This window comes from Streptacidiphilus fuscans, from assembly GCF_015690355.1.
Classification (GTDB): Bacteria; Actinomycetota; Actinomycetes; order Streptomycetales; family Streptomycetaceae; genus Streptacidiphilus; species Streptacidiphilus fuscans.
On record NZ_JADPRT010000003.1, the window covers coordinates 225996 to 341338 of the forward strand.

Here is a 115343-nt window from a genome sequence, read left to right on the forward strand (position 1 = left end):
CGCCGAGGGTGAACAGCGCCTCCTTGCAGGCCAGCGCGGCCCCCTGACGGGCGATCGCCAGCACCTCGTCCGGCGAGAGGTAGAGGCCGTGGCCCTCACGGCGCAGCTTGCCGGGGACGGTGACGAAGGTGCAGTAGTGACAGCGGTCCCGGCACAGCCGGGTCAGCGGGATGAAGACCTTCTTCGAGTAGGTGATCACGCCGGGCCGCCCGACGGCTTCGAGCCCCGCGTCCCGCACGCGTGCCGCGACCGCGCACAGTTCGCGCAGATCCTCGCCCCGCGCGTGCAGCAGCACCGCGGCCTCGGCGGTGTCCAGGGCGACGCCCTGACGGGCCCGGTGCAGCGCGCGGCGCATGGCGGTGCTGGTAACGCCGCTGGACGCGGTGCCGGTCACGGTGCTGGTCCGCTGATCCTTCATGCACGAAACCTTACGCGTCGGACTTGTCGGGCCTGAAGGTTCCCGCAGTGCAGCGCAAGACGGAACCCAAAACGGGAACCGGCGCGGGGAACCATCCCACGGAACCCTGAGACCGCCTCAGGGTCACGTACGTCGACGGGTGGAAACGTGATTGCGCCCACGGGCCGATGCAGCGAGGCTGGCGGAGGGCGTTGAATGGCACCGTGGAAAAGAACGGCAACACTGCCAGTACGGCGACGCACGGGACGGAAGGACGAGGGATGTCGAACAGCACCGCGGCCTGGAGCCGCAAGCGGGTCCTGACGGTGTCGGCCGCGGTCGCGGCCGTCGCGGGCTCCGTGGCCGCGGGAACTGCGCTGGCGGCCGGGCCTACGCTGCCACCGATAACCGCCCAGCAGCTGCTGGTCCACGCCATGAACAGCAACGTGCAGACCTTCTCCGGCACGGTCGAGTCCAGCGTCGACCTCGGCGTACCCTCGCAGCTGCTGAACGCCCTGCCGTCGGCGGCGGCGTCGGCCGCGGGCGCGGCGGGCGTCCCCTCCGGGCAGCAGTCCGGCGGGTCCGGCCAGTCCTCGGAGTTCGGTCAGGGCAAGGTGGCGCAGCAGGAGCTGCTCTCCCTGCTCTCCGGCACGAGCACCGCGCAGGTCGCCAAGGACGGCGACACCAAGCAGAGCTTCACCGCGTCCAACTCCGGCCGCACGGTCGAGGTGGTCCGCAACGGCTCGGACGCCTGGGCGTACGACAGCCAGGGCAACCAGGTCACCCACTGGACCGGCGTCGGCCAGGGCGAGAAGAGCCAGGCTCCGGACGCCTCCTCGTCCGCCGCCACGCCGCAGGACGCGACCAAGCTCCTGGACCAGATCACCCCCTACAGCAACGTGACCGTCAGCGGCTCCTCCGAGGTGGCGGGCCGCCAGGTCTACACGCTGCAGATCACGCCCAAGGGCACCGGCTCCACCATCGGCCTGGTCGACATCTCGGTGGACGCCAAGACGTACCTGCCGCTGGAGGTCAAGGTCCTTCCCGCGGACGGCAGCGACGCGATCGCGGACATCCGCTTCGCGAACATCTCCTACGGCACCCCGGCCGCCTCGGCGTTCCAGTTCAGCACTCCGGCGGGCGCCAAGGTCACCACCAAGAACGCGCAGACCGCCGACCACGGCCAGGCCGGCACGATGCACGGCAAGGCCGACCACGGCGTACCGACGGCCCCGACCCAGCAGAGCCAGAAGCCGGGCGCCAACGGCGAGACGGTCCTCGGCTCCGGCTGGCAGACGGTCTGGAAGATCAACCCGCAGCAGGCCGCGAACAAGAACGGCAAGAGCGGCCAGGGCGCACTCAGCGCGCTGGGCGCCCTCAAGGAGGTCGGCAAGCCGGTGAACGGCGGCACCCTCTTCTCCACCAAGGTGGTGAACGTCCTGCTCACCCCCAACGGCACGGTGTACGCAGGCGCGGTGACCCCGTCGTACCTGGAGAACCTCGCCGGGCAGTGACGCGGTAGGGCACCACCAGCGCCGCAGTAGGGCAGGGCCAGTAAGGATTCCTTCCTCAACTCGCCCACTAGTTCAGACAAGTGATCCGCCGACCGACTCGTCGGTCGGCGGATCACCACTGCCCATAAGCCGTTCGCCGGAGCTTCCCCGGCGCTGCGTAGCGTGCAGGGCTGTCATGCCCAGGGCTGAAACACCAGGCCCGCCTCCATCGAGGAGACCACGTGCGCACGCGCCACCAGCTCGCCGCCGCTCTCGCCACCACCACGGCAGCCGTCCTTGCAGTGTTCAGCGGCGGTCTGACCGGAACCGCCCACGCCGCCACCGCGGCAGCCGCGACCGGCGGCACCTCCGGCTCGACCCTCTCCGTCTTCGCCTGGAACGTCGACCTGGCCACCTCGGTCGTCGACAGTTCGCAGAACGAGAACGCCGCCGGACGCACCCCGACCGTCGCGTCGATCGTCCGCAAGCACGACGCCGACGTGGTGGTGCTGGACGAGCTCTTCAACGACAGCTCGACCACCACGCTGGAGAACGACCTGGCGGACCTCTACCCGTACCACACGCCGGTGGTGGGCGCGGACTGCTCCGGCTCCGGCTGGAACGGCGTCGACGGCAACTGCTCCAACTCGTGGTTCGTCATCAACGGCGGCACGATGATCTTCTCCAAGTACCCGATCGACGCCCAGTACGCGCACGTCTTCACCAACTCGACCTCCGGCACCTGGGACTACAACGCCAACAAGGGCGCGGCGCTGGCCGAGATCGACAAGAACGGCGCCAAGACCTGGGTCGTCGGCACCCACCTCCAGGCCGACCAGTCGGGCACCTCCACCGACACCACCCAGGCCACCCGGCTCGCGCAGCTGGGCGAGATCCAGAGCTGGGTCAACGGCATCGTCGGCTCCTCCGCCCCGGTGCTGATCGGCGGCGACCTCAACGTCGAGTACTCCCACGGCGCTTCGCGCGGCGACTACACCAACGCGGAGAACGCGGTCGGCGGCGTCCTGGGCACCCCGGCCACCGACCCGTCGCAGCTGTGGACGATGGACTGCCCGGTCTCGGCCTGGTGCCAGTACATGTCCGGCGTCGAGTCGTTCCCGGTCGACTACCAGGACAGCCTGGACTACATCGGCTACCTCAACGCGCCGGGCCGCCCCACCCCGGTCTCCCTGCCCTCCGTCGCCACCGACTTCGACCCGCAGGCGGGTTGGACCCAGGGCCAGCAGGACACCAACGCGCCCAGCGACCACTACCCGGTCCAGGCGACGTTCCAGCTGCAGTAATCACGCCCAACACCCAACCAGCGCTAGGCGAGCGGCTGCTGCTCCTCCGTGACCAGCAGCCGCTCCCGCACCGGGTCGGCAACTGCCGCCGCCCGACGACCCCGTCGGGCCTGACGCAGGCCGTCGACGGTCAGCAGCACCAGCGCCGCCCAGACCAGCCCGAAGCCGATCCACCGGGTCACCGGCATCTGCTCGTGGAAGACGGCGATGCCCAGCAGGAACTGGAAGACCGGCGCCAGGTACTGGAGCAGCCCGATCGTGGTCAGCGGCACCCGCACCGCCGCCGCACCGAAGGCCACCAGCGGGACGGCCGTCACCACCCCGCACAGCACCAGCAGCAGCGCGTGGCCGGGCCCGTGCGTGGTGAAGCTGGAGCGGCCCTCGCCGCCCAGGAAGAGCAGGTAGCCGAGCGCGGGCAGGAAGAGGAAAGCGGTCTCGACGGCGAAGCTCTCCAGCCCGCCCAGCCCGACCTGCTTCTTGATCAGCCCGTAGATCGCGAACGAGAACGCCAGCGTCAGCGCGATCCACGGCAGTTGCCCGTAGCCGACGGTCAGCACGATCACGGCCACCGCGCCGATCGCGACCGCGGCCCACTGCGACGGGCGCAGGCGTTCCCGCATGATGAAAACGCCGAAGGCAATGGTGACAAGCGGGTTGATGAAGTAGCCGAGCGAGGTCTCCACGACGTGGCCGGTGTTGACGCCCCAGATGTACATGCCCCAGTTGACGCTGACGAACGCGGCGGCCAGGCCGATCAGCGCGAGCCGCTTCGGCTGCCGCAGCAGCGGGCGGATCCAGGCCCACTTGCGCGTCACGGTGAGCAGGACCAGCGCCACGACCAGCGACCAGACCATCCGGTTGGCGAGGATCTCCCCCGCGCCCGCCGGCTCCAGCAGCGGCCAGTAGAGCGGGAAGAAGCCCCACAAGGTGTACGCAGCCACGCCCAGCAGCAGGCCGCTGCGCTCCTGCCCCGCAGTTTTCTGTCCCACCCGTAACACCTCAACCCATCCGTCGTCCCCTACACATCCCGGACAGGACGGTAAACGACAGGACCCCTGCCCGGAAATCGGGCAGGGGTCCCAAAAGTGGGCGTCAGTTGGACGAAGCGTCCAGGTGGTCCATCGGGTCCATGTGCTCGAGCGTCTCCAGCTTCACACCCGAGGCCGCGGCGTCCTCCAGCTCGTCGTGTGCGCTGACCACGTCGAACGGGACGATGGTCGCCACCACGTTGGGCAGCTTGCCGACCGCGCGGGCGACCTGGTCGGCCGTGCGGCGGTGCAGCAGCCGGCCCAGGACCGGCGAGTAGTTGCGCTCCGGGATCAGCAGCGTGATCTGGCTCTTCTCGCGCTTGGAGGTGCGCGCGATCAGCTCGACCAGGGAGCGGGTGATCCGCCGGTCCGGGCACTCGACGATCTCCAGCGGCAGGTCGCCGACCTCGGCGTTGGCCCACTGGACCTTCAGGCGCTCGGCCTCGCGGTCGTCGATCATGAAGTGGACCGCGCGTATCTCGGACGGCCGCAGCGAGCGGGCGTAGCGGATCGCCTTGAGCACGGCCAGGTCGACGCGGTCGACCAGGATGTACATCACCTGGCGGCGCACCACCGGGTTGGTGGTGTCGACCGGGGCGGTGGCCAGCGCCTCCGCCTCCTCGCGGTAGCGCTTGTTGACCTTGATCAGCGACCAGACGCCGATCGGGAAGATCACCACGACCACCCAGGCGCCCTCGGTGAACTTGGTGACCGCGAAGATCCCGACGACCAGGAACGAGGCGACCGCCGCCGCACCGTTGACGGCGATCTTGATCCCGCGCTTGGGCGTCCCCCTCCGGTCCCAGTGGTGCTTGACCATGCCCGCGCCGGCCATGGTGAAGCCGGTGAAGACGCCGATCGCGTAGAGGCTGACCAGGTGGGTGAGGTCGCCGTTGGTGGCGATCAGCAGCACCAGCGAGACGGCGGTCAGCACGATGATGCCGCTGGAGAACGCCAGCCGGTGGCCGCGTCGGGTCAGCTGGCGCGGCAGGAACGAGTCCTCGGCGACGAAGCTGGCCAGGAACGGGAAGCCGTTGAAGGAGGTGTTGGCACCGGTGTAGAGGACCAGCGCGGTGACCAGCTGGACGAAGACCAGCGCCGCGTAGCCGAACCAGCTGTTGCCGAAGGCCCAGCTGGCCTCCTGCGAGACGACGGTCGGCGTACCGCTGACGAACGGCGTGGCGTGGGTGACGTGCGCCAGCAGCGAGACGCCGAGGACGCCGGTGCCCAGCACGGCCGACATCACGACCATGGTCTTGCGGGCGTTGGCGCCCTGCGGGTTGCGGAAGGTGCTGACGCCGTTGGAGATGGCCTCCAGGCCGGTCAGCGAGGAACCGCCGTTGGCGAAGGCGCGCAGCATGACCAGCAGGCCCGCGCCGTAGAAGAATCCGCTGTGGCCGGTGCCCAGCGTGTACATCCCCGCCTGGTGGGTGTTGAGCTGGGTGTGGTCGCCGAGGATCACCCGGATCAGTCCGACGACGACCAGCAGGCCCATGCCCACCATGAACAGGTACGCCGGCAGCGCGAAGGCCCGACCGGCCTCGCGGATGCCGCGCAGGTTTCCGTAACAGAGCAGCAGCACCACGGCGACCGTCAGCCACAGCTTGTGGGCGGACAGGAAGGTGATGAAGCCCGCGTTCCCCCAGAGGAACTGGCCGAGCGAGACGATCGCGTCGGTACCGGCGGCCGCCTGGACGGCCACAGTGACGATGTAGTCGATCAGCAGCGCGACGGCCGCGATCTGCGCGACCCGCGGACCGAAGTTCTCACGCGCGACGACGTAGGAACCGCCGGCGCGGGTGTAGACGCTGACGACCTCGCGGTAGGAGAACGTCAGCAGCACCAGCAGACCCAGGATGACGAAGGTCAGCGGGATCAGCGCGGTGAAGGCGGCGATGCCGATCGCCGGGATCAGGATCACCAGCATCTGCTCGGAGCCGTAGGCCATGGAGGAGATGCAGTCCGAGGCCAGGACGCCGAGGGCGACCGAGTTCGAGAGCTTCTCGTGGGAGAGCTGCTCCGTGACCAGGGGCTTGCCGAGCAAACGTTTCTTCACTCGGTAGCCGAGGCTCTCCGGGAGTTCTACCTCGCCAGAGGGGCTGATGGTGCCGGCCATGATGGGTTCCGATCCGGGCGGGAGTTGACGTCACATGCATACTCCGGCCCGATAAGACAAATCGGACATCCCTTAACGGAAGCTGGGATCTTAGCGCGTCTCTAACAACCTCGTTATCTCTTCGATCGCAATTCGTGGGTTTCCACGTGGTCCGGGCCACATTCAAACCCAGGACCACGTGGAGAAACCGTCAAGATCGATTCAGTTCACCGTCCAGGTGTCGCCCCCGGCGAGAAGAGCGCCCAGGTCACCGGGGCCCTGCGTGGCGACGGCCTGGTCGAGCTGCTCGTTCAGCTGGCGGTCGTAGGCGGGCCGCTGGACGTCCCGCAGGATGCCGATCGGCGTCGGCAGACTGAGCCGGGAGAGCGCGAACGCCCGGGTGGGGTCGGGGTCGTGGGCGTCGTGGACGATCTCCGGACCGTCCTCGCCGTCGTCGCCGTCCTTGCCCGGCAGCCGGTACGGCTGACCCTGCTCCAGCCGCAGCAGCGCGGTGTCGCGGGTGCCCGGATCCTTGAGGATCTCGAACGCTCCGTCATTGAAGATGTTGCAGTTCTGGTAGATCTCGACCAGCGCGGTGCCCCGGTGCTGGGCGGCGGCGCGCAGCACCTCGGTGAGGTGCTTGCGGTCCGAGTCGATGGTCCGGGCGACGAAGGACGCCTCCGCTCCCAGCGCGAGCGAGAGCGGCCGGAACGGCTCGTCGAGGGAGCCCATGGGGGTGGACTTGGTGATCTTGCCTTGTTCGCTGGTGGGTGAGTACTGGCCCTTGGTCAGGCCGTAGATCCGGTTGTTGAACAGCAGGATCTTCAGGTTGACGTTGCGGCGCAGGGCGTGGATGAGGTGGTTGCCGCCGATGGACAGCGCGTCCCCGTCGCCGGTGATCACCCAGACCGACAGGTCCGGGCGCGAGGACGCCAGCCCGGTGGCGATCGCCGGGGCGCGGCCGTGGATGGAGTGCATCCCGTAGGTGTTGAGGTAGTAGGGGAAGCGGGAGGAGCAGCCGATCCCGGAGACGAAGACGATGTTCTCCCGCGCGATGCCCAGCTCCGGCAGGAAGCCCTGGACCGCGGCCAGGATCGCGTAGTCCCCGCAGCCCGGGCACCAGCGGACCTCCTGGTCGGACTTGAAGTCCTTCGCGGTCAGCCTCGACACATCCGTCAGGGTGAGCTCGGTCTGCTCAGTCATCGAGTGCCTCCTTGATCCGGGCGGCGAGCTGCTCGGCCTTGAACGGCATGCCACTGACCTGCGTGAACGAACGCGCATCGACCAAATATTTGGCCCGCAGCAACAGCGCCAGCTGCCCCAGGTTCATCTCCGGCACCAACACCCGCTCATAGCGACCCAACACCTCGCCCAGGTTCGCCGGGAACGGGTTCAGGTGCCGCAACTGCGCGTGGGCCACCTTGCCGCCCGCGGTCCGCACCCGGCGGACCCCGGCCGCGATCGGCCCGAACGTCGACCCCCAGCCCAACACCAGCAACTGCGCGTCCCCGCCCGGATCATCCACCACCAGATCCGGCACCGCGATGCCGTCGATCTTCGCCTGCCGGGTCCGGACCATCAGGTCGTGGTTCGCCGGATCGTAGGAGATGTTCCCCGTCCCGTCCTGCTTCTCGATCCCACCGATCCGGTGCTCCAACCCCGGCGTCCCCGGCACCGCCCACGGCCGCGCCAACGTCTCCGGATCCCGCAGATACGGCCAGAACGAACCGTCCTCCCGGTTCGGCCCCGACGCGAACTCCACCCGCAAGTCGGGCAACTCGTCCACCTCCGGAATCCGCCACGGCTCCGACCCGTTGGCCAGATACCCGTCCGAGAGCAGGAACACCGGCGTCCGATACGTCAACGCGATCCGCGCCGCCTCCAACGCCGCCGTGAAACACTCCCCCGGCGACGCAGGAGCCACGATCGGCACCGGCGCCTCCCCATTGCGGCCGAACATCGCCTGCAACAAGTCCGCCTGCTCCGTCTTCGTCGGCAACCCCGTCGACGGACCACCCCGCTGGATGTCCACCACGACGAGTGGAAGTTCAAGGGAGACGGCCAGCCCGATCGTCTCCGACTTCAGCGCCACCCCCGGACCCGACGTCGTCGTCACCCCCAACGCGCCGCCGAACGCCGCACCCAACGCCGCACCGATCCCAGCGATCTCATCCTCCGCCTGGAACGTCCGCACCCCAAAATTCTTGTGCTTCGACAACTCATGCAGAATGTCCGACGCCGGCGTGATCGGATACGAACCCAGGAACAACGACAACCCCGACCGCCGCGACGCCGCCACCAACCCATAGGCCAGCGCCAGGTTCCCCGAGATGTTCCGATACCGGCCCGCAGCAAACGCCTTCGACGCCGGAGCCACCTCATACGAGACCGCGAACGACTCCGTCGTCTCCCCGTAGTTCCACCCCGCCCGGAACGCCAACACATTCGCCTCGGCGATCTCCGGACGCTTCGCGAACTTCGCCCGCAGGAACCCCTCCGTCCCCTCCGTCGGACGGTGATACATCCACGACAACAACCCCAACGCGAACATGTTCTTCGCCCGCTCCGCGTCCTTACGCGCCAGCGGGGTCTCCTTCAGGGCCTCCACCGTCAGCGTGGTCAGCGGCACCGGATGCACCTGGTAGGCCGCGAGCGTCCCGTCGTCCAGCGGGTCGCTCTGCCAGCCGACCTTGGCCAGCGCGCGCTTGGTGAACTCGTCGGTGTTGACGATGATCTCCGCGCCGTGCGGCACGTCGGCCAGGTTGGCCTTGAGCGCGGCCGGGTTCATCGCCACCAGCACGTCCGGAGCGTCACCCGGCGTCAGGATGTCGTGATCCGCGAAATGCAACTGGAAACTGGACACGCCAGGCAGCGTCCCGGCAGGCGCCCGGATCTCCGCCGGGAAGTTCGGCAGCGTCGACAGGTCGTTCCCGAATCCCGCCGTCTCCGACGTGAACCGGTCACCGGTCAACTGCATACCGTCGCCCGAGTCCCCGGCGAACCGGATCACGACCCGGTCGAGCCGCTTGACCCGTTTCCCGGCGTCATGGGAATCGTCGAACGCAGAACCCGTCTCCTCGACCCTGCTGGTCACGACCTTGGGCCTCCCTCGTCACCGATAGTGGTGGTGGTGCTCCGCTGAAATCCTATGTCGCCGCACCCGCCGGGCGGGGGATCATGGCACTAGGATATCTGACACACCGTCAGGAATTTCTTCCCTCCGAGCCGCACCCTGCCGGGCCGCGCTCGACTCGCGCACGAGCGGCGGACTGGACGCGTCAGGGTCAGTTCAGCCTCAGGGACGGTTCAGGAGTTCAGGTAGCGCAGCACGGCCAGCACGCGGCGGTGGTCCTCGGGGCTCTGGGTCAGGCCGAGCTTCAGGAAGATGTTGCTGACGTGCTTCTCCACCGCGCCGTCGGAGACCACCAGCTGCCGGGCCACCGCCGTGTTGCTGCGGCCCTCCGCCATCAGCCCGAGGACCTCGCGCTCGCGCGGGGTGAGCGCCTCCAGCGTGTCGTGGCGGCGGCTGCGGCCGAGCAGCTGGGCCACCACCTCCGGGTCCAGCGCGGTGCCGCCCGCGGCGACCCGGCTGACCGCGTCGACGAACTCCCGCACCTCGGCGACCCGGTCCTTGAGCAGGTAGCCGACCCCACGCGTGGTGCTCGCGAGCAGCTCGGAGGCGTAGCGCTCCTCCACGTACTGGGAGAGCACCAGCGTGCCGACCTCCGGGTGGCGGGCCCGCAGTTCGATGCAGGCCCGGACGCCCTCGTCGGTGTGGGTCGGCGGCATCCGCACGTCCGCCACGACCACGTCGGGGACGCCGCCGCCCGATTCACCGCCCGACTCGGTGCTCGCGCCGGCCAGCTGGTCGACCAGCGCCAGCAGCGCCTCGCCGTCGCCGACCGCGCCGACGACCTCCATCCCCCGGTCGGTCAGCAACCGGGTCAGGCCGTCACGGAGCAGGACCGAGTCTTCAGCGATGACCACGCGCAGAGCGCCGGAGGTAGCAGGCATGGCTGCATCGTATGAAAACCCAAGCCCCTCCGGGGCCGTTGCGCGATGTACTCGCGCACAGCTTTACATCGTGCGCAGGGCCACCGCGTCGCACAGGCCTTCCAGCGCGGACTTGGCCGGGCAGGGCGGGAGCGGGCCGAGCAGCTCGCGGGCCTCCTCCGCCCAGCGCAGCGTGTCCTCGCGGGCCTGCGCCAGGGCCGGGTGGGCGCGCATCAGCTCCAGCGCCTCCGCGTGCAGCTCGTCGTCCTCGATCGGCCCGGCCGTCAGCTCGCGCAGCCGCAGGTCGCCCGGGACGGACGGGTCCGGCTCGGTGGCGCGCAGCAGCAGGACCGGCAGCGTGGGGACGCCCTCGCGCAGGTCGGTGCCGGGCGTCTTGCCGGACTCGCGGCTCTCGCTGGCCACGTCCAGGATGTCGTCGGCCAGCTGGAACGCGGTGCCGATGCGCTCGCCGTACTGGGTCAGTATGTCGACGACCCGCTCGTCCGCCCCGGCCAGCAGCGCGCCCAGGTGGCAGGAGACCGCGATCAGCGAGCTGGTCTTGCCGGAGAGCACGTCCAGGTAGTGGCGGACCGGGTCGTCGTCAGGGCCGGGACCGGCGGTCTCCAGGATCTGGCCGGTGACCAGCCGCTCGAACGCCTGGGCCTGGAGCCGGACCGCCTTGGGCCCGAGGTCGGCCAGGATCTGCGAGGCGCGGGAGAAGAGGAAGTCGCCGGTGAGGATGGCGACCGAGTTGTCCCAGCGGGCGTTGGCGCTGACCGCGCCGCGGCGCATCGACGCCTCGTCCATGACGTCGTCGTGGTACAGCGTCGCCAGGTGGGTCAGCTCGACCACGACGGCGGCCGGGACGATGCCGGGCGCGTTGGCGTCGCCGAACTGTGCGGCGAGCAGCGTCAGCAGCGGACGGAAGCGCTTGCCCCCGGCGTGCAGCAGATGCTGTGCGCCGACTGTGATGAACGGCACATCGCTCTTGGTGGCGTCGGCGAGGGCCTGTTCGACGGCCGCCATGCCCTCGCGGACATCGGCCTCCAGTGCCTGGTCCTGCACGCTCAGCCCGAAGGGCCCCACGACGGTCACCGGGAACACTCCTGTCGCTGGTCGGGTGGCTGGCGGAGAGAAGCCATCAAGGGCAGCGTATCCGGTCGGGAGTCGATCACTGCGCGCGCCCGGCCTACGAAGGTGCAGGCCGGGCGCGCGAAGTGATCAACGGATGCGTCACCGTACGAACAGGGACGCCTGGTTCGCAAGATGCAGGAAGTACTCAGGCAGCACGCCGAGGACCACGGTGACCACCGCACCCAGGGCGATCGCGGTCCCGGTCAGCGCGCTCGGCACGGCCACGGTCGGTCCGTCAGGACGCGGGTCCGAGAAGAACATCAGCACGATGACCCGGATGTAGAAGAACGCCGCCACCGCCGAGGACAGCACACCGACGATGACCAGCGGCGTGGCGCCGCTGCCCGCCGCGGCCTGGAACACCGCGAACTTCCCGGTGAAGCCGGACGTCAGCGGGATGCCCGCGAAGGCCAGCAGGAAGAGCGCGAAGACCGCCGCCAGCAGCGGCGAGCGCCGCCCGAGACCGGCCCAGCGCGACAGGTGCGTCGCCTCCCCGTCCGCGTCCCGGACCAGGGTGACCACCGCGAAGGCGCCCAGGGTGACGAAGGAGTAGGCGGCCAGGTAGAAGAGCACCGCCGACAGCCCCGCCCGGTCCGTCGCGATGACGCCGGTGAGGATGAACCCCGCGTGCGCGACGGACGAGTACGCCAGCAGGCGCTTGACGTCGGTCTGGGTCACCGCGATGACCGCACCGGCCACCATGGTGAGGATCGCCACGCCCCACATGACCGGCCGCCAGTCCCAGACCAGGCCGGGGAAGGCCACGTAGAGCAGCCGCAGCAGCGCGCCGAAGGCGGCCACCTTGGTCGCGGCGGCCATGAAGCCGGTGACAGGCGTCGGCGCGCCCTGGTAGACGTCCGGGGTCCACATGTGGAACGGGACCGCGCCGACCTTGAAGAGCAGGCCGACGCCCAGCATGGCCAGACCGATCAGCAGCAGCGCGTCGTTGCCGGTGCTCACCGCCAGCGCCGGGGTGACCGGCGCCCGGCCCTCGACCACCGCGGCGATCCCGCCCAGCTGGACCGTCCCCGCGTAGCCGTAGAGCAGCGCCAGGCCGAAGAGGAAGAACGCCGACGAGAACGCGCCGAGGAGGAAGTACTTGACCGCCGCCTCCTGCGACAGCAGCCGGCGACGGCGTGCCAGCGCGCAGAGCAGGTAGAGCGGGAGGGAGAAGACCTCCAGCGCCACGAACATGGTCAGCAGGTCCGAGGCGGCCGGGAAGAGCAGCATCCCGCCCACCGCGAACATGGTCAGCGGGTACACCTCGGTGGTGGCGAAGCCGGAGTTCGCCGCGCGCTTCTCCGGGTCGCTGCCGGGGACGGCCGCCGCCTGCGGGGCGAAGGAGTCGACCGGCGCTCCGGTCGACGACCTCGGCTCCAGCCGCCGCTCCGCGAATCCCAGCACGGCGACCACCGCGACCAGCGCGATCACGCCCTGGAGGAAGAGTGACGGACCGTCGACGGCGACCGCGCCCATGGCGGCCAGGTCCGCCTTGTTGGTGGCGTAGCCCTGCGCGGCCAGTGTCACGATCAGCCCGAAGGCGGTGGCCAGGCCGACCAGCGCGATGCCGACCTGCACCCGGTACCGGTGCCGACGCGGAACGAAGGCCTCCGCCAGCACGCCGACCAGCGCGGCCGCGAAGACGGCGAGCATCGGCGACAACTGCCAGTACTCGATGTGCGGCGCGGGGATGGGCGGCACGGTGGTGACCGCCGCCAGGGTGGTGAAATGCGCGCTCACTGGCCGCCTCCCGAGTTGGTGGAACCAGCCGTGTTGGTGATGGCGACGTTGACGTGCGGGGCCGGGTCGGTGCGGCCGACCTGGGAGAGCGTGGTGTTGACCGACGGGTTGACGATGTCGGCGATGGGCTTCGGGTAGATGCCCAGCACCAGCAGCATCGCGATCAGCGGTGCCACGACCACGAGTTCACGGGCCTTCAGGTCGGCCACCTTCTCGTTGCCGGGCTTGACCGGACCGGTCATGGTGCGCTGGTAGAGCACCAGCACGTAGAGCGCGGCCAGGACGATGCCCGCCGTGGCGACGATGCCCAGCGCCGGGTACCGCTCGAAGGTGCCGACCAGGACCAGGAACTCGCTGACGAACGGGCCGAGGCCGGGCAGCGACAGGATCGCCAGTCCGCCGACCAGGAACGTCCCCGCCAGCACCGGTGCGACCTTCTGCACCCCGCCGTAGTCGGAGATGAGCCGACTGCCGCGCCGCGACATCAGGAAGCCCGCCACCAGCAGCCACGCGGCCGTGGAGACACCGTGGTTGACCATGTAGAGGGTGGCTCCGGACTGGCCCTGACTGGTCAGCGCGAAGATGCCCAGGATGATGAAGCCGAAGTGCGAGATGGACGCGTAGGCGACCAGCCGCTTGATGTCCTTCTGACCCACCGCCAGCAGCGCGCCGTAGATGATGCTGATCACGGCCAGCACCAGGATCGTCGGCGCGAAGGTCTTGCTCGCCTGTGGGAAGAGCTGCAGGCAGAAGCGGAGCATCGCGAAGGTGCCGACCTTGTCGACCACGGCCGTGATCAGCACCGCCACGCCCGGCGTCGCCTCGCCCATGGCGTTGGGCAGCCAGGTGTGCAGCGGCCAGAGCGGCGCCTTGACCGCGAAGGCGAACATGAAGCCGAGGAACAGCGCGTTCTCCGCGACCGGCGAGAAGTGCAGCGTGCCGTTCTGCAGCGCGTCGGTGATGGCGACCAGGTCGAAGGTGTGGGTGATCGTGTAGAGCCCGACCACCGCCGCCAGCATCACCAGGCCGCCGAGCAGGTTGTAGAGCAGGAACTTGACGGCCGCGTAGCTGCGCTGCTTCGCGTCCTCCCCCGCCGTCCGGTCGCCGAAGCCGCCGATCAGGAAGTACATCGGGATCAGCATGGCTTCGAAGAAGACGTAGAAGAGGAAGACGTCGGTGGCCTCGAAGGAGAGCACCACCATCGCCTCGACCGCCAGGATCAGGGCGAAGAAGCCCTGGGTGCGGCGGTTGCGCTCGAAGGTGCCCGAGTCGTCGGTGATCGGGTCGGCCTCGTGCCAGGACGCCAGCATCACGAACGGCACCAGCACGGCCGTCAGCAGGACCAGCACCACCGCGATACCGTCGACGCCGAGGCTGTAGGAGATGCCGAACTGCGAGATCCAGCTGTGGTTCTCGGTCATCTGGAAGCGCGCCCCGCCCGGCACGAACCGGGCGGTGACGATCGACGCGATCGCCAGCGTGGCGACGGAGAAGACCAGCGGCACGACCTTGTTGCGGTCCCTGCTGCGGGAGTTCGTCGCCGCGGGCAGGGCAGCCGTGACGATCGCACCGACGGCCGGGAGAGCCGCCGTAACGGTCAACCAAGGGAATGAACTCATGCGACGGCCCTCATCAAAAGCGTCGTGGCGACCAGCACCAGCGCGCCGCCGAACATCGACAGGGCGTAGGAGCGGACATAACCGTTCTGGAGCTTGCGCACGCGGCCGGAGGTGCCGCCGACCAGCGCGGCGATGCCGTTGACCAGCCCGTCCAGGCCCTTGCCCTCCAGGTAGACCAGGAAGCGGGTCAGGTGCGAGCCGCCGCTGACCAGGACCACGTGGTTGAAGTCGTCCTGCAGCAGGTCGCGCCGGGCCGCCCGGGTGAGCGCCGAGCCCAGCGGCGGAACGGCCGGGACCGGCTTGCGCCCGTACATCATCCAGGCGACGGTGACGCCGAGGACCAGCACCACCATCGTCCCGATCGTCACCTCGGTGGTGCTCAGCGGCGAGTGGCCCTCCTGGTAACCCGTGACCGGCGAGAGCCAGTGGAGGAACGAGGAGTTCAGGTTGAAGAGGAAGCCGGCCAGAACCGAACCGACCGCCAGGACCGCCATCGGGATGCCCATCACCATCGGCGACTCGTGCGGGTGCGGCTCGTGGCCCTCAGCGTCCGGCTGCCAGCGCTTCTCGCCGAAGAAGGTCATCAGCATCACGCGGGTCATGTAGAACGCGGTCACGGCCGCGCCGATGAGCGCGCAGGTGCCAAGGATCCAGCCCTCGGTGCCGCCGTGGCCGTAGGCCGCCTCGATGATCTTGTCCTTGGAGAAGAAGCCGGACAGACCGGGGAAGCCGATGATGGCCAGGTAGCCGAGGCCGAAGGTGACGAAGGTCAGCGGCATGTATTTCCGCAGCCCGCCGTACTTCCGCATGTCCACCTCGTCGTTCATGCCGTGCATGACCGATCCGGCGCCGAGGAAGAGCCCGGCCTTGAAGAAGCCGTGGGTGACCAGGTGCATGATCGCGAAGACGTAGCCGATCGGCCCCAGCCCGGCGGCCAGCACCATGTAGCCGATCTGCGACATGGTGGAACCGGCGAGCGCCTTCTTGATGTCGTCCTTGGCACAACCGACGATGGCACCGAAGAGCAGCGTCACCGTGCCGACCACGACCGTCGCCAGCTGGGCCGTGGGCGCCAGGTTGAAGATGGCCGAGGAGCGGACGATCAGGTAGACGCCGGCGGTCACCATGGTCGCCGCGTGGATCAGGGCCGAGACCGGGGTCGGGCCCTCCATCGCGTCCCCGAGCCAGGACTGCAGCGGCACCTGAGCGGACTTGCCGCACGCGGCCAGCAGCAGCATCAGCCCGATGCCGGTGAGCGTCGCCTGGGTGGCCTGCGAGGCGTGCGCGAAGACAGGGGTGAAGGCGAAGGTGCCGAAGGTGGTGAACATCAGCATGACCGCGATGGACAGGCCGACGTCACCGACGCGGTTGACCAGGAACGCCTTCTTGGCGGCCGTCGCCGCGCTGGGCTTGTGCTGCCAGAAACCGATCAGCAGGTAGGACGCCAGGCCGACGCCCTCCCAACCGACGTAGAGCAGCAGGTAGTTGTCGGCCAGCACCAGCAGCAGCATGGCCGCGAGGAAGAGGTTGAGAAAGCCGAAGAACCGCCGGCGCTTCTCGTCGTGCGCCATGTACCCGATCGAGTACAGGTGGATCAGCGAGCCGACGCCCGTGATCAGCAGCACGAAGGTCATCGACAGCTGGTCCAGCTGGAACCCGACCTCGGCCTGGAAGCCGTTGACGGGAATCCAGGTGAACAGATGGTCCGTGACGGTACGCCCGGACACAGGACGGCCCAACATCTGGAAGAAGAGCGCCAGCCCGACGCCGAAGGAGGCGAAGGCGGCGACGGTACCGAGCAGGTGCCCGACTCCGTCGAGGCGGCGTCCGCCGAGGAGCAGCAGGGCAGCTCCCAGCAGCGGCACCGCGACCAGTACGGGGATGAGATTGTCCACGGTCAGTCAGCCTCCGCCGCTACAGCTTCATGAGGTTGGTGTCGTCGACCGAGGCCGAGTGACGGGTGCGGAAGACACTCACGATGATGGCGAGACCGACGACCACCTCGGCCGCCGCGACCACCATCGTGAAGAAGGCGATGATCTGCCCGTCCAGGTTGCCGTGCAGCCGGGAGAAGGTGACCAGGGCCAGGTTGCAGGCGTTGAGCATCAGCTCCACGCACATGAACAGCACGATCGCGTTGCGCCGCACCAGCACGCCGACGGCGCCAATGGTGAAGAGCAGGGCCGCGAGGTACAGGTAGTTGACGGGGTTCACTGCTGCTCCTCCTGCCCCTCTTCGTTCGCTTCCAGCTCGTCCTGGGCCCGGTCCAGCTGGGCCAGTTCGGTGCCGGAGCGCGACTTGGGCGTCTTCCGGCCCAGCCGGGCGGCGGTGCCGGTCTCCAGCTCGCCCATCCGGCGCAGCAGGTCCGTGCCGACGCGGCGCATCTGGCCGCGCTGACGCAGCGTCGGGTTGACGCTGATCTCGGCCGGGCTGCCGTCCGGCAGCAGGCCGGGCACGTCCACCGCGTTGTGCCGGGCGTAGACGCCGGGCGCGGGCAGCGGCGTGACCTGCTGGCCCAACCGGACCCGCTGCTCGGCCAGGTCACGCTGGCTCTGGCGGACCTCGGTGGCCTCGCGGTGCGTCAGCACCATCGCGCCGACCGCCGCCGTGATCAGCAGTGCGCCGGTGACCTCGAAGGCCCAGACGTACTGGGTGAAGATCAGCCGGGCCAGGCCCTGGACGTTGCCGCCCGAGGCCTGGTTGGCCGCGCCGACGCCGGTGAAGTTCCGCAGGTGCGCGTTGGCGATGCCCGCCATCAGCAGCACGCCGAAGCCGATCCCGCCGACCACCGCCGCGACCCGCTGGCCCCTGAGCGTCTCCTTGACCGAGTCGGCCGAGGTGACGCCGACCAGCATCACGACGAAGAGGAAGAGCATCATGATCGCGCCGGTGTAGACGACGATCTGGACGATGCCGAGGAAGACCGCGCCCTCGGCCATGTAACAGATCGCCAGCGCGATCATCGTCGCTGCCAGGCAGAGCGCGGAGTGCACCGCCTTGCGCATCAGCACCATGCCCAGCGCGCCGCCGACCGCGATCACCGCCAGCACCCAGAACTGGACGGCCTCTCCGGTGGAGGTCATGCCGTCACCTCGCTCTGTTCCTCAGCCTGGTCAGCCCGGTCGGCATGGTCGGCCTCGTCGGCCTCGTCGGCCTGGTCCGGCTGCTCGCCCTTGCTGACGGCGACCTGGCGCACCGTGCCCGGGGCCGCCTCGGTGACGTGGCCCTGGTAGTAGTCGCGCTCGTCCATGCCCGGGAAGATCGAGTGGGGCGAGTCGACCATGCCCTCGGTGAGTCCGGCGAGCAGCTCCTCCTTGGTGTAGATGAGCGACTCGCGGGAACTGTCGGCCAGTTCGTACTCGTTGGTCATGGTGAGCGCCCTGGTCGGGCAGGCCTCGATGCAGAGTCCGCAGAGGATGCAGCGGGCGTAGTTGATCTGGTAGACCCGCCCGTACCGCTCGCCCGGCGAGTAGCGCTCCTCGTCGGTGTTGTCCGCGCCCTCGACGTAGATGGCGTCCGCCGGGCAGGCCCACGCGCAGAGCTCGCAGCCGACGCACTTCTCCAGCCCGTCCGGGTGCCGGTTGAGCTGGTGCCGGCCGTGGAACCTGGGCGCGGTGGGCTTCTTGTACTCCGGATACTGCTCGGTCAGGCGCTTCTTGAACATGGCCTTGAAGGTCACGCCGAAGCCTGCGGCGGGTCCCAACATGTCAGGCACCGTCGTCTCCCTTCAGTGCGGGAACGGTCGGAACGGCTTGCTCACCGCTGCGCGAGGGCCGCCTGGGCACGGCCGGAAGCTGCTGGCCCGGCATCGGCGGGACCGGGAAGCCGCCCGCCATCGGGTCGAACGCCTCGGGTCCGCCGACTCCCACGCCGGACGCCGCGGGCTCCGCGCCCTTCTTCGGCCGCAGCATGTCGACCAGCAGCGAGAGCAGCAGCAGCGCGATCACCCCGCCGCCGACGTAGAGGACGATGTGGGAGAAGTTGTAGCCCTGGTCGCGCAGCGCCCGGACGGTGGCGACCATGACCAGCCACACGAGCGAGACCGGGATCAGCACCTTCCAGCCCAGCTTCATGAACTGGTCGTAGCGCAGCCGGGGCAGCGTGCCGCGCAGCCAGATGAAGACGAAGAGCAGCAGCTGGATCTTGACGATCAGCCAGAGCATCGGCCACCAACCGTGGTTGGCCCCCGCCCAGAAGGCGGTGATCGGCCACGGCGCGCGCCAGCCGCCCAGGAACATCACGCTGGCCACGGCCGAGACCGTCACCATGTTGATGTACTCGGCCAGCATGAACATCGCGAACTTCAGCGAGGAGTACTCGGTGTTGAAGCCGCCGACCAGCTCGCCCTCGGCCTCCGGGAGGTCGAACGGCGCGCGGTTGGTCTCACCGACCATCGACACCAGGTAGACCAGGAAGCTCACCGGCAGCAGGCAGGCGAACCAGGTCTTCGACTGCGCGTCCACGATCGCCGAGGTCGACATCGACCCGGAGTAGAGGAAGACGGCCGCGAAGCTCAGACCCATCGCGATCTCGTACGACACCATCTGCGCCGCCGAGCGGAGCCCGCCGAGCAGCGGGTAGGTCGAGCCGGAGGCCCAACCGGCCAGCACGATGCCGTAGATGCCGATCGAGGCGGTGGCCAGGATGAACAGGATACCGACGGGCAGGTCGGTCAGCTGCATCGTGGTCCGGGTGCCGAAGATGGAGATCTCGTGGTCGGCCGGGCCGAACGGGATCACCGCGAAGGCCATGAAGGCCGGCATCGCGGAGAGCACCGGGGCCAGGATGAAGACCGCCTTGTCGGCGGCGCTGACGACCAGGTCCTCCTTGAGCGCCAGCTTCACGCCGTCGGCCAGGCTCTGCAGCATGCCCCAGGGGCCGTGCCGGTTGGGGCCGATGCGCAGCTGCATCCAGGCGACGACCTTGCGCTCCCAGACGATGGCGATCAGCACCGTCAGCACCAGGAACGCGAAGCAGAACACCGCCTTCAGCAGCACCAGCCACCAGGGGTCCAGGCCGAAGAAGGAGAGGTCCTCGGCCGCGAGTTGCACCGAGTGAGGCATCATCGCTGCTCCTCCATGCCGTCCGTGTCCATGCCTTCCGTGCCTTCGTTGGCTTCGTTGACTTCGGTGCCGTCGTTGTTGGCCGACCCCAGCGCGACGATCCGTCCCGGGACGGCGCCGAGCGCCCGCGCCGCGGAGCGCGCAGTGCCGTTGTCCGCCTTGCCGGCGCCCGCGGTGGAGTTGAGCGGGATCCAGACCACCCGGTCCGGCAGCTCGGCCGTGATCGCCAGTGGCAGCGTGACGCTGCCCGCCGGGCCGGTGACGGTGAGCGGCGCGCCGTCGGCGACGCCGACCTCGGCCGCCGTGGCGGGCGAGAGCCGGGCCACCGCCGGGTGCCGGGTGCCGGCCAGGGCGGTGTCGCCCTGCTGCAGCACGCCGTTGTCGAGCAGCTGCCGCCAGCCGGCCAGCACCGCCTCGCCCGCGCTGGGACGCGGCAGCGGCCGGGCCAGCTCGACCGGGGCGTCGGCGCGCTCGCCGCGCCAGGGCCCGAGGGCGTCCAGCTCGCGCCGGGCGGCCGTCAGGTCCGGCAAGCCGAGGTGCTTGTCCATGGCGTCGGCCAGCATGTGCAGCACCCGGAGGTCGTCCTCCAGGTGACGTTGCGTCATCTGGTCGGGCTTGAGCGCCACTTCGAAGAAGCGGGCGCGGCCCTCCCAGTCCAGGAAGGTGCCCGCCTTCTCGGCGACCGCCGCCACCGGCAGCACCACGTCCGCCCGTTCGGTGACCGCGCTGGGCCGCAGCTCCAGGCTGACCACGAAGCCGACCCTCTCCAGCGCCGCCTCGGCGGCGGCCGGGTCGGGCAGGTCGTCCGTCTCGACGCCGCCGACCAGCAGCGCGTCGAGCTCGCCCCCGGCCGCGGCCGCGAGGATGCCGGTGGTGTCGCGTCCGTGGCGGGGCGGCAGTTCGGCCAGGCCCCAGGCGGCGGCGACCTCTCGGCGCGCCTCCGGGTCGGTGGCCGGACGGCCGCCGGGCAGCAGGCCGGGCAGGGCTCCCGCCTCGACCGCGCCGCGCTCACCCGCCCGACGCGGGATCCAGGCCAACTGGGCTCCGGCCAGCCGGGCCAGCCGCAGTGCGGCGCTGTATCCGCCCGCGCTGCCTGCCAGCCGCTCGCCGACCAGCACCACCGCACCCGGCTCGCGTAGCCTGCGCGCCGCCTCGCCCGCGTCGCCGTCCAGGGGCTCGCCCTCGGCGAGCGCCTCCAGCCACTCGGCCTCGGTGCCCGGCGCGGCCGGGAGCAGCGTCCCGTCCAGCTTGGTCAGCCCGCGCGAGGCGTGGGTCGCGATCGCGTAGACCTTCAGGCCCTGCTTCCGCGCTGCCTTGCGCAGCCGCAGGAAGACGATCGGCGACTCCTCCTCGGGCTCGAAGCCCACCAGCAGGACCGTTTTCGCGTTCTCCAGCGCCGCGTAGTCGACGGCGGCCTTCCCGCCTGTGGACCTGCCGTCCAGGTCCACGCCGTGCCCGGCGACGGCGGCGGCCAGGAACTCGGCCTCCTCCGCGCTGTGCACGCGTGCCCGGAAGTCGACGTCGTTGGTGCCGAGCGCGACCCGGGCGAACTTGGCGTAGGCGTACGCGTCCTCGACCGTCGCCCGGCCACCCACGAGTACACCCGCCCTCGACACACCCGCGCGCGCCGCTCCCGGACGCTTCTGGGCCAGCCCGCGTGCGGCGGCGGCCAGCGCCTCCGGCCAGGACGCGGGTTCCAGCTCGCCCGTCTCGGCGTTGCGCAGCAGCGGGGTCCGGATCCGGTCCGGCAGCTGCGCGTAGCGGAACGCGAAGCGGCCCTTGTCGCAGCTCCACTCCTCGTTCACCGCCGGGTCGTCCCCGGCCTGACGCCGCATCACCTTGCCGCGCCGGTGGTCGGTCCGCGTCGCGCAGCCGCTCGCGCAGTGCTCGCAGACGCTCGCCGAGGAGCTGAGGTCGAACGGCCGCGACCGGAACCGGTACGCCGCCGAGGTCAGCGCGCCGACCGGGCAGATCTGGATGGTGTTGCCGGAGAAGTACGACCGGAAGTCGTCCCCCGCCCCGATGCCGACCTGCTGGAGCGCTCCACGCTCCACCAGGTCGATGAACGGGTCACCGGCGATCTGCTCACTGAACCGGGTGCAGCGGGCGCAGAGCACGCAGCGCTCGCGGTCCAGCAGCACCTGGGTGCTGATCGGCATCGGCTTCTCGTAGGTCCGCTTGACGCCGTCGAACCGGCTGTCGCTCTGACCGTGCGAGAGCGCCTGGTTCTGCAGCGGGCACTCGCCGCCCTTGTCGCAGACCGGACAGTCAAGCGGGTGGTTGATCAGCAACAGCTCCATCACACCGCGCTGGGACTTCTCCGCGACGGGTGAGGTGAGTTGGGACTTCACCACCATCCCGTCGGTGCACTCGATGGTGCACGAGGCCACCGGCTTGCGCTGGCCCTCCACCTCGACGATGCACTGACGGCAGGCGCCGACCGGGGCCAGCAGCGGGTGGTCGCAGAAGCGCGGGATCTCGACGCCGATCATCTCGGCGGCGCGGATGACCAGGGTGCCCTTGGGCACCTTCACCTCGACGCCGTCGATGGTGACGGTCAGGAGGTCGGGCCGCGCCTCCGCGCCGCCCTTCGTACCGTCCTTTTCGGGGACCGTTGCGGTCACGCCAGCACTCCGTTCTCGCTCGGGTCAAGGTCGCCGTGCGCTGCTCGGTCTCCCGGTGGGTCGTCAGGGCTCTGCCTGCCGGAAGCCGAGGACCGCCGTCCCCGCGTCCCCGCCCAGACCGTCGAGGCCGCCGGGTCGAACGGGCAGCGGCGCTCGCGCAGGTGCTGCTCGTACTCGTCCCGGAAGTACTGCAGCGAGGAGAAGATCGGGCTGGCCGCGCCGTCGCCGAGCGCGCAGAAGGACTTGCCGTTGATGTTGTCGGCGATGTCCTGCAGCTTCTCCAGGTCGCCCGGCTCGCCCTCGCCCGCCTCGATCCGGCGCAGCAACTGGACCAGCCAGTAGGTGCCTTCACGGCAGGGCGTGCACTTGCCGCAGGACTCGTGGGCGTAGAACTCGGTCCACCGGGTCACCGCCCGGACCACGCAGGTCGTCTCGTCGAAGACCTGCAGCGCCTTGGTGCCCAGCATCGAACCCGCCGCGCCGACACCCTCGTAGTCGAGCGGCACGTCCAGGTGCTGGTCGGTGAACATCGGCGTCGACGACCCGCCCGGCGTCCAGAACTTGAGCCGGTGACCCTCGCGGACGCCGCCGCTGATCTCCAGCAGCTGCCGCAGCGTGACGCCGAGCGGCGCCTCGTACTGGCCGGGGTTGGTCACGTGTCCGGAGAGCGAGTAGAGCGTGAAGCCGGGCGACTTCTCGCTGCCCATCGAACGGAACCAGTCCTTGCCCTTGTGCAGGATCGCCGGGACCGACGCGATCGACTCCACGTTGTTGACCACCGTCGGGCAGGCGTAGAGACCGGCGACGGCCGGGAACGGCGGCCGGAGCCTCGGCTGGCCGCGACGGCCTTCGAGCGAGTCGAGCAGCGCCGTCTCCTCGCCGCAGATGTACGCGCCCGCGCCCGCGTGGACGGTGATGTCCAGGTCGAAGCCGCTGCCGAGCACGTTCTGCCCGAGGTAGCCCGCCTCGTACGCCTCGGCCACCGCCGCGTGCAGGCGGCGCAGCACCGGCACGGTCTCGCCGCGCAGGTAGATGAAGGCGTGGCTGCAGCGGATCGCCCAGCTGGCGATGATCATGCCCTCGATCAGCGAGTGCGGGTTGGCGAAGAGCAGCGGGATGTCCTTGCAGGTGCCCGGCTCGGACTCGTCCGCGTTGACCACCAGGTAGTGCGGCTTGCCGTCGCCCTGCGGGATGAACTGCCACTTCATGCCCGTCGGGAAGCCCGCGCCGCCGCGACCGCGCAGGCCCGCGTCCTTGACCAGGGCGATGACGGCGTCCGGGTCCATCCGCAGCGCCTCGTGCAGGCCCTTGTAGCCGTCGTGCGCGCGGTAGGTCGCAAGCGTCCAGGGCTTCTCGTCGTCCCAGGTCGCCGACAGGACCGGGGAGAGCAGCTTCTCCGGGTGCGTCGCGGTCATGCCTCGTCCCCTTCCGTGCCCGTGCCGTCCTGCTCTGCCCCGGCCTGCTGGGCGTCTTCGGCTGTGCGGGCGTCTTCGGCTTCGCGGACGTCCTCGGTCTCGCGGCTGTCCTCCTGACGCGGCGCCACGATGTGGGTACCGCCGGTGCCCGGGAGGGTCTCGCCGCGCGCGAGGCGCAGCCCGGCCAGGCTGGGCGCGCCGCCCGCGCCGGACTCGTCCACCGCGCCGGGCCGCTCGTCGGGGAACCCGGCCAGGATCCGCGCGGTCTCCCGGAAGCTGCACAGCCGCGCGCCGCGCGTCGGGGCGACGTCCGTGCCGGCCCGGAGCTGGTCGACCAACTCCCGTGCGCTTTCCGGGGTCTGGTTGTCGAAGAACTCCCAGTTGACCATCACCACCGGCGCGTAGTCGCAGGCCGCGTTGCACTCGATGTGCTCCAGCGAGATCTGCCCGTCCTCGGTGGTCTCGTTGTTGCCGATGCCCAGGTGGTCCTGCAGCTCGGCGAAGATCTGGTCGCCGCCCAGCACCGCGCAGAGCGTGTTGGTGCACACCCCGACGTGGTACTCACCCGCCGGACGCCGCCGGTACATGGTGTAGAAGGTGGCGACGGCCGTGACCTCGGCCGTGGTCAGGCCCAACTGCTCGGCGCAGTAACGGATCCCGGTCCGCGAGACGAACCCCTCCTCCGCCTGCACCAGGTGCAGCAGCGGCAGCAGCGCGGAGCGCGACTGCGGGTAGCGGGCGATGATCTCCGCCGCGTCCGGGTCCAGCCGCTCCCGCACCTCCGCCGGGTACGGCGCCGCCGGAAGCTCCGGCAGGCCCAGATCCGTGGTGCGCTGTTCTGCCTTCTCCCGCGGTTCGGTGGTACTCACCGGTCCACGCCTCCCATCACCGGGTCGATGCCGGCCACGGCGACGATCACGTCGGCGACCTGCCCGCCCTCGCACATCGCGGCCATCGTCTGCAGGTTGGTGAAGCTCGGGTCGCGGAAGTGCACCCGGTACGGGCGCGTGCCGCCGTCGGAGACGACGTGGACGCCGAGCTCGCCCTTGGGCGACTCGACCGCCGCGTAGGCCTGACCCGCCGGGACGTGGAAGCCCTCGGTCACCAGCTTGAAGTGGTGGATCAGCGCCTCCATGGACTCGCCCATGATGGTGCGGATGTGGTCGAGCGAGTTGCCCATCCCGTCCGGCCCGAGCGCCAGTTGCGCCGGCCAGGCGATCTTCTTGTCGGCGACCATGACCGGCCCGCCGATCCCGCCGCCCTTGCCCGAACCGTTGCCGCCGTGCCCCTTGAGCAGGTCCAGGCACTGGTCGACGATCCGCAGCGACTGCTCCATCTCGCGCAGCCGGATCAGGAACCGGCCGTAGGAGTCGGCGGTGTCGGTGGTCTCCACCTCGAACTCGTACTGCTCGTAGCCGCAGTACGGGTCCGTCTTGCGCAGGTCGTGCGGCAGGCCGGTGGCGCGCAGGATCGGCCCCGTGGCGCCGAGCGCCATGCAGCCGGCCAGGTCCAGGTAGCCGACGTCGACCAACCGGGCCTTGAAGACCGGGTTGTTGGTGGCCAGCTTGTCGTACTCGGGCATCCGCGAGCGGAGCAGCTTGACGCCCTCGCGGATCTGGTCGAGCGCACCGGGCGGCAGGTCCTGCGCCAGCCCGCCGGGGCGGACGTAGGCGTGGTTCATGCGCAGGCCGGTGACCAGCTCGAAGATGTCGAGGATGATCTCGCGGTCACGGAAGCCGTAGATCATCAGCGTGGTGGAGCCGATCTCCATCCCGCCCGTGGCCAGACAGACCAGGTGCGAGGCGATCCGGTTCAGCTCCATCATCAACACCCGGATGACGGAGGCCCGTTCGGGGATGTCGTCGGTGATCCCGAGCAGCTTCTCGACGGCCAGGCAGTAGGCGGTCTCGTTGAACAGCGGGGTCAGGTAGTCCATCCGCGTCACGAAGGTCGTGCCCTGGGTCCAGTTCCTGAACTCCATGTTCTTCTCGATGCCGGTGTGCAGGTAGCCGATGCCGCAGCGGGCCTCGCGCACCGTCTCGCCGTCGATCTCCAGGATCAGCCGCAGCACGCCGTGGGTGGACGGGTGCTGCGGACCCATGTTGACGATGATCCGCTCGTCGTCCGCCTTCGCGGCCGCGCTGACGATCTCGTCCCAGTCGCCGCCGGTGACGGTGTAGACGCGTCCCTCGGTGGTCTCGCGACCGGGCGCCTCCGCCTGCTGAGGAGCGTGCGGTTGAGTACTCATCAGGTGTACGACCTCCGCTGGTCGGGAGCCGGGATCTGCGCGCCCTTGTACTCGACGGGGATGCCGCCGAGCGGGTAGTCCTTGCGCTGCGGGTGGCCCAGCCAGTCGTCCGGCATCATGATCCGCATCAACGCCGGGTGGTCGTCGAAGACGATGCCGAAGAAGTCGTACGTCTCGCGCTCGTGCCAGTCGTTGGTCGGGTAGACGGCGACTGTCGACGGGATGTGCGGGTCCGCGTCCGGCGCGGACACCTCGACCCGGATCAGCCGCCCGTGGGTGATCGACCGCAGGTGGTAGACCGCGTGCAGTTCGCGTCCCGCGTCGCCCGGGTAGTGCACGCCGCTGACGCCGGTGCACAGTTCGAACCGCAGCGCCGGGTCGTCGCGCAGCGTCCGCATCGCCTGCACCAGGTGCTCGCGGCGGACGTGGAAGGTGATCTCGTCCCGGTCCACCACGGTCTTCTCGATCGCGGCCTCCGGGCTGATCCCCTGCTCCTCCAGCGCGCCCTCGAACTCGTCGGCCACCTCGTCGAACCAGACGCCCCCGTACGGTCGGCTGCTCGCCGCCGGCAGCACGATCGGCCGGACCAGCCGACCGTAGCCGGAGGTGTCACCGCTCCCGCTGCCTCCGAACATCCCGTGCCGGACGCCGATGACCTCCAGCTCGGTCTGCCCCTCGCGCGGCACCGGGACGTCGCCGGACTCGGCGCTCCGCTCGGGATTCTGCTCGGGATTCTGCTCGCTCATCGCAGCAGCCCCTTCATCTCGATGGTCGGGACCGCCTGCAGCGCCTGCTCCTCCGCCTCCTGCTGGGCGCGACGCTTGTTGACGCCGAGCTTCTCGTGGCGGATCTGGTCGTGGAGCTTGAGGATGGCGTCCATCAGCATCTCCGGCCGCGGCGGGCAGCCGGGCAGGTAGATGTCGACCGGGATGATGTGGTCGACGCCCTGGACGATCGCGTAGTTGTTGAACATCCCGCCGGACGAGGCGCAGACGCCCATGGAGATGACCCACTTCGGGTTGGCCATCTGGTCGTAGACCTGCCGCACCACCGGCGCCATCTTCTGGCTCACCCGACCGGCCACGATCATCAGGTCGGCCTGTCGCGGCGAGCCGCGGAAGACCTCCATCCCGAACCGGGCCAGGTCGTACCGGCCCGCGCCGGTGGTCATCATCTCGATGGCGCAGCAGGCGAGCCCGAAGGTCGCCGGGAAGAGGGAGCTCTTGCGCACCCACCCCGCGGCCTGCTCGACCGTCGTGAGCAGGAAGCCGCTGGGCAGCTTCTCCTCGATACCCATTCGTCAGTCCTCTCTCGACGCGTCAGTCAGTGCCACGCCAGTCAGTCCCAGGCCGCTCAGTCCCACGCCGCTCAGTCCCACTCCAAGCCGCCGCGACGCCAGACGTAGGCGTAGGCGACGAACACGGTGGCGATGAAGAGCACCATCTCGACGAGCCCGAAGATCCCCAGAGCGTCGAAGGTCACGGCCCACGGGTAGAGGAAGACGATCTCGATGTCGAAGACGATGAAGAGCATCGCCGTCAGGTAGTACTTGATCGGGAACCTGCCGCCCCCGGCGGGCTGCGGGGTCGGCTCGATGCCGCACTCGTAGGCATCGAGCTTGGCCCGGTTGTAGCGCTTGGGGCCGGTCAACGCGGCCATCGCCACCGACCCGATCGCGAACGCAGCCGCGATGGCGCCAAGTACCAGAATCGGCGCATAAGCGTTCATGCCGAACGACCTCTCCAGGCGTCAGTCCAAGCCGACGTCTCTGTCGTCTCCGTCTCCCGCGAGCCTCTCGGTCTCCCGTGAGCAGTTCCTATGACTGTCATCCCCATTTGTGAGGCAGTTCACAAGCCCCCAAGACGGCTGCATCCTATGCCTCTTCGCGTGTGATCTGCGACACGCGGTCACGGACCAAGATTGTGATCTACGCCACCTGACGGATGATCATGAGGTAACGGGCAAGCAAATTCAGCCACTTTACGTGTGCATTCATTCACAAGCAGTGGCACTGAAGCGCATTTGCGCAGCTCGGAGCGGTGTTGCCTATCACCCGCTCCTGATCCATGGCAAGTTTTGCTTTGCCGAGCTCCACGTGTTAGTGAACTTCCAGGCGTCATGCTGACGTTGGGTATTCAAGTGGCTACACAACGCAACAGCCCCACCAGGACAAGCCTGGTGGGGCTGTTGTTGAGTGGAGGTGGGTCAGGCCTTGGGGGCCACCTTCGCAAGGCCGTTGATCACGCGGTCCATGGCGTCGCCGCCCTGCGGGTCGGTCAGGTTGGCCAGCAGCTTCAGCACGAACTTCATCAGCACCGGGTGGGTCAGCCCGTGCTGCGCGGCCATCCGCATCACCAGCGGGTTACCGATCGCCTTCACGAACGCGCGACCGAGGGAGTAGTAACCGCCGTAGACGTCCTTGAGGATCCGCGGGTACGCCTCCAGCGCCCGCTCCCGGGCGAGGTCGGTGGTCCGGGCCAGCGCCTGGACGATGACGCCCGCCGCGATCTGGCCGGACTCCATCGCATAGGCGATGCCCTCGCCGTTGAAGGGGTTGACCATCCCGCCCGCGTCGCCGACGAGCAGGAAGCCCCGGCTGTAGTGCGGCTGCCGGTTGAACGCCATCGGCAGCGCCGCACCGCGGATCGGCTCGGTCATGTTCTCCGGCGTGTAGCCCCACTCCTCGGGCATGCCGGCGCACCAGACCTTGAGCAGCTCGCGGTAGTCGATGTCCTTGAACGCCTTGGTGGTGTTGAGCAGCCCGAGACCGACGTTGCTGGTCCCGTCGCCCATGCCGAAGATCCAGCCGTAGCCCGGCAGCAGCTTGTCCTGGCCGTCGCGGCGGTCCCAGAGCTCCAGCCAGGACTCCAGGTAGTCGTCGTCCGCACGCGGCGAGGTGAAGTAGGTCCGGTAGGCGACGCCCATCGGCCGGTCCTCACGCCGGTGCAGCCCGAGCGCGAGCGACAGCCGCGTCGAGTTGCCGTCCGCCGCGACCACCAGCGGCGCCCGGAACTCGACCTCGCGCTTCGCCGCGCCCTTCTCGTCGGAACCCGTGTCCTCCAACCGCGCCGTCACACCGACGACGCGGCCGGTGCGCTCGTCCAGTACCGGGCCGGTGACGTTGCAGCCCTCGTGCAGCTTGGCCCCGGCCTTCTCGGCCTGGCGGGCCAGCAGTTCGTCGAAGTCCGCGCGCTTGCGCACCAGCCCGTAGTCCGGGAACGCCGCCAGCTCGGGCCAGTCCAGCTCCAGCCGGACGCCGCCGCCGATGATGCGCAGGCCCTTGTTGTGCAGCCAGCCGTTCTCCTCGGAGACGTCGATCCCCATGTCGACCAACTGCTTGACCGCACGCGGGGTCAGGCCGTCGCCGCAGACCTTCTCGCGCGGGAAGCGGGACTTCTCCAGCAGCAGCACCTCCAGGCCCGACCGGGCCAGGTGGTACGCCGCCGCGGACCCCGCCGGTCCCGCCCCGACGACGATGACGTCGGCGTGGGCCTCGACGGCCGGCATCTGCTGCGAGCTGGTCGTCTCCTGGATGCTGGTCGTGCTCAACCTGGACTCCTGACTTCGGCTGGGGAGGCTGGGGATCGGCTTGAGTCTAATGAGCGGTGGGCTCGGCACCGGGCTCGGCACCAGGCTTCGCACCAACCTTGGCGCCAGGCTTCGCACCGGGCTTGATCCCCCGGTGCAGGGCGACGATTCCGCCGGTGAGGTTCCGCCAGGCCACCCGCTCCCACCCGGCCTGCTGCAACAGCACGGCCAACGCCGGCTGGTCGGGCCAGGCGCGGATCGAGTCGGCGAGGTAGACGTACGCGTCCGGGTTGCTGCTCACCGCGGTGGCCACCTGCGGCAGCGCACGCATCAGGTACTCGGTGTAGACCGTCCGGAACGGCGCGAACGTCGGGTGGCTGAACTCGCAGATCACCACCCGCCCACCGGGCTTGGTCACGCGCAGCATCTCGCGCAGCGCCGTGTCGGTGTCCTGCACGTTGCGCAACCCGAACGAGATGGTCACCGCGTCGAAGACGTCGTCGGCGAACGGCAGCCGGGTCGCGTCCCCTGCGGTCAGCGGGAGTTCGGGGTGCCGGCGCTTGCCCTCGCGCAGCATGCCGATCGAGAAGTCGCACGGCACCACGGTCGCGCCCGCCTCGGCGAACGGCACCGAGGAGGTCGCGGTCCCGGCGGCCAGGTCGAGCACCCGCTGCCCCGGGCGCGCGTCCACGGCGCGGGCGACGGCACGGCGCCACAGGCGCGTCTGGCCCAGCGACAGCACGTCGTTGGTGAGGTCGTACTTCGCCGCGACGTCGTCGAACATCGACGCGACCTCGTGCGGCTGCTTGTCCAGGGAGGCTCGGGTCACGCGGTCATTCTCCTCTTGCTCACAGGTACTGCCGCAGAGCGGGGTCTTCGGGCGCGCCGGTCGGCACGCGTTCAGGTCAGCGCCCGTTCAGTTCTGCACGCCTTCAGGTCAGCACGTGTTCAGGTCGGCACGCGTTCAGGTCGGCACGTGTTCAGGCCCGCCGGTGGACGAGGCGTCCGCCGAGGACGGTGGCCAGGCAGCTGCCGTCCTCGGCGAAGACGGCGAAGTCGGCGCGGGCGCCGGGCGCGAGCCGGGCGGGCGACCCGACCGGCAGCCCGACCCGGGCGGCGGCCGGGGCCAACGCCGGGTCCTCGTCCAGCGATCGGCCCGCCACCGCCGTCACCCCACGCAACAGCAGCGTGTGCACCCGCTCACGCGGGCTGGGCGCGTCCGGCAGCGGCCCGTCCCAGGCCTCCCCCGCACGCACCTCGCCCGGCCATTCGCGCACACGCGCACCGGGGTACGCGGCGCGCAGCGCGTCGACGTCAGCCAGGGCGACAACGCGCTCGCGCTCGACCGCCACGGCGCTGCCGTCCGCCCCCGTATGAATCGTGAACACAGGTCAGCTCACAGACGACGTCAGTTGCTGTTCAGCAGCTTCAGCTCGGGGTGCGCCGTGCCGCCCTCGATCGCCGTCGAGGCGATGTGCGAGAAGACGTGGTCGTCCACCGGGTCGTTGGCCGGGTCGTCGTGGACGACCAGGTGCTCGTAGGTGGTCGCCCGCTGCGCCGGGACGCGGCCCGCCGAGCGGATGAGCTGGATCAGCTCCGTCCGGTTGGAGCGGTGCTTGGCGCCCGCCGAGGAGACGACGTTCTCCTCCAGCATCACGGAGCCGAGGTCGTCGGCGCCGTAGTGCAGCGAGAGCTGGCCCATCTCCTTGCCGACTGTCAGCCAGGAACCCTGGATGTGCGCGACGTTGTCCAGGTAGAGCCTGGCCACCGCGATCAGCCGCAGGTACTCGAAGAGCGTCGCCTGAGTGCGGCCCTTCAGGTGGTTGTTCTCCGGCTGGTAGGTGTACGGGATGAACGCGCGGAAGCCGCCGGTGCGGTCCTGCACCTCGCGGATCATCCGCAGGTGCTCGATCCGCTCGGCGTTCGTCTCGCCGGTGCCCATCAGCATGGTGGAGGTGGACTCGACGCCCAGGGTGTGGGCCAGCTCCATGATCTCCAGCCAGCGCTCGCCGGACTCCTTGAGCGGCGCGATCGCCTTGCGCGGACGCTCCGGCAGCAACTCGGCGCCCGCACCGGCGAAGGAGTCGAGACCGGCGGCGTGGATCCGCTTGATCGCCTCCTCGGCGGAGACACCGGAGATCCGCGCCATGTGATCGACCTCGGACGCGCCGAGGGAGTGGATCACCAGCTGCGGGAAGTCCTTCTTGATGGCGGCGAAGGCGCGCTCGTAGTACTCGACGCCGTAGTCCGGGTGGTGGCCGCCCTGGAACATGATCTGGGTGCCGCCGAGCTCGACCGTCTCCGCGCAGCGGCGCAGGATCTCGTCGAGGTCGCGGGACCAGCCCTTCTCGGTGTCCTTGGGCGCGGCGTAGAAGGCGCAGAACTTGCACGCCGTCACACAGACGTTGGTGTAGTTGATGTTGCGCTCGATGATGTACGTCGCGATGTGCTCGGTCCCGGCGTACCGCCGCCGACGTGCGGCGTCCGCCGCCGCGCCGAGCGCGTGCAACGGCGCGTGGCGGTAGAGCTCCAGCGCCTCCTCGGCGCTGATGCGCCCGCCGACCGCGGCGCGGTCGAGGACTTCCTGGAGGGTGGCGCTGGTGTCTGCTGCGGGCGTGGTCACCCCGCCAGCCTACGCCAGCGCCTTTTCGGATCCGGTGGGGCACACCCGGTCGGACGCGCACCCCCGTCGGACAGCCGGCCGGCCTCAGGTCAGCAGCCGTCAGCCCTCAGATCACGGAGCGAACAGCTCCACGTGCTCCGTGCCGAGGCCGACCCGGGAGGCGAACTCGCGCATACCCGTCAGCTGGCGCTCGCCGAAGCTGAAGTCCAGCGCGCCGGTGTAGTAGCGCCGCAGCGTCGCCGCGTCGAACGCCTCCCAACGGGCGGTCTGCTCGCAGACCTTGTCGATCTCCTCCATGGAGAGGTCCCGCGACTCCAGGAACATCCGGTGCACCTCACCCACCACCTCGGGGTTCTTGGCGAGGTAGTCGCGCCGGGCCGCGAAGACGGCGAAGACGAACGGGAGCCCCGTCCACTCCTTCCACATCGCGCCGAGGTCGTGGACCTGGAGGCCGAGCCGGGGCGCGTCGTGCAGCGACGCCCGCAGCGCGGCGTCACCGATCAGCACCGCCGCGTCTGCCTCCTGCATCATCGAACTGAGGTCCGGCGGGCAGGTGTAGTACTCGGGCTGGACGCCGAACCGCTCGGCCAACAGCAGCTGCGCGAGCCGCACCGACGTCCTGCTGGTCGAGCCCAGGGCGACCCGGCGGCCGTCCAGCTCCTCCAGCGGCAGCTCGGTGACGATCAGGCACGACATGACGGGCCCGTCGCTGCCGACGGCGATGTCCGGCAGCACCGTCAACTGGTCGGCGTGACGCAGGTACTCGACGCAGGAGATCGGCCCGATGTCGAGCTGCCCGGCGACGAGCGCATCGTTGAGGTTGTCCGGATTGTCCTTGGTCAGGTCCAGATCGAGAAGGCTGCCCGTACGGGCGAGCCCCCAGTAGAGCGGCAGGCAGTTCAGGAACTGGATGTGTCCCACCCGCGGCCGCTGTGCGTGAGTCTTGTCCCCCGGTGCGGTGTCCTGCTGTTCGGTGTCCACCCGAAGAACAGTAGACCCGCGGCGTGGATCACCCTGGTCGGGGCCGGGCCTGCGTGCTAGGGTTTCTTCAGTTGCAGTTTGATTTCCCATGCAGTACTGAAGCCTGCGGAGCACATGTGACCGCGGGCTTCTGTGGTTTTCAGGGCTTTTGCAAAGAAGTAGCTGAAGGCACGAAGGCACTCGGGGCAATCAGCGCAGCGGACCGGATGCCACGAGGTGTGGCGTCCTTTACGTCCCTCGCAAGGAGAACGGTATGGCGACCGGAACCGTCAAGTGGTTCAACGCCGAGAAGGGCTTCGGCTTCATCGCCCAGGACGGCGGCGGCCCCGATGTCTTCGTCCACTACTCCGCCATTAACTCGAGCGGCTTCCGCTCGCTGGAGGAGAACCAGCCCGTCGAGTTCGACGTCACCCAGGGCCCGAAGGGCCCGCAGGCGGAGAACGTCACGCCGGTCTGATCAGCCCGGACTGACTGACTTCCCGAGAGTCATTCACGCCTAAGCAGTACCCAAGAGGGCCTGCCCCGCATTGCGCGGGGCGAGGCCCTCTGCCTTTTGCGGCTCCTCGGGGCCGAGGTCCTGCCGACTGCTGACTCAGCCGCCGATCCAGCCCCGGACTCAGCCGCCGATCCAGTCCCCCCGAGTCAGCCGCCGACTCGGCCGACCATTTCCGGAACAGGCGCGGTCGCAAATTCGCCGTTCTCGGTCGCGTCCAGGCAGCCCCAGTCGACAGGGTCAGCGTCCGTCGGACAGCGCCAGCAGCAGGGCCACCCACGGTTCGCCCGCTGGACAGCTGTAGGTTATACGTATAACTTCAATCACCATGGGCTATCTCTCCGTGCTCCGCGCCCCGCTCGTCACCCGCCTGCTCGCCGGTACCCTCACCGGACGCCTGCCCGCGGGCATGACCGTCGTGGCCATCGCGCTGGCCCTGCGCGCCGCCGGAGCCGGGTACGCCCAGATCGGGCTGACCACCGCCTGCTACGCGATCGCCGCGGCCATCGGCGGTCCGGTCCTCGGCCGCGCCGTCGACCGGCTCGGCCAGCCACGGGTGCTGCTCTCCTCGGCCGTGGTCGCCGCCTGCGGCTATGTCCTGCTCGCGCTGGCCCCCGGCTCGGCAGCGCTGGCCATGGCCGGAGCCGCGCTGGCCGGTCTCGCCATGCCGCCGCTGGAGCCCTGCCTGCGCGCGCTGTGGCCCGACATCGTCGACGAGGACCAGTTGGAGACCGCCTACGCGCTGGACTCCGCCTCGCAGCAACTCCTCTACGTCGCCGGTCCGCTGCTGGTCGCGGGCATCGCCGCGTTCGGCCCCGCACGCGCCGCGCTCTGGCTCGCGGCCGGCCTGGGCCTGGCCGGGACGCTGATCGTGGCCACCTCCGGCCCCGCCCGCGCCTGGCGTCCGGCTGAGCGTGCGGCGCATTCCTCGGCCGACGGCACACCCGGGGGCGAGGGTTCACGCCACCACTGGCTCGGACCGCTGCGGTCCCGCGGCCTGGTGCTGCTCCTGCTCGCCTTCGCCGGGACGGGCTGGTCCGTCGGCGGACAGAACATCCTCTTCGTCGCCTACGCCCAGGAGCACCACGGCCTGCCGGGCGGCACCGGACTGCTGCTCGCCCTGGCCGCCTTCGCCGGTCTGCTCGGTGCGCTCGCCTACGGCGCGGTCCGTTGGAAGTGGCCCACCTCCACCCGGACCTGGGCGCTGGCCGCGGGCATGGCCGTCTGCTACCTCCCGCTGCTCACCGTTCCGGGCCCGCTGGGCATGAGCCTGGCCGCCGCCCTCTCCGGCCTCGGTCTGGCTCCGCTGCTGGCCGCCGCCTTCGTCCTGATAGCCGAGCTCGCCCCGGCAGGGACCACGACGGAGGCGTTCGCCTGGCTGGTCACGGTCTTCGCCACCGGCAACGCACTCGGCTCCGCCGCTTCGGGAACGGTCGTGGGCGGCTCGCTGCGCGCGGCGGCACTGGTCGCCTGCGCCGGAATCACTGCGGGAGCGGTACTGCTGCTCCTCTGCCGCCGGTGGCTGCGTCCGGCGGGTCCCGCCGCGATGGTGGAACCGGTCGGCGACGGCTACCCGACCGAGCTGTCGGCCGTGAGCGTCCACTCCTGAAGCGTCTCGTACCGGACCGGACCGGCACCCAGGTAACTACGGATCAGGTGGATCGACCCGGCCGTCCACTGCGTGCCCTCGTACTCCTCCAGCTCACGCGCGAACGGACGCAGATCCGCGCGCGCCGAGCCGCTGCGGGCCAGGGTCAGATGCCCGCGGAACGGGCGGTCGTCCACCGCGATCCCACTGCGCCGGGCCGCGTCGCCGACCTCCTCGGCCACACGGTGCAGCACCTTGGTCTCGCCGCCCACTCCGGCCCACAACGCCCGGTCCCCGAACCGGCCCCCGCCGGTGATCCGCAGGGTGTGCGCCGGGTGCTCGTGCGCCACGTGCGCGAGGCGCGGCTCCAGCGCCGCGAGCTGCTCGGTGTCCACGTGCCCGAGAAACGCGAGCGTCAGATGCCACGTCTCCAGGGCCGTCCACCGCAACCCCGCTCCCTGCGGCAGCCGACGCAGCGGACGCACGGCAGCGTCCAGCTCCTGCAGCACCGAATCGGGCGGCACGACGGCCAGGAAGAGTCTCATTCCCGCAGTCTCGCCGAACCCCGCCCCATGCGAAACACCCGTCCACGCCAGCGCCCACCAGCCGGACGGGAGACACCCGCGCGGAACTGGTCGTCAGTGGTAGAACGAAGCGCATGACCAGTGGGATGAACGTCTCGTCAGCAGAATCCATGGCTACGTCCGAACCGTCGCTGCGGATCCGATTGGCCGGTCCCGAGGACGCCACGGGCGTGCTCGCGATGATGGACGGCATCATGGACTGGCTGCTCTCCCTGGGCCGTACCGCTCAGTGGGGAACCACGTACTGGTCCGCCGTCCCGGCGCGGGTGAACCTGATCACCGACCGCATCGCCCGCCGCGAGCTGCGCGTCGCGGAGACCGAGGGCGGCGAGATCGCCGGAATCCTCTCGGTCTCGGAGACCCCCGGCGCCTACATCCGCCCGGCCGAGGAGCCCGAGCTCTTCATCAACCTGCTGGCCACCTCGCGTGAGTTCAAGGGCCAGAACGTCGGCGGTCTGCTCATCGCCACCGCGAAGGAGGAGGCGCGCCGACGCGGTCACGGGCTGATGCGCGTGGACTGCTTCGCGGGCGACGACGGCCGGTTGAAGCGCTGGTACGCCAGCCAGGGCTTCAAGGAGGTCGAGCCGTTCACGGTCCAGAGGGAGACCGGCCCGGACTGGCCGGGGATGCTCTTCGCGATGCACGTGGCATAGACGTGCGGGCGTGCCGATGGGCCGCTTCCCGGGGTGGGTGGCGGCTGGTCGGCGGGCTCGTTGTCTAGTTGCGGTGGGGGTAGCGGGTGTTGGGTGGGGGTGGGGTGTCCGGCGGTGGGACGGCGTGGGGTCGGCCGTTCCTCATTTCGAGTTCCCAGCCGGTCTGGTGGAGATCGGTGTGGTGCTCGTTGCAGAGCAGGGCGAGGTTGCCCAAGCTGGTTTCGCCGCCGTCGGCCCAGTGGGTCACGTGGTGGGCTTCGCACCAGGTGGATGGTCGGTCGCAGCCGGGCCACACGCAGTGCCGGTCCCGGGCGACGACCGCATCCCGCAGATGGGCGGGGACGGTGCGGGTCGCGCGGCCGATGGAGACCGGCTTGTCCTGCCCGCGCGTGAGGATGACGCGGAGCTGGCAGTCACACGCCTCCTTGCGGGCCTGCCAGGCGGGGAGCTGGTAACCACGCGTCGTGGTCGCCGCCGCCTTCGGCCGGAGAAGCCCGGAGAGCTCATCGCCGTCGTCGGTGGCGAGGGCGGGGTGGGTGGGGCAGGACTCCCGCAGGGCGTCGAGGTCGGCGATCAGGGTCAGGTGCGGACGCTGCCCACCCGTCGTCGGCAGCCTGTCCGAACCCAACGCCAGATCCGCGACACTCTCCATCGCGTCGCCCATACGCTCGGAGTGGGTTCGGGTCTCACCCTCGACCGGGGTACCCATCGCCGCCTCCAAGGCGACCCGCAGCTTCTCCCCCGCCACCGGCGACAGTTCACCGGACAGGACCCAGAACGGCCGATCCGAGGTACCCGTCGCGGACAGCTTGACCCAGGACTGGAACACCGCCGGAACCACCGCCGCGTCCACATCCTGCTCGGGGACGAGGTGGGCGTGGATCTGCTTCGCCGCCTGACGGACGTGGGCAAGGTGGAGCTTCGGGGTCTGCTGCACCATCAACACCTCCGCCTGATGGCGGGCTGAGGTGTCCTCGATCGGGGCGAGCTCCTTCGCGAGGATCTCGACCTGGTCCGTCGACAGCGTGCCTTCGGCTTGGGCCTGACGGATCGTCGGAAGCTTGTCCAAGTCCCGCGCCAGGTTCACGAGCCGGTTCGCGTGACCCTGGCCCATCTGCGCATGCGTGCGCAGGAACCCCTTGGTCGAACGACACCGCACCGCAGTAGCGCCGCCCACGCGGTCGAACACCGCCAGACGACGCAACTTCTGCGCATCCAGCATCTCCGACAACCGCTCAAGCGCCAGGAACTGCTCCGCGAGGAAATCCACACCCGCGTCCAACAGCGCGCCATCACCCTCGTCGTCCAGGGCGGTCAACAACTGACGCGCGCACCCGGGAAGAGTCCGAAGGGGATCGGTGAACCGCGCCTGACGCGAAGACAACGGCGTGCCCGCGACGAACCGGGAGCCAGCCGCGTCCTGCGGCAAACCCAGCCAGTCATCACCAGCAGGCGAGGGAGAAGGAACAGAAGGGGGAATTGAAGGGAGCCGGGAATCCGAACCAGACGACGAACCCTGGGACTCCGGGGAACCACCCCACCCATGGACGCCATCACCGTCATCACACCCGCCCCCGAACATCGAGGCGTCCATAGAACAATTATGGCACCGCGCCACTCCGGGACCAAGCTGAAGCCATCACTCACACGAGTGAAAAACCCCAGCTCAGACCCGGTTTGTGACCTCTACCGCGGCACGAGCGCGACGACCCGACCCTCGTGTCCGAACCCGTGGAGCAGGTCCAGCCGAAGCCGGAGGTTGCCCACGCGGGCGAGCACCAGCCCGATCACGCCGGCTGCCGCCGCCGAGACCAACCCGCAGGCCAGCAGCCCGATTCGGGGGCCGTACTGCTGGGTCAGCCAGCCGACGGCCGGTGCGCCCAGCGGCGTGCCGCCCGCGAACACCATCATGAACAGACTCATCACGCGGCCGCGCATCTCAGGGGCGGTGCGCAGCTGGACCATGGCGTTCGCAGCGGTGTTGAAGGTCAGGCCGAGCAGGCCGACGACCGTCAGCAGGACAGCGAACGTCCAGTAGTCCGGGGCGAATCCGGCCAGTGCCTCCAGCAGGCCGAACCCGAGGGCCGCACCCACCAGCAGGCGCAGGCGCGGACGGGAGCGGCGCGCCGCCAGCAGGGCGCCGACCAACGAGCCCACCGCCAGAGCGGTGTTGAGGAGACCGTACAGGCCGGGACCGACATGGAAGACCGAGTAGGCGAAACCGGACAGCACGGTCGGAAAGTTGAAGCCGAAGGTACCGATGAAGCCCACCAGCACGATCGGCCAGATCAGGTCGGGACGCTCCGCCACAAAGTGCAGGCCCTCCCTCAACTGGCCCTTCTCTCGAGGGAGTCGCGGCGTGCGGACCAGCTCGCTGCTGCGCATCGCCATCAGGCCGAGGATGACCGCGCCGAACGACGCGGCGTTGACGGCGAACGCGTAGCCCGGACCGACCGCGGCCATCAGCGCACCCGCGATGGCGGGGCCGATCAGCCGGGCCGTCTGGAAGTTGGCCGAGTTGAGGCTGACCGCGTTGGCGAGGTCGCGCTTGCCGACCATCTCGACCACGAAGGTCTGCCGGGCCGGGTTGTCCACAACCGTCACCAGGCCCAACAGGAAGGCGAAGACGTAGATCTGCTCGGCGCGGACGACTCCGGCGAGGGTCAGTACGGCGAGGGCGGCGGCCAGGAAGCCCATCGCACCCTGGGTGAACATCAGCAGCTGCCGCTTCGGGAAGCGGTCCGAGATCACACCGCCGAAGAGGCCGAAGAGCAGCACGGGAAGGAACTGCATGGCCGTGGTGATGCCGACCGCGAAGGTGCTGCCGGTGAGGCTGAGCACCAGCCAGTCCTGCGCGACGCGCTGGATCCAGGTCCCCGAGTTGGAGACGACCTGACCAGCGAAAAAGTAGCGGTAGTTGCGGTTGCTCAGGGCGGAGAACATCCCGCCGCGCTTCCCCTGTGCGCCGCCGGCAGCACTCCTGCTGGCGGCGTTGGCTGGGTCGCCGGCGCTGTCGGCTCCGTCGCCGACCTCGTCGGTGGTGCTGCTGATGGTGCAGGTCGTGCTGTTGCTGCCGTTACTGCTGGTACTGCCGTTACTGCTGGTACTGCCGTTGCTGCTGGTACTACTGGCGCCGTCCGTGCTGGCAGTGCTGGTTGCGGCGCGGGTGCTGCGGGTGTTGTCGTTCGTCTTGGCTTGGGTGTTCTCAGTCTCTCCGTGCGACGAAATCAAAGCGTGCGTCCCCTGTGCGATTGTCCTTCTCTTCTCTCCTCCGATGCCTCAGAGCTGCGCGAGACGTTCGAGGACGGGCGCGGCTGCGCGCAGCACCGCCCACTCCTCCTCGGTCAGGCCGGACGCGAGATCGGCGAGCCAGGCGTCACGCTTGGCCCGACTCTGGTCGAGAATGCTCTCGGCCTGCTCGGTACTGCTCACGACGACCTGTCGGCGGTCCTGGGGATGCGGTTCCCGCCGCACCAGGCCCTTCTCCTCCAGCATCGCGATGATCCGCGTCATCGACGGCGGTTGCACATGCTCGCGCTTGGCGAGCTCCCCCGGGGTGGCACTCCCGCACCGCGCGAGCGTGGCGAGGACCTGCATCTCGGTGGGCGTGAGGGACTCCTCCACCCGTTGATTGCGCAACCGTCGGGCAAGCCGCATCACAGCGGAGCGCAGCGTTGCCACTGCGACCGCATCGGCTCCAGCGTCGTCGGCACCACTGGCACCGTTCGACTCCCGCAACTCAGGCATATTGATTACCTTAGCTCATTACCTTTGCTAACGAAACGCGATTGCGCCCGCTGTGACCGAGGCAACTCCGCCCGGCGTACCCACCGACGCGAACACGGCCTGGAGTCAGAACATAGCTAGGAATGAGCCTTCGGAAGCTGGGGGGTCGCTTGTCCCGTCTAGCCCGCCTACCGCCTGCCCGCCTACCCCACCTACCCCGCCTGTCCCGCCGCGAGCGCGTCGGGGCGGTCGGTGTCGCCGTGCCAGGTGGGCCAGCCCAGCAGGCGGGGGCGTTCGGTGACCCAGGCCCGGGTGTCCGCGCCGATCTCGGCGTCGATGAGGTTCTCCAGCAGGGCCCGGTAGCGGTCGACGAGGTCCCGGTGCGCCGGGTCCAGCGCCAGGTTGTGCAGCTCCGCCGGGTCCTGCTGCCGGTCGTAGAGGACGACGTCGTTGTCGGCCAGGAGCGCTTCGGTGTCGGACGGGCGGTTGGGGCGCAGCGGGGAGAAGTAGCGGCCGAAGGTGTAGCGCCGGTCGGTGTAGCCGCGCAGGAAGCCGCGCTTGTCCCAGTCCGGGCGCAGGTCTCCGGAGGCGATGCGCTTGGGAGCCTCCGGGTCGGCGAACTCGAACCAGAAGGAGGCGTCCAGCGTGGTGATCGACTCCACGGCGGTCAGCACCCCGTCGCGCACCGACTGCCCGTGCAGGGTCGGCAGCAGCGAACTGCCCTTGAGCGCCGGATGGCGGCCGGAGACCGCGGCCGCGTCGAGACCGGCGGCTTCAAGGAGCGTCGGGGCCAGGTCGACGGCGGACGCGAGGGCTTCCGTGCGGACCCCGCCGGGCACGTCCGGGTGGGTCAGGATGAACGGGACGTGGAAGTTCTCGTCGTAGACCAGGTTGCCCTTCTGGCGCAGGCCGTGGGAGCCGGCCATCTCGCCGTGGTCGGAGGTGAAGACGACGACGGTGCGCTCCGCCTGGCCCGATGCCTCCAGCGCGTCCAGGACGAACTCGATGCTGCGGTCCACGTCGCGGATGGCGTTGAGGTAGAAGTTCAGGCCGTCTCGCCAGTGCCGCTCGTCGGCGACGGGGCCGAAGACGGTGTCGAGCATCCGGGCGTACTCCGCGACGGCCGGGGCCGCACCGGAGAGGTCGTCGTTCAGGCTGTCCGGCAGGTCGAAGTCCCAACGGCGCTGGTAGACGGGGATATTGGCCGCCGCGCGCGCCACCACCGCGTGGGCGAGCCCGAACGGGAGCTGGACCTGCGGCCGTCCGCCGTAGTCGAAGCTCATGATGTCGTGCGGATTGACGAAGTTGACGGCCATGAACCAGGGCTGGTCCTGGCTGACGACGGGCGCGCGGTTGCGCAGCCAGCGGACCGCCTGGCCGGCGATGACCGGGTCCAGCTTGAGTCCGGCCCAGGCGCCGCCGTCGATGTCGCCCCAGTCGTTGAACTCGCTGAACCCGTAGGGCTCCAGCGCGTCCGTCGTGGGTCCGGGGTTCTCGGGCGTGACGTAGGCGTTGGAGAGGTGCCATTTGCCCTGGTAGGTGCAGTAGTAGCCGGCCGAGCGCAGCATCGTGCCGAGGGTGCCCAACTCGGGGTTGAGCGAGCGGATGTACGGCATGTTGTCGTTGTCGTAGATCTCGGTGACGGGCAGGTGCTGCCCGGTGTAGATGACGGAGCGGGCGGAGCTGCACATGGCCGAGGCGGTGTAGTAGTTGTCGAAGGTGGTGCCTCGGGCGGCGATCCGCTCCCTGGCGGGGAGGGAGTAGCCCTCCGGCCGTGGCAGGGAGACGCGCTCCTCGTCGGTGACGATCAGGAGGATGTTGGGGCGGCTGGTCATGATCTGCCCTTCGGGGTCGGCTTCCGTTTCTGGGGCGTCGGGCGATGCGAGTCAGCGGCCGTGATCAGATCAACCGTCTTCGTCGAGTTCTTCTTCGTCTCGTCTTCGTCTACGTCTTCGTGGCCAGCAAAGCCGCCCCGCGACGGGTCGGCGACAGGTGCTGATCCGCGCGGGTGGGGCATTCGTCCGTCCGTAGGACGCTCCGTGCGCGCCCCATGTCACCTGTGTCACCCGTTCGGGCGTGCGGGGTACCGCCTCGCGTGCGCCAATGGAGGGAGAGCAAGTCGGCGACGTCTGCGCGCCCGGAGAACAGGCGGTGGTGAGCAGGCGGTTGTGAGGAGACGGCCATGAACTATCCGCTGCTGAATGTTTTCTTCACCACCATGTGGGTCTTCTTGTGGATCATGTGGTTCTTCCTGCTCTTCCGGGTCTTCACCGACCTGTTCCGGGACGACTCGGTCAGCGGCTGGGGGAAGGCCGGCTGGTCGGTGTTCGTCCTGGTCCTGCCGTTCGTGGGCGTGCTCGTCTACCTGATCGCGCGCGGCAAGAGCATGGGCAAGCGCGAGGTCAAGGCGTCCGAGGACGCCGAGGCGAACTTCCGCGCCTACGTCCAGGAAGCCGCCGCCGGAACCACGCCGGCAGGCACGAGCCCGGCGGACGAGCTGAGCAAGCTCGCGGAGCTTCGTCAGCACGGCGACATCACCGAGGAGGAGTACCGGCGGGCGAAGGACCACGTCCTGGCGGCCTGACCTGCGGCTCGGACCCGCTGTCCGCCTGCGGCTCGGACCCGCTGCACTCCCAACCGGCCGGGAGGACGTGTCGGTACGGGCGCGGCGTCGTCGGCTGCCGCAGAGTTGGCGGACAGGATTGTTCCCGCAGTGCGCGTGGGGATCGGTGTAGTGACCGGCATAAGCAGCCAGCCGTACAGAAGCAGTCGCCTGCGCCGTCGGGCGGGGTTCGGTGAGTGACACCGCCTGGACCGGAGTCGCGGTCGCGGGGATCGCCGCCGCCTACGCGCTCACGTCGCGACGGCTGGCGTCCACGCCGGTGTCCGCCGCGATGGTGTTCGTCGGCTTCGGAATCCTGCTCGGCCCGGTCGGCCTGGACCTGGTGAGTCTGCGCCAGGACAGCGCGGAGCTGCGCACGCTGGTCGAAGGTGCTCTGACGCTGGTGCTCTTCACCGACGCCACCACCGTGCGCCCGGCGGAGCTGCGCAGCGAGGGCTCGTTGGCGGGCCGGCTGCTGTCGATCGGGCTGGTCCTCACCATCGGAGCGGGATGGCTGCTGGCCTGGCCGCTCCTTCCGGGGCTGACCGTCTGGGAGTTCGCGCTGGTCGCCGCGATCCTCGCCCCGACCGACGCGGCCCTGGGCAAGAGCGCCATATCCGATCCCCGTGTGCCGAGCCTGGTGCGGCAGACGCTGAACGTGGAGAGCGGACTGAACGACGGGCTGGTACTGCCGTTCTTCGTGCTCTTTCTGGCCGCCACCCCCGGCACCTCGTACGCGCACGAGGGCATGGCGAGGACCATTACGAGCACTCTGCTGCTCAGTCCCGTCGTCGGTCTGGTGATCGGTGGTGTCGGCGGGCGACTCCTGACGCTGTCGCACGAGCACGGCTGGGTCACCGCCGAATGGCGCCAGATCTACGTGCTCGCGGTGGCCTTCGGCGCGTACACGGTGGCCGTGGTCACCCAAGGGAGCGGCTTCATCGCGGCCTGGGTGGCGGGCTTCGCCTTCGCACGGTCCCTGCGCAGCCCCGTCCCCGTCCCCGGCACCGGGAAAGCCGGAGCAGAAGCCGGGCCCCTGCAAGTGTCCCGGACGACCGAGACGGCCGAGGACCTGGCCGGCCTGCTGGCCGTCCTGAGCCTGATGTTCTTCGGCGCCGTACTGCTCGGTCCGGCCCTGCAGCACCTCAGCTGGCGGATCGTCGGCTACTCCGTGCTCAGCCTCACCGTGGTCAGGATGGTTCCGGTCGCGCTCGCCCTGACCGGCAGCGGACTCAGGCCGCCGACGGTGGCGTACGTGGGCTGGTTCGGCCCGCGGGGCCTCGCGTCGGTCGCGTTCGGGCTGCTCGTCGCGGAGGAGCCGGTCCACGGGGTGGAGCTGATCAGCCAGGTTGTGGCGATCACTGTCGGGTTGAGCGTGCTGCTTCACGGGGCTTCCGCGGCGACGCTCGCGGGCCGCTACGGGCGGTGGTACGAGCGGGCGAAGGCGGCCGCCACGGCGACGCGCGGCCTGCGCGAGAGCGCCGTCACGCCGGTCACCGCGCGCAGCCGCAGAGTCGGCCCGATCCGGCAACCCGAGAACTGAACCGAGCCGATCGACGAGCGAGGAGTGGGCGGTGCCCGAGCAGACACCCCGGCCGGACGAGGGCGAGTCCGCGACGCCTCCTCCCGCCGGGCGGCGCTGGTGGGAGGAGGGCGAAGAGCCCGACTACCGGGCGACGCTGGCGAACGAGCGCACGTTCCTGTCCTGGTCCCGCACCTCGCTGGCGCTGCTCGCCGGGGCTCTCGCGGTGCTGCGGCTGAGCGGGGTGACCCCCTCAGGCGCTCCGGCTGGCGCTGACGAGCTATCTGATCCTGCTGTCCGTCGCCGCCATGGTGGTCGGCTACCTGCTCTGGCGCGCGCGGCAGATCCACATGCGCCGCCACGAGCCGCTGGGCCACACCCATGCCCAGACAGCCGGCCTGGCCTGCCTCCTCGGCCTGGCCGGGCTGGTGGTCGTCGCCGTGGTCACCGCCCACTGACGGGCGGCCGGACGCTCAGATCACTTACGCCGCGGAATGGCATGACGTGAGCTTTGGGCTCCGCTGCCGAAACAGCGACCACAGAGGCGATGAGACCCGTAGCGATGAAACGCGTAGGCTTCCCGGCTCGCCGCGAGTTTCATGACACTGTCCGGGGGCGTGGCAGCCCGGACTCACCCCAGGCCACCTGCTTCCGGTGCGCCGACCGGCTTGGGGTGGGCCGACGTCAACTGCGCCACAGCGATCGGCATCAGCGACTCGATCGCATCGACTTCCGAACGGCTCATGGCGATGGAGTGGAGTTCGACCAGCGTGCTACCGACCCGCACCACGGTCGCATCCGCGTACTGGACGACTCCTGGAAAGTTGCTGTACGCGACATCGGCCCGAACCACAAGACTTTCGTCGCCGAGGCGCGGTCCTGAGCCGTTGGCAAAGCTGCAGGTGCTGATCGCCACGCCGCTCTTCACCGAGACCGTCCTGCACGTGCTGACCAGGGTCCGGATCGCCTGCATCGCCCGAACTGCTCCACCGCCGGAGAAGGCGTACAGCGTCTCCCCTCCAGGGATGACGCCGCCCTCGGGACTACGTCCACCTTGAAAGTCCGCACCCACCGAGGAAACCGCCGACGCCGTGGCCTCGGCCACGATGTCTTCCCCGTACATGACGTCGCACCCCTGCGGCAGACCAGAGGGATCCGCGGGGCCGGTCTGCGTCATGGACGGATCCGGGTGCGAGGTCCAGCCGTCAGGCAGCGCCCCGGGAAGGAGACGCGCCCCGAGTTGCGTGACCGGCATGGGCGGTGACTCGGCTGACGAGTCCGAAGTCGGCTTGGCCGGGCCACCGCAGGAGACGACAAGACCCCCCGCCGCCAGCGTGACCAGCAGCCTGGCAGCCATGCAGGTCCGCACCAGACATCCTCAGTTCCATCAGTTCGATCAAGTCGGTGCAACCTAGCAGCACGCACAGACCTCAGCCAGCGATCATTCGGCCGCTGAACAGGGACGATCTAGTGACTGCGGCGGTGAACCGGCATCCCTGATTCTCCTGATGGATATTCAGGCAGAGGGATCCGAACGAGCCGAACCGCAGCGGCCCGCAGGTCGGCTTCCCAGGCACCGAACGCCTCGGGTGCCGCAACAGACTCGGGTGCCGCAACAGAGATGTAGTCCACGTGGTACTCCTCTCCGACGGCCTGGAGGAAGTCCCGCTCAGCTGGAGTTCGCGCCGTCTTCAGCCCCTGCCAGACCTGGCCTGCGACCTCTGCGGGTGTCACGGAACCGCCAACAGCACATCGCAGTTGGGCTCGGACCAGCCCCGAACACCGCCATCCACGGCGGGTACAACGGAAACCTGTGGTGGACCTCCACCAACTGCGGTCCGTGGTCACTGGGCGGCATCTACCTGGGCACCTCGTTCCAATAGGAACGCCCCAAGGCGGACGCGGGCGACGCGTGCTCAGCAAGTCCGCTGCCCGACATCGGCAAAGCCAAGGGCCCGTCCGCCAGGTTCAACACTGACGGACGGGCCCTTGTCGTGCTCAAGCGCAGGTCACTGCCCGATCCCCAGCGCCGGCATCAGGTAGTAGAACGTGAACACCGCAGCGACCACGTACAGCGCGGCCGGCACCTCGCGCCAGCGCCCCGTGGCGATGCGCAGGATGCAGAAGACGACGAATCCGATCCCAATACCGTTAGTGATCGAGTACGTGAACGGCATGATCACCATCGTCAGGAACGACGGGATGGCGATGGTGAAGTCGGACCAGTTGATCTGGCCGATGCCGCTGGACATGATCAGGAAGCCGACGACCAGCAGTGCCGGGGTGGCGGCCTGGGTCGGGACCATGGTGGCCAGCGGGGTGAGGAAGAGGGCCGCGACGAAGAAGAGGCCGGTGACGACACTGGCCAGGCCCGTGCGGGCGCCCTCGCCGACGCCCGTCGTGGACTCGGCGAAGCAGGTGCCCGCGGAGCTGGAGGTGGCGCCGCCGGTCAGGGTGGCGATGCCGTCGATCATCAGCACCTTGTTCATGCCCGGCAGGTTGCCCTGCTTGTCGAGGAGGTGGGCCTCCTCGGCCACGCCCAGGACCGTGCCCATGGCGTCGAAGAAGCAGGACAGCAGCACGGTGAAGACGAAGAGGACCCCGGTCAGCACGCCGACCTGACTGAAGCCGCCGAAGAGGCTGACCTTGCCGATCAGGCCGAAGTCGGGCGTCGCCACCAGGTTGTGCGGGAGGGCCGGGACGGTCAGGCCCCAGCTGTCGGCGGGGACGTGCGCCGTCTTGTCGATGATCATGGCCAGCACCGTGGCGACCACGATGGAGATCAGGATCGCGCCCGGGACCTTGCGGACGATCAGGATCAGCGTCAGCAGCGTGCCCACGACGAAGACGAAGGTCGGCCAGCCGTTCAGGTGGCCGTTGCCGCCGAGCTGGAGCGGGACCGTGGTGTGGGCGGCGTCGGGGATGCGGGTGACGAAGCCGCCGTCGACCATGCCGATCAGGGCGATGAAGAGGCCGATGCCGATGGCGATGGCCTTGCGCAGGCTGAGCGGGACCGCGGCCATGACGCGTTCGCGCAGGCCGGTGGCGACCAGGAGCATGATCGCGATGCCGGCCAGCACCACCATGCCCATGGCGTCGGGCCAGGTCATCTTGGGCGCGAGCTGGAGCGCGACGACGCTGTTGACGCCCAGGCCCGCGGCGAGCGCGATCGGGACGTTGGCGAAGACGCCCATCAGCAGCGTGGTGAACCCGCCGGTGACCACCGTGGCGGTGACCAGCTGGCCGCTGCTGAGGTGGTGGCCGAACTTGTCCGTCGCGGAGGACAGGATGATCGGGTTGAGCACGATGATGTACGCCATCGCGAAGAACGTGGCGGCACCGCCGCGGATCTCCCGGGCGAAGTTCGACCCCCGCTCGGAGATCTTGAACCAGGCGTCCAGCGCGTTGCGCGGTGGCTGAGATCCCGGGTCAGCGGGCGCGGTCGTGGCAGAGGCCGACGAGGTCATGGAGCAGGTTCCTAGCGCATTCAGTCTGCGCGGCCCGGTCAGCGCCTCGCCTCGGCGGGCGAGGTCACACGGGCACGGCGGACCGCTCTGTCGTTCGATCTCGTCCAGTATCAAATAAACAAAATGTTTTGGCCATCTGCGCGCGTAGATTGGAGGAAAACACAAAGCGGTACGCTCAGGACTGTGAAGATGCCCGGGCTCGTGAAGAAGACCGCAAAGCTGCCCGCCGCGCCGCCGATGGAGGCCAACGACGTCGCCATCGTCACCGGCGGGACGGTGCTGTGGCTGCTCGGCTTCCTCGTGCTGATCCCGTTCCACAGCTCGCTTTCGGCGCACGGCAAGGGCAACTGGCCGTGGATCTGCCTGGCCGGATTCGCGCTCGGGCTGCTAGGGATCTGGTACTGCCGCAGGCGGCGCGACGCGATCCGTCGCGACGCCGCCGCGCGGCGCGCCCAGCAGGCGACGGAGGAACCCCCCGCCTAGGGTCGGCGCTATGACCAGCACGCTTCCCACCCGCACCGGACTCAGCACGGCCGAGGTCGCGGAGCGTGTCGCCAGAGGCGAGGTCAACGACGTACCGCTGCGCTCCAGCCGGTCGACCGGCGAGATCGTCCGATCCAACGTCTTCACCCGGTTCAACGCGATCATCGGGACGCTGTTCGTCGTCATCATGATCGTCGGGCCGATCCAGGACGGGCTCTTCGGCTTCATCATCGTCGCCAACACCGGCATCGGGATTGTCCAGGAGCTGCGGGCCAAGCAGACCCTGGACAACCTGGCGGTAATCGGCGAGGCCAAGCCGCGGGTCCGCCGCGACGGGGCCACCCGGGAGCTGAGCAACGCCGAGATCGTGCTGGGCGACCTGGTCGAGCTGGGGTCCGGCGACAAGATCACGGTGGACGGCGAGGTGGCCGAGGCCGAGGGGCTGGAGGTCGACGAGTCGCTGCTGACCGGTGAGGCGGACCCGGTGCTCAAGCATCCGGGCGACCCGGTGCTCTCCGGCAGCTTCGTGGTGGCCGGGGGCGGCGCGTTCACCACCACCAAGGTCGGACGGGCGGCCTACGCCGCGCAGCTGGCCGAGGAGGCGAGCCGGTTCACGCTGGTCGAGTCGGAGCTGCGCAGCGGCATCAACACCATCCTGCGGTACGTCACCTACCTGCTGATCCCGACCGCGATCGGGCTCGCGCTCAGCCAGCTCTACGTCAACGGCAGCGACTGGCGCGAGGCGATCCGGCGGATGGTGGCCGGGATCGTGCCGATGGTGCCCGAGGGGCTGGTGCTGCTGACCTCGGTCGCCTTCGCGATCGGCGTGGTGCGGCTCGGGCGCAGGCAGTGCCTGGTGCAGGAGCTGCCTGCGATCGAGGGGCTGGCCCGGGTGGACACCGTCTGTCTGGACAAGACCGGCACCCTCACCGAGGGCGGCATGGACGTGGAGCGGCTGACGCCCTTGGACGGCGCGCGGCCCGAGACGGCGGAGCGGGCGCTCGGCGCGCTCGGCACGGCCGACGCGCGGCCCAACGCCAGCATGCAGGCGATCATGGACGTCTACGCGGCGCCGGACGGCTGGGCGGTGCGGGAGGCGGCGGCGTTCTCCTCGGCGCGCAAGTGGTCGGGGGCCGAGCTGGCCGAGCCGGACGGGCAGGTCGCCACCTGGCTGCTGGGCGCGCCGGACGTGCTGCTGCCCGCCGGGCATCCGGCGCTGGCCGAGGCGGACGAGCTCGGCGCGCAGGGACTGCGGGTGCTGCTGCTGGGTCGCACCCCCACCTCACTGGACGACCCGGATCCGGCGCGCGGCCTGATGCCGCAGGCGCTGGTGGTGCTGCGGCAGCGGGTCCGGCCCGACGCGGCGGAGACGCTGCGCTACTTCGAGCGGCAGAACGTCTCCGCCAAGGTGATCTCCGGCGACAACGCGCTGTCGGTCGGCGCGGTGGCCGGATCCCTCGGGCTGCCGGGCGCGGACGACCCGATGGACGCCCGGCGGTTGCCGGAGGAGAAGACCCCGGCCCTCGCCGACGCCGTCGAGCGCCACTCCGTCTTCGGCCGGGTCACGCCGCAGCAGAAGCGGGACATGGTCGGCGCGTTGCAGTCGCGCGGGCACCATGTCGCGATGACCGGCGACGGCGTCAACGACGTGCTGGCGCTGAAGGACGCGGACATCGGCGTGGCGATGGGCTCGGGCAGCGAGGCGACCCGGGCGGTGGCCCAGATCGTGCTGCTGGACAACCGGTTCTCCACGCTGCCGCTGGTGGTGGCCGAGGGACGCCGGGTGATCGGCAACATCGAGCGGGTCGCCAACCTTTTCCTGGTCAAGACGGTGTACGCGATGCTGCTGGCGCTGGCCACGATCATCTGCCAGGTGCCGTACCCGTTCCTGCCGCGACACTCGACCGTGCTGAGCGCGCTGACGATCGGCACGCCGGCCTTCTTCCTTGCGCTGGCGCCCAACAACGAGCGGGCGCGGCCGGGGTTCGTCAAGCGGGTGCTGCGCTTCGCCGTCCCGGCGGGGATCATCGCGGGCGCGGCGGCGTTCACCTCCTACATGCTGGCGCGGTCCGACCCCGCCACCGGCCAGGTGGCCGACACCAGTACGGCGACGCTGACGCTGTTCATCGTGGCGCTGTGGGTGCTGGCGATCATCGCGCGGCCGTACGCGCTGTGGAAGGTCGTGCTGGTGGCGGCGATGGCGCTCGGCTTCGTGCTGGTGATGACGGTGCCGTGGGCGCAGAACTTCTTCCAGCTGCAACTGGTCGGTGTGCGGGACCCGTTGACGGGCGCGCTGATCGGCGTGGGGGCGGGCGTGCTGCTGGAGATCGTCTGGCGGTTCGTCAGGAACGCGCTGCCGCAGCCGTAGCGGGTGACCGGTCGGGGCGATTGGTCCAGACCTCTGGTCGGTCCGCGCCGGGGCCGGTAGCGTTCGGCAGATGAGCACGGGTGCGCCCCACACAGGTGTGTCAGGCACGGATGCGTCAGTCACGGATGCCTCCGCCACCGGTACGGCCCCGATCGGCGTGCCCGCACAGCGCAGACACCGCCGGATGGTGCCGAAACGGTCCACCTGGCCGTACCTGCTGCTCGGGCTGGTCTTCCTCGTCGGCTACTCGGTCATCGAGATCAGCCGGTACGCGCACTTCGAGTCGATGTCCTGGGACCTCGCGATCTTCGAGGAGGAAGTGAAGCAGTACGCGCACTTCCAGGCGCCGATCGTGCACATCAAGGGCGCGCACGCGAACATCCTGGGCGACCACTTCAGCCCGATCATGGCGGTGTTGGCGCCGCTGTGGTGGATCTGGCCGTCCGGGGTGATGCTGCTGCTGGCGCAGTCGGCGCTGTTCGCGAGCTCGGTGACGATCGTGGCGGCGACGGCGGGGCGGTTCGTCTCCCGGACCAAGGCGCTCTGCCTGGGCCTCGCGTACGGGCTGTCCTGGGGGATGCAGCGGGCCGTCGACTTCGACTTCCACGAGATCGCGTTCGCGGTGCCGATCCTGGCGGTCGTGCTGCGCAACATGCTGCTGAAGCGGTGGCACCGGGCGGCGTTCTGGGCGCTGCCGCTGACGCTGGTCAAGGAGGACCTCGGCTTCACCGTCGTGGCGATCGGCATCGTGCTGTTCCTGCTGCGGCAGCGGGCGCTCGGCGCGCTGCTGGCGGTCTTCGGCGCGGGGATGGCGCTGCTGACGGTCTACGCGGTGATCCCGCACTTCAGCGCGACCGGCAGCTACGGCTACGACGACAAGCTGCCGAGCGGGTCGTGGACGGGCTGGGTCACCGGCTTCCTCAGCCCGGCCGACGTCAAGCTGACGACGCTGGCGTTCCTGCTCGGGGTGACCGGGTTCCTGGCGCTGCGGTCGCCGTTGGCGCTGATCGCGGTGCCGACGCTCGGCTGGCGGTTCGTCTCGGTCAACCCCGACTACTGGGGGCAGAGCTGGCACTACAACGCGGTGCTGATGCCGATCCTGTTCCTGGCGCTGGTCGACGCGATCCGGCGGATCGAGGCGCGGGGCGACAAGCGGGGCGTCGCGTCGCCGGAGTGGCTGAGCGGGTATGCGGCGCGCGGGGTGGTCCCTGCGGTGACGGCGGTCTCGATCGCGTTCTGCGCGACGATGACGCTGCCCGCCAAGCAGGTCTTCATGCCGTCGACGTACAGCTCGACCGACCACACCGACCTCATCGGCCGGGCGCTGGCCGAGGTGCCGAACGGGGCGACGGTCGAGTGCAACATCACGCCGATGGGGCATCTGGCGGCGCGCACGGACGTCTACTGGCTGGGCGGGAGCCAGCCGAGCCCGCCGCAGTACATCGTGCTGGACCTCTCCTACGGGTGGGCGCCGTCGCCGCCGTCGGACCTGCCCGGGTACGCGGCGCAGCTGCACCCGGGCGCGACCTACCGGATCCTCTTCGACCAGCAGCAGTTCGCGGTGCTGCAGCTGGTCACCTGACCGTGGACGGCCTGGCAGTGGGCGCCCTGAACCGGCGTCCGATGCCGGACTAGCCCTCGAAGTCCCGTGCGGCGGAGAGCTCGTAGGCCCGGTCCGGGTCGCCGAGCAGGGCCAGCACCTCGAAGCGGCGCACCCACTGGCCTGCCGACCAGGCCAGGCCCGCGGCCAGGCCCTCGGGGGTGGCGGCGTGGAGGGTGCCGAACGGGACGACCGGCGCGAACTCGTCCGACCCCTCCTCCGACTCCCGCTCCTCCTCGGGGAGTTCGGGGGCCTCGCTGCCCGCGTCCCAGCGCCACGCGACGGCGGCCTCCTCGCCCTCGGTGCCGACGACCAGCAGCTCCTCGTGCTCCTCGTAGACGGCGGGACAGCCGGGGAGCAGCTCGCGGATCTCGGCGGGGACGCGGCGGACCGTGCCCTCGCTCAGCACCCGGCCGCCCGCGACCTCGCTGGCCAGCGAGACGTGCAGCCGCTCGGCCAACGCGGGGGCCAGCGCGGGCGCGACGGTGATCAGCGGGAAGTCGTCCAGCAGCGGGACCAGGTCGGGCGCGTCCACCACGACCGCGTCCGCCACGTCGACGATGACGGTGTGCGCCGGACGGCGGTGGGTGTCCGGGTCGAGCGGCGGCAGGGCGCGGACCTCGTCGGGGAGCGGGATCCGCTCCAGCGGGACGCCCGACAGCGCGGTGTAGATGCCGTGCAGCTGACGGTGCGTCACCGGGCGTTCGGCGTCGGTGAGGCGCTCCAGCACGTCGTCGGGGCCGTCGGGCTCGGTGAGCAGCGCCGCGAGCGTGGTGCGGACGCCGAGGGCGTGCAGGAAGACCTCGTCCAGGTCGGTGCGGGCCTCGTCGTAGAGGCCGCGCAGCAGCCGGTCTCCCCCGGCGGCGCGGAGACCGGCGGGGGCGCGGCCGTCCAGGACCGGGTGGTCGCGCAGCCACCAGGCCGCGTAGGGAACGACCTCGGCGGTGCCGCCGTCGGGGAGCAGCAGCCGGACCTTGTCGACCACGGCGGAGCGCAGAGGGGGCGCGGAGAGCAGGGCGAGCGCCTGCGGCCAGGCGTCGTCGTCGACCAGGTCGAGGTCGCGGACGGCGAGCAGCTCGGCGGCGACCGGAGGGACGGCGGGGACGTCCATCGGGAGGTCGCCGTTGGCGAACGACTCGGCGACCTCCTCGGCCCACTCCGCCAGGCCGTCGGGGGCCTCGTCGAGCAGCGCCAGCGGCTCGCCGCCGAGGGAGCGGTCGGCGGGGGCGGTCGGGTCGAAGCGCTCCAGGTCGTCCGGGTCGAGAACGGCCTCCTCGGCGCGGAGCAGGCCCAGGCTGTGGGCGACGCCGACGGCCCGCAGCACCTCCGGGCCCCAGCGCTCGGCGCACTCGTCGTCGAGGAAGAGCGCGTCCTCCTCCTGCACAATGGCCGCCAACGGGCTGCCGGGGAGCACGAGTTCACCGGCGGCCGTGAGCCCGCCGTCCTCGTCCGGCAGCGCGAGGCGGGCCAGCCAGGGATACTGTTCCTCCGTCACCGAGCCGTCACCGACGGCGGCCTGGACCACGCGCAGGACCGCCTCGGCCAGCTCCTCGGCCTCGTCCTCGTCGTCCAGGTCGGCGGAGCGCTCGACGGCGGCGCGGACCTCCGGGGACTCCAGCACGCCCGCGGGGGTCGCCAGGCCCGCGCCGAGCTTCTCCAGCAGCGGGTGGGCGGCGTCGGGGTGCGCCAGGCGCAGGCCGAGCACGGCCAGGTCCTCGGCGGTGACCTCGGGCTCGCTGCCCGGAGCCCCCACCGGCACCAGCACCCGGCGCGGGCCGCGGACCATGCGGCCGTCGGCCAGCGGGACCGGGAGCGCGCCGAGCGCGTCCCGGTCGGCGGCGGCCAGCGCGCCGTAGAGGTTGCGCCACCACTCCGGCTCGCGGTCCAGGTTGGCGAGTTGGTCGACGGTCTCGGCCAGGGCGACCCGGCGGACCTCCAGCGCGCGCAGCTCCTGACGGCGCTCCAGACCGGCGGGCAGCAGGCCGGGCAGGACGGCGGCCAGGGCGCGGACGATGCCGTCGTCGGCGCCCTCCAGCAGCACCGCGTCACGCGGGCGCAGCGCGATCCCGTCCTCGGAGTCGGCGACAGCGACGGGCAAGAAAGGCGTCTCGGGCAGGCGGTCCAGGATGGCGCGGCGCAGCCGAGCGTCCAACTCGCCCTTGCCGAGCGGCGCCGGGACCAGGCGCAGCGAACCGAGGCTCGCGCCGCGACGGCGGACCAGCTCGACGTAGGCGTCGGCGGCCTGCTCGACCAGGAAGTCGGTCAGCGGGCCCGGCGCGACATGACGACGCGTCGAGTCCAGCGGGAAGCTGGCGATCAGCAGCGCGGGCAGGCCGAGCGGCTCGTCGCTGGGCGTGGGCGCGTGCAGGTACGCGGCGGTGCGGACGCGCAGCGGGTCGCCGCCCGCGTCGACGGGGACGGCCCAGGTCAGCGACCAGTGCGGGCGGTGGCGCTCCTCGACCGTGCGGTCGGCCAGCAGGGACGGGTCCAGCGGGCCGCCCGCGCTGACGACCTGCCAGCGGGTCTCGGCACCGTCGTCGAGGATCACGACCTCGTCGGTCGCCTGGTCCGACGCCTCGCCCTCGGCCTGCCCCTCACGGCGCTCCAGCATGCGGACACCGGCGTCGGTCTCGATGACCACCTCGGCGAGGCCGGGCAGGGCGAGCAGCAGCGCGTCGTCGGTGTCGTCCAGGAGCCGGCGGGCCAGGTCCTCGGCGGCGGCATCGCGCAGCGGCAGGAGCACGACGGTGTCGTAGCCCTCCGGCGGGGTGCCCTCGGCGGGCAACGGCAGGCGCAGCAGGGGGACATGGCCGTCGCGGCGGCGCAGCTCCTCGGCCAGCGCGGGGTCGGCGGAGGCAGCGGAGGCCGCCTGGTCGGCCAGCGCGCGGGCCTCCGCGAGCGACCAGCGGACGCCGCCGGGAACGCTGATCACCGTGGGCTCGTCGGTGACCGCGAGCACGGCGGCGAAGCCGACGCCGAACCGGCCGACGGCCCCCGCGTCGCGCTCGTCGCGCTTGGAGGAGGCACGCAGCGTGGAGAGCGACTCGACGCCCTCCGCGTCCAGCGGCGCACCGGTGTTGGCGGCGGCCAGCACGCCGTCGCGCAACGTCAACCGGAGGCGGCCGGAACCACCCGAACCAGCGGCACCTGAACCGGCGGCGCCCGCGCGACGGGCGGCGTCGGCGGCGTTCTGGGCCAGCTCGACGACGAGCCGGTCGCGGTAGCCGCCGAGGGCCAGCTCCTCCTCGGCGTTGGCGTCCTCGCGGAACCGGGCGGGCGCGGCGGCCCAGGCGTCCAGCACGCGTCGGCGCAGCGCGCCGGTACCGAACGCGTCGGTGGCGAACCCATCCGAAGCGAACGCATCCAAGCCGGTCATCGCCGTCCTCCCGTAACGCTGCACGTGTGTGCTTGCCGTAGGGCGCATTCTGCCTGCTGCGGGTGACAACGACGAAAACAGGGCTCGGGGCCTCTCCTCCGATCAGGAGGGGGCCCCGAGCCCTGCTGCTTGAGCCTGCGGGTCAGACGCCGGCGTAGGAGTGCTTGCCGTTGATGAAGATGCTCACGCCGTAGGCGTTGAACAGGTAGCAGGCGAAGGCAATGAAGACCAGCACCGCCGCCTTGCGGCCCTTCCAGCCCGCCGTGGCGCGCGCGTGGAGGTAGCAGGCGTAGGCGACCCAGGTGATGAACGCCCAGGTCTCGGTGGGGTCCCACTCCCAGTAGTGGCCCCAGGCGGCCTCGGCCCAGATCGCGCCCGCGATGATGGTGAACGTCCACAGCGGGAAGACGAAGGCGTTGATCCGGTAGGACCACTTGTCCAGCGTGGCGGCGGCCGGAAGGCGGTCCATCACGTCGGCCCACCAGCCGACGGCCTTGGCCGGATCCTGTGCCTTGCGGCTCTCGTGGACGTCCTTGACGTAGAAGAGCACCGCGGCGATCCCGCCCGCGTAGAGCGCGCCGCCGCAGACCATCGCGCCGGAGACGTGGATCCACAACCAGTACGAGTGCAGCGCCGGAACCAGCTGTTCGGAGGCGGTGTAGAACTCGGTGACCGCGATGCCCAGGCCGACCAGCGCGCCGAAGGTCAGCGGCAGGCCCATCCAGCGGACGTTCTTGCCGGCCGCCAGCAGACCGACGAAGAGCAGCCCGGCGACGACCGTCATCGCGCAGGTGAACTCGTAGAGGTTGCCCCACGGCGGGCGGCCCGCCGAGATGCCACGGGCGATCACCGCGCCCAGGTCGAGCAGCACGGCCAGCGTGGTGAGCGAGACCGCGATCCGGCCGAGGCGGTCGGCGCGCTCGTCGCCGCCGGACGCGCCGACGCCGTCGACCGGCGGGGCCGCGTCGCCGCGGGTGACCACGTCGACCGAGCCGGCCTTGGCCGCCACGGTGCGGGTCAGCGTCGTGGTGCCGCCACCGGCGCGGGTGACGGTGACCGCGACGGTCGGCGCCTTGCCCGCGTCGGCCGCCGAGCGCTCGGCCTCGGCCACGGTCTCGGCGACCGACGAGCCCGCCTTGCCGGCCAGCGCGGCGGACTGCCGGGCGATCCGGCTGCGACCGCCGAAGGTCCACTCGCAGGCGTAGGCCAGGAAGGCGAGCAGGAAGACCGCCATGGCCGAGTAGATGAGGTCGTTGGAGATGCTGGCGAACCGGGTGTCGATCGCCGCGTCAGCGAGGAACACGTTCACTCCTTGGGCGTGGTGCCGGCCGCGACCGTGTCCGGCTCGTCTGTGGGTTCGACTTCTTCGGCTTCTTCGGCTGCTTCGGCGGGCTCCGCGGCGTCGGCTGACGGTGCGTCGGCGGGCGCGGTGTCCTGCAGGTCGAGGGCGAGTGCGGCGAGCTCCTCGGCGATCCGGGCGGACTCGCTGCGGGCCAGGCCCGCCAGCTCGACGACGGTGGTGCCGTCCTCGCCGGTGACCGCGCGGACCCAGATCCGGCGGCGCTGCACGAACAGCGAGCCGATCAGGCCCAGCACCGCCGCCAGCGCGCTGATCAGCGCCCAGCTGCTGCCGGGGTTGGTGGCCACGGTGAAGTTGGCCCACTGCTGGACGCCGGTGAAGGTGACCGTGCCGCCACTCGGCAGCTTGAAGCCCTGGCCCGGCTTGAGCGCGAAGGTCAGCGGCTGACCGCTGAGCGTGTACTGGGTCATGTGCTTGGTGTCGAGCTCGTAGATGCTCTGCGGCACACCGGAGTTGTCGCCCAGGTCACCGTGGTACGCGTTGACGTAGATCTCCGGGTCGGCCAGGTCGGGGAAGACCGAGTGCGGGCCCATCGTCTTGATCGAGGTCGGGTCGGTGGCCGCGGTCGGCGTGAAGATGCCGGAGAAGCCGAGCTGGGTGGCGGTGCCGGTGTTGTCGACGTAGCCGTCGTTGACCTTGATGGCGCAGGTGGAGCTCAGGTTGGCGTCCTGCGGCAGGCAGGGCGTCGGGCCGTTGAAGATCACGTCGCCCTTGGCGTCGGTGACCTGGAAGGCGGGCGCGTAGCCGTGCGCGGTCAGGTAGACGTTGCTGCCGTCCACCTCCAGCGGGTGGTTCTCCTGGATGGACGCCGTCTTCGTCTTCGTCGGGTCGGAGCCGACCCAGTACGAGACGTTGGCCTGGTACATCGTCGGGTTGCCGATCTGCGGCCCGCTCGACTGGTACGCGGCCTCGAACTTGTCCAGCTTGAAGCCGAAGGGCGTCAGGTCGTCGCCGGTGTAGAAGGTGCTCGGCATGAAGTCGTCGTACTGCGAGACGTTGTTGCTGAACGCCTTGCCCTCGATCACGACCACGGTGCCCATGCCGCCGAACAGCTTGCTGAACGCAAAGGCGAGCAGCATGCCGAAGAGCGAGATGTGGAAGAGCAGGTTGCCGACCTCGCGCAGGTAGCCCTTCTCCGAGGTGATCGCGTCACCGCTGCGGGCCACCCGGAAGCGGCGGCGGCGCAGCAGCGTCTCGGCCGCGGCCAGGGTCTTCTCGGCGTCCGAGCCCTTGCTGCGCCAGGTCGCGTAGACGGGCAGCCGCACCAGGTGACGCGGCGCGGCGGGCGGCGCGGAGCGTAGCACGCCGACGAACTGCCAGGTGCGCGGGACGATGCAGCCCGCGAGCGAGACGAAGAGCAGGATGTAGATCGCGGAGAACCAGAACGAGCTGTAGACGTGGAACAGCCCGAGCTTCTGGTAGATCGGCGCCAGCGTGTGGTGCTTGGTGACGAACGCGGCGACGTTGGTCGGCGACGCGGAGGTCTGCGGCACCAGCGAGCCGGGGACGGCCGCGAGGGAGAGCAGGAAGAGCAGGATCAGCGCGGTGCGCATCGACGTCAACTGCCGCCAGCCCCAGCGGAGCCAGCCGAGGAAGCCGATGCCGACCTCGCCGCCCGTGCCAGCGCCGCCCGCGCCGCTTCCGGCGTCGAGCTCGCTGTCGTCGACGGGCGCGGAGCTGAGGCGTTCGGCGGCCCGCTCGTCGGCGGTGCGCTCTTCGGCCGTCATCAGAGTCCTACCTGGTAGTTCGCGGTCCAGTACTGCAGCTGGTTGACCAGATCGGTCCAGAGGCCGGAGATCAGCAGCGCGCCGACCAGGACCAACATGCCGCCGCCGACACGCATGACCCACTGGTAGTGGCGCTTGATCCAGCCGAACGCGCCGATGGTCTTGCGGAAGGCGAGCGCCGCCACGATGAACGGCACCCCGAGGCCGAGACAGTACGCCACAGTCAGCAGCGCGCCCCGCCCTGCGCTGGCCTCGTTCGAGGAGAGCAGGTTGACCGCGCCGAGCGTGGGACCGACACAGGGCGTCCAGCCGATACCGAAGACGACGCCGAGCAGCGGCGCGCCGATCAGGCCCACCACCGGCTTGCGGTGGCTGCGCAGTTCGCGCTGCGTGAAGCCGGGCAGCAGGCCCATGAAGGCGAGGCCCAGCAGGATGATCAGACCGCCGGAGATCTCGCTGATCAGCTTCTCGTGGGCCTGGAGGGTCACCCCGAAGTAGCCGAAGAGGGCACCGAAGGAGACGAAGACGGCGGAGAAGCCGAGCACGAAGAGCAGTGCGCCGAGCGCCATCCGGCCGCGGCGGCGGCCGTCGGCGTCGGCGAGGTCGGCGGCGGAGAAGCCGGTGACGTAGGAGAGGTAGCCGGGGACCAGCGGGAGGACGCACGGCGAGAAGAACGACACCAGCCCGGCCAGCATCGCGACCGGGATGGCCAGCAGCAGCGCGCCGTGGAGAACTTCCCCGCTCATGCCTGTTCCCCCGCGCTCCGCTTCGGCTCCGCTGCGCTGCGCCTCAGCTCGCCGCTCACGACTTCTCCGCGATCACCGGCGCGACGAGCTTGCTGAGCTGGTCACTGGTGAGCGGCTGCAGGGCGCGCACCGCGATCCGGCCGTCGCGGTCCAGGATCAGGGTGGACGGGATCGCCTGCGGGTTGAGGCTGCCGGCCGGGAACTGCAGCAGCAGCGAGCCGTCCTCGTCGTAGAAGCTGGGGTAGGTCAGGCCGTGCGACTTGACGAATTGCTGGGCCTGGTCGATCTGGGTGTCGCGGGTGTTGATCCCGACGAACTGGACGCCCTTGGACTGGTCGGCCTGGAAGACACTCTCGAAGTCGTCCGCCTCGGCGCGGCACGGGCCGCACCAGGAGCCCCAGACGTTGAGCACGACGACCTTGCCGCGGTAGGAGGCCAGGTCGAGGGGCTTGCCGTTGAGGTCGCTGCCCTTGAGGTTGATCGCGGCGCCACGCTGCGCGGCGGGGACGGAGACGGACTCGCCGGTCCCGGCCACATAGCCGCTGTCGCTGCTTCCGCCGGTCTCCGCAGGGTTGGTGGAGCTGCAGGAGGTGAGTGCCAGCACGCCCGTCAGCGCGGCGGCAGCGGCGGCGGCGACGCGGTACGCGGGGCGTGCGGAACGGCGAGCGGGGCGGCGACTCATGTGAAGAGTTTCGCATGGGCGTTTAAGTCGATTTCACCGCCCCCACGACAACGTCGTGGCAAGCCCTTGACCTGCCACGACGCTTCGTGTAACGGATATTTAGTCGATCTTTATCCGCACGTTCGCGGGTAGTGCTGCCTCACGCGTGCGTCACGCGCGCGTCACGCGCCGAAGGACTTGTTGGTCAGCGGGCCCTTCTTGCCGGTCAGATGGGCCGGGAGCAGGTCCCTGGCGGGCTCGCTGTAGCCGATGGAGACGATCTTGTCGCCCTCGTAGGTGAAGCTGGTCAAGCTGGCCAGCGAGCACTGCCGACGGCGCGGGTCGTGCCAGAGGCGGCGGTGCTCGGCGAAGCAGCGGGTCACCCAGATCGGCAACTGGTGGCTGACGCAGACCGCCTCGTGCCCGCGGGCGGCGTCACGGGCGGCGTTGAGCGCGCCCATCATCCGCACCACCTGCTCGATGTACGGCTCGCCCCAGGACGGCTTGAACGGGTTGGTCAGGTACTTCCAGTGGCTCGGGTTGCTGAGCGCGCCGTCGCCGACCCCGAAGGTCTTGCCCTCGAAGATGTTGGCGGCCTCGATCAGCCGCTCGTCCTTCTCGACGGCCAGCCCGTGCGCGGAGGCGATCGGCGCGGCGGTCTCCTGGGCGCGGTCCAGCGGGGACGCGACGACGTGGGTGATGTCACGTCCGGCGAGGTGGTCGGCGACCCGGTCGGCCATCTTCCGGCCCAGCTCGGAGAGGTGGTAGTCGGGCAGGCGCCCGTAGAGGATGCCCTCCGGGTTGTGCACCTCGCCGTGGCGCATCAGATGGACGACGGTGATGTCGTTCTTGCTCACGTCAGTTGCTCCTCTGCTACTCGGGCGGACTACGCGGTGGCTTCCGCGGCCGCGCGGGCGGCGGACGGGAGCGCGGCGGCGATCCGCTCGAGCGCGCGCTCGTCGTGCGCGGACGAGACGAACCAGGACTCGAAGGCGGAGGGCGGCAGGTAGACGCCCTGGGCCAGCATGGCGTGGAAGAACGCCGTGAAGCGGAAGGACTCCTGCGCCCGCGCCTCGTCGTAGTTGGTGACCGGCTGGTCGGTGAAGAAGACCGAGAACATGTTCCCGGCGGTCTGCAGCCGGTGCGCCACGCCCTCCTTGGCGAGCGAGTCGCTGACCAGCGAGGCGACCTCGGCGGCGACCTGGTCCACGGTCGCGTAGACCGCGTCGGTGCAGGCGCGCAGCTGGGCCAGGCCGGCGGCGGTGGCGACCGGGTTACCGGAGAGCGTGCCCGCCTGGTAGACCGGGCCGGCCGGGGCGAGGTGGGCCATCACGTCGGCGCGACCGCCGAAGGCCGCGGCAGGGAAGCCGCCGCCCATGACCTTGCCGAAGGTCATCAGGTCCGGCTTGACGTCGGCCGACCACCCTTCGTTCGCGGATTCGAAGCCGTACCAACCGGCCTTCGAGACGCGGAAACCGGTCATCACCTCGTCGGAGACGAACAGTGCGCCGTTGCTGCGGCAGAGCTCGAGCAGGCCCTTGTTGAAGCCGGGCTTCGGCGGGACCACGCCCATGTTGCCGGGCGAGGCCTCGGTGATCACGCAGGCGATCTCGCCGGGGTGCGCGGCGAAGGCGGCGCGGACCGCGTCCAGGTCGTTGTAGGGCAGCACGATGGTGTCCCCGGCCTGCGCGCCGGTCACGCCGGGCGTGTCGGGCAGCGCGAAGGTGGCGACGCCGGAACCGGCGGCGGCCAGCAACGCGTCGACGTGACCGTGGTAACACCCGGCGAACTTCACGACCTTGGCCCGACCGGTGAATCCGCGCGCCAGCCGGATCGCGGACATGGTCGCCTCGGTGCCGGAGGAGACCAGGCGGACCTGCTCGACCGGCGCGATCCGATCGACGATCTCCTCGGCCAGCTCGACCTCGCCCTGACCGGGCGTACCGAAGGACGTGCCGCGCGCGACAGCGTCCTGAACTGCGGCGATGACCTCGGGGTGGGCATGGCCCAGGATCATCGGACCCCAGCTGCAGACCAGGTCGACGTACTCGCGGCCGTCCGCGTCGGTGAGGTAGGGACCGGTGCCGGACACCATGAAGCGCGGGGTCCCGCCGACGGCGCGGAAGGCGCGCACCGGGGAGTTCACCCCGCCCGGCGTGACGACGGAGGCGCGTTCGAACAACGCCTGGGAGGCGGGGGCCTCGTACGGGTACGGAGTGCCGAAGGACTGGGTGCTCACGGGATCGCTCACAGGGACATGCTCTCAAATCGGTGTCGTTTCAAAATCGCAGCCCGCGATGCGGCATGTCCGCGCCGATCATCTGGGACGATGATCGGGCGATCCGGTACGCCCCCGGCAGGTCCGGCACAACTGGGCCCGACGGGGGTGGCCTGTTGGCAAATCAACGACGGACGGTAAGGATGGTCCGGGGTGTCCGAGCAGCGCGACAATTCCGGCCACGACACGGGCGGCATGCGTGATCCGTATGCCACGGGTGCCGCGGCGGGTTCAGGTCGGGGCCATTCGGGTAGAGGGCACGAGTCCCACGAGGTCCGAGAGTTCGCAGAAGCGTCACGTCGTCGTGACGGAGGTGGAGGTGCTGGCCGCGTGGGGGTGACCTACAAGTACTTCGGCGCGCCGGACCGTGCCACAGCCGCGCGCGTTCCCACCGCCCTCGGTCGCGACGGTCTGGGCTTGGACGCAGGCGAACTCGGCACACTCGGCCGCCTCGGCGAACTCTTCGGTCACGACGGGTCCGAGGAGTCGATCAGCGGCAGCCTCTCCACCAAGATCAAGCCGGAGACCATGAGCGCGATGGTCCTCACCGGCATTCTCGGCATCCCGCTGACCGAAGTCCCCCCACTCGAACTCGTCGTCCTGCATCCCGACTACGCCGTGGTCCAACTCCCGCAGACGGTCGTCGAACCGCTGCTGAAGGCGGACGAGGCGGAACTGGGCACGGCGGCGTTCATCTGGTCCACCGTCCCGGACCGCCGCGGGCCACGCGACGCGTTCGTGATCTACAAGATGCTGCACGAGTGGCAGGACTTCGCGAACCGGCTCCACGACGCGGGGCACCAGCTGTACTGCCTGATGTGGCCGTGAGCTGGGGGCTTTGACTGAGCGTCGGAGCGGACGCCCGTGCGGAGGTGCAGCACGGGCGGGCATTGCGGGAGGCACGGACGATCACTAGGGTTCGCGCGTGACCGCAGAGCACAGAGGTGGCGACGAACACTGGGACAGGTTCGTCAAGGACTTCGAGGCATCCCGATCGATACCCGCGACGGCATCCCGGACGCAGACCCAGACCCGGGCCGACGCTGCGCAGGCATCAACGAAGCCGAAGCGGCGTCGGGGCCGGAGGCTCGTCGCGACGGCAGTCGTACTGGCGGGTCTCGCGGGCGCCGGCTACTGGTTCGGCCCCTGGCGGCACGCTGACGCTCACCCGGCCGCCCGACCGACAGGCAACGCATCGACCGCGTCGGCCCCCGCCGTCGCGGCGATCAAGGCGACCAACCCTGCCGGATCCGCGACGGCGCTGACGGCGATCACGCCCGACCAGGCCTTCCCGGCCGCAGTGGGCAACTACCTCAAGGTGCGCCAGTTCTCCCTGCCGCTCTGCACGCAGCAACCCGCGGTCCAGGCCACCCTCGCGGGTCTGGTGACCCAGAGCCACGGCTGCCTCGGCATCTCCTTCGCCCTGTACTCGGACCCGGCCAAGGACGAGTACACGGTGGCCGTGCTGACAATGAAGGACCCGGCCGACGCCGTCACGGTCCTGACCACACTGTCGGCCGACCCCACCTCGTTCCAGATCGGCCGCGTCATCCCGCCCTCGTCCTCGGGGCTCACCCACCTGCCCGAAGACAGCGGCGCAGTACAGCAGTTCGCCAGCGGCGGGCATCTGGTGATCATCGGCCTGGCCCTGTGGTCGGACGGGCATGCCGGTGACTACCAGAAGCTGGAGGATCAGTTGACTCCGCTCTTCAGCGCGGTGACCAAGCAGGCCGAGAGTCACGACACGCACTGAACTGAGCGGTGACCACCCCTGCCGCGGTGGTCGGCGAGGGTCGTAGGCTGCACCCCGCGTCGAGAGCAGATCAGCAGGGAAAGCAGCCATGAGCAGGACGAGGACCGGGTCCTCCGGCCGCCGAAGCGGTGCCCACGAGCGCAGGGCCGAGAGGTACCGGCTGCAAGGGCTGGTCCGTCGGCGTGCGCGGATACGCACGCGTGGGCGGTGGTGCCTGGCCTTTGCTGTCCTGACCGGGTTCGTCTCGCTGTGCATGCCGTTCGGGGTGCACTCGGCCTACGTCGAGGAGACGGCGTTCGACCGGGCGGTGCCGTGCGCGCCGGACGCCCCGGCGAGTTTCACGGACTGCCTGTCCCGGAGCACCGACGTGATCGTGTCCAAGCGCGAGACCACCGGCAAGGGCGCCCGCGAATACGTCAGCGTCGACGTGGGCACCCCTTCGCCTGCGGAGATCAGCTTCGGCTCCCGTGCCTTCTACTCCCGGCTGACGGTGGGCGAGTCGATCGGAGTCACTGTCTGGCGACAACGGTTCGTCCGGCTCGACGACGCCTTCGGCAGCACCGACACGGACGGCGACCCCTCGGGCGATATGCAACTGACCCTGGCCCTCGGCATTGCGGCACTCGGCGCCGCCGCCTGGCTCGGCTACCTCTCGTTCTGGTACCTGCGCCGCACCGAGCGCTGCGCCGCGATCCCGGCCCCGCCCGCGCTGGTGCTTGCGGCCCGCGCGTTGTACGCCGGAGCGCTTCCCCTCTTCGTGGGCTTCGTCGTCCTCGTCTCCACGCGCGGGGGCCTCTCCCCGGCGGCCTCACTCGTCGTGGTGCCGCTCTCCTACTCGGCCGTGCTGCTGCTGGCGGCCTCGACCCTGGTCTTCCGCTGGATGCGCCGCCCAGGTGAGGTCCACTTCAAGCGCTGAGCCCAACTGACAGGGTTACGACGCGGTGGGCGGGGTGGCGGCCTCCCAGGTGAAGCCGTCGGGGTCGGTGAGGGAGTCGGCGAGGCCGACGAGGACGATGCGGTGGGAGCCGGTGCCGTCGGCGGGGACGCCGACCTCCTTGGCCAGGGCGCGGCGCTTGTAGAGCGCGAGCTTGACCGAGCCGGCCGGGGAGGAGAACTCGGCGTACTTGCCGCCGAAGCTCTTGCCCACGGTCAGGCCGTGGTCGACGTAGAACTGCTTGGTGGCCTTGACGTCCTCGACGCCGATCAGCAGGACCACGTCGTCGATCTCGCGGGTGGCCGGGCCGGTGTTCTTCTTCGCCGAGGTGGCGACCTTCCAGATGGTGCCGTCCGGTGCCTGCACGACGCCGCCGTAGCCCCACAGCGACTTGGTGCCGGGCTTCAGCACCGTCGCGCCGGCGTCCACGGCGGAGGCCAGGAAAGCGTCGACGGTGGCGGGCTGGGAGACGGTGAGCGCCAGGCTGAAGCCACGGAACCCGGTGGACGGGGCCTCGGACGCCCGAGCGTCGACGTACGCGTCCACGCCGAGGGCGGTGAGGAAACGGTTGGTGGCCTCGGGGTCGGCCACCTCGAGGGTGACGGAGGCGAGGGATGCGGTGGGTGCGGTGGTTGTCGTCATGACATTCACGCTACGGGCGGCCGGGCTGCCGGGGCTTCTCGATTCCTGACCGGTCTCGTCACCTGCTTCGCGACGCAGGCGGGCATCCCCTCGACGTTGATCGCAGCGCCCATCTCACCGCTCTGAACTGGAGTTTTGTCGAGTTCAGCCGCCGACGCCGCTGCCTCCGAGGCCTCCGCCGCGCGGCGGCGGAAGACGCCGGGCGACATGCCGACCAGCTCGGTGAAGCGGGTGGTGAAGGTGCCGAGCGACGCGCAGCCGACCTCGAAGCAGACCTCGGTGACGCTGAGGTCGCCGCGCCGCAGCAGCGCCGTCGCGCGCTCGATCCGACGCGTCATCAAATACGCGTAGGGCGACTCGCCGTACGCCGCCCGGAACTGCCGGCTGAGGTGGCCGGCGGACATGTGCACCCCCTGCGCGAGCGCCTCCACGTTCAGCGGCTGCGCGTACTCCCTGTCGATCCGGTCACGGACGCGCCGTAGCAGCGCGAGATCAGCCAGGCGCTGCGCCTCGACACGTGCACGTCTCCACTCGTCCGGACACATCGCTGCACTCCCCTTTCGCTCCGACCCGATTCAGCTCCGCCACGATTCAGCCCTGCCCCGACCAACCCTGTGGATGCGCGCAGGCTCAGCGGAGTTCCTGGATGCGGATCAGGTTGCCCGCGGGGTCGCGCAGGGCGCAGTCGCGGATGCCGTACGGCTGCTGGGTCGGCTCCTGGACGATCTCGGTGTCACCGGCCTGCACCTTCTCGAACGTGGCGTCGAGGTCCGGGGTGGCCAGCAGGATCCAGCCGTAGGTGCCCTTGGCCATCATCTCGTGGATGGTGCGGCGCTCGGCGTCGGTGATCCCCGGGTCGGTGGCCGGCGGCGCGAGGAGGATGGAGGTGTCGGGCTGACCGACCGGACCGACCGTGATCCAGCGCATCCTGCCCTGCCCGACGTCGCTGCGCACCTCGAAGCCGAGCACGTCGCGGTAGAACGCCACCGAGGCGTCCGGGTCCTCGTGGGGAAGGGAGCTCGTGTGAATGGTGATGTCCATGAGGGCAGGCTAGAGCGACCCTGTGCCCCGCGCTTCTCGAATCATGACCGATCTCGGCGTCGAGGCCCGAACTACTCCTCCACAGTGGCCGGTCGTACTGCAACACCCGTACCGGACAGGCGCCTTGGGCACTCCTCCGGCTTCACTGGCCCACCCGGCCGTCGATCCGTTCGCGCAGCAGGTCGGCGTGGCCGTTGTGGCGTGCGTACTCCTCGATCAGGTGGACGAGGACCTCGCGCAACGCCTGGCCGGTGCTGCCGGTGACGCCGAGGTCGTCCGCCTCGGCGGTGAACCGTTCCGCGAAGGCGACCTCCGCCCGCCAGGTGGCCCACGCGTGCTCGACGACGTGCGGATCGGGCAGGGCACCGTTGAAGTCGCCGTCGGGGTCCTCGGCGGTGCGGTAGTGGCGGGTGATCTCCTGGCCCGCCATCACGGACCTGAACCACTTCTGCTCCACCCCGGCCATGTGCCGGACCAGCCCCAGCAGCGACAGGGAGGAGGGCTCCACCGAGCGACGCGCCAGGGCTTCGGCGTCGAGGCCGGCGCACTTCAGCTCCAAGGTCAGCCGCTGGTCCCGCAGGTACCCGGCGAGGATGGCCCGCTCACCGTCGAACCCACCGTCGGCGCGCGGATCCTGATCAGGGGTCACGAACATGTTCGACCACGCGAAGCTGCGGGTGGACCGGTCGTACCGTGCGTCTGTGGCGTCAGTGGCGTCCTGCTCATCGAACATGCACCCGAGCATCGACGATCAACGGCGGATCCACCACACGTTTCAACTGTGCGAGCGAGATGGCGCACCTTGCACAACGGGCCTGCGTGCAAGGGCATGTGCCACGATGCTGCCCGGACTCACCGCCGCGCGGGCGCGGCCGCCTGGTCGAGCACCTCGGCGAGTGACGCCCAGGCGGCGGCGCACTCGCGGGCCATCACCGAGACCGCGGACGCGCAGTGTGCCGGGACGCTCTCGGCGAGTTCCTGCTGTCGGCGCGCCGGGATCAGGTGCGTCGAGAACAGCCGGAGGAGGTAGCGCCCGCTCTCGGTGTAGCGCAGCGAGGGGTCCTTGCCGAGCGCGTCCATCAGCCGGGCGCGGTCCGCTGGTCCCAACTCCCTCTGCTGGGGCGGTCCGGCGACCGGGCGCGGGCTGGGCACGGACTCGGGCCGCGTCGGCGGCTCCGTCCGCACCGGCGGGACCGTCGGTCGGTCCACGGGCTGCCTGGGAGCCGGTGATGCCGGTGACGCCGGGGGTGCCGAGGGCATTGGGGGCGCCGGGACCGCCGGGGACACCGGTTGCTCCGGGTGGGGCGGGGTGAAGCGCTGCCGGAGCGGGACCGGGTCCTCCCCGCGCCGGAGGCGATCGCGCACGTCGCGGACCGTGCCCGGGGAGATGCCGGCCGCCTTGGCGATCTCCCGCAGCGAGGCCTCCGGGTTCTCCGCGATCAGCTCGCTCGCCTTGAGCCGCCCCGCCGCCGCGTCCACCGGGCGGGACCGGCCGTCGCGACCGACCCGGACTGTCGGCAGGGGCAGCGAGGCCCCGACGCTGCGCCGGATGGAGCCGACCGTCTTGGGCGACAGGCCGGCCACCGCCGAGATGGCCCGGTCCGACCAGTTCGGGTGCGACGCCAGGATGCGCTGCACGGCCGCCGAGCGGTCGTCCGCCGAGAGCGCGCGTCCGTGCGTGATGTTCGACTCGACGCCCAGCACGAAGGCGTCGGACTCGGAGCCCTCGAAGAAGCGCGCCGGGATGACGGTCTCACCGCGCAGCAGCGCGGCCCGGACGCGGTGCGTCCCGTCGATGACCCGCAGCGTCGCGCGGTGGACCGTGATCGGCGGCAGCACGCCGCCGCAGTCGGCCAGCACGCGGGCGTGTTCGGCACTCTCGCCGTCACAGCGGAGCGGGACCAGTCGCGGCAGCAGCGAGGCTATGGGCAGCAGTTCGACGGGTGAGAGCACAGGGGACTGCCAGTCGGACGGGGGTGTGTCGGCTGCAGCGGGCCCCGTCGCGACAGGGCGCGTGAGCAGAGCTTCGACGCTCATGGACGGGCTCCTCGGGTCACGGGAACGGCGCTTCCATCAGAGGACTCCCAATAACATACCGCCTAGTTGGTATATTTACTAGAGACGCGACGGCCGAAACGGCAGAAGTAGGCGACAGAAGCAGGTGGCATGCCGATACGGTGTGCAACTGCGACCCGGGACGCAGTTGCACACCGCATCGGCTCGCGGGCCGCCGCCCGCGTCGAGACCGAGCGGCGGGGGCTAACCAGCGCGGGAACCGGGTAGCCAACGTTCAACTGGCGCGAGCTCCACAGTTGTTCACCGACTCCCGCGCACCGCCTCCCGCGTGCGGGGCCTGACCGGTGAGCAGTGCAACCGTGCCGCATGACTTGCGCGTCAGCACCGGCTTAGCCTGCGGACGACCGCACGACAGGTGCTCGAGAGGTGATCATGGAGCTTCGTCATCTGGTGACATTCCACAAAGTGGCTACGGTGCTGAGTTTCACCCGCGCGGCAGCGGAGCTGAACTACGCACAGTCGAGCGTCACTGCCCAGATCAGAAGCCTGGAGACAGAACTCCAGACGGAGCTCTTCGAGCGCCTGGGCAGCAAGATCCAACTGACCGGCGCCGGCCAGCGGCTGCTGCCCTACGCCGGGCAGATCATCGCGCTGATCGACGAGGCGCAGGCCGAGGCCAAGGGCAGTACGGAACCGTCGGGAACGCTGGCCATCGGCACGATGGAGAGCATCACCTCCTACCGTCTGCCCCCGCTGCTGGAGCTGTTCCACCACCGCTACCCCCGCGTCCAGCTGCGGCTGCGGCCCAGTCTGTGCGCCGAGACGTACCAAGCGCTCCGTCAGGGAGTGTTCGACGTGGGCTTCCTGATGGACACCCGGACCGAGTACGAGGGTCTCAACACGGTGGTGCTGGCGGCCGAGCCGATGGCCCTGGTCGCCGCGCCCACGCACCCGCTCGCCTCCGCCCAGGAGGTGACCGTGGCGGACCTGAACCAGGCCCAGGTGCTGGCCACCGAGGTGGGCTGCGCGTACCGGGAAGCCTTTGAGACCGAGCTCACCAAGGGTTCGGGAGAACCCCAGCAGTTCCTGGAGTTCGGCACGATCGAGGCGATCAAGCGGGGTGTGACGGCCGGTCTCGGCATCAGTCTGCTGCCGCGGATCACCGTCGAGGACGAGCTCTCCCAGGGCACGCTGCGACAGGTGGCGTGGGAGCCGCCGTTCGAGCTCTTCACCCAACTGGCCTGGCGCCATGGCCGACGGCTGCCGCGCGAGCTCCAACTCTTCATCGACCAGACGCTCACCCTGATCCAGGAGGAGCAGTCCGCCCAGGCCGAAACGGCCTGAGCCGGCCTGAACCGGCCCGCCGGACACAGCACGCGCACCACAACTCGCACCACAACTCGCGCACGACCTCGAAGGGGGGAGCGTCACCATCCGGTGACGCTCCCCCCTCGGGGTGTGTGTGGTGCTTCGTCAGTTGTGCACGCGGCGGCCCGCGACGGCGCGGTAGCGGATCGTCCACTGGCTGCGGCGCACGTAGGAGCGCTGCAGCCAGCGGTCCTGCCCGTCGTAGCGGGCCTGGAACTGCGAGCGGGCGTGAACGCCCTTGCGGTTGTTGATCAGCAGCGCGTCACCGGGGCGCAGGAAGACCTCGTGCGCGACCTCGCGGCACGCCTCGCGCATCCGATCCAGCGCCGCCTGGGCCGACGTGGTCATCGGCACCACGCCGTTGGCCGAGGAGGCGATCTCCGGGAACTCCTCCGGGCCGCTGATCAGCGGGACCGGGTCGGACAGCACGTCCTCGCCGGCCGCGAAGTTGCGCACGTAACTGCCGGGCGCGTTGAGCCGGAACTGCGGGCTGCGCAGGATCTCGGCGGTCCGCTCGTCCACCGCGCGGATGATGTCGCGGGCGTCCGCGTAGTGGGTGGCCGCGATGCCGTCGTGGTCCGCCCGGACGCAGTGGAGCACCAGGAAGTCCGGGTTGCTGACGTCGTAGCGGCCGATCTCGTCGTAGACGATGTCGTTGTGGAAGTTGAGGAAGGTCGACGACCCCATGTTGGTCTGGGTCGTCTCACCGCCGGACACCGGTATCACGTCGTGGACCAGCTGGCCGTCCTTCTCGGTGGTGAAGCCGACCGGCTCCCCGAGCATTCCGGTCAGGCCCAGCAGCACGCCCTCGGAGACGAAGGTCTTCTTCAGGCGGCTCGGCCCGCCGTCGACCGGGGTCGGCGGCAGCTCGGGGTCGACCGGCAGGTTGCGGACGTAGCCGACGCCGGCCGTGTCGGAGTGCCGCCCGAAGTCCAGGATCTGCTGCAGCTGCTCGGTGGGGAGCTGCGAGAAGATCTGGCGGTAGCGGGCAGTCGACCAGTCCGGGTCGAGGCTCGGATCGGACTCGGCCACCAGCAGGGCGCCGATGGCGTCGCGCACCGCGTTGTCCAGCGTGATCCGGGCGAGGGTGGCGGGGGCGTCGGTCCGGGCGGGGGCGGTGTCGAGCATGGTCATACTCCTGACTCCTTGTCAGATATCGCTTTGTCGGATGTCTCTGCTGTCGGGCGTCTCTGCGGTCGGACGTCTTCTGTCTTCGGGGTGTCCGGAGGAGGCGCGGCCCGGACGCGGCGGCGCTCGGTCAGACGGCGACCAGGGTCGGCGCCGCCTGCGCCGGGGCGGGCAGGGCGTCGTGCAGGCTCTGGGCGAGCCGCTCCGCGGCGTCGACGTCCGGGGCGACGTGAGTGATCGGGTGGGCGCCGTGGACCTCGGTGACCGGGATCCCCCTGACCTGCCCGTCCGGAAGCCGGTTGCGGCGCTGGAACTCCGCCAGGTCCAGGTAGCCGCCGATGACGGCGACCTGGGCCCCGGTGGCGAGCCGCACCGAGTCGACCCCCTCCGCGTGGAAGACGCTGTGCACGTGGTCGGCCTCGGCGTCTGACGCGTACTCCAGCACCAGCGACCGGTCGTTGAGCACCACGGCCGACTCCCCCGCGCCCACCGCACCGATGACGGTGCCGGTGGTGAACGGCGCCCGGTTCAGCCGACAGACGATGGAGATGCCGTGCCGCCTGGCGAGTTGGATCGAGCGGCGGTGCAGCACCTTGGCGCCGTAGAGCGACATCATGGCGGCGGCGTCGTAGGAGACCGAGCGCATCAGCCGGGTGCCCTCGACCCGGTTCGGGTCGCTGCTGTAGATGCCGTCCACGTCGGAGTGGATCTCGCAGCGGTCCGCGCCCACGGCGGCGGCCAGCGCCACCGCGGACAGGTCGGAGCTGTTCTTCCCGAGCCAGGTCGGCCGCCCCAGGTCGTCCGCGGCCTGGCCGCCGGGGACGATCACCACCTCGTACTCGCCGAGTGCCCTGGCCATCGGCTCGGGGTCGATGTCGTCGATCCGGGCCCACATGGCGGTCCGGTCGGTGGTGACGCCGATCTGGTGCCCCGCCATGACCGTGACCTTTCGGCCCAGCCGGTGCAGCGCGGCGGCCAGCAGGTGGGCGCCGACCGTGTCCGCCAGCGTCAGCAGGCCGGCCACGCGGTCGTCGGCCGGGTGCGGGTCGACCTCCCGCAGCCGCTCGCGGAACTGCTCGGTCTCCCCCGGCATCGCGCTCACCACGACGACCATGGGGCGCTGCTCCTGGTCCAGCCGCAGGCCGAGGGCCTGCGCGAGCTGTCCGTACGCCTCCGGGGTGCGGAAGCTGGAGCCGCCGAACTTGAGGACGGACGCGGTGGTCACCTGGCCTCCTCAGCTTGTGGTGTGCCCTCGGCCTGCAGGGTCCCCTTGAGCAGCAGGGCCTCCGCGATCTGGATCGCGTTGAGCGCGGCGCCGATGCGCAGGTTGTCGGCGACCAGCCAGAGCCAGAATCCCCTCGGGTTGTGCGGGGAGACGCGGACCCGGCCCACGTGCACGTGGTCGGGCTGGTCCACGGCGGTGCGGGGGGTGGGGAAGGCGCCGACGACCTCGCGGTCGTGGACGGTGACCTCGGACTGCTCCGCCAGCAGGTCGACCAGCTCCTGGCGGTCCACCGGGTTGTGGCACTCGATCCAGGCGGCCTCGGAGTGGCAGTTGACGACGGGGACGCGCACGCAGGTGGTGGTCACGTCGAGGTGCGGAATCCCGAGGATCTTGCGGGACTCCTGGAGCATCTTCAGCTCCTCGAAGGTGAAGCCGTCCTCCAGCATGCGGTCGATGCTGGGGATGACGTTGAAGGCCAGCGTGGGGCTGAATTCCTCCGTCGGGTTCTCGGCCGCGGGGTCCTCCAGCGTGATCGCGGACGCCTTCTGGAGCTCGGTGACGCCCGAGTGGCCACGGCCGGAGGCGGCCTGATAGGTGCTCACCACCGCCTGGCGGATGCCCCAGCGGTCCTCGATCGGCCGGAGCAGGCGGACCAGCGGAATGGTGGAGCAGTTGGGGTTGGCGATGATGCCGCTGGCCGGACGCTGGTCGAGCTCGTGGCTGTTGACCTGGGGGACGACCAGGGGCGTGTCCGGGTCCATCCGGAAGGCGCTGGTGTTGTCGATGACCAGGGCTCCCTGGGCCACCGCCTTCGGCACCCACTGCTCGCTGACGGAGCCGCCGGCGGAGAAGAAGGCGATGTCGGTCTCGGAGAAGTCGAAGTCCTCCAGGGCGTGGACGCGGTGGCTGCGTCCGTCCACGGTGAGCTCCCGCCCGGCGGAGCGGGCCGAGGCGACCAGGTTGATGTCGCGGTAGCGGAAGCCGCGCTCCTCGATCAGCTGGATCAGGGTGTTGCCCACGGCGCCGGTGGCGCCGACCAGGGCTATGCGGGGGGCGTCGGTGTCGGTCACGAGGGTCATCGGGTCTCTCCCTGGAGCGCGGCGGACGGGGTGGCGGCCGGGGTCGCGGTGGCGGGCTTCGCGGCCGTGGCGGGCGTGGCGGCGGAGTCGGCCGACGCGGCTGCCTTGCGGCCGAGGCTCCAGCCGAGGTTGTTGCCGAGGCTGGCCACGACGATCAGCGGGATGCCCAGCGCCTGAAGGATGCTGACGTGGTGTCCGTAGACCGACCAGTCGAAGAACATGGCCACGGCGGGGTAGATGAAGGCCAGCACGGCGATCTTGGCCGTGGGCAGCTTCTGGTAGGACGAGTACATCAGGATGTACATCACGCAGGTGTGGAGCAGACCCAGGCCCGCCAGCCAGCCCCAAGCGCCGGCGCTGAAGTGGGCGGCCTCGCTGAGGTGGGTGAAGGGCAGCAGCAGCGGGATGCCGACGACGACCTGGACCAGCGCGATGAGGTGCGGACGGATGCCCTTGAGCTGCTTGGCGATGACGGTGGCGAAGGCGTAGAAGAGGGCGGCCAGCAGGGCCTCACCGAGGCCGAAGAGGTAGCTGCCGTGCCCGCTCCCGGTGAAGTCGGAGACCGAGACCCCGGCCACCAGCACCAGGCCGATGAAGGCGACGACCAGCCAGCCGAGCTTGGTCTTGGTGAGCCTGTCCCGGAACAGCACGGCGCCGAGCAGCATCACGTAGAACGGCTGGGTGTGGTAGACGACGGTCGCCACCGAGATGGAGGTGTTCCCGTAGGCCGAGAACAGGAACGCCCAGTTGAAGACGATGAACACGCCGCCGAGCGCGGCCAGCCCCAGCTTCTTCGGGGTGAAGCCCGTGTCCTTGAAGAAGCCCCGGACCAGGCAGTAGAGCCCCAGCGCGATGGCCCCGAAGACGCAGCGGAAGAAGACGACGTTGAACGCGGAGGCGCCGGACTGGACGACGAAGACGCCGATGCTGCCGGAGATGACCATCGCGAGCGTGAGCTCGAGCGATCCCCTCGTCTCACTGGAGGCGGACCCTAGTGATTTGAACATGACATACCTTCCCTTGTGCGGTGCCTGGGGGTGATTGGGTTGCGGAGGTGATTGGGTGGCGGAGGTGATTGGTGATGGAACGTCAGAGGGTGGAGCTGGACCGGGTCTCAGCCGAACGGGATCGGGTAGTGCAGCCCGCCGTCGGTCCACAGGGCGTTCAGTCCTCGGGGCACGTCGAGACCCGACGCCGGCCCGAGGTTGCGGGCGTAGATGTCGCCGTAGGTGCCGACCGCGTCCAGCACGGCGAACGCCCATCCGGACATCAGGCCCAGCGCGGCGCCGCGGCTGTCGGCGGCCTGGGCGACTGCCGCGAGTGCCTGCTCCCGGCCGCCCTCGGGGGCCTCGGCCGCCGCGTGCTCGGCCGCCGTCAGGAACTGGAGCACCCACCGGCAGGCCCGGAACCAGGCCGGGTCGTCGTCGCGGACCGCCATCGCCATGGGCTCACGGGAGATGGTGTCCGCCAGGATCAGATGTGCCTCCGGGTCCGGCAGCGAGGCACGGATGCCCGCCAGCGCGACCCGGTCCAGCACGTAGGCGCTGCACTCGCCCGAGACGAACGCGGCCAGGGTCGCCGCAGGCGTCGGACAGGCGACCGGTTCGACCGCGAGTCCTCGGCTGCCGAACCAGGCGGCCAGGTTGGCGGCGCTGGTCGTGCCCGCCTGCACCGCGAGCCGCCGGCCCGCGAGCTGCTCGGCACCGGTGATCCCGTCGGCCGCGCGGACCAGGAAGCCCTCGCCGTCGTAGCAGGTGACGCCGGTGAACAGCACCGGCGCGGTCGCCTCGCGGCCCAGCGTCCAGGTCAAGTTGCAGGTGACCAGGTCCGCCTCGCCGGAGACCAGCCGGTCGAGCCGGTCGGCGGGATCGGTCGGCAGCCACTCCACCGCGTCCGCCCGTCCGGTCACCGCCGCGGCCACGGCTCGGGCGATGTCGACGTCCAGGCCGCTCCAGGAGCCGTCGGGTCCCTGCTGGGACAGGCCGGCGATGCCCTGGCTGACGACGACTCTCAGGGCGCCGTTCGCCCGCACCCGGTCGAAGGTGGCGGCCGGTGCCGCGATCGTCTGCGTGCTCATCCGATCCTCCTCGTCCCGCTGCCGACCAACTGTTCGAGGTCAAAGCGGCGTTCGTTGTAGCCCAACATGGAGACCAGACCGCGGGCGGTCACCCGCGGACGCCCGGCGTCGCCGTCCGACGCGGGCACGGCCACCGGCACGGGCACCGGCATCAGTCCGGACTGCGACCAGCGCAGTCGTCCGTACGGGTCCAGCTCGGCGCGGGCCCGGTTGGCGTTGTCGCGGTGCAGGCAGTACGGCACGTCCAGGTGGCCCCGGGCGAAGGCCCCGACCAGGGCGGCGCCGACGGTGTCACCGAAGCCGAGCGTGGTGCGGATCAGCATCTCCGCCTCCTCCAGGATCCCGGTGTCCCGGAACCCTCCGGCTGCGGCCTCGACCTGCTCCGCGGTGACCGAGTCCGCCACGGCGCCGGCGAACTCCAGGGCGTCGACGTTCTCCGGGATCGTCGGGATCCGGTACGCCTCCGCCGAGGTCTTCACGATCAGCCGCTCGGTGCCGCTCAGCACCGCCAGCCGCGCGCTCTCCTCGAGGATCCGCAGCGCGCCGATCGGCGTGCGCGGGAACACCCCCATGTAGGTGTAGAGCACGACGTGCCAGTCGGTGTCGCCCAACCACTGGGTGGCCAGCGTGCGGAGAGCTGCCAGGGCCTCCAAGTCCTGTTCCTGGTTGGTCTGCTGGGCGTAGCTCAGGGAGATGTCGGTCAGGCCGTGCTCGCGGAAGAAGAGTCCCTCCAGCACGCTCAGCGCCACCAGCAGGCTGGGCGGGCAGAGTTGGCCGAGCATGCAGCCGCCGAAGCTCTCCAGGTGCACCGGCTCGTCGAGCCCGGCCAGCAACTGGCAGCAGCTCGCCCACGCCGACACCGCCTGTGACAGCGGCACCCGGCTGTAGGGCAGGCAGTACGAGACCGGACCGCCCTCGGTGGCGTCCATCCCGGCCTCGGCCAGCGCCTCGAACAGCTCGTAGGGCTCGGCCGAGCCGTGTCGCGCCTGCACCGGGAAGTCGGGACCGGTGAGGTCCGCCAGCATGGCCCGGGTGGTGTCCACCCCGTGGGCCACGACGGGGAACCCGTTCAGGTCCGCCCCGTTGCCGGAGGCCAGCGCACGGCGGGCCGAGTCGTGGTCGTTGACGCGGGTGTAGCTGTCCACAGTGATCGTCCCGACCGAAGTCGCCCGCGCTCCGCGAACCGCGGCCAGGCCCTCCTTCATCCGGGCGACCTCGCCGAAGCCCATCCGCGGCTGGACGACCAGCCGGCCCTCGGCAGCGGCGCCGTGCACCATGCGGGAGAAGCGTCCCCTGGTCATGCCGCCACCTCGGCAAGCGTCCGGCGCGGTTCGAGAATGCGCACGAACCGCTCGAACTCGTCGAGCCCGGCCTCGGACTCGAACACCCCGTCATATCCCGCGGAGACGAGCTGCTCCTGGAATGCGACGTTGTCGTGGCCGCGAATTCCCAGCTTTCCGCCGATGACCACGCGCAGGTCCGCGAGGTCGGATTCCGCGCGCAACTTCTGTATCAGCCGGAGCCCGTCGATGTGGCCGTGGCCGTTCACCGTGCTGACCACCAGCGCGTCAGGTTTGACGCGTCGGCACTCCTCGGCGATCACGTCGTCCGGCACGCAGGCGCCGAGGTTGACCACCTCGTGCCCCTGCTCCTCCAGCACGAGTTGCAAGAAGACGAGGTTCCACATGTGGGCGTCGGAGGAGACGCTCGAGACAATGAATTTCTTCGGACGGACAAGAGGTTCGGAGTAATGGGTGCTCTGCAGCGTCGTCATATCGCATCCAGGTGCGGTCGGTGGATTTGATACCTCGAAGCTACGGCCCGGCGAGCGGGTCGGTCCACGAGCTGCTACGGGTAACCACCGATGGGCCCGATCGCCCGGACCGATGACGCCGTGCGGCGACGAAGTCGCAGGCGGGGGAAGGTCCTGATCGGCTGACGGGACGGCCACGGCCGGGCGAGGATGCTGGCATGCCCGACGAGACGACCGAGCCGCACAAGCTGAACGAGCTGACCGAGCTGAACGGGGTGCCCCAGGTGAACGAGGTGACGCGGATGTCGGAGGCGGCCACGCCCCGCCAAATCGCCGACGACTACGTGGAGCGGATGGCCGCGCAGGACCCCTCCGTCACCACGTGGTTGGGGCTGGATCCCAAGGACGAGCGGCTGCCGGACTTCTCCCCCGAGGGGTCCGCGGCGGAGGCCCGGCTGGCCCGCGAGACCCTGGCACGGCTGAACGCCTTCCCGGAGAGCGGGGACCCGGCGGAGCAGGCCTGCGCCCGGCTGCTGCGGGAGCGGCTCGGGTCGACGCTGGAGCGGCACGAGGCGGGCGAGCACTACCGCTCGGTGGCGAACCTGCACACGCCGATGCACGCGTTGCAGAGTCTCTTCGGCATGATGCCGACCGCCACCGAGGAGGACTGGGTCCCGCTGCTCGCGCGGCTGCGCAAGATGCCCGAGGCGGTGGCGGGTTACCGGACCACCCTGGCCGAGGGCGTCGCCCGCAGGCTGTTCGCCGCACCACGGCAGGCGGAGGTGCTGGCCACGCAGCTGGACGCCTGGACCGGCGCGAGCAGCGGGCAGGGCGGCAGCGGCCGAGGGAACGCCAACGGCAACGGAATCGGCGGCTGGCTCGCGCAGTTGGTCGCGCCCGCGCCGGAGCGGTTCCGGGACGAGGCGGACGCGGCGGCGGCGAAGGCGGGCGAGGCCGTCTCCGGGCTGAGCGACTGGCTGCGCGAGAGCTACGCGCCCGCCGCGGCCGGGACGCCGGACGGGGTCGGGCGCGAGCGCTACCTGCTCTGCGCCCGTGCGTTCCTCGGCGCGACGCTGGACCCGGAGCAGACGTACGCGTGGGGCTGGGAGGAGTTCCACCGCGTCTGGGCGGAGCTGCGCGCGGAGGCGGAGCGGGTGCTGCCCGGTGCGGACGTGGAGCAGGCGCGGGCCCACCTGAACGAGCACGGGCACATGGTGCAGGGCGCCGAGGCGATGCGGGCCTGGCTCCAGGGGATCACCGAGGAGGCCATCGAGGCGCTCGACGGCACGCACTTCGACCTGTCCGGACCGCTACGGCAGGTGGAGACCCGTATCGCCCCGGCGGGCACCGCCGCCGCGCCCTACTACAGCGGCCCGAGCCTCGACTTCAGCCGCCCGGGACGGACCCACCTGCCGCTTGCCAACGGTGACGCCGAGGGCCGGTTCCGCACCTGGCGGCTCGTCAGCACCTGGTACCACGAGGGCGTTCCGGGACACCACCTGCAGCTCGCCTCCTGGGTCATGGCGGCGGACCAGCTGTCGCGCTACCAGGTCACCCTGGGCAAGATCAGTGCCAACGTGGAGGGTTGGGCCCTCTACGCGGAGCGGCTGATGGACGAGCTCGGCTTCCTGACCGACCCGGGACGCCGACTCGGCTACCTGGGCAAGCAGATGATGCGCATCGTTCGCGTGATCGTCGACATCGGCATGCACCTGCGCCTCGCCATCCCCGCCGACTCGCCGTTCCACCCGGGCGAGCGGTGGACGCCGGAGCTGGCCACCGCGTTCATGTCCGACTACGTCGGCCTGCCGCCCGCCGCCCGGGACAGCGAGATCGTCCGCTACCTGGGCCGTCCGGGCCAGGCCATCGGCTACAAGCTGGGCGAACGCGCCTGGCTGGCCGGACGGGACGCGGCCCGGCGCCGACTGGGCGCGGAGTTCGACCTCAAGGCGTGGCACATGAAGGCGCTGCGGCAGGGCTCGTTCGGGCTCGACGACCTGGTGGAGAACCTGGCCGGGCTCTGAGCGGCCTGTGACCCGACTGTCAGTAGCCGGCCTTGGTGTAGGCGATGGTGGTGAAGGAGCCGTAGCGGTCGTTGGCGTAGCGGACGCCGGCGATGATCGAGTCGACCGGGTTGAGGATGTCCTTGTGGCCGGGCAGGGACCACTCGGCGAAGGTCGGCTTGATGGTCTGGAGCAGGCCGTAGGTGCCGCCGTAGAGGGCCTGGTTCCCGTCCCAGTGGTTCTGCGCGTCCGGGTTGCCGGAGGACTCGGTCATGGCCCGGGCGTAGATGGCGGACGCCGGGGGGACCTGGTCGCCGTGGGAGCGGAGGACGTCCTGCGCCTCGGCGATCCAGCCGTTGAGGTTGTTCGGGTAGGTCTTCTTGGCGGGCGCGGCCGGCTTCGCGGGGGCGGGCTTGGCGTCCTTCTTCGGGGCGGCCTTCGCGTCGGTCTTCGTGTCCGGCTTGGCGTCGGCCTTGGCGCCGGTCTTCGCGCCGGTCTTCGCGTCCGGCTTGGCATCGGTCTTGGCGCCGGCCTTCGCGTCGGCCTTCGCGGAGGCGGAGGCGGACGGGGCCGGGCTCGAGTGGTCGGCGGCGAGGGCCGGGACGAAGTTCGTCACGACGACCATCCCGGCAACTGCCGAGGCCATGATCAGGTCGGCGGTCAGACGGGCGGGCGTACGGGTGGCGAGACGCATGTCACTCCTGGAAACACGGGCAGCACTCAACACCTGCCGGGCAGGGCAGGGCGGTACCGCACTGGGAACTGGGTCTGGCGGTTGTCTCGACACACCTGGCGCACACACCGCGCCTCAGGCTTTGCTGTCGAGCAGTTCAGGGACGTTGCGGGACTTCTCGCCCGGGCGCACTCCGCAAGGGGATTCGCGCCTTAGGCGGTCGTGGCTTCGACGACATCGACCGCACTCGTTCCTGAACGTCCTCCACGTTCACACGACGTCCACGGCCCGGGCAAGGAAGTTCGGCCCCAAGTGGTTCAGACCACAACAACTCGGACAATCCACTTGGGTATTCGGAGACGCCCCCGAACCCGGCCGGATCGGCTCTGTTGAGCCGCGAGCGGCCTCCCCGGACCGGTCTCGCGGACCCGCCGGACGGCACCGTCCGGTGAGGCGCGTCACTGCCCTCGCGACGGGGTCGGCGACGTGGCGCGCGCCACAGAACGCGCGGAATACGCCGGGCGCGCGGTGAGCCGGTTCACACCGGGGCGCTTGACCACCTCGCCGACGATCACGGTCTCGGCGGAGTCGACGCCGAGCGCGCCGAGATCGCGGGTGACGAAGGCGTAGAGCTCCGCCAGGTCACGGAACCAGACCGCCACCGTGAGGTTCGCCTCCCCCGTGGTCGCCAGCGCGCCGTGGACGGCCGGATGCGCGGCCAGGGCGCGGCCGACCGTGTCCAGACGGCCGGGAGCGACCCGCATCATCACGTTGGCGTCGATCTCCAGCCCGAGCCGCCGCGCGTCCACCACGACGTGGGTGCGCAGCCCTCCGGACGCGGCGAGTCGAGCCAGTCGGCGGCGGACGGTGGACTCCGGCAGCCCGGTCCGCGCGGCAACGGCAGCGGCGGGCAGGCGGGCGTCCTCGTCCAGGCAGCCGATCAGCGCCGTGTCGGTGGCATCGAGCGTCTCGGCGGCCGGGGGCTCGGCGGCCGGCGGCGTCAGGGTCATGCGTTCCGCCTCGCTCAGGACGTCGAGACGCCAGTCGGCCGCCTCGCTGAAGACGTGCAGCACCGTGGCGGCCGTGACCGACGTCACCGCCTGCGTCAGCGGGAGTTGGCGAAAGAGGAGGCTGTCCCGGGCGCCGGGGCGGGTCAGGCTGATGGCGCTGATCTCGTCGCCGGAGGCGGAGAGGTCGACGAAGGGGATGTCCTCCCGGGCCGCCAGCGCGGCGGTGATGGTGTCGAGCTTGCCGCGCAGCACGCGGATCCGCAGCAGCGTGGCCCCGACGGCGGCCGGACGCGGCGGCAGCACGACCACCCGCACCGTGCCGTCCGCCGTCAGCGCGCGCCAGCGGCGCTGGACCGTGCGGACGCCGAGCCCCAGCACCTCCGCCGCACGCTCGGCGGCGAGCCGACCGTCGCACTGCAACGCGGCGACGAGTCGCTGATCGCGCAGGTCAAGGGCCGTGGTGTCGGGATCAGCAACATCTACTGCCATGAGCGCCAGTTTCGCTCATCAGTGCTCCCGGCAGCGGCTCCGACCCGCCCCCGCTCCCCAGGATGGGGACCAGCGACGACCTCTCCCCTCTCCCCAACGATCGGAGCCACCCGTGACCGCGACCACCACCCCGCAGTCCGCCCTGCTCCCCGGCCTGGCCGACGCCGCGCAGGAGGTCGGTGCGCTGCTGCTGCGCACACCGCGTCCGCCCATCGCCGCCGACCCGGACGCACTCCGCCGGGCCTTCGAGGCCGTGGAGGAACCGGCTGTCGAGCTGCTGCGCCGACGCCTCGACGACCTGCTGCCCGGCACCCCCTGGGCGGACGAGATGGACACCGAACTGCCCGAACGCGGCGCGATCTGGGTGGTCGACGCGGTCGACGGCGCGGTGCAATTGCTCCAGGACCTGCCGCAGTTCTGCGTCTCGCTGACCCTGGTCAGGGACCGGGAGCCGGTGGCCACCGCGCTGCACGCGCCCGTGCTGGGCGAGACCTACATGGCCGCGCGCGGCGCGGGGGCGACGCGCAACGGAACGGCGATCCGTCCTTCCGCCAAGGCGGAGTTGGCGGCGTGCGTCGTCGCTTCCAGCCATCCGCCCCTCCTCTGCGCGTCACAGCCGGGGTTGGCCACGGCGATCGGTGCGGCGCTGGCCGCCGTGCTGTCCGAGGTCCTCGCGGTGCGCAACCTCGGGCCGACTGCCTGGCAGGTGGCGGACACGGCCGCCGGACGACTGGACGCCTTCTGGCAGTTGGGCCGCGACGACGCCAACCTGCTCGGCGGCGCACTGCTCGCCCGCGAGGCGGGCGCGCTGGTCACCGACGCGCTCGGCGCGCCGTGGCGGGCGGGCGCGAACGGCATCCTGGTCGCACCGCCCGCCTTGCACGCCCGCCTGCTGGAGCTGCTGCGTGACAGGTCAGCTATGCGGCAGGTCAGCTGAGGTCGGCTGACATTGCGTCGAGCTGACGGTCAGTCATCCCCCGCTCCTGTGTGGGACGAGCCGCCGACCGCCGGGCCCCGATGAGGGTCGACACGGCGCAAGCCGCGCACGCGAGCAGCGGGACCAGCGCCGCCACGGCGAAGACGGCACGCGGGCCGTCCTGGCCGATCACCATGCCTGCCGCGCTCGTGCCGAGGGCGACACCAAGGTTGAAGGCGGTGTTGATCCAGGCGCTGCTCTCGGCCGTGTCGACCAGTAGATAGGCGGTGATCAGCGTCGCGTCGGTGACCGCGCCGGCGGCCAGCAGCGTCGGCGCGGCCGAGGCCGGGGCGAACCAGAGCAGCGGGAGCAGGTACACCACGCCACCGACCGCTCCCAGCACGGCCATTCGGGTGCGCGGCGAACGACGCCAGGTAAGGCGGCCGTAGACCAGGCCGCCCAGCACGCCACCGACGGAGAAGCCCGCCAGCAGCGGCCCGGCCACGGACGCGCCCCAGCCGGCCACGGCCGCCAACTCGGCCATCGACCCGGCCGCGCCGACCGCCGCGACCGCGCCGAGCAGCACCAGGAACCCGCCGGACCGGAGCGGCGAGCGGCGCTTCGCTCCGCTGCTCCTCGCCTCCGTGCGCGCGGCGTCCGACGGTGTCGGCAACGCGGGCGGCGTCGGCGCGGGCGCGGCCGTGCGGGCCAGGACCGGGGCCAGGGAGCTGAAGCCGAGCACGACGATCGCGGCGACGACGGCCAGCGCCACACCCGGCGAGGTCACCGCGATCAACGCGCCACCGAGCAGCGGGCCGACGGAGAAGACCGTCGACTCGGCGACGGCGTCCAGGCTCAGTGCGGCCTGCCGCTGAGCCTCGCCGTCGGCGAGGGCGCCCCAACGGGCCCGCAGCAGCGGGCCGACCGGGGGCGGCAGGATCCCGGCGACGACGGCGAGCACGGGCGCGGCGGCCTCCGTCACCGGCCCGCGAGCGCCGCCCGCCGCCAGCAGGGCGAGCGCGGCGATCAGCGCGAGGACGACGGCGAACGCCACGGCCAGCAGCCGCAGAGTGGCGGGCCTGCGCTCGGCCAGCCGGGCCCGCCAGGGGCCGAGCACGGCGCTGAGCAGCCCGTAGACGCCGACGGAGGTTCCGGCGGCCCCGAAGGAGCCGACGGCCTCACGCAGTGCGAGGAGCAGCGGAAGGGAGATGAGTCCGTAGGGAAGCCGGGCGAGTGCTCCGGCGAGCGCCAGGCCGCGGGCATGCGGCAGCGCAAGGACGGCACGGTACGACGCGCCGCCCTGGACAGGGCGTGACATGGAAGGTCTCCGGTGAGGCACTACGGGACAGGACGTCGGAGCGACGCGGCGTTGCCATGCGGCACGGCGCTCAATGGCGCACGGCATGGCGATGCGGCACGCGTCGCGCAGCGGCACGCGGCCGAGGACTGCGCGTCAAAGCGTCAGCGCGGTCGGCTCGCGGCGGCGAGGTCCTGTCAGTGCGGCCCGGAGAGATGCATGGCGCGAGCGTAGCGGCGTCGGACCGTCCGTGGCCACACCTTTGCCGACCGCACCTTTGCCGACCACACTTCTGCCGACAACGCCGCGAGCGCCCGCACCGGCGGACTGCGGCAGAGTGGTGTCATGCACGGTCTGCACGCGCTGGACTGGCTGAACGCCCCCGGGTACTGGCTGGGTCGGCTGCTGTTCCAGCGCGCGCTGGCCGGGGTGTACCTGGTCGGGTTCCTGGTCGCCGCACGGCAGGGCAAGGCGCTGATCGGCGAGCACGGGCTGCTGCCCGTGCCGCGCTTCCTGGCGCGCAGGACGTGGCGGGAGGCGCCGAGCCTGTTCCAGTTCGGCTACTCGGACCGGCGCTTCGCGGCCGTGTCCTGGGGCGGGGCCGCGCTTGCGGTCGCCGTCGCGGCCGGTGCGGCGGACGCCGTGCCGCTCTGGGCGGGGATGCTCTGCTGGGCCGTGCTCTGGTTGCTGTACCTGTCCATCGTCAACGTCGGGCAGACCTGGTACTCGTTCGGGTGGGAGTCTCTGCTGCTGGAGTCGGGCGCGCTGGCCGTCTTCCTCGGCAACGGGACCGTCGCGCCGCCGATCACCACGCTGCTGCTGATCCGCTGGATCCTGTTCCGGGTCGAGGTGGGCGCGGGACTGATCAAGCTGCGCGGGGACCGCTGCTGGCGCGAGCTGACCTGCCTCTACTACCACCACGAGACCCAGCCGATGCCGGGCCCGTTCAGCTGGTGGTTCCACCGGCTTCCGAAGCCGCTGCACCGGGTGGAGGCGGGCGCCAACCACGTGGTGCAACTGGGCGCGCCCGTCGCGCTGTTCCTGCCGCAGCCGGGCGCGACGGTCGCGGCGGGGCTGATCGTCACGACGCAGCTGTGGCTGGTGCTCTCCGGCAACTTCGCCTGGCTGAACTGGGTGACGATCACCCTCGCGCTGAGCGCGGTCAGCACCGGGGGCGACCGGGCCTACCCGGCCACGCCGACCTGGTTCGCCGTCCTCGTCCTCGCCTACGGCGCGCTGGTGCTGGTGCTCAGCTACCGCCCGGCCAGGAACCTCCTCTCCTCACGTCAGGTGATGAACCGCTCCTTCGACTCGCTCCACCTGGTCAACACCTACGGTGCCTTCGGCAGCGTCACCAGGCTGCGCCACGAGGTGGTGCTGGAGGGCAGCGCCGACGGGCACACCTGGCTGGCCTACGAGTTCAAGGGCAAGCCAGGGGATCCCCGGCGCAGACCCCGGCAGTTCGCGCCGTACCACCTGCGCCTGGACTGGCTGATGTGGTTCGCCGCGCTCAACCCGGGCTACGCCCGCCCCTGGCTCACTCCGCTGCTGCGCAAACTGCTGGACGGCGACCGGGAGACCCTGCGGCTGCTGCGCCGCGACGGCAACCCGTTCCCGGACATGCCCCCCGCGCACGTCCGAGCCACGCTCTACCGCTACCGCTTCACCACCCGTGCCGAGCGGCGGGCCACCGGGGCGTGGTGGCACCGCGAACTCGTCGGCGGGTACCACCGGTCGCTGTCCACGTTCCATTCGAGCACCTGGGACTGACAATCCACCACTGACTATCCAGCTCTGTGCAGGAAGCCAGGCCCGTGCCCGTCCGGGCCCTACGCGTCCGCCGCCACCAGCGGCCACTGGATCTCGGTGACCCACTGCTCCTGCGGGCCGCAGGAGTCCAGGTAGAGCTCGCGGCCGAGGACGTCGGCCCGGAGGCCGGAGGACTCGATCCAGCGAGCCAGGGACTGAATGGTCGTCAGCACCCGGTCCATGGACCCGCGGTGGACGATGGTCGCGGCCTCCGCGACCGGCGGCAGGTCGACGATCTCCACGCCCGGCACCGAGCCGGGCTCGGCGGAGACGGTGACGCCCGCGTGGACCACGACGGGGTCGCCCAGCTCCGTCCCTGACCGCTCGTACCAGGCCAGCTCCGGCCCGCTCGGCGCGACCCCGGCGGCCCGGAGCTGCTCGAAGAGGCGCTGGTAGAGGGGCTGGATGACGGGGCCGATGTGGCGGGGGTCGAAGCTCTCCGCAGTGTCGGTGAGCACGGCGACGCGGACGGCGGGGAGGGGCTTGACGACGACTTCACGGGTAGGCATGGTGCCCTCGCTCTCGATGGTTCGGAGCCTCGTCTCGACCTGGGCCAGGCGCGCGGTCGCGCTCGCGACCGTCTCGGCCAGCTCGGCCCGCCGCAGGCGCAGCATGCCGCGCAGCTCCTCGACGCCGACCGTCTCGTCGAGCACCTGGCCCACCTGCTGGAGGCTGAAGCCGAGGTCCTTGAGCGCGATGATCCGGTTGAGCCGGGCCAACTGGGCGGCGTCGTAGTAGCGGTAGCCGGTGTACGGGTCGACCCGGGCCGGGCGCAGCAGCCCGAGCGCGTCGTAGTGACGCAGCATCCGGACCGACACCTGACCGTAGGCGGCGAAGTCTCCGATGGTGAACATGACCCCTCCAGTCCAGAGCCTCCCACTGTGTCAGGGTCAAGCAGCGTCAGAGGCAAGCAGCGTCAGGTTCAAGCAGCGAACCGGGCGGCAGGCGGGCGCGCCTGGGGCGTTGCGGTGCTTTCGTACGGTCTGATGGGATTCATGCCCACCACACGCGTCTCCGGCATGTGGTCCGGCCTGCGCTTCGTCCTCGCCCTGCTGGGCGAACTGCTCCTGACCGGCGGCGCGGTGGTCGGGCTCTTCGCCGCCTGGCTGTCCTTCGGACAGAGCCCGCAGCCCACGGCCGAGCAGCGGCAGACCGTCCGTGCGATCCAGCACGCGTTCCGCGCCGGAACGGCGGTGCCGCCGGGCGTGGTGGCGCTGATCCGGATCCCGGCGTTGGGTGCGGGCTGGCAGTACCCGGTCTACGAGGGCACCGGGACCACGGCGTTGAGCCGGGGCCTGGCCCACTACACCGGGACCGCGGGGCCCGGTGGGCGGGGCAACTTCGCGGTGGCCGGGCACCGTTCGTCCGGCAGCGGGTTCGAGCCGCTGGCCGACCTGCCGGACAGCGTCCGGGTCGGCGACCCGATCGTGGTGGAGACGGCTGCCGCCCAGTACGTGTACCGGATCACCGGCACCGAGCAGACCGGCCCGTCCGACGTCGCCGTGCTGCGTCCGGACCAGGGACGCCACGCGGATCCGGCGCCCGGCCTGGTCACCGTCACCACCTGCACGCCGCGCTACGGCTCCTCGGGTCGGTTCGTCGTCTTCGGCACGCTGGTCTCGACCACGAAGGCGCCGGTGGGTCAGGGCGTCGCGTCCAGGGCATGAGGGCCCTCGCAGCCGTAACTGTTAAGACTCTTGACAGTTATTTGGTCTAGTCCAATCATTGTCAGCGTCCGGTCACCTGCCCCGGCCGCTCCGACACGACGACGGCCGACGGCCTTCCTGCACCGCTCCACCCCCACGGGAGTCCTGCATGAGATCCGTACGTTCCGTGCTCACCGCCGCGCTGCTCGGCGCCGGCCTGGCCGTTGTGGGCGCCCCCACGGCACACGCGGCCAACACACCGCTGCCCGCCCACGTCTTCTCGCCCTACTTCGAGGCGTACAGCGGCGACAACCCCGCGACCCTGTCCTCGGAGTCCGGCGCCAAGTACCTGTCCATGGCGTTCGTCCAGGCCCCCTCGGCGGGCTCCTGCACCGTCGACTGGAACGGCGACACCAGCCAGCCGATCAGCTCGTCGACCTTCGGCAGCGCCATCTCCACCATCCAGGCGAACGGCGGCGACGTCGTCCCGTCCTTCGGCGGCTACAGCGCCGACCACGGCGGCACCGAGATCGCCGACAGCTGCACCAACGTCAACTCCATCGCCGCCGCGTACGAGAGCGTCGTCACCACCTACGGCGTCACCCGGATCGACCTCGACACCGAGGACAACTCGCTGACCAACAGCGCCGGTATCGACCGCCGCAACAAGGCCATCGCCCAGGTCGAGTCCTGGGCCGCCGCCAACGGCCGTACGGTCCAGTTCTCGTACACCCTGCCGACGACGACCAGCGGCCTCGACTCCAGCGGCCTCGCGGTGCTGCAGAACGCGGTCCAGAACAACGCGCGGATCGACGTCGTCAACATCATGACCTTCGATTACTACGACGGCGCGACGCACGAGATGGGCACCGACGCCGAGCACGCGGCGACCGGGCTGGAGGGCCAACTCGCCACCCTCTACCCGTCCAAGACCGCCGCGCAGCTCTGGGGGATGGTCGGCATCACCATGATGCCCGGCATCGACGACTACGGCGCGGCCGAGACCACCACCGTCGCCGACGCGAGCAACGTCGAGAGCTGGGCCACCGGCAAGGGCCTGGCCGAGCTCTCCTTCTGGGCGCTGGAGCGCGACAACGGCGGCTGCCCCGGCACCGGGGGCTCCGACACCTGCTCCGGGATCACCCAGAACACCTGGGACTTCAGCCACGCCATGGAGCCCTTCACCAGCGGCAGCGGCGGCCAGACCACGAACGACTTCTCACTCGCCGTCAGCCCCGGCTCGGCCTCGGTCCAACAGGGCGCCTCGGCGACCGCGACGGTCAGCACGGCGGTCACCTCCGGCAGCGCGCAGAGCGTCAGCCTGAGCGCGAGCGGTGCGCCGTCCGGGGTCTCGGTCGCGTTCAGCCCGACGTCGGTGACGGCAGGCGGCAGCAGCACGCTGACGGCCACGGTCGGATCCTCGGTAGCGGCGGGCAGCTACCCGATCACGGTCACCGGGACGGCCGCCTCGGGCAGCCACTCGGCGACGTACACGCTGACGGTCACCGGCACCAGCGGTGGCGGCGGTGGCAGTGGCAGCCTCAGCAACGGCGGGTTCGAGAGCGGCAGCCTGAGCCCGTGGACCTGCCAGTCCGGCAGCAAGGTGGTGACCTCGCCCACGCACAGCGGCTCCTACGCCCTGCAGGTCACGCCGACCTCGTCGGCCACCGGCGAGTGCGACCAGACGGTGACGCTGAAGCCCAACACCAGCTACACCCTGTCCGGTTGGGTCCAGGGCAACTACGCCTACGTCGGCGTGAGCGGTGGGGCCAGCGGGTCGACCTGGTCCAGCAACAGCGGCTGGAACCAGCTGACCGTGCCGTTCACCACCGGCTCCAGCGGGACGGTCACCGTCTACGTCCACGGCTGGTACGCCCAGGGCAACGTCTACGCCGACGACTTCTCGCTGTCGTAGCCGGGCCGGACGTACGGCGGGGGTGGTCAGCTCGCCAGGACGGGAACGTCCAGGCGGATCATCCCCGCCACACCGAACTGCAGCATGACGGTCACCTTCGAGCCGGCCTTGGGCGCGTCCCCGGCCGGCAGGGTGATCTTCGGGCCGTCGGCCGCGCCGAACTGCGCGGTCCCGTTGTAGCCCTCGATCAGCACCCCGGCCACGGACAGCGGGTTGGCCGACGAACCCGTGATGTTCGCCACGTGCGGACCCACCGAGGCCACCGCCAGGTGCTCGGTCACCGGACCGGCGTTGGTCACGGTCATCTCCACCTGGGCCCCGCCCGCTGCGGCGAGGTGGACCGCGGCCTTGGCGATCTGCAGGTCGACGTTGCGACCCTGCAGCGACAGGTCCGTCCCGTCCGCACTGGTCCGGACGGACGACTGCGCGGCCCCCGGAGCCTCCCGCTGCACGCCGCTCCCGGCGCACCCGGACAGGGCCAGCGCTGCGGAGACGGCGACGGCAGCCGCGACGGCGGGAACCCGGACGGCAGGGGCGAGACGGAGGCGCATGTCTGCATTATCGCCGCCCCGCCGACATGCCTCGGCACCCGGGTGCCGCTCACCTCGCGCCCACCCACCGCTCACTCGGCGCCCACTCGGCGCTCACCCGGGCGGGCGACTTGACGTCGCGCCGTCGGCCCGGTCCGCTCATCACAACGCAGAGTGTTGCTGTGAACACGACGGGCGACACCGTCGGGCGGCGACGCCTCCCGCACGGACGCCCCCGACACAGCAAGGAGCAACCATGCGGAAGTCCTCCCGGCTGGCTGCAATCGGAACGATCGCGGCGGGCCTGATCCTCGCCGGGGCCGGTGCGGCCAGCGCGGACGCGACCGCGAACGGCATCGCCGCCAACTCCCCCGGCTTCCTGTCCGGCAACCTGATCCAGATCCCGGTGCACATTCCGATCAACGTGTGCGGGAACTCGATCAACGTGGTCGGTGCGGCGAACCCGGCGTACGGCAACTACTGCGCCAACGGCGGCGACGAGCACGCCGGCGACCACGGCGTCTGGATGCACCACATGTGGTGGCACCATGACGACGACGCCACCGGCTGGAACCACGACCACGACGGGGACTGCGATTGAGCAGAGCCCGGAGAGTCGCACGACACACGGTGACGCGCTCTGACGCGCCGTCACCTTCGATAATACGCAGCGGCCCTGCTCCCGAGCATGGAGCAGGGCCGCCGCGTGTCCGCGTGACGGATCAGTCAGTGATCAGTCGGCGTGGCTGGTCAGCCGACGTTCGCGGAGTGGTTGCCGAACGCCGGGTTCAGCAGGCCGATCACGTTGATCGAGTTGCCGGTCACGTTGGCCGGGATGTGCACCGGGAGCTGCACGTTGTTGCCGCTGATCGCGCCCGGCGAGTTGGTCGCGTCGCCGCAGGCGTGCGAGCTGGCGAAGGCCGCGCCGGCACCCGCAGCAACGACACCGACAGCAGCGGAGGCCACGAGGGCGCCCTTGAGAACGTTCGTCATGATTCTTCTTTCCTCACCGGATTGAAACACGCACCGGATTGATCACGATGGACACCCGCCACGGGCCCGACGTCCGGGTCGCAGCAGGTACCCGGCCCAACGAGACCTCTGCCGTCCCGTCACCGGGCTCCCCGGACAATCACCCGGAAGTTGGATTACACCGAACATGCCTCCATTCGGGTGGCATTGCCGCGGGCCCATGTCCTCGACCTCACCGCTTCGTTGGAGAGACCGGATTACCCAGTGCGGCGCACCGCCGAGTCCAGGGCGTGGACGGATCTCCGTTCCACCGTTCGCCCGGGACCGGACGGAGCCCGCCGACTTCCGAGATCCTCACGAGAGGGGACACCCCCATGGTCAACACCAAGCGCGGCCTTGCGGTCACCGTCGCGGCGGCCGGTCTGCTCGCCGCCGGTGCTGGCGTCGCCGCGGCCAGCAGCACCGCCAATGGCACGGCCGCCAACTCCCCGGGCTTCCTTTCCGGCAACCTGGTCCAGGTCCCGGTTCACGTTCCGGTCAACGTCTGCGGCAACACCGTCAGCGTCATCGGCCTGCTGAACCCGGCCTTCGGCAACAAGTGCGCGAACGTCGACTGATCCTGCTCCGTCAGGCAGTCCCAGGGCCCGGCCGCGGGACGCGGTCGGGCCCTTCGCCGTTCGGCCCGGGGCCCGTCACGCCTCGACCACGGAGACGAAAGTCGTATCGGCTGTCCGAGTGGTCGTTCGACATGCCCCGTGTCCCGCCGCCCGGGCGCTCGTTTCGTCTTGCGTCCCCTCCATCCCGGAGGGGCGACTCACGCAAAGGAATGGACATGAACAAGGTCTCCAAGGCCATCGCGCTGTCCGCCGCCGCCGCGGCCCTCACGCTGGCCGGCGCCGGTGCCGCCTCCGCCGACTCGACCGCGAACGGCGTCGCCGCCAACTCTCCCGGTTTCCTGTCCGGCAACCTGGTCCAGGTCCCGGTGCACATCCCGATCAACCTGTGCGGCAACACCGTCAACGTGATCGCCCTGCTGAACCCGGCCTTCGGCAACACGTGCGTGAACAACAGCTGACCTGCTGATCACCACCGATCAGCCTTACCCGTAGGAGATTGATCGTGCGCAAGTTCAAGACCGCCGCTGCTGTGTCTCTCGCGACGGTGGGCCTGCTGATGGGCGCCGCCGGCGCCGCCGCTGCCGACGCCAACGCGAACGGCATCGCCGCCAACTCCCCCGGCTTCCTGTCCGGCAACCTGATCCAGGTCCCGGTGCACATTCCGATCAACCTGTGCGGCAACTCGATCAACGTGATCGGTGCGCTGAACCCGGCTTTCGGCAACACGTGCGTGAACCAGCCCGGCTGCTGACCCTCACCCAGCAGACCGCTGCCGCCGTCCCCCTGCGCCACGCGCGCGGGGGGACGGCGGTGTCCGTTCCAGCCCATTTCTTGTGTGTGTGAACAACCTCGGAGAGCCCGATGCGTAAGACCGCTCGTACTGCGGCACTGACCACGATCCTGCTCGGCGCCGCGGGCATCGCGGCGGCGACCCCCGCTGCCGCCCTCACCACGGCGAGCGGCGCACGCCCCTCCGCCGAGCTGCAGCCGACGTCGGTCGGCCCGGCGATGGCGGGCCTGACCGGCGCGGTCCCCTACGTCCTCGCCCCGGCGAAGGACTTCCGCCTCGACCCGCTGGCCAACTCCTCCGCGGACCCGCTCAACAACGGCGTCGCCTTCCTCCCCGACTCGCCGGGCGCGGCCCCGCTCTCCACCAAGCCGGTCACCAACGGCCTCAGCCACGGTGGCGGCCTCGCCAGCTTGCCGCTGGTCGGCGGCGCGGCGAACCTTCTCCCGGGCTGAGACGCAGAGCCTCTGCAAGCGAGGTAGTTGCACTACTTAGGGGCGCGGGGAACTGCGCGAGCAACCACCCTGTCGGGATGGCCCTGCTCGTTCAGCGACACACCACACACGGTGGCTTGTCGCGCAGTTCCCCGCGCCCCTGACATTTGCAACTACCTGCGGCAGCAAAGCACCCACCTGCTCGCGCCCACGCGGCGGAGCCGCACATCAGCAGAGCCCCGCGCCCCTAGGCAGTGCAACGTCCCAGCGCCCGAACGCTGAGGCCGCTGCCTACAGCTGCTTGCGGAACACTTCCGCAGTCTGCAGGAAGAGGTCGTTGGCCTCCGTCTCGCCGATGGTCACGCGGGCGCCCTCGCCCGCGAAGGGGCGGACCACGACGCCCGCCGCCTCGCACGCCGCCGCGAACTCCGTCGTCCGCTCACCCAGCCGCAGCCAGACGAAGTTCGCCTGGGTCGTCGCCACCGTCCAGCCCTGGGCGACCAGCGCCGCCACGACCCGCTCGCGCTCAGCGACCAGCGCGGCCACGCGCTCCAGCAGGGCCTCCTCCGACCGCAGCGAGGCCACCGCCGCGTCCTGCGCGAGCTGGCTGACGCCGAACGGCACCGCTGTCTGCCGCAGCGCCTGAGCGACAGGCTCGTGCGCGATGCAGAAGCCGACCCGGAGGCCGGCCAGGCCGTACGCCTTGGAGAAGGTGCGCAGCACGCAGACGTTGGGGCGGTCGCGGTAGAGGTCGATGCCGTTCGGCACCTCCTCGTCGCGGACGAACTCGTTGTACGCCTCGTCGAGGACGATCAGCACGTCGCGCGGCACCGCGTCCAGGAAGCGCTCCAGCTCCTCGCGGTGGGCGACCGTCCCGGTCGGGTTGTTGGGGTTGCAGACGAAGATCAGCCGGGTGCGGTCCGTCACCGCGGCCAGCATCGCGTCGAGGTCGTGCGTCTCGTCCGCCTTGAGCGGGACCCGGACGCTGGTGGCGCCGCTGATCTGGGTGATGATCGGGTACGCCTCGAACGAGCGCCAGGCGAAGATCACCTCGTCGCCCGGACCGGAGGTCGACTGCAGCAGCGACTGCGCGACGCCCACCGAGCCCGTGCCGGTGGCGACATGCGCCTCCGGGACGTCGAACCGCTGTGCCAGCTCGGCGATCAGGCCCGCGCAGGACATGTCCGGGTAGCGGTTGAAGCTCTGCGCCGCCTCGACCGCCGCCTCAAGGACGCCCGGCAGCGGCGGGTAGGGGTTCTCGTTGGAGGAGAGCTTGAATGCGGGCGTGCCGTCCGCGCCCTGCGCCGGCTTGCCCGGCTTGTACGCGGGGATGCCCGCGAGGGCCGCGCGCAGCCGGGGGCTGGGAGTGGTTTCGCTGCTCACCGTTGTCTTCCTCCATTAGTCGCGTCGCCCGCCACGTCTTCTTCGTCGTGACCCGCGCCGCCGTATCCGGTCGAGATCACCATACGAGCCGATAGCCGGAACCTCACCCGTGCGAGTGACATGTGCCGGTATGGCTCCGCGCAGACTCAGGGGGCGACACCGTACGTACATGGCCAAAACGCAGGCGATCTGCCCCGAATCGGTCGTTGGTGCAAGGAGAAAACGCACCGATGGTCATGGAGAAACGTATCTCCGACCAACCCGGACAGACCATCCCCTTCTGACAGTTCCGCGCCATACGATCGGCCAGACATGACAGCAGCAGCGAATCACCACGGCCGTCGGGCGACCACCCGCACGCGTCGGCTGGAACGCGCCGGGATCAGGGACGTCGCGGCGGCGGCCGGCGTCTCGATCACCACCGTGTCCGACGCGCTCAACGGCAAGGGGCGCCTGCCGGACGAGACCCGCAGCAAGGTGCGCGAGGTCGCCGAGCGGCTGGGCTACCGCCCCTCCGCCGCGGCGCGCACCCTGCGCACGGGGCGCTCCGGCCTGATCGGCCTGACGGTGACGACGTACGGGCAAGAACCGTTCACCTTCACCGAGTTCGCCTACTTCGCCGAGATGGCCAGGGCGGCGACATCGGCCGCGCTCAACCGCGGCTACGCCCTGGTCGTCCTCCCGGCGTCGTCCCGGCACGACGTCTGGAGCAACGTCGCGCTCGACGGCACGGTCGTCATCGACCCGGCCGACCACGACCCCATGGTCGTCGACCTCTACCGCCAGGGCCTGCCGGTGGTCAGCGACGGCAAACCGGGCAACTGCCCTGTCACCGCCTGGGTGGACAACGACCACCACGCCGCCGTGCTCGGCATCCTGGACCACCTGGCCCAGGCGGGCGCGCGCCGGATCGGTCTGCTCACCGGCACCAGCACCGACACCTACACCCGCCTCAGCACCGAGGCGTACCTGGGCTGGTGTCGCAGCGTCGGCCAACAGCCGCTTTACGAGGCGTATCCGGCGCACGACCCGTGCGCGGGCGCGGTCGCGGCCGACCGCCTGCTCGCCCGCCCGGACCGGCCGGACGCGGTCTACGGGCTGTTCGACCCCAACGGCACCGACCTGCTGGCCGCCGCGCGCCGCTACAGCCTGCGCGTCCCCGAGGACCTGCTGCTGGTCTGCTGCAGCGAGAGCGACGTCTACGCCACCACCGAGCCGCCGATCACCACCCTCTCGCTCAAGCCCCGCCGGATCGGCACGACCGTGGTCAACCTGCTGATCGACGCGATCGAGGGCCTCAGCCCGGCCACACAGGACGCCTCCGGACAGCTGATGCCGACGGAACTGATCGTCCGACGCTCGTCGCAACGGCGGGCCCACCGCACCACAGTGGCCGCCCCGCGCCCGCCCGGCGAGACGTGACCGGCAGCCGGGCCAGGTGAGTTGACGAAGTTCCACGGAGCTCGCCGGCCCCCGCCAGCCCCCGCGGGAGCCGGTCGGAGCCGGTCGAAGTCTGGGGAGCCAGTCGGTGTCCGCCGGAGTCCGTCGGCCCCCGAGTTGTTCCGGCGGAATTCGCGGAGCCTCGGTGGCGTCCGGCGACTCCAGCCGGTCGGCTGGAATCCGGTTCGGTCGCCGTCCGTCACCAACCGCCTGACCTGCCCCTTTTTGTCACTCATTGCTCCACCGCCGACCGGCGGCCGATCCGCGCAGAGCGAACGATTTCAGCAGCCTGATCCCTCCCAGGTGCGGACGCCGGGAAGGACGGCTTTATACGATGGGCGGCATGACACCCGTGGACCGTCCCGCCTGGCCTGACCAGCCGGACCCAGGCCCGCACGCCGCGCAGGCAGCGGACGGGTCCACGGCGTTCGACTTCTTCGCGCCCGCGACCCCCCAGCAGGCGCAGCGCGCGCCCCTGGAGACGCCGCAGCCGGAGCCGTCGGAGGCCCTGCCCTCCGCCGCCCCCACGGAGTTCGGCGCACCCGCGGAGTTCGGCGTACCCGCGGAGTTCGGCGTACCCGCGGAGTTCGGCGTACCCGCCGTGGGCCACCCGGGGATGTCGGCGGCGGCTCCCGTGGGGACGCACTCGGGGATTCGCGCCGCCCTGGAGCCGGAGCTCAACCTCGACCTCTCCGCGCACGTGGCCGTCGCCGCACAGCTGGGCGGACCTCAGCTGGTCAACATGGCCGCCGCCGCGCCGCAGGACCCGCCGACGCTGGAGCTGGGCGCGCCGATCCAGCCCAACGCCCGGGTGATCCCCGCCCCCGCGGTGCCCGTCCCGGCCGACGCCACGCTCGTCGACGGCTTCCAGTCCGCCCCCGAGGGCCCGCTCTACGTGGTCGGCGACGTGCACGGCTACCTGCAGGAGTTGCTCGACGGCCTGCACGCGCAGGGTCTGATCGACTCCGAGGGCCGGTGGAGCGCCGGGCGTTCCCGGCTCTGGTTCCTGGGCGACTTCACCGACCGTGGCCCGGACGGCATCGGTGTCATCGAAACGGTGATGCGGCTCGCGGCCGAGGCTGCGGCGGTCGGGGGCTACTGCCGTGCCCTGATGGGGAATCACGAACTGCTGCTGCTCGGCGCGGACCGCTACGGCGACGAACCGGTGCAGTCGAGCGCGGGCACCGCGTCGTTCCTCGCCGCCTGGCGGCTCAACGGCGGCCAGCCCACCGACATGGAGCGCCTGGAGGACCACCACGTCGCCTGGCTCTCCCGGCTCCCCGCGATGTCCGTCGAGGACGGCCACCTGCTGGTCCACTCCGACACCACCGCGTACCTGGAGTACGGCGACTCGGTGGACGCGGTCAACGACGCCGTCCACGAGGTGCTGAACCACGGTGACGCGGACGAGTGGTGGGACTGCTTCCGACGACTGACCAAGCGCTTCGCCTTCCGCGGCGACAACGGCGCGCAGTCTGCGCGTGAGCTGCTCGACGTCTACGGCGGCCACCGGGTGGTCCACGGCCACAGTCCGATCCCGTACCTGCTCGGTGACGCGCCCAGCGAGGACGGCCACTCGGGCATCCAGGTCACCGGTCCGCACGTCTACGCGGACGAGCTGGCCGTGGCGATGGACGGCGGCGTCACCATGGAGGGCGAGGGCCGGCTCCTCATCGCGCGCCTGCCGCTGGGCTGAGCCGAGCTGGGCTGAGCCGAGCTGACGGTCCGTCTGTTGGCGTGACCACCTGTTCGCCTCTTCGCGCACCGCACACGCGCGCGAGCGGCTTGCATGCGGCAATTGCCAGAAGCAACTCCTGTCCCTCCCGGCGCGGGAAATTCTGGAAAGCGACTGTCACTGTGTCAGTGCCCGCGCCTAGCATGAGGGTCAGTCACCCACCACTGACGAACAACCCCCAGCTGAGCAGCCCTGACGGCCTGCCTCACGGCAGGTCGCGATATTTCCACGGGGGAGCAGAACGATGGACATCGCTCCGCACATGCAGCCCGAGGACAAGCCCGACTACGTGCGGATCCTGGACGAGGCCCTGCAGAGCCCGCACATCCGCGAGTCCCTGCGCGCGGCCCGGGGCGACGTGACCGCCGCCCAACTGCACGACCGCGCCCTGCGCGACCTCGACGAGGTCGCCGCCGGGGCCGCACCGGAGTACGAGCACTACCGGTCCCTGCGCGAGCAGTTCGCCGAGCTCGCCGCAGGTCCGGACACCGACCGGCTCGGCAGCGTCGACCCGGCCATGTGGGTCGCGCCGGACACCCCGCTGGAGGCCGCCAACCGGGCCGGCTTCACCGCGATGGCAGCGGTGCTGGCGCCGGTCCTGGCCTGGCTGAGCGCGCTGGTCCTCTGGCTGACCGGTGTCGCGGTCCACGCGGGGTCGCCAAGTCTCGCGCTCGGCCACCAACTGGTCACCGCCGCGGGCGTGCTCGCGATCGCGGGCGGCGCGGCGCTGGTCGTCGCCACGGTCGGCCTGCTGATGACCGCCCGGCGGGACGCGGCGGCTCCGCCGCTCCGTCCCCAACCGGAGCTGGCCGCCGACATCTCCAAGGCCCGCGAGGTGTGGCGCAGCACGCTGCGCGACCGCGCCGTCGTGCCCTACCTGGAGCGCGAACTCGCCTCCCGCGCCGCCGCGAACCACATACCCAAACCGCCTGCGCGCAGCCGCGTCGACCTGATCCGCCAGAGCCCTCGGCTGGGCTTCAGCAGCCCGGGTTTCACCAGCCCGGGCTGCGAGGGGATCACCGACCGCCAGGGTGAGGAGAAGCCGGAGAAGGAACGCGAGGACGAGATCTACTTCTCGTCCCCGGGGTTCAGCTCCCCCGACTTCACCTCGCCGGGCCGCAGCGGGCCGGAGCAGCTCGGCCGCTTCCTCCCCAACCCGGAGGAGTGACCGGAGGGCTCAGACGGCCCCGGTTCCTCTGCCGCCCGCGCGTCAGGCCTGCAGCTCCGCAGCGACGAGCTCCGCGATCTGCACGGCGTTCAGCGCCGCGCCCTTGCGGAGGTTGTCGTTGGAGACGAACAGCGCCAGGCCGTTGTCGACGGTCTCGTCGCCACGGATGCGGCCGACGAAGGACGGGTCCTTGCCCGCCGCCTCCAGCGGCGTCGGGACCTCGGAGACGACCACGCCAGGCGCGTCGGCCAGCAGCTCGTACGCGCGCTGCGGGCTGAGCGGGCGGGCGAAGCGGGCGTTGATCTGCAGGCTGTGACCGGTGAAGACGGGCACGCGGACGCAGGTGCCGGAGACCTTCAGCTCGGGGATCTCCAGGATCTTCCGGCTCTCGTTGCGGAGCTTCTGCTCCTCGTCGGTCTCGTTGGTGCCGTCGTCGACGACCGAACCGGCCAGCGGCAGCACGTTGAACGCGATCGGCTTGGCGAACTTCTGCGGCTCGGGGAACTCGACGGCGTCGCCGTCGTGGGTGAGCTGGTCCGCGACGTCGGCGACCTTCGTCACCTGCTCGTGCAGCTCGGCGACGCCCGCCAGGCCACCGCCGGAGACGGCCTGGTAGGTGGCGACGACCATCGCCTCCAGCCCGGCCTCCTGGTGCAGCGGCCTGAGCACCGGCATGAAGGCCATGGTGGTGCAGTTCGGGTTGGCGATGATGCCCTTGGGACGGTCCGCGATCGCGTGCGGGTTCACCTCGGAGACGACCAGCGGGACCTCCGGGTCGCGGCGCCAGGCGGAGGAGTTGTCGATCACGACGGCACCCGCGGCGGCGACCTTCTCGGCCAGCGCCTTGGACGTCGAGCCGCCCGCGGAGAAGAGCACGATGTCCAGGCCGCTCCAGTCGGCCGTGGCGGCGTCCTCGACGACGACCTCGCCGCCCTTCCACGGCAGCGTGGACCCGGCCGAACGCGCGGAGGCGAACAGCCGCAGCTCCGTCACCGGGAACTCGCGCTCCTCCAGAATCCGGCGCATGACGCCGCCGACCTGACCAGTGGCACCCACGATTCCAATCCTCATGCCCTCTACAGTAAGCGCCCCGCGCGGCGGCGCGAGCGGATATCCGAGGGCCGGACAGCCCCTGAGCTGCGACGACAGGAAGCCTTGCGGGCCGGGCCGCGTCTGTGCCGCAAAGCGTCCGGGGGCGGCGTCAGGAACCCGTACGAAAACCTCCCGGATTCCTGGTCACACGTGGATCCCGGGTCGCCTTCTGAGGCGTGCTCCCGGCCTTCGCCGGAGGTGGCGGAATCGGCCGAGGCGCCGGTGCCCGTGGTGCCACGGGCCTGGGCGGCGACATGCGTCGCGAGTCGATGTCCGGCAAGAAGCTCGACTACGCCCTGGCCGTGGACGCCGCCTCCGAGCAGCTGACCCAACGCCTCCACCTCCGCGCGACGGGCGAGGTCCCCGACTGGTTCACCGCCGACGTCGACCAACGCGTCGCCGCCCTCCGCAAGCAACGCTGACCCGGAGCGCGCAGCCGCTGCTAGGCGCGCTCGCGCTCGCGCTTCAGGTGCATGGCCAGCGTCAGCAGCAGGAGCGGCAGACCGATCGCGTGGTAGGCCACGTCCACGGCCGTCCCGGACTTCACCGTGAACGTCATCCCCACGACGAACCCGGCGACGGCGAACGCCAGCGAGCCGAGCATGAGCCCCCAACTCCGGTCGGGCGAACGCCGCATCCGGTAGACGGCGGCGAGCAGCACCACCCCGATGACTGCCTCGGCGACCCCCGCCGAGTCCGGGTCGTAGGGCGGCCCTCCACCCGAGATCACGTGGGTCAGATGCAGCGCCGCCATCACCAGCAGCGACACCCCCACCCCACCCGCCAACGCCACCACCCGCGCGCTCCGCGCGTCTTCGGTCCTGTTCGTCACCATGCCCTCAGCCTCCGCTTCCCGCTCCGGCCGCGCGTCGCGCAGGAGAAGGCAGTTGGGCTACCACCCAGGGAGTACACGGGAGCCGGACAGACCATCGGACAAGTACGACAGAAGGCGTAACCGGGAGGCATACGAATCGTTGGCCAAGGTGCGCGTAGGCAAACCAGGGTGAGACGACTCGAAACTTCTGTGAATCTGTGAGCAGTCCGGGTAGGACCCGGCGGGATGAATCCGTGGCCGTATGCGACCTACGCCCCTAGCCGCTGGGTGGTGCGGTGCAGGACCTCTGTCCTTTGTTCACATACGGATTCACGAAGGGACGGCACACCCATGCCACCCGAACTCGCTCTCGTCGAGTCGCGCTCCCTGCGCGCCACCCTCACCCACCGGGTCGAGGCGCTCGACAAGGTCAAGATCCTGGTCATGTTGCCCGACGGCACCTACGTGACGACCAAGATGGTCGCCACGTATTTCGAGGTCGACCCCGAGGCGATCAAGAAGATCGTCCAACGGCACCGCGCCGAGCTGGAATCGAACGGAATGACCGTGCTCAGGGGATCCGCCCTGGTCACCTTCGAGAGGGACATCTTGTCCCTCTCGAACGAGAGTTATCCACAGCTCCGCTCGAACCTCACCCTGTTCCCCCGCAGGGCCGTGCTGAACGTCGGCATGCTGCTGCGCGACAGCCCCGTCGCCCAGCGCGTGCGCAGCTACCTCCTCGACGTCGAGGAGCAGGTTGTCCACAGGCCGGCCGACGTTCCACAGCCCCGCGCGTACCGCCCGTCCCCCGGCCCGCAGCTCGGTCCCGGGCCGCACTGGGACGAGTACGAAAAGACCTCCAGCAACGCCGACTTGGAGGCCTGGCGTCGAGTCATCGACGGCGAGGTCGCCGACGACCCCAGCTCCGACGGTGAGGACACCCTGCCGCCGGGCTGGCCCGAGAGCGTCGACCGGCGGCTCGACGCCATGGGGCGCGTGTCCAGCGCGATGAGCCACAAGCTCGATGACGTCGGCCAGGACGTCCGCCGGATGCGCAAGGACATCAACGCCCTGCGCGGAGATATCCACAGGGCCGAGCGACACCGCTGACCTGCATAGGACTCAAACAGGGTCCTACGCATCAGCGCTTGTCCACAGGCACGGACGGGCCCGGCGGTCGAGTCGACCGCCGGGCCCGTCCCGGTTGTGCGGCAGGGGTCAGGGAACGTAGAAGCCGAGCACGTCGGCGAGCACCTGGACCGATCCCGCGTGGTTGTAGAAGTCGATCTTCCCGTCGACCACCGGGACGACGACCATGTTGCTGATCGACTGCCCCGTCGAGAAGTCGAGCCCGGTCGAGGCGCCCGTCTTGGCGCTGTCCGGGTAGACACCCACGTAGCTGTAGGCGGTCGGGCTGACCACCGTCACGTTCAGCACCACGCCGGTGGCGTTCGCCGGGACCGCGCCCACTCCCGACACCGGGAGGGTGAGCGTCGCACCCGCGCCGATCGCACCGCTCGCGCCGAGGCCGTAGCGGGTGTCGAGGAGGTGCCGTGTGGTGATCGGCACGTAGCTCGCGCCGCTGGTGCTGGAGCTGTAGTAGCCCGTCACGTCCGCGGTGGCGTCCACCGAGCCGGAGTGGTTGTAGAACTTGATCGTGCCGGTCGAGTCCACCGGGACGATCATGGTGTTGGCGACGATCTGACCGGGCGCGAAGCTCATGCTGGTCGAGGAGGTGGCCGGCGAGCCGCCCGGGTAGAGGGCCAGGTAGCTGTTGGCCGTGCCGCTGATCGCCGTGACGTTCAGCGCCACCGCGGTGACCGAGCCATCACTGGGGACGCCGCTCGTGCCGCCGATGACCTTGATCGTGTCGACCGCGCCCGGACCCAACTTGCCGGGCGCGGAGAGGCCGGTCCCGTTGCGGGTGTCGAGCAGGTGCGCCCCGGGGATGCCGGTGAAGGTGCCACCGCCGGACAGCGACGAGCTGTAGTAGCCGGTGATCACCACGGAGACGTCGACCGTCCCGGTGCGGTTGTAGAAGTCGACCACGCCGTTGACGACCGGGACCGTCACCAGGTTGGAGATGATCTGCTTGGGCCCGAACATCAGGGTGACCGACCCGGGGGCGTCCTGGTCGCCGTAGACGCTGACGTAGCCGGACGCCGTCGGGTTCACCGCGGTCACGTTGAGCACGACCGCGCTGACGCCGCTGCTGGGGATCGTCACGCCACCGCTGCTGAGCCCGGCCACCTTGAGCGAGACCGCGCTGTTCGCGCCGACGGGAGCCTTGGCGACGCCGCCGGTGCCGTCACGGGTGTCCAGGACCCGGGTCGGCGTGACCGGGAAGAAGGTGCTCTTCGCCGGGGTGGCCACGGAGGTGAGCTGCACGTCCGTGGTCCGGACGAAGACCAGCCGGTGGTTGAACGAGATCGGGTAGTACTGCAGCGACCCGGTGTAGTACTTGCAACCCCCGCCCGCGACACAGCTGTTGTAGTCGGCGTAGTAGGTGTTCGAGTCGTAGTAGTCCCCGAGCACCGCCGGGCCGGCCAGCGGATAGCTCTGGCCCGCCGGAAGCGTGTAGCTCAGCGGGACCAGCGTCTGGGCGACGCTCTCGTTCGAGGTGTACGCGGAGGCGTCGGGGTAGGCCCGGCCCCAGATCTGCACCGCGGTCGACCCGGTGGGGGTGACCAGCTGCGCCGACGGGTTGGAGTCCGCATACGCGTACGTGCCACCGGGGTTGTAGAACCACGCCTTCTGTCCGCCGTACCAGATCGCGGTCCAGTCCCCCTGGACGGCGGCCACGACGAAGGTCTCGCCGTAGGTGGCGCGGTCGGTCCAGTCCCAGGCCGTCTGGTTGCCGGTCGGCTGCTTGTTGGCCGTGAAGATCGGGTCGGTGATCAGCGCGGACGAGGAGCTCGGCTGCTGGTAGAGGTAGACGAAGTTGACCGGGTGCGCCGGGCAGGCGGTGGTGCTGCTGCCGCAGCCCAGCACCGTCGGCTCGTAGGAGGTCGAGTCCGGCGGGGCGATGGTCACCGTGCCGCCGACGACGGCGTCGCCGTCACCGTGCAGCGGGGCGCCGAGGAGCGACATGTAGTAGCTCCAGTCCCAGTACGGGCCCGGGTCCCAGTGCTGGGACAGCAGGTACGAGTCCTCGATGCCGGGGACCTCGTCGTGACCGATGATGTGCTGCCGGTCCAGCGGGATGTTGAACCGGGCCGCCAGGTACTTCACCAGCGTCGCGGAGGACTGGTACTCGGAGGGCGTGTACCAGGAGCCGGCCTGCGCGGCCCAGCCCTCGTGCTCGACGCCGATCGAGTGGGTGTTGAAGGTCTTGTTGTCGGAGTGCCAGGCCATGTCGGCCGTCGGCACCATCTGCGTGACCGAGCCGTCCTGGCCGATGACGTAGTGGGCGCTGACGAAACTGGTCGGGTCCTGGAACCCGTTGATGGCGGCGGACTTCGTGCTCTCCGTGTCGTGGATGACGATGTACCGGATGCTGCCGTCGGTGGTGCTGCGGTTCGCCAGAGCGTAGTTGCCGTAGTCGGTGTTGTCGGTGGTCGAGTCCAGCGAGTAGTCCGCGGGGACGAAGTCGCAGCTCAGGCCCGTCGGGCACTCGGGCGCGGGCGTGGTCGCCGTGGTGGCGGCCGTGCTTGCCCTGGTTGCCGTGGTTGCCGTGGTTGCCGTGGTTGCCGCGTGCGTCGTCGCGCCCGACTGCGTCGCGCTCGTCGACGGCGTCGCGGTCGTCGCAGCGGTCCCTCCGAGCGTGGCCGCCGCCTCGACCTTGGGGGCGATGCCCTTGGCGGCCAACGTGCCGCTCGACATGCTGCTGGAGACCGTCACCTGCGGGTCGGCGGTGAGCGTGACCACCTGGCCCTCGTCGGTCGTCACCCGCAGACCGGTCCGGATGCTCTGGAAGACCCGGTCCGCGAACTGCTTCGCCGACGCCGCGTCGTCCGCGTGCGCGTACTCGGCGATCGCCGGGTACCAACCGCCCGGGTCGCCGGGGAGCGAGCCGGTCAGCTTCTGCTCGTAGGACGCCAGGAGCGCGGCCCCGCCCCGGATGCTCTGCGCGGAGTCCGTCTTCAGCGCGGACGTCGACTGGCCGATCAGCCTGGCCGCCGTGTCCAGCGTGTGCAGCGCGGGGGAGTTGGTGTCCACCGCGAGTGCGGAGGCCGCCACCCGCGGTGCGGCGGCGTGCGATGCCGACCGCTTGTGACCGTCGCCCGCGCCGTCGGTCTCCGGACTGGCGGAGTTGCCCGTCGGCGTCGCGAGGTCACCCGGGTCGACCTTGGTCAGACCCATCACGTTGTAGTTCCCTGTGGTGCTGGGCGAGCCCTGGTGGGTGTCCCACAGGGACTCCTCGTAACCGAGCGCCATCAACACCTGCTGCGGCACGTGGAACTCCGCCGCCGCTGAAGCGAACTGGCTCTGCAACGCCGTCACCGGGACGCTGGGCGTCGCCGCTGCCGCGCTCGACCCACCTCCGGTCGACGCCTCGGCCACCGCTCCGGCCACCAGTGCGGCGACGATCAGCGCGCCGGTGGCTCCCATCCACTTCCGTGACCGTCTTCGGCCGCGTCTACCACTCACCTGTCCACCCCTGTGGGTCGGTTCTGCTGTGGTGCGATCCGCGCGCCGCGCACAGTGCGTCGCCTACGAGGTGCGGGAGACACAAGGGGCGCATGGTCGCAATCCGGCGAGATTAGCAACCCGGCTCGTACGGGCCACGGCTTCTGACGCATACGTCCGATTCGGGGAAGGAAGCGTTACGCCATCTTGACCGAAGGTCCCGGGCCAGCCCGACGAACGCGGCAGGGTCCCGCCGGTGAAATTCACCGACGGGGCCCTGCACAGGAGTTGGCGCTACGGCCTACCCCTCAACTGCTCACTGCTCACGCGACCGTTCACGGCGCGTAGTAGCCGAGAACATCGGCTGCCACGTTGACCGCGCCCGCGTGGTTGTAGATCGCGATCTTGCCGTCGATCACCGGAACGATGACCAGGCTGGAGATCGTCTGCCCGGTGGAGAAATCGATGCTGGTGGATGCCGAGTGGCCCAGCGAGTCCGGGTAGATGCTCAGGTAGCTGTTGGCCGTGCCGCCGATGGCGGTCACGTTCAGCACCACGGCGTTGGCGTTGGTCGCCACACCGCCGACACCGGTCACCGGGAAGGACAGGGTCCCGCCCGAGCCGAGCGCCGTGAACCCCTTGGCGGCGTTGCGGGTGTCCAGCAGGTGCGACGGGACGACCGCGCTGAAGCCGGAGCCCGTGGTCGCGGTGGTGTAGTAACCCGTCACGTCCGCGGTCACGTTGACGCTGCCGGAGTGGTTGTAGAACTTGACCGTGCCGTCCGTGCCGACCGGGACGATGATCGTGTTCGCGATGATCTGGCCGGGCGCGAAGCTGAGGCTGCTTGCCGTGCTCGGACCCGAGGTGCCCGGGTAGACGCCGATGTAGCTGTTGGCGGTACCGGCGATCGCGGTGACGTCCAGCGCCACGGCCGTGACCGTGCCGTCGTTCGGGACACCGGCCTGGCCGGTGGTCGGGACGGTGATGGTCGCGTTCGCACCCAGCGGCGCGATCGTGCCACCGGTGCCGGTGCCGCTGCGGGTGTCCAGCAGGTGCGCCGGCGAGATGCCGACGAAGGTGCTGCCGTTGGTGGCCGCCGTGCCGTAGTAACCCGACACGACCGCAACGACGTTGACGCTACCGCTGTGGTTGTAGAAGTCGACCTTGCCGTCCTTGACCGGAACGACCACCGAGTTCGGCACGATCTGGCCCGGCGTGTAGGCGAGCGTGGTGCTGCCGTTGCCGGTGCCGTCGCCGTAGACGCTCAGGAAGCTGCTGGCGGTCGGGCCGACGGCCGTGACGCTCAGCATGACCGCGGTGACCGAACCGTCGTTCGGCACGCCCGCGACGCCCGCGACCTGAAGGGAGTCCGTGGCGTTGGCGCCGAGCGGGGTCTTGAAGCCGCCGGTGCCGTCACGGGTGTCCAGGATGCGGGTCGGCGACACCGGGAAGAAGTCGCCGTGCGCGGTACCGGTCTTGGTGCCGCAGAGAGCGCCGAGCAGGCCCGGGAACTTCGGCGTGCCGAGGCCCGAGGCCAGGTCGTAGCCGGTGCTGGCCGCGTAGTTGCCGCCCTTGTAACCGGAGACCGTCCAGTCGTTGTTACCGGCGGTGATGTCGGTGAACGACGAGCTGTAGGTGCTGCGCGCGGCGGCGTAGACGATCGGGTTGACCTGGCCGACCGGACCGTTGGCCTTGCAGCCCGACGAGGCGTCGGCCTGCGCCAGCATGGCGGCCCAGGTCGGCGTGGCGCCGCTGGTGCCACCGATGACGTACCACGCGTCGCTGCTGCCGTTGTGGTCCAGGGAGACCAGGTAGCCGGAGCCCTGGTCGGCCAGGGCCGACACGTCGGGAACCTGACGGCAGGTCTCACCGGAGGCCGCGTTGCACGCGTTGCTGTAGCCGGGGCCGGTGAAGCCGCTCTGGTAGAGGAAGGAACCGTTGGCGCTGCTGCTGCCGCTGTTCCACTCCGTGGAGACGCCACCGCCGCCCGCGCCGGGCGCGTTGACGGTGCCGTTGTAGTTCCAGACGGCCTGCTTGAGCGTGGAGCCCAAGCCGTTCATCCAGGTGCCACCGACACCGGTGACGTACGGGTCGCTCGCCGGGTTGTCGACAGCCAGGGCGTTGGAGTCGCCCGCCTGGCGGTAGCAGTCGGTCGAGCCGCCGTCACCGGCAGCCGCAACCAGGCTCTGGCCCTGGGCTGCGGCCTCGGCGAAGATGTTGTGCTGGCTGGCGAAGAAACCCGGGTCGGAGCTGATGACCGGCGCCTCGCAGACGCCCCAGCTGGTCGAGATGACCTTGACCTGGTTGTCCGTCACCATCTTCTGGTAGACGTCCAGGACGTTCTGGTCCGTCGCGTTCTGCGCGTCGGGGCCCTGGTAGTCGATGATCGACGCGCCCGGCACCAGGCCGATCAGGTCGTCGATGTCGAGACCCGCCTCGATGCCGACGCCGTTGTCGGCGTTCGGAGCCACGGTCGGGCCGCCGTCCACGCTGACGAAGCTGACCGACGTGTGGGTGCCGAGGCACGACTGGTAGTCGGCGATGTCAGAGGTGTTGACGTTCTCCAGCTCGAAGACGCCGACCTTGACCCCGGCACCCGCCGTGAAGCTCTTGCCCAGCCCGTAGGCCGAAGCCAGCGAACTCGGGCTGTAGTACTGCTTGGTGTCGTTCAGGCCGATCTTCTGCAGGTTGCTCGTGAGACCGGAGCAGACAGTCGGGCTGGTCGCCGTAGCCGCGTGCGGGGCCACGCCGGTGGAACCGGAGGTCGGCGCGCTGCCGACCAGACGCGGCTTGGTGAAGTGGCTGGTCACGGAGCTGACGTCGGTCAGACCGCTGATGCTCGACACCTGCGCGGCCACGCTGCTCGGCAGCACTGGCGCGGCGGTGTTGAGGTACGCCGACGAACCGTTCGCCAGCTTCACGTTGGTGAAGCTCGTGCTCAGCGCGTTGGACGCGGTCGCGATCGACGCGGTGACCGGGATGGAGAGCCCGTCCTGCGAGACCGTGCCGGGCGTCAGGCCCTGGCTGCGCAGCGCCTGCTCGACAGCGTCGATCGTGCTCTGCGTCGGACCGAAGTCCTGCGCGAACTGACCGGTGCCGAGGTAGTGGTGGTAGAGCGGCGAGCTCTTGTCCGACACCGCGGACACGAACGCGCTCAGCGCGCTGGGGTCGCGCGGCTGGAGGTTGACCGCCAGGTGCAGCGTCGTGCTGCTGGACGGGGTGGTGCCGGTGCGCACTGCCCCGGCGGGCACCCGCGGGGTCGCGCCGATCCGGACGGGCGCCTTCTGCGCGGCGTTGTCGGCGGTGGCGGTCGCGGCGTCGGCGGTCCCGGCAAGCGCGGTGACGACACCGAAGGCCGTCACCACGGCGACGCCTGCGGCGCGCGCCCGGGAACCCGAGAATCGGCCGTTCTTCCCCGCAACGACCGAATCGGTCGTTATTCGGGCACGGCCGATCTTTCTGGCCATACAGTACTCCTTACTGACAGGGCGCCAGGAAATCGCGCGCTGAGGCACAGTCGGCCGCGCAGCGAAAGTCCGCCCCCTGGTCAGATTTGACGGAAAGTCCCAAATGTCATGCGATGCGCAGTCAATCAAGCAGCCCATCAAGCGGCCAGCAATCGAATATCCGCGCACCGATCGACAATTTCTACCAGGCCGCACTGACATCCCACAGCCCCGGGTGGCTTTTCGTCCTCCCGGGGCTGTGGATGTCAGGCGCAGGTCAGGCGCTGGTGCGGCGACGGTGCGGCGCTGGTCCGGCGCTGGTCCGGCGATGCCCAACCGGCGTCAGTCGACCACCGGCAGGTACACCTTCGCGCCCTGGGCCTTGAACTCCTCCGACTTCGCCCGCATCCCGGCCACGACCGTGTCGTCGTCGCCGTCCTCGCCGCCCGCGCTGCCGCCACTTCCATACATGTCCATGACCGTCTTGCTGATCTTCATCGAGCAGAACTTCGGCCCGCACATCGAGCAGAAGTGCGCCGTCTTGGCCGGCTCGGCCGGAAGCGTCTCGTCGTGGAACTCGCGCGCCGTCTCCGGGTCCAGGGCCAGGTTGAACTGGTCCTCCCAACGGAACTCGAACCGCGCGTCCGACAGTGCGTCGTCCCACGCCTGGGCGGACGGGTGGCCCTTGGCCACGTCCGCCGCGTGGGCAGCGATCTTGTAGGTGATCACGCCCGTCTTGACGTCGTCCCGATTGGGCAGGCCCAGGTGCTCCTTGGGCGTGACGTAGCAGAGCATCGCCGTGCCCCACCAGGCGATCATCGCCGCGCCGATTCCCGAGGTGATGTGGTCGTAGCCGGGGGCGACGTCCGTGGTCAGCGGGCCGAGCGTGTAGAACGGCGCCTCGTCGCAGATCTCCTTCTGGAGATCCATGTTCTCCTTGATCTTGTGCATCGGAACGTGCCCCGGGCCCTCGATCATCACCTGCACGTCGTGCGACCGCGCGATCCGGCCGAGCTCGCCCAGCGTCTGCAGCTCGGCGAACTGCGCCTCGTCGTTGGCGTCCGCGATCGACCCCGGACGCAGCCCGTCACCCAGCGAGTAAGTGACGTCGTAGGCGCGCAGGATCTCGCAGAGCTCGTCGAAGTGCGTGTAGAGGAAGTTCTCCTGGTGGTGCGCCAGACACCACGCCGCCATGATCGAGCCGCCGCGCGAGACGATGCCGGTCTTGCGCCGGGCCGTCATCGGCACGTAGCGCAGCAGCACGCCCGCGTGGACGGTCATGTAGTCGACGCCCTGCTCGCACTGCTCGATGACGGTGTCGCGGTAGACGTCCCAGCTCAGCTCCTCCGCCCTGCCGTCCACCTTCTCCAGCGCCTGGTAGAGCGGCACGGTGCCGATCGGGACGGGCGAGTTGCGCAGGATCCACTCGCGGGTGGTGTGGATGTTGCGGCCGGTGGACAGGTCCATCACGGTGTCCGCGCCCCAACGGCTCGCCCAGGACATCTTCTCGACCTCCTCCTCGATCGAGGAGGTGACCGCCGAGTTGCCGATATTGGCGTTGATCTTCACCAGGAACTTCGAGCCGATCAGCATCGGCTCCGACTCCGGGTGGTTGACGTTGGCGGGCAGCACCGCGCGGCCCGCCGCAAGCTCCTCGCGCACGGTCTCCGGCGACATGCCCTCGCGCAGCGCCGCGAACTCCATCTCCTCGGTGACGATCCCCCGTCGCGCGTACGCGAGTTGGGTCACCGCCGCGCCGTCCCGTCCGCGCCTGGGACGGCGGGGACGGCCGGGGAAGACCGCGTCGAGGTTGGCCAGCCCGGCCCCGCCGCGCGGCGAGGTGTGCCGAAGGCCGTCGTCCTCGGGACGCGACTCGCGGCCGTGGTAGTCCTCGACGTCCCCGCGCTGGCTGATCCAGGCGTCGCGCAGCGGCGGCAGGCCGCGTCGGACGTCCGGTTCGTAGGCGGGATCGGTGTACGGACCGGAGGTGTCGTACAGCGGCACGGTCGCGCCGTTGCTCAGCAGCACCTCGCGGAAGGGGACGCGCAGATCGGGGCGGCTGCCCTGGTGGTACGCCTTGCGCCAGGCCGGCGTCGGGTAACCGCCCGCCGTGCTGGAGGCCGTGACGGCCTGCTCGGAGACAGACTTCTGCTGTGCGTCGTCGTGCGTGGTCATCAGACCCACTACTCCCTACGCCGGCATTACCCGGTCAGGTTCCTGCGGTCGGCGCAAGCGTTCGACGTCCCCATGTCGGGACGGCGGTCAGCGCCCTCTCAGCCCGGTGCTCCGAGCTCCCGCGTCTACAGATGAGATGGGCACACAGTATCGACGGGTGTCGCGTTTGGCGAGGGCGCGTCCGCGGACCGGTCACCGCGGTAGCTTCGCGAAGTGGCAGTGCCGCCCAGCCCCCGAACCCGCGCGCACGAGCAGACGCATGGGCACGCGCACGAGCACCGACCCGCGCGTGGGGAGGGGCACGCGGGCGGGCACGCGGGCGGGCACGGCCACTCGCACGACCACGGCCCGGCCAGCCCCGCGTCCGCGCGGCTACGGGTGCTGCTGGCGGCCGTGCTGGTGCCGTTCGCGCTGGCGGTGCTGTGCGGGCTGTGGTTCCTCTGGCCCGCGCCGATCCCGCCGCACGCGGTGACCGGCGTCGGCTTCGACCAACTGACGGTTACGGGCACGGTGACGGCTACCCGCGCCGTCCCCTGCGACGGCGGTGCACCAGTCACCGGTACCGCCGCCCCCGGCTCCGGAGCTGTCGGCAGCTGCACCGCCATCACCGTCCGCCTCACCGGCGGCAAGGACGCGGGCCGCTCGGTCGAGCAGAACCTGACGCCCGACCAGACCGCCGTCTACGTCGCCGGCGAGCAGGTCGTGATGGACTACTCGCCCTCCGCCCCGGCCTCCCTCCAGTACACCGTCGAGGACGCCGACCGCAGCACGCCCGTCGCGCTGCTGGCCGCGCTCTTCGCCGTCGCCGTCGTCCTGGTCGGCCGCCTGCGCGGGCTCGCCGCGCTCGGCGCGCTGGCGATCAGCTTCCTGGTGCTGGGCCTCTTCGTCCTCCCGGCGATCCTCGGCGGCGAGGACCCGTTGGCCGTCGCGGTCGTCGGCGGCGGGCTGATCATGCTGCTGGCGCTCTACCTCTGCCACGGCGTATCCGCCCGCACCTCGGTGGCCGTGCTGGGAACGGTCGTCTCGCTCGCGCTGATCGGCGCGCTGGGCGAACTGTTCATCGGGCTGGCCCGCCTCACCGGCAACACCTCGGACGAGACCGCCTTCGTGCACTCGCTCTTCCCAGGGATCCAACTGCCCGGCCTGCTCCTGGCCGGTGTCGTGATCGGCTCGCTGGGCGTGCTCAACGACGTGACGGTCACCCAGGCCAGCTCGGTCTGGGAACTCCACGCCGCCGACCCGCAGATGAGCGCCCGCGCGCTCTACCGCTCGGGCATCCGCATCGGCCGCGACCACATCGCGTCCACGGTCAACACCCTGGTGATGGCCTACGCGGGCGCGGCGCTGCCGCTGATGCTGCTCTTCGCCCTCTCCCACCGCGGCGTCTGGCAGGTGGCGACCAGCGAGATCGTGGCCGAGGAGGTCGTCCGCACCCTCGTCGGCAGCCTCGGCCTGATCGCCTCCGTCCCGCTGACCACGGCGCTGGCGGCGTTCATCGCCAGCCGGGACGCACACGAAAGCCCCCAAATCCCCAGCCAACGCCCATCCGTACGCACACGGGCACACGCCTCTCACCGGCGACGACGCTGAATATCCTCTGAGTTCACGGCTCTTACGCATCTCCTGTACTACGACGCCACACCAACGGCTAAAGTCCGTCTGCTGATCACCATCGGGTGATCCCTCTTCTTTTTGCTTCCACGAGGAGCTCCGTGCGCATATCCCGCCGGCGCCTCAGATCCATGGCTGTGCTCGCCGCCACCGCCATGTGCGCCACCGTTCCGACCATCACCGCGGCCCACGCCGCGACCCCTGCGGCGACAGTCGCCTTCACCGTCAACGGCCAGGCACCGGGGACCGCCCCGATCCCCGTCTCCGGTGTCGTCGACATCGCCGCGACCGTCACGCCCGGCGCCAACAACCCGGTTCAGACCGTGCAGATCGGGCTGACCAACTCGCCCTACTCCCAAGTCGAGACGTTCCAGCCGGGACAATGCGACACGTCCTGCAGCGTCACCGCCTCGTTCGACACGAGCTCACTGCTGGGCTACGCGGTCGGCGGGGTGGGCACGCCCTCGACCCCCGACGGCGCCCACACCGTCTACGTTCGCGCGCTGTCGGCGACGACCCCGTACGGGTACGCGTCGACCGCCGTCCAGGTCGACAACCACCGGCCCACGGCCGGGGCGCTGACTGACGAGAAAATGGTTGTCAGCGCGACCAAGGCGCTCACCTGGACGGTCACGCCCAACGTGTCCGCGACCGCTCCGGCCGGCAGCACCATCTCCGACGTGGAGTTCGAGGCTCCCGGCACATCGCTGCCGATCAGCCACTTCACCAAGAACGCCGACGGCAGCTGGACGGTGACCGTCGACACCAGCGCGCTCACCGGCATCTACAACATCGCGGCGATCGCCACCGACAGCAACGGCGTCAGCAGTCTTCCGCTGGTGAACAGGCTGATCGCGGACAACAACGGCTTCGCCGTGACCGCGCCGTCCGCCACCCAGCTCAACACCCCGGACTGGAGCGCGCTCCAGCTCGGCATCTCCTTTCCCGGCAACTGGGCCAGCTGCAACGAGTCCGTCGGCTCCTCCCGCGTCAGCGCTCCGAGCAACGTCGAGCTCCAGGTCGACGGCAAGGTCTGGCAGGACTCGCCCGTCAACCCCAACACCTTCTACATGACCAACGCCGCGGGCCAGTGTGTGCTCCCGGCCGTCGGCAACGAGGGGACGGCGGCGAAGCCCCTGCCCTACGGAGCGCACACCCTCACCTGGGTCGTCACCGACAACCACGGGGTCCAGGAGAGCGCCACCGAGTCGGTGACGGTGGGTCAGGCGCTGACCTCCAACTGGCCCACCAACCCGATCCTGCTGACCGCAGGCAGCCCGCTCCACCTGGCCCCGACGGTCACCTCTCCGGACGGCTACAGCACCCTGCAGTCCTGGACGATCACCGACCAGAACGGCAAGATGGTGGCCTCCGGTTCGGGCAGCACGTCCCCCTCGGTGACCCTGCCGACCTCGGTGACTCAGGAGACGGGCGGCCGGCTCACCCTGACACTGGTCTCCAGCTTGGGGATCACCACCCAGCAGACTGTTGCCTGGGAGACCGCCTGGCAGACGGCCGTCTTCACGCACCTGTCCGCTTCGACGATCACCAGCGGCGGCTGGGCCGAGCTCACCTCCGATGTCTGGGAGCGCGTGGCCGGAACCTGGGTGAAGGACCCGGGCAAGCCCGGCGCGCTCAGCTACGAGTGGAGCACCCCGGGCAGCAGCAACTGGCACCTCGGCAGCACGGTGATGATCACCGGGACCGGTGCGGGCGCAACCCCCGCCGGGGTCTGGGTGCACCCGGGCGGCAGCGCCTGCTTCCGCGCCTCCTACCTGGAGACCGTCCCAGCGAGCTCCTACGGCGGCCTGAACATCACGGCCACCGGCGCGCCGGTCTGCCTCACCGTCAAGCCGTGAGCCGACCACGCCGCGCTCAACAGCACCGCGCTGAACAGCGCCACGCTCGATGAAACGACCGGCCCCGCGGCCCGCCCGCCGGCGGGCCCCCGGGCCGCGGGGGCGAGGCACCCCGGCCCGGCGGAAAGCCCGGGCGATACAGTTCGACAACCATCACCGCGGGAGGGTGGGTCAAGCTCACCGCCGACATCTGGGAGCGCATCGCCGGCACCTGGGTCCACGACCCCGCCCAGTACGGCCAGGTGACCTGGGAGTGGGCCACGCCCGGCAGCAACGTCTGGCACAACGGGTCCGGGGTCCCCACCACGACCTACTCACCGCAGCCCCAGGCGTTCTGGGTCCACCCCGGAGGGAGCGCCTGCTTCCGCGCCTTCTACACCACCGCCGGGAACGAGACCCCCTACGGCTGGGACGACGTCCCAGGCATCAGCGCGCCTGTCTGCATCACGGTCAAGCCGTGACCAGGCAGCTGCCCCCGGCCGTCCGCCCTTCGGCGTTCCCCAGACCTTCCTTCAGGAGCTTCATGTCCACGCCCCGGCGGCGCGTCAGATCCATGGCCGTGCTCGTCGGCACCGCCCTCTGCGCCACTCTCCCCAGCATCAGCGCCGCCCACGCCACGACGACCGCGCCCACGCTCGTGGTCTCGGTGAACGGCACCACGCCCGGCTCCACCGCGGTCCCGGTGACCGGAACGATGAACATCGCCATGACGGTGACCCCATTCACCGGGTTTCGCGATCCAGCAGGTCGCCTACAACCTCGCAGGCACGGGCCTGCACGGCTCGATCCCGATCCAGCCCGGTCAGTGCGAGACCACCTGCACGGTCCAGGCGTCGATCGACACCACCACCCTCCTGCCCTACGCCACTGGCGGCTTCGAGGAGCCGGCCGTCACCGACGGCATCCACCAGCTCTTCGTGGCGGCGGACAGCCTGGGGACCACGGGCGCGTCGCTCGGCACCCCCGTCGACGTCGACAACCACCGTCCGAACGCAGGTCAGGCCGCGTCCTCGGGCACCCCGGTGGTGCACGCCACCAACCAGCTGACCTGGACGGTCACCCCCACCGTCTCCCCAACGGCCCCGAGCGGCACCACGGTCACCGACGTGGAGCTGGACTCGCCCGGGCCCGCACTCCCGGTCACTCACTTCGTCAAGAACGCCGACGGCACCTGGACGGTGTCCGTCGACACCAGCGCCCTGGACGACGGGGTGTACGCGATCGCCGCCGTCGCGATGGACAGCAACGGCGTGGTCAGCTCCCCGCTGACAGCGAACATGGTGATCGACCGGAGCTTCACGCTGACCGCGCCCACGCAGACCGTGGTCACACCGGACTGGAGCAACCTCGACCTGTCCTACAGCTACCCGGGCAACTGGGCCGCCTGCAACGGGTACACGGGCGCAGGCTACGTCGGG

At 70.4% G+C, this 115343-nt stretch carries 98 protein-coding genes and 1 pseudogene (2 of these 99 cut by a window edge); 34 read left to right on the top strand and 65 right to left on the bottom strand.

What is annotated here, in order from left to right:
* Positions 1-418, bottom strand: the 5' end (the start) of a protein-coding gene (locus I2501_RS08220) for a bifunctional FO biosynthesis protein CofGH (RefSeq protein ID WP_196193202.1). It extends 2234 nt beyond the left edge of the window; the window shows 418 of its 2652 coding nt (coding positions 1-418); the start codon lies at positions 416-418; its stop codon lies beyond the left edge, outside the window.
* 260 nt (positions 419-678) lie between these two features.
* Here I2501_RS08220 and I2501_RS08225 point away from each other — a divergent pair, with 260 nt between their 5' ends.
* Together I2501_RS08225 and I2501_RS08230 are read left to right on the top strand one after the other, a co-directional pair.
* Positions 679-1911, top strand: a complete 1233-nt coding sequence (locus I2501_RS08225; RefSeq protein ID WP_196193203.1) for a LolA family protein — start codon at positions 679-681, stop codon at positions 1909-1911.
* 221 nt (positions 1912-2132) lie between these two features.
* Entirely contained in the window at positions 2133-3194 is a 1062-nt protein-coding gene (locus I2501_RS08230) for a sphingomyelin phosphodiesterase (protein WP_328806268.1), read from the top strand.
* A 23-nt stretch (positions 3195-3217) separates the two neighbouring features.
* On the opposite strand, the gene rarD is transcribed toward I2501_RS08230, so the two are convergent.
* From rarD to I2501_RS08355, 25 genes and pseudogenes are all read right to left on the bottom strand, one after another.
* Complete coding sequence (rarD, locus tag I2501_RS08235; RefSeq protein ID WP_196193204.1) at positions 3218-4183, bottom strand: EamA family transporter RarD; 966 nt, start codon at positions 4181-4183, stop codon at positions 3218-3220.
* A gap of 103 nt (positions 4184-4286) precedes the next feature.
* The gene (locus I2501_RS08240) at positions 4287-6338 is read right to left on the bottom strand and encodes an APC family permease (RefSeq protein WP_196193205.1); all 2052 of its coding nucleotides are present in this window, start codon (positions 6336-6338) and stop codon (positions 4287-4289) included.
* Between the two features lie 201 nt (positions 6339-6539).
* Positions 6540-7520, bottom strand: coding sequence for a 2-oxoacid:ferredoxin oxidoreductase subunit beta (locus I2501_RS08245; RefSeq protein ID WP_196193206.1), 981 nt, complete (start codon positions 7518-7520; stop codon positions 6540-6542).
* Entirely contained in the window at positions 7513-9411 is a 1899-nt protein-coding gene (locus I2501_RS08250) for a 2-oxoacid:acceptor oxidoreductase subunit alpha (RefSeq protein ID WP_196193207.1), read from the bottom strand. Before I2501_RS08250 ends, I2501_RS08245 begins: the two co-directional genes overlap by 8 nt.
* Positions 9412-9623: 212 nt before the next feature.
* Entirely contained in the window at positions 9624-10310 is a 687-nt protein-coding gene (locus I2501_RS08255; RefSeq protein ID WP_328806303.1) for a response regulator transcription factor, read from the bottom strand.
* A gap of 84 nt (positions 10311-10394) precedes the next feature.
* Entirely contained in the window at positions 10395-11405 is a 1011-nt protein-coding gene (locus I2501_RS08260; protein WP_196193209.1) for a polyprenyl synthetase family protein, read from the bottom strand.
* Between the two features lie 138 nt (positions 11406-11543).
* On the bottom strand, positions 11544-13184 hold the full coding sequence (gene nuoN, locus I2501_RS08265) for an NADH-quinone oxidoreductase subunit NuoN (RefSeq protein WP_196193210.1): 1641 nt from the start codon (positions 13182-13184) through the stop codon (positions 11544-11546).
* Positions 13181-14803 carry an NADH-quinone oxidoreductase subunit M gene (locus I2501_RS08270; protein WP_196193211.1) on the bottom strand — a complete coding sequence of 541 codons (1623 nt, stop codon included), beginning with the start codon at positions 14801-14803 and terminating at the stop codon, positions 13181-13183. Before I2501_RS08270 ends, nuoN begins: the two co-directional genes overlap by 4 nt.
* Positions 14800-16698, bottom strand: a complete 1899-nt coding sequence (gene nuoL, locus I2501_RS08275; RefSeq protein WP_196193212.1) for an NADH-quinone oxidoreductase subunit L — start codon at positions 16696-16698, stop codon at positions 14800-14802. The genes I2501_RS08270 and nuoL overlap by 4 nt, the downstream gene beginning before the upstream one ends.
* A 19-nt stretch (positions 16699-16717) precedes the next feature.
* Positions 16718-17017, bottom strand: a complete 300-nt coding sequence (gene nuoK, locus I2501_RS08280; RefSeq protein ID WP_037605876.1) for an NADH-quinone oxidoreductase subunit NuoK — start codon at positions 17015-17017, stop codon at positions 16718-16720.
* Complete coding sequence (locus I2501_RS08285) at positions 17014-17886, bottom strand: NADH-quinone oxidoreductase subunit J (protein ID WP_196193213.1); 873 nt, start codon at positions 17884-17886, stop codon at positions 17014-17016. The genes nuoK and I2501_RS08285 overlap by 4 nt, the downstream gene beginning before the upstream one ends.
* The gene (nuoI, locus tag I2501_RS08290) at positions 17883-18509 is read right to left on the bottom strand and encodes an NADH-quinone oxidoreductase subunit NuoI (RefSeq protein ID WP_215909449.1); all 627 of its coding nucleotides are present in this window, start codon (positions 18507-18509) and stop codon (positions 17883-17885) included. Before nuoI ends, I2501_RS08285 begins: the two co-directional genes overlap by 4 nt.
* Before the next feature lies 1 nt (position 18510).
* A complete protein-coding gene (gene nuoH, locus I2501_RS08295) occupies positions 18511-19869 on the bottom strand; it encodes an NADH-quinone oxidoreductase subunit NuoH (RefSeq protein ID WP_196193215.1) in 1359 nt (452 codons plus the stop codon).
* Positions 19866-22490: an NADH-quinone oxidoreductase subunit G gene (locus I2501_RS08300; protein ID WP_196193216.1), complete on the bottom strand. Its 2625-nt coding sequence runs from the start codon at positions 22488-22490 to the stop codon at positions 19866-19868. Before I2501_RS08300 ends, nuoH begins: the two co-directional genes overlap by 4 nt.
* Complete coding sequence (nuoF, locus tag I2501_RS08305; protein WP_196193217.1) at positions 22487-23905, bottom strand: NADH-quinone oxidoreductase subunit NuoF; 1419 nt, start codon at positions 23903-23905, stop codon at positions 22487-22489. Before nuoF ends, I2501_RS08300 begins: the two co-directional genes overlap by 4 nt.
* Entirely contained in the window at positions 23902-24774 is an 873-nt protein-coding gene (gene nuoE / locus I2501_RS08310; RefSeq protein WP_328806269.1) for an NADH-quinone oxidoreductase subunit NuoE, read from the bottom strand. Before nuoE ends, nuoF begins: the two co-directional genes overlap by 4 nt.
* On the bottom strand, positions 24771-26153 hold the full coding sequence (locus tag I2501_RS08315) for an NADH-quinone oxidoreductase subunit D (RefSeq protein WP_196193219.1): 1383 nt from the start codon (positions 26151-26153) through the stop codon (positions 24771-24773). The genes nuoE and I2501_RS08315 overlap by 4 nt, the downstream gene beginning before the upstream one ends.
* A pseudogene (locus I2501_RS08320) lies at positions 26153-26980 on the bottom strand (NADH-quinone oxidoreductase subunit C); the annotation flags it as partial. The gene I2501_RS08315 and the pseudogene I2501_RS08320, both read right to left, overlap by 1 nt.
* On the bottom strand, positions 26896-27450 hold the full coding sequence (locus I2501_RS08325) for a NuoB/complex I 20 kDa subunit family protein (RefSeq protein WP_196193221.1): 555 nt from the start codon (positions 27448-27450) through the stop codon (positions 26896-26898). The pseudogene I2501_RS08320 and the gene I2501_RS08325, both read right to left, overlap by 85 nt.
* A gap of 71 nt (positions 27451-27521) precedes the next feature.
* A complete protein-coding gene (locus I2501_RS08330; RefSeq protein WP_196193222.1) occupies positions 27522-27881 on the bottom strand; it encodes an NADH-quinone oxidoreductase subunit A in 360 nt (119 codons plus the stop codon).
* A gap of 477 nt (positions 27882-28358) precedes the next feature.
* The gene (locus I2501_RS08335; protein WP_196193620.1) at positions 28359-29660 is read right to left on the bottom strand and encodes a geranylgeranyl reductase family protein; all 1302 of its coding nucleotides are present in this window, start codon (positions 29658-29660) and stop codon (positions 28359-28361) included.
* Positions 29661-29748: 88 nt separating this feature from the next.
* Positions 29749-30510 (bottom strand): demethylmenaquinone methyltransferase, encoded by a 762-nt coding sequence (locus I2501_RS08340; RefSeq protein ID WP_196193223.1) that lies wholly within the window; start codon positions 30508-30510, stop codon positions 29749-29751.
* Between the two features lie 151 nt (positions 30511-30661).
* Complete coding sequence (locus I2501_RS08345; RefSeq protein ID WP_196193224.1) at positions 30662-31069, bottom strand: hypothetical protein; 408 nt, start codon at positions 31067-31069, stop codon at positions 30662-30664.
* Positions 31070-31089: 20 nt separating this feature from the next.
* Positions 31090-32304, bottom strand: coding sequence for a cyclic dehypoxanthinyl futalosine synthase (gene mqnC / locus I2501_RS08350; protein ID WP_196193225.1), 1215 nt, complete (start codon positions 32302-32304; stop codon positions 31090-31092).
* A 111-nt stretch (positions 32305-32415) separates the two neighbouring features.
* Positions 32416-33285 carry a menaquinone biosynthetic enzyme MqnA/MqnD family protein gene (locus I2501_RS08355; protein WP_328806270.1) on the bottom strand — a complete coding sequence of 290 codons (870 nt, stop codon included), beginning with the start codon at positions 33283-33285 and terminating at the stop codon, positions 32416-32418.
* 253 nt (positions 33286-33538) lie between these two features.
* Between I2501_RS08355 and I2501_RS08360 the strand changes: the two genes are divergently transcribed.
* Together I2501_RS08360 and I2501_RS08365 are read left to right on the top strand one after the other, a co-directional pair.
* The gene (locus I2501_RS08360; RefSeq protein ID WP_196193227.1) at positions 33539-33742 is read left to right on the top strand and encodes a cold-shock protein; all 204 of its coding nucleotides are present in this window, start codon (positions 33539-33541) and stop codon (positions 33740-33742) included.
* A 364-nt stretch (positions 33743-34106) separates the two neighbouring features.
* Positions 34107-35387, top strand: a complete 1281-nt coding sequence (locus I2501_RS08365) for an MFS transporter (protein WP_196193228.1) — start codon at positions 34107-34109, stop codon at positions 35385-35387.
* Here the strand turns inward: I2501_RS08365 and thpR are convergent.
* Positions 35348-35911, bottom strand: a complete 564-nt coding sequence (thpR, locus tag I2501_RS08370; RefSeq protein ID WP_196193229.1) for an RNA 2',3'-cyclic phosphodiesterase — start codon at positions 35909-35911, stop codon at positions 35348-35350. The genes I2501_RS08365 and thpR overlap by 40 nt on opposite strands.
* Before the next feature lie 149 nt (positions 35912-36060).
* On the opposite strand from thpR, the gene I2501_RS08375 reads away from it, so the two are divergent.
* Positions 36061-36603, top strand: coding sequence for a GNAT family N-acetyltransferase (locus I2501_RS08375; protein WP_196193230.1), 543 nt, complete (start codon positions 36061-36063; stop codon positions 36601-36603).
* Between the two features lie 64 nt (positions 36604-36667).
* Here I2501_RS08375 and I2501_RS08380 read toward each other — a convergent pair whose 3' ends face one another.
* The 4 genes from I2501_RS08380 to I2501_RS08395 all read right to left on the bottom strand — a co-directional run bounded on the left by I2501_RS08380 (position 36668) and on the right by I2501_RS08395 (position 42164).
* Positions 36668-38197, bottom strand: coding sequence for an HNH endonuclease signature motif containing protein (locus tag I2501_RS08380; RefSeq protein WP_196193231.1), 1530 nt, complete (start codon positions 38195-38197; stop codon positions 36668-36670).
* A gap of 92 nt (positions 38198-38289) precedes the next feature.
* Positions 38290-39546: an MFS transporter gene (locus I2501_RS08385; protein ID WP_196193621.1), complete on the bottom strand. Its 1257-nt coding sequence runs from the start codon at positions 39544-39546 to the stop codon at positions 38290-38292.
* A gap of 336 nt (positions 39547-39882) precedes the next feature.
* Complete coding sequence (locus tag I2501_RS08390; RefSeq protein WP_196193232.1) at positions 39883-40350, bottom strand: MarR family winged helix-turn-helix transcriptional regulator; 468 nt, start codon at positions 40348-40350, stop codon at positions 39883-39885.
* A 191-nt stretch (positions 40351-40541) separates the two neighbouring features.
* A complete protein-coding gene (locus I2501_RS08395) occupies positions 40542-42164 on the bottom strand; it encodes a sulfatase-like hydrolase/transferase (protein ID WP_196193233.1) in 1623 nt (540 codons plus the stop codon).
* Between the two features lie 347 nt (positions 42165-42511).
* Here I2501_RS08395 and I2501_RS08400 point away from each other — a divergent pair, with 347 nt between their 5' ends.
* The 3 genes from I2501_RS08400 to I2501_RS41060 all read left to right on the top strand — a co-directional run bounded on the left by I2501_RS08400 (position 42512) and on the right by I2501_RS41060 (position 44961).
* Positions 42512-42913, top strand: a complete 402-nt coding sequence (locus I2501_RS08400) for an SHOCT domain-containing protein (protein ID WP_196193234.1) — start codon at positions 42512-42514, stop codon at positions 42911-42913.
* 211 nt (positions 42914-43124) lie between these two features.
* On the top strand, positions 43125-44474 hold the full coding sequence (locus tag I2501_RS08405) for a cation:proton antiporter (RefSeq protein WP_196193235.1): 1350 nt from the start codon (positions 43125-43127) through the stop codon (positions 44472-44474).
* Positions 44475-44505: 31 nt separating this feature from the next.
* On the top strand, positions 44506-44961 hold the full coding sequence (locus I2501_RS41060; RefSeq protein WP_196193236.1) for a DUF202 domain-containing protein: 456 nt from the start codon (positions 44506-44508) through the stop codon (positions 44959-44961).
* Positions 44962-45084: 123 nt separating this feature from the next.
* Here the strand turns inward: I2501_RS41060 and I2501_RS08415 are convergent, their stop codons facing one another.
* On the bottom strand, positions 45085-45630 hold the full coding sequence (locus I2501_RS08415) for a hypothetical protein (protein WP_196193237.1): 546 nt from the start codon (positions 45628-45630) through the stop codon (positions 45085-45087).
* A gap of 832 nt (positions 45631-46462) precedes the next feature.
* Positions 46463-47920, bottom strand: a complete 1458-nt coding sequence (locus tag I2501_RS08420; RefSeq protein ID WP_196193238.1) for an NCS2 family permease — start codon at positions 47918-47920, stop codon at positions 46463-46465.
* A gap of 201 nt (positions 47921-48121) precedes the next feature.
* Between I2501_RS08420 and I2501_RS08425 the strand changes: the two genes are divergently transcribed.
* The 3 genes from I2501_RS08425 (at position 48122) to I2501_RS08435 (ending at position 52353) form a co-directional block, all read left to right on the top strand.
* The gene (locus tag I2501_RS08425; RefSeq protein WP_328806271.1) at positions 48122-48403 is read left to right on the top strand and encodes a DUF2530 domain-containing protein; all 282 of its coding nucleotides are present in this window, start codon (positions 48122-48124) and stop codon (positions 48401-48403) included.
* A gap of 10 nt (positions 48404-48413) precedes the next feature.
* The gene (locus I2501_RS08430; RefSeq protein WP_196193240.1) at positions 48414-50771 is read left to right on the top strand and encodes a cation-translocating P-type ATPase; all 2358 of its coding nucleotides are present in this window, start codon (positions 48414-48416) and stop codon (positions 50769-50771) included.
* Between the two features lie 184 nt (positions 50772-50955).
* On the top strand, positions 50956-52353 hold the full coding sequence (locus tag I2501_RS08435; protein ID WP_196193241.1) for a DUF2079 domain-containing protein: 1398 nt from the start codon (positions 50956-50958) through the stop codon (positions 52351-52353).
* A gap of 49 nt (positions 52354-52402) precedes the next feature.
* Here I2501_RS08435 and I2501_RS08440 read toward each other — a convergent pair whose 3' ends face one another.
* The 7 genes from I2501_RS08440 to hemL form a co-directional block, all read right to left on the bottom strand.
* Positions 52403-55747 (bottom strand): sacsin N-terminal ATP-binding-like domain-containing protein, encoded by a 3345-nt coding sequence (locus I2501_RS08440; RefSeq protein ID WP_196193242.1) that lies wholly within the window; start codon positions 55745-55747, stop codon positions 52403-52405.
* 142 nt (positions 55748-55889) lie between these two features.
* A complete protein-coding gene (gene ccsB, locus I2501_RS08445; protein WP_328806272.1) occupies positions 55890-57050 on the bottom strand; it encodes a c-type cytochrome biogenesis protein CcsB in 1161 nt (386 codons plus the stop codon).
* Positions 57051-57052: 2 nt separating this feature from the next.
* Positions 57053-58834 (bottom strand): cytochrome c biogenesis protein ResB, encoded by a 1782-nt coding sequence (resB, locus tag I2501_RS08450; protein WP_196193243.1) that lies wholly within the window; start codon positions 58832-58834, stop codon positions 57053-57055.
* A complete protein-coding gene (locus I2501_RS08455) occupies positions 58834-59580 on the bottom strand; it encodes a cytochrome c biogenesis CcdA family protein (protein ID WP_196193244.1) in 747 nt (248 codons plus the stop codon). The genes resB and I2501_RS08455 overlap by 1 nt, the downstream gene beginning before the upstream one ends.
* A gap of 55 nt (positions 59581-59635) precedes the next feature.
* Positions 59636-60262 carry a TlpA family protein disulfide reductase gene (locus I2501_RS08460; protein ID WP_196193245.1) on the bottom strand — a complete coding sequence of 209 codons (627 nt, stop codon included), beginning with the start codon at positions 60260-60262 and terminating at the stop codon, positions 59636-59638.
* Positions 60263-60423: 161 nt separating this feature from the next.
* A complete protein-coding gene (locus I2501_RS08465) occupies positions 60424-61065 on the bottom strand; it encodes a histidine phosphatase family protein (protein WP_196193623.1) in 642 nt (213 codons plus the stop codon).
* 62 nt (positions 61066-61127) lie between these two features.
* Positions 61128-62492 (bottom strand): glutamate-1-semialdehyde 2,1-aminomutase, encoded by a 1365-nt coding sequence (gene hemL / locus I2501_RS08470; protein WP_328806273.1) that lies wholly within the window; start codon positions 62490-62492, stop codon positions 61128-61130.
* Between the two features lie 357 nt (positions 62493-62849).
* Here hemL and I2501_RS08475 point away from each other — a divergent pair, with 357 nt between their 5' ends.
* The 3 genes from I2501_RS08475 (at position 62850) to I2501_RS08485 (ending at position 65188) form a co-directional block, all read left to right on the top strand.
* Positions 62850-63347 (top strand): hypothetical protein, encoded by a 498-nt coding sequence (locus tag I2501_RS08475; protein ID WP_196193246.1) that lies wholly within the window; start codon positions 62850-62852, stop codon positions 63345-63347.
* Between the two features lie 97 nt (positions 63348-63444).
* Entirely contained in the window at positions 63445-64272 is an 828-nt protein-coding gene (locus I2501_RS08480) for a flagellar basal body-associated FliL family protein (RefSeq protein ID WP_196193247.1), read from the top strand.
* Positions 64273-64360: 88 nt separating this feature from the next.
* On the top strand, positions 64361-65188 hold the full coding sequence (locus tag I2501_RS08485) for a hypothetical protein (RefSeq protein WP_196193248.1): 828 nt from the start codon (positions 64361-64363) through the stop codon (positions 65186-65188).
* A gap of 15 nt (positions 65189-65203) precedes the next feature.
* Here I2501_RS08485 and I2501_RS08490 read toward each other — a convergent pair whose 3' ends face one another.
* The 5 genes from I2501_RS08490 to I2501_RS39125 form a co-directional block, all read right to left on the bottom strand.
* Complete coding sequence (locus I2501_RS08490; protein WP_196193249.1) at positions 65204-65848, bottom strand: VOC family protein; 645 nt, start codon at positions 65846-65848, stop codon at positions 65204-65206.
* A gap of 5 nt (positions 65849-65853) precedes the next feature.
* Positions 65854-66393 carry a helix-turn-helix transcriptional regulator gene (locus I2501_RS08495; protein WP_196193250.1) on the bottom strand — a complete coding sequence of 180 codons (540 nt, stop codon included), beginning with the start codon at positions 66391-66393 and terminating at the stop codon, positions 65854-65856.
* 85 nt (positions 66394-66478) lie between these two features.
* On the bottom strand, positions 66479-66889 hold the full coding sequence (locus I2501_RS08500) for a VOC family protein (protein ID WP_196193251.1): 411 nt from the start codon (positions 66887-66889) through the stop codon (positions 66479-66481).
* A 142-nt stretch (positions 66890-67031) separates the two neighbouring features.
* A complete protein-coding gene (locus I2501_RS08505) occupies positions 67032-67544 on the bottom strand; it encodes a DinB family protein (protein ID WP_196193625.1) in 513 nt (170 codons plus the stop codon).
* 197 nt (positions 67545-67741) lie between these two features.
* Complete coding sequence (locus I2501_RS39125) at positions 67742-68926, bottom strand: ParB/RepB/Spo0J family partition protein (protein ID WP_196193252.1); 1185 nt, start codon at positions 68924-68926, stop codon at positions 67742-67744.
* 411 nt (positions 68927-69337) lie between these two features.
* Between I2501_RS39125 and I2501_RS08515 the strand changes: the two genes are divergently transcribed.
* Positions 69338-70249: a LysR family transcriptional regulator gene (locus tag I2501_RS08515; RefSeq protein WP_196193253.1), complete on the top strand. Its 912-nt coding sequence runs from the start codon at positions 69338-69340 to the stop codon at positions 70247-70249.
* A gap of 129 nt (positions 70250-70378) precedes the next feature.
* Here the strand turns inward: I2501_RS08515 and I2501_RS08520 are convergent, their stop codons facing one another.
* The 7 genes from I2501_RS08520 to I2501_RS08550 form a co-directional block, all read right to left on the bottom strand.
* A complete protein-coding gene (locus I2501_RS08520; protein ID WP_196193254.1) occupies positions 70379-71407 on the bottom strand; it encodes a TauD/TfdA family dioxygenase in 1029 nt (342 codons plus the stop codon).
* A gap of 124 nt (positions 71408-71531) precedes the next feature.
* Complete coding sequence (locus I2501_RS08525; protein WP_196193255.1) at positions 71532-72626, bottom strand: amino acid kinase family protein; 1095 nt, start codon at positions 72624-72626, stop codon at positions 71532-71534.
* Positions 72623-73705 (bottom strand): aspartate-semialdehyde dehydrogenase, encoded by a 1083-nt coding sequence (locus I2501_RS08530; protein ID WP_196193256.1) that lies wholly within the window; start codon positions 73703-73705, stop codon positions 72623-72625. The genes I2501_RS08525 and I2501_RS08530 overlap by 4 nt, the downstream gene beginning before the upstream one ends.
* Positions 73702-74712 carry a DMT family transporter gene (locus I2501_RS08535; protein ID WP_236046028.1) on the bottom strand — a complete coding sequence of 337 codons (1011 nt, stop codon included), beginning with the start codon at positions 74710-74712 and terminating at the stop codon, positions 73702-73704. The genes I2501_RS08530 and I2501_RS08535 overlap by 4 nt, the downstream gene beginning before the upstream one ends.
* Before the next feature lie 107 nt (positions 74713-74819).
* Positions 74820-75782: an amino acid ABC transporter substrate-binding protein gene (locus I2501_RS08540; RefSeq protein ID WP_196193257.1), complete on the bottom strand. Its 963-nt coding sequence runs from the start codon at positions 75780-75782 to the stop codon at positions 74820-74822.
* Positions 75779-77083 (bottom strand): methylaspartate mutase, encoded by a 1305-nt coding sequence (locus tag I2501_RS08545; protein WP_196193258.1) that lies wholly within the window; start codon positions 77081-77083, stop codon positions 75779-75781. The genes I2501_RS08540 and I2501_RS08545 overlap by 4 nt, the downstream gene beginning before the upstream one ends.
* On the bottom strand, positions 77080-77556 hold the full coding sequence (locus I2501_RS08550; protein ID WP_196193259.1) for a cobalamin B12-binding domain-containing protein: 477 nt from the start codon (positions 77554-77556) through the stop codon (positions 77080-77082). Before I2501_RS08550 ends, I2501_RS08545 begins: the two co-directional genes overlap by 4 nt.
* Before the next feature lie 281 nt (positions 77557-77837).
* Between I2501_RS08550 and I2501_RS08555 the strand changes: the two genes are divergently transcribed.
* The gene (locus I2501_RS08555; protein WP_196193627.1) at positions 77838-79559 is read left to right on the top strand and encodes a DUF885 domain-containing protein; all 1722 of its coding nucleotides are present in this window, start codon (positions 77838-77840) and stop codon (positions 79557-79559) included.
* A 19-nt stretch (positions 79560-79578) separates the two neighbouring features.
* Here the strand turns inward: I2501_RS08555 and I2501_RS08560 are convergent, their stop codons facing one another.
* Both I2501_RS08560 and I2501_RS08565 read right to left on the bottom strand, forming a co-directional pair.
* Positions 79579-80232, bottom strand: coding sequence for a transglycosylase SLT domain-containing protein (locus I2501_RS08560; RefSeq protein WP_196193260.1), 654 nt, complete (start codon positions 80230-80232; stop codon positions 79579-79581).
* 437 nt (positions 80233-80669) lie between these two features.
* On the bottom strand, positions 80670-81710 hold the full coding sequence (locus I2501_RS08565) for an Lrp/AsnC family transcriptional regulator (protein WP_196193261.1): 1041 nt from the start codon (positions 81708-81710) through the stop codon (positions 80670-80672).
* 112 nt (positions 81711-81822) lie between these two features.
* Here I2501_RS08565 and I2501_RS08570 point away from each other — a divergent pair, with 112 nt between their 5' ends.
* Positions 81823-82647, top strand: coding sequence for an inositol monophosphatase family protein (locus tag I2501_RS08570; protein ID WP_328806274.1), 825 nt, complete (start codon positions 81823-81825; stop codon positions 82645-82647).
* Here the strand turns inward: I2501_RS08570 and I2501_RS08575 are convergent.
* Positions 82640-83944, bottom strand: a complete 1305-nt coding sequence (locus I2501_RS08575) for an MFS transporter (RefSeq protein ID WP_196193263.1) — start codon at positions 83942-83944, stop codon at positions 82640-82642. The two genes, I2501_RS08570 and I2501_RS08575, sit on opposite strands and share 8 nt — an antisense overlap.
* Before the next feature lie 324 nt (positions 83945-84268).
* Between I2501_RS08575 and I2501_RS08580 the strand changes: the two genes are divergently transcribed.
* A complete protein-coding gene (locus I2501_RS08580) occupies positions 84269-85693 on the top strand; it encodes a lipase maturation factor family protein (RefSeq protein ID WP_408022714.1) in 1425 nt (474 codons plus the stop codon).
* Between the two features lie 59 nt (positions 85694-85752).
* Here the strand turns inward: I2501_RS08580 and I2501_RS08585 are convergent, their stop codons facing one another.
* Positions 85753-86586, bottom strand: a complete 834-nt coding sequence (locus I2501_RS08585) for a MerR family transcriptional regulator (RefSeq protein ID WP_196193264.1) — start codon at positions 86584-86586, stop codon at positions 85753-85755.
* A 141-nt stretch (positions 86587-86727) separates the two neighbouring features.
* Here I2501_RS08585 and I2501_RS08590 point away from each other — a divergent pair, with 141 nt between their 5' ends.
* Both I2501_RS08590 and I2501_RS08595 read left to right on the top strand, forming a co-directional pair.
* Complete coding sequence (locus tag I2501_RS08590; RefSeq protein WP_196193265.1) at positions 86728-87399, top strand: sortase; 672 nt, start codon at positions 86728-86730, stop codon at positions 87397-87399.
* 148 nt (positions 87400-87547) lie between these two features.
* Positions 87548-89293 (top strand): carbohydrate binding domain-containing protein, encoded by a 1746-nt coding sequence (locus I2501_RS08595; protein WP_196193266.1) that lies wholly within the window; start codon positions 87548-87550, stop codon positions 89291-89293.
* Positions 89294-89319: 26 nt separating this feature from the next.
* Here the strand turns inward: I2501_RS08595 and I2501_RS08600 are convergent, their stop codons facing one another.
* Entirely contained in the window at positions 89320-89844 is a 525-nt protein-coding gene (locus I2501_RS08600; RefSeq protein ID WP_196193267.1) for a hypothetical protein, read from the bottom strand.
* A 235-nt stretch (positions 89845-90079) separates the two neighbouring features.
* Here I2501_RS08600 and I2501_RS08605 point away from each other — a divergent pair, with 235 nt between their 5' ends.
* Complete coding sequence (locus I2501_RS08605; RefSeq protein ID WP_196193268.1) at positions 90080-90424, top strand: chaplin; 345 nt, start codon at positions 90080-90082, stop codon at positions 90422-90424.
* Positions 90425-90573: 149 nt separating this feature from the next.
* Here the strand turns inward: I2501_RS08605 and I2501_RS08610 are convergent, their stop codons facing one another.
* Positions 90574-90816, bottom strand: a complete 243-nt coding sequence (locus I2501_RS08610; protein ID WP_196193269.1) for a chaplin — start codon at positions 90814-90816, stop codon at positions 90574-90576.
* A gap of 353 nt (positions 90817-91169) precedes the next feature.
* Here I2501_RS08610 and I2501_RS08615 point away from each other — a divergent pair, with 353 nt between their 5' ends.
* From I2501_RS08615 to I2501_RS08630, 4 genes are all read left to right on the top strand, one after another.
* Positions 91170-91412, top strand: a complete 243-nt coding sequence (locus I2501_RS08615; protein WP_196193270.1) for a chaplin — start codon at positions 91170-91172, stop codon at positions 91410-91412.
* A 215-nt stretch (positions 91413-91627) separates the two neighbouring features.
* Positions 91628-91870 carry a chaplin gene (locus tag I2501_RS08620; RefSeq protein WP_196193271.1) on the top strand — a complete coding sequence of 81 codons (243 nt, stop codon included), beginning with the start codon at positions 91628-91630 and terminating at the stop codon, positions 91868-91870.
* 44 nt (positions 91871-91914) lie between these two features.
* Positions 91915-92163 carry a chaplin gene (locus tag I2501_RS08625; protein ID WP_408022715.1) on the top strand — a complete coding sequence of 83 codons (249 nt, stop codon included), beginning with the start codon at positions 91915-91917 and terminating at the stop codon, positions 92161-92163.
* Between the two features lie 110 nt (positions 92164-92273).
* Entirely contained in the window at positions 92274-92654 is a 381-nt protein-coding gene (locus I2501_RS08630; protein WP_196193272.1) for a hypothetical protein, read from the top strand.
* Between the two features lie 270 nt (positions 92655-92924).
* Here I2501_RS08630 and hisC read toward each other — a convergent pair whose 3' ends face one another.
* Positions 92925-94016 (bottom strand): histidinol-phosphate transaminase, encoded by a 1092-nt coding sequence (hisC, locus tag I2501_RS08635; protein ID WP_196193273.1) that lies wholly within the window; start codon positions 94014-94016, stop codon positions 92925-92927.
* Positions 94017-94328: 312 nt separating this feature from the next.
* Between hisC and I2501_RS08640 the strand changes: the two genes are divergently transcribed.
* The 3 genes from I2501_RS08640 (at position 94329) to I2501_RS08650 (ending at position 98359) form a co-directional block, all read left to right on the top strand.
* Positions 94329-95438 carry a LacI family DNA-binding transcriptional regulator gene (locus tag I2501_RS08640; protein WP_196193274.1) on the top strand — a complete coding sequence of 370 codons (1110 nt, stop codon included), beginning with the start codon at positions 94329-94331 and terminating at the stop codon, positions 95436-95438.
* A gap of 361 nt (positions 95439-95799) precedes the next feature.
* Positions 95800-97152 carry a metallophosphoesterase gene (locus I2501_RS08645; RefSeq protein ID WP_408022716.1) on the top strand — a complete coding sequence of 451 codons (1353 nt, stop codon included), beginning with the start codon at positions 95800-95802 and terminating at the stop codon, positions 97150-97152.
* A gap of 283 nt (positions 97153-97435) precedes the next feature.
* Entirely contained in the window at positions 97436-98359 is a 924-nt protein-coding gene (locus tag I2501_RS08650) for a hypothetical protein (RefSeq protein ID WP_196193275.1), read from the top strand.
* A gap of 42 nt (positions 98360-98401) precedes the next feature.
* On the opposite strand, the gene I2501_RS08655 is transcribed toward I2501_RS08650, so the two are convergent.
* On the bottom strand, positions 98402-99430 hold the full coding sequence (locus I2501_RS08655) for an aspartate-semialdehyde dehydrogenase (protein ID WP_196193276.1): 1029 nt from the start codon (positions 99428-99430) through the stop codon (positions 98402-98404).
* 197 nt (positions 99431-99627) lie between these two features.
* On the opposite strand from I2501_RS08655, the gene I2501_RS08660 reads away from it, so the two are divergent.
* On the top strand, positions 99628-99873 hold the full coding sequence (locus I2501_RS08660; protein WP_196193277.1) for a hypothetical protein: 246 nt from the start codon (positions 99628-99630) through the stop codon (positions 99871-99873).
* Positions 99874-99893: 20 nt separating this feature from the next.
* Here the strand turns inward: I2501_RS08660 and I2501_RS08665 are convergent, their stop codons facing one another.
* Positions 99894-100286: a hypothetical protein gene (locus tag I2501_RS08665; protein ID WP_196193278.1), complete on the bottom strand. Its 393-nt coding sequence runs from the start codon at positions 100284-100286 to the stop codon at positions 99894-99896.
* Between the two features lie 330 nt (positions 100287-100616).
* Between I2501_RS08665 and I2501_RS08670 the strand changes: the two genes are divergently transcribed.
* Complete coding sequence (locus I2501_RS08670; protein ID WP_196193279.1) at positions 100617-101375, top strand: hypothetical protein; 759 nt, start codon at positions 100617-100619, stop codon at positions 101373-101375.
* A gap of 108 nt (positions 101376-101483) precedes the next feature.
* On the opposite strand, the gene I2501_RS08675 is transcribed toward I2501_RS08670, so the two are convergent.
* The 3 genes from I2501_RS08675 to thiC form a co-directional block, all read right to left on the bottom strand.
* Positions 101484-104816, bottom strand: coding sequence for an N-acetylmuramoyl-L-alanine amidase (locus I2501_RS08675; protein WP_196193280.1), 3333 nt, complete (start codon positions 104814-104816; stop codon positions 101484-101486).
* 353 nt (positions 104817-105169) lie between these two features.
* Positions 105170-108301: a S53 family peptidase gene (locus I2501_RS08680; RefSeq protein ID WP_196193281.1), complete on the bottom strand. Its 3132-nt coding sequence runs from the start codon at positions 108299-108301 to the stop codon at positions 105170-105172.
* A gap of 321 nt (positions 108302-108622) precedes the next feature.
* The gene (thiC, locus tag I2501_RS08685) at positions 108623-110455 is read right to left on the bottom strand and encodes a phosphomethylpyrimidine synthase ThiC (RefSeq protein ID WP_196193282.1); all 1833 of its coding nucleotides are present in this window, start codon (positions 110453-110455) and stop codon (positions 108623-108625) included.
* A 219-nt stretch (positions 110456-110674) separates the two neighbouring features.
* Between thiC and I2501_RS08690 the strand changes: the two genes are divergently transcribed.
* The 3 genes from I2501_RS08690 (at position 110675) to I2501_RS08700 (ending at position 114386) form a co-directional block, all read left to right on the top strand.
* Positions 110675-112045 (top strand): YibE/F family protein, encoded by a 1371-nt coding sequence (locus tag I2501_RS08690; protein ID WP_408022720.1) that lies wholly within the window; start codon positions 110675-110677, stop codon positions 112043-112045.
* 152 nt (positions 112046-112197) lie between these two features.
* Positions 112198-113925, top strand: a complete 1728-nt coding sequence (locus I2501_RS08695) for a hypothetical protein (protein ID WP_196193284.1) — start codon at positions 112198-112200, stop codon at positions 113923-113925.
* Positions 113926-114167: 242 nt separating this feature from the next.
* Positions 114168-114386 (top strand): hypothetical protein, encoded by a 219-nt coding sequence (locus tag I2501_RS08700; RefSeq protein WP_196193285.1) that lies wholly within the window; start codon positions 114168-114170, stop codon positions 114384-114386.
* On the opposite strand, the gene I2501_RS08705 is transcribed toward I2501_RS08700, so the two are convergent.
* Positions 114376-114633, bottom strand: a complete 258-nt coding sequence (locus tag I2501_RS08705) for a hypothetical protein (protein ID WP_196193286.1) — start codon at positions 114631-114633, stop codon at positions 114376-114378. The genes I2501_RS08700 and I2501_RS08705 overlap by 11 nt on opposite strands.
* Before the next feature lie 209 nt (positions 114634-114842).
* Between I2501_RS08705 and I2501_RS08710 the strand changes: the two genes are divergently transcribed.
* Positions 114843-115343, top strand: partial view of a flagellar hook protein FlgE gene (locus tag I2501_RS08710; RefSeq protein ID WP_196193287.1) — the beginning only. It continues 855 nt past the right edge of the window; only the first 501 of its 1356 coding nucleotides appear in the window; the start codon lies at positions 114843-114845; its stop codon lies off the right edge, out of view.

Coding starts and splice junctions, on each gene's coding strand:
- I2501_RS39125 (WP_196193252.1), bottom strand. CDS start 68,926: ATGAGCGTCGAAGCTCTGCTCACGCGCCCTGTCGCGACGGGGCCCGCT.
- I2501_RS08705 (WP_196193286.1), bottom strand. CDS start 114,633: ATGGCGATGTTCATCGTTCCGGTCACCGGGACCGCGGTGGAGCCGGGC.
- resB (WP_196193243.1), bottom strand. CDS start 58,834: ATGACGGCCGAAGAGCGCACCGCCGACGAGCGGGCCGCCGAACGCCTC.
- I2501_RS08590 (WP_196193265.1), top strand. CDS start 86,728: ATGCCCACCACACGCGTCTCCGGCATGTGGTCCGGCCTGCGCTTCGTC.
- I2501_RS08495 (WP_196193250.1), bottom strand. CDS start 66,393: ATGTGTCCGGACGAGTGGAGACGTGCACGTGTCGAGGCGCAGCGCCTG.
- I2501_RS08680 (WP_196193281.1), bottom strand. CDS start 108,301: ATGGCCAGAAAGATCGGCCGTGCCCGAATAACGACCGATTCGGTCGTT.
- I2501_RS08615 (WP_196193270.1), top strand. CDS start 91,170: ATGGTCAACACCAAGCGCGGCCTTGCGGTCACCGTCGCGGCGGCCGGT.
- I2501_RS08610 (WP_196193269.1), bottom strand. CDS start 90,816: ATGACGAACGTTCTCAAGGGCGCCCTCGTGGCCTCCGCTGCTGTCGGT.
- thpR (WP_196193229.1), bottom strand. CDS start 35,911: ATGAGACTCTTCCTGGCCGTCGTGCCGCCCGATTCGGTGCTGCAGGAG.
- I2501_RS08430 (WP_196193240.1), top strand. CDS start 48,414: ATGACCAGCACGCTTCCCACCCGCACCGGACTCAGCACGGCCGAGGTC.
- I2501_RS08695 (WP_196193284.1), top strand. CDS start 112,198: ATGGCTGTGCTCGCCGCCACCGCCATGTGCGCCACCGTTCCGACCATC.
- I2501_RS08565 (WP_196193261.1), bottom strand. CDS start 81,710: ATGGCAGTAGATGTTGCTGATCCCGACACCACGGCCCTTGACCTGCGC.
- I2501_RS08675 (WP_196193280.1), bottom strand. CDS start 104,816: ATGGGAGCCACCGGCGCGCTGATCGTCGCCGCACTGGTGGCCGGAGCG.
- I2501_RS08530 (WP_196193256.1), bottom strand. CDS start 73,705: ATGACCCTCGTGACCGACACCGACGCCCCCCGCATAGCCCTGGTCGGC.
- I2501_RS08490 (WP_196193249.1), bottom strand. CDS start 65,848: ATGACGACAACCACCGCACCCACCGCATCCCTCGCCTCCGTCACCCTC.
- I2501_RS08545 (WP_196193258.1), bottom strand. CDS start 77,083: ATGACCAGGGGACGCTTCTCCCGCATGGTGCACGGCGCCGCTGCCGAG.
- I2501_RS08600 (WP_196193267.1), bottom strand. CDS start 89,844: ATGCGCCTCCGTCTCGCCCCTGCCGTCCGGGTTCCCGCCGTCGCGGCT.
- I2501_RS08555 (WP_196193627.1), top strand. CDS start 77,838: ATGTCGGAGGCGGCCACGCCCCGCCAAATCGCCGACGACTACGTGGAG.
- I2501_RS08395 (WP_196193233.1), bottom strand. CDS start 42,164: ATGACCAGCCGCCCCAACATCCTCCTGATCGTCACCGACGAGGAGCGC.
- nuoI (WP_215909449.1), bottom strand. CDS start 18,509: ATGTTGGGACCCGCCGCAGGCTTCGGCGTGACCTTCAAGGCCATGTTC.
- I2501_RS08465 (WP_196193623.1), bottom strand. CDS start 61,065: ATGCGCCACGGCGAGGTGCACAACCCGGAGGGCATCCTCTACGGGCGC.
- I2501_RS08630 (WP_196193272.1), top strand. CDS start 92,274: ATGCGTAAGACCGCTCGTACTGCGGCACTGACCACGATCCTGCTCGGC.
- I2501_RS08330 (WP_196193222.1), bottom strand. CDS start 27,881: ATGAACGCTTATGCGCCGATTCTGGTACTTGGCGCCATCGCGGCTGCG.
- I2501_RS08535 (WP_236046028.1), bottom strand. CDS start 74,712: ATGTTCAAATCACTAGGGTCCGCCTCCAGTGAGACGAGGGGATCGCTC.
- thiC (WP_196193282.1), bottom strand. CDS start 110,455: ATGACCACGCACGACGACGCACAGCAGAAGTCTGTCTCCGAGCAGGCC.
- I2501_RS08435 (WP_196193241.1), top strand. CDS start 50,956: ATGGTGCCGAAACGGTCCACCTGGCCGTACCTGCTGCTCGGGCTGGTC.
- I2501_RS08665 (WP_196193278.1), bottom strand. CDS start 100,286: ATGGTGACGAACAGGACCGAAGACGCGCGGAGCGCGCGGGTGGTGGCG.
- I2501_RS08365 (WP_196193228.1), top strand. CDS start 34,107: ATGGGCTATCTCTCCGTGCTCCGCGCCCCGCTCGTCACCCGCCTGCTC.
- I2501_RS08455 (WP_196193244.1), bottom strand. CDS start 59,580: ATGAGCGGGGAAGTTCTCCACGGCGCGCTGCTGCTGGCCATCCCGGTC.
- I2501_RS08670 (WP_196193279.1), top strand. CDS start 100,617: ATGCCACCCGAACTCGCTCTCGTCGAGTCGCGCTCCCTGCGCGCCACC.
- I2501_RS08270 (WP_196193211.1), bottom strand. CDS start 14,803: ATGAGTTCATTCCCTTGGTTGACCGTTACGGCGGCTCTCCCGGCCGTC.
- I2501_RS08440 (WP_196193242.1), bottom strand. CDS start 55,747: ATGACCGGCTTGGATGCGTTCGCTTCGGATGGGTTCGCCACCGACGCG.
- I2501_RS08515 (WP_196193253.1), top strand. CDS start 69,338: ATGGAGCTTCGTCATCTGGTGACATTCCACAAAGTGGCTACGGTGCTG.
- I2501_RS08595 (WP_196193266.1), top strand. CDS start 87,548: ATGAGATCCGTACGTTCCGTGCTCACCGCCGCGCTGCTCGGCGCCGGC.
- I2501_RS08380 (WP_196193231.1), bottom strand. CDS start 38,197: ATGGACGCCTCGATGTTCGGGGGCGGGTGTGATGACGGTGATGGCGTC.
- I2501_RS08385 (WP_196193621.1), bottom strand. CDS start 39,546: ATGTTCTCCGCCCTGAGCAACCGCAACTACCGCTACTTTTTCGCTGGT.
- I2501_RS08225 (WP_196193203.1), top strand. CDS start 679: ATGTCGAACAGCACCGCGGCCTGGAGCCGCAAGCGGGTCCTGACGGTG.
- I2501_RS08400 (WP_196193234.1), top strand. CDS start 42,512: ATGAACTATCCGCTGCTGAATGTTTTCTTCACCACCATGTGGGTCTTC.
- I2501_RS08485 (WP_196193248.1), top strand. CDS start 64,361: ATGAGCAGGACGAGGACCGGGTCCTCCGGCCGCCGAAGCGGTGCCCAC.
- I2501_RS08360 (WP_196193227.1), top strand. CDS start 33,539: ATGGCGACCGGAACCGTCAAGTGGTTCAACGCCGAGAAGGGCTTCGGC.
- I2501_RS08245 (WP_196193206.1), bottom strand. CDS start 7,520: ATGACTGAGCAGACCGAGCTCACCCTGACGGATGTGTCGAGGCTGACC.
- I2501_RS08550 (WP_196193259.1), bottom strand. CDS start 77,556: ATGACGACGCTGCAGAGCACCCATTACTCCGAACCTCTTGTCCGTCCG.
- I2501_RS08375 (WP_196193230.1), top strand. CDS start 36,061: ATGGCTACGTCCGAACCGTCGCTGCGGATCCGATTGGCCGGTCCCGAG.
- I2501_RS08540 (WP_196193257.1), bottom strand. CDS start 75,782: ATGAGCACGCAGACGATCGCGGCACCGGCCGCCACCTTCGACCGGGTG.
- I2501_RS08655 (WP_196193276.1), bottom strand. CDS start 99,430: ATGAGGATTGGAATCGTGGGTGCCACTGGTCAGGTCGGCGGCGTCATG.
- I2501_RS08520 (WP_196193254.1), bottom strand. CDS start 71,407: ATGACCATGCTCGACACCGCCCCCGCCCGGACCGACGCCCCCGCCACC.
- I2501_RS08240 (WP_196193205.1), bottom strand. CDS start 6,338: ATGGCCGGCACCATCAGCCCCTCTGGCGAGGTAGAACTCCCGGAGAGC.
- I2501_RS08575 (WP_196193263.1), bottom strand. CDS start 83,944: ATGTCACGCCCTGTCCAGGGCGGCGCGTCGTACCGTGCCGTCCTTGCG.
- I2501_RS08285 (WP_196193213.1), bottom strand. CDS start 17,886: ATGACCTCCACCGGAGAGGCCGTCCAGTTCTGGGTGCTGGCGGTGATC.
- nuoH (WP_196193215.1), bottom strand. CDS start 19,869: ATGATGCCTCACTCGGTGCAACTCGCGGCCGAGGACCTCTCCTTCTTC.
- I2501_RS08460 (WP_196193245.1), bottom strand. CDS start 60,262: ATGAGTCGCCGCCCCGCTCGCCGTTCCGCACGCCCCGCGTACCGCGTC.
- I2501_RS08415 (WP_196193237.1), bottom strand. CDS start 45,630: ATGACGCAGACCGGCCCCGCGGATCCCTCTGGTCTGCCGCAGGGGTGC.
- I2501_RS08645 (WP_408022716.1), top strand. CDS start 95,800: ATGACACCCGTGGACCGTCCCGCCTGGCCTGACCAGCCGGACCCAGGC.
- I2501_RS08500 (WP_196193251.1), bottom strand. CDS start 66,889: ATGGACATCACCATTCACACGAGCTCCCTTCCCCACGAGGACCCGGAC.
- I2501_RS08650 (WP_196193275.1), top strand. CDS start 97,436: ATGGACATCGCTCCGCACATGCAGCCCGAGGACAAGCCCGACTACGTG.
- I2501_RS08585 (WP_196193264.1), bottom strand. CDS start 86,586: ATGTTCACCATCGGAGACTTCGCCGCCTACGGTCAGGTGTCGGTCCGG.
- I2501_RS08620 (WP_196193271.1), top strand. CDS start 91,628: ATGAACAAGGTCTCCAAGGCCATCGCGCTGTCCGCCGCCGCCGCGGCC.
- nuoF (WP_196193217.1), bottom strand. CDS start 23,905: ATGACCGCGACGCACCCGGAGAAGCTGCTCTCCCCGGTCCTGTCGGCG.
- I2501_RS08325 (WP_196193221.1), bottom strand. CDS start 27,450: ATGGGTATCGAGGAGAAGCTGCCCAGCGGCTTCCTGCTCACGACGGTC.
- I2501_RS08505 (WP_196193625.1), bottom strand. CDS start 67,544: ATGTTCGTGACCCCTGATCAGGATCCGCGCGCCGACGGTGGGTTCGAC.
- I2501_RS08390 (WP_196193232.1), bottom strand. CDS start 40,350: ATGCCTGAGTTGCGGGAGTCGAACGGTGCCAGTGGTGCCGACGACGCT.
- I2501_RS08605 (WP_196193268.1), top strand. CDS start 90,080: ATGCGGAAGTCCTCCCGGCTGGCTGCAATCGGAACGATCGCGGCGGGC.
- I2501_RS08580 (WP_408022714.1), top strand. CDS start 84,269: ATGCACGGTCTGCACGCGCTGGACTGGCTGAACGCCCCCGGGTACTGG.
- I2501_RS08560 (WP_196193260.1), bottom strand. CDS start 80,232: ATGCGTCTCGCCACCCGTACGCCCGCCCGTCTGACCGCCGACCTGATC.
- I2501_RS08315 (WP_196193219.1), bottom strand. CDS start 26,153: ATGAGTACTCAACCGCACGCTCCTCAGCAGGCGGAGGCGCCCGGTCGC.
- I2501_RS08335 (WP_196193620.1), bottom strand. CDS start 29,660: ATGCCGGCCGTCGAGGCCCACGCCGACGTCATCGTCGTCGGGGCGGGA.
- I2501_RS08420 (WP_196193238.1), bottom strand. CDS start 47,920: ATGACCTCGTCGGCCTCTGCCACGACCGCGCCCGCTGACCCGGGATCT.
- I2501_RS08640 (WP_196193274.1), top strand. CDS start 94,329: ATGACAGCAGCAGCGAATCACCACGGCCGTCGGGCGACCACCCGCACG.